The organism is Flavitalea antarctica (assembly GCF_054461535.1).
In genome coordinates this window covers 345,744-461,086 of sequence record NZ_JBTLQG010000002.1, presented here as the reverse complement: position 1 = coordinate 461,086, position 115,343 = coordinate 345,744, and the positions used below count along the sequence as shown (strand labels likewise).

Genomic DNA, 115,343 nt, shown 5'->3' with positions numbered 1-115,343 from the left:
CCTTTCGTGATCAGGGGCACCAAGATGAAAGTCAGATAGAAAATATATTTTTTTCGATGGGGGAATATTCATTTCAGATGCCATCTACCAAAAATACAAATACTTCTTTAGGCCCATGAACACCAACAACCAGGGTTTTCTCGATGTCGGCGGTCCTGCTGGGTCCTGAAGCAAAGGTGATCATGGAAGGAAGGTTGTTTCCATATTTTGTCTTCATCATTTCCAGCCCGTTTCTTATATCGTATACAAGCTGGCTGCTATGAGCTATACATATGTGCACAGGTGCGTACACACTGGTTGTTCTTCCACTTTGCTGTGCTGAGCTCATTACTATGCTTCCGGTTCTTGCAACCAGGAACTCACACCCGGTAATAGCCGCATCACAAACCGCAAGATCAACCGGGGCAAAAGTATCAAAACCTGCAGCCTTCAACTGCCCGCCGAGCTCAGACTCGCGGCAAAAAATGTTCTTCCATTTGTTTGAAGCAATAATACCCTTGAGTTGCTCAGCTACCTCACGGTAATCAAGACAAAAAACAAATCTCCCCTGCAACAGTGTAAACTGCTCGGCGAATTCAATTTCCAGTTCCTGTGTTGACGGGGTGAATACAGAGCTTGCACCCTCACTTTTCGGAAAAGGAAGAGGCGTTGACTGTGTCAACGCCTTCCGTATTTTTTTTAGAATATTTTCCTTAGCGGAAGATACATTCATTGTTATAAGTTAACTGTGCGTCTGTTATCAGGTCATTCAGAATTTAGGGAGCCGGAATGTTGCTGACGTTTGGGTCATAAGGCGGTACACCTTCACTGATCGCCCCGTTCGAATGATGATCCGGATTGTTGTCATCAACGTCCAGTGTTTTTCGTTCTTCGAAAGGACGTTTTCCGATCAACCTTTCAACATCACTCTGAAACAATACTTCTTTATCCAGCAATGCTTCTGCAAGCGTTCTGACCTGCTCACTCTTTTCCTGGAGTAATTTCTTGGTTTTGTCGTAAGCCTGGTCAATCAGCTTTCTTACCTCTTCATCAATCAGTCTTGAAGTCTCCTCGCTATAAGGTTTGGTAAATGAACCTTCCTGTGCGGGATCATAAAAACTGACCTTACCCACTTTTTCATTCATACCATAAACAGTGATCATCGAATAAGCAATCCGGGTAATTTGCTGAAGATCGTTTTGTGCGCCGGTAGATATCTTCTGGAAGAAGATCTCCTCACTTGCACGTCCACCAAGCGTCATACAAATCTGCTCTATCAACTGATCTGTATTATACAAATATTGTTCTTTAGGGGTATATTGAGCATAACCCAAAGCTGCAACTCCTCTCGGAACAATGGTAACCTTCAATAACGGGTATGCGTGTTCGAGATACCAGCCACAGATTGCGTGGCCTGCTTCATGATACGCAATGATCTTTTTCTCTTCAGGAGAGATGATTTTATTTTTCTTTTCAAGACCACCGATCACTCTGTCAACTGCATCCTGGAAGTCTTCCATTTCCACATGCTCTTTCCCTTTACGGGCCGCAATAAGGGCAGCTTCATTACAAACGTTAGCGATATCTGCACCTGCAAATCCAGGGGTCTGTTCGGCTAACTTGTGAATATCAACCTTGGTTGAGATCTTAATAGGTTTCAGGTGAACCTTGAATATGTGTTCACGTCCTTTAAGATCTGGTTTGTCTATAGAGATCTGCCTGTCAAACCTTCCTGGTCTGAGCAATGCAGTATCAAGCACATCAGGCCTGTTGGTTGCGGCAAGAACGATAATACCACTTTCTCCGCTGAATCCATCCATCTCAACCAGCAACTGGTTAAGTGTACTTTCTCTTTCATCATTACTCATGATGGCATTTTTACCACGTGCACGGCCGATAGCATCGATTTCATCAATAAATATGATACATGGCGCTTTTTCCCTTGCCTGTTTGAACAGATCGCGTACACGGCTCGCACCAACACCCACGAATAACTCAACAAAGTCAGAACCTGACATTGAAAAGAAAGGCACCTGGGCTTCACCTGCCATCGCTTTTGCAAGCAGGGTTTTACCGGTTCCCGGAGGACCAACCAGTAATGCGCCCTTTGGTATCTTTCCACCCAGTGCGGTGTATTTCTTAGGATTCTTTAGGAAGTCAACGATTTCCATTACCTCTACTTTGGCCTCATCAAGACCAGCAACATCCGCGAAGGTGATATTTACCTTGGCACCTTTGTCGAATAAGGTAGCTTTCGACTTACCAATATTGAAGATTCCACCAGGACCGGCGCCACCACCTGCGCCGCCACCCATTTTACGCATGAGCATAACCCAGATCAGAACAATTACCAGCAAGGGAAGAAGGAAATTCAGGAAAGGTCCGAACCATTCCCCTTCCATAACCGGCTTATAAGGTGTATCGGCAATTGCCGGATTGTCTTTCAGAACTTCTAACAGGCGTTTCTCAAATTCATCGGTTTTTGTAACGGTGAATTCAAAATGCGGTCCTTCTGCTTTTGTGCCCGGCCAGCTTTTACTGAGTTTGTCTTTATAGTAAGTTTTCGCGAGGCTATCTTTCTTTATATAAACCCTGACAAGGTTTTTGTTGGTTACAAGCACCAGCTTATCTACATCACCTGGCTTGAGCATTTTTTCTGTAAACTCCAGTTCTGATTCAATCTGTTTTGCATCCGGAGTAAATGAACCAAAAATCTGAAAGCCTACCAACACCGCAAAAATTATAGCCCAGATCCAATAAATGCTGAATCTGGGTCCTTTACGCGGATTATTATCATCTCTTGGTCTCAACCGGGGGAAATTACGGTCGTTTTGTCTTGAGTCGTCTTGTGACATCATTCTTGGTCTCCTAGGTTCTTAATTTAATTGTAATATTGTTTTTTGAGTTGGCATCTGCTCATTTTGATTGATGAACCTTAACTATTAATCACGATCAGCAGATAGCAACTATGGATGTTCTTCGCTCAGTGCATCACTCCACATTTCCTCGAGCTTATAAAATTTTCGGGTTTCTGGTTGCATTACATGCACCACAACATTTATGTAGTCAACAAGTACCCAATGAGCTGCCTGCTGTCCTTCATGACGATAAGGCGACTCGTCGGTAACCTGCTTTACATAAAATTCAACATAGTCACTGATGGCTTTGACCTGGGTTGTACTGTTAGCTTCGCAGATAATAAAATAATCAGCTACAGCTTCAGGAATTTTTCTTAGATCCAGGGAAATGACGTTTGATCCTTTCTTCTCCTGGATAGCATGTATTATTGCTTTAAGTATTTTTGAATTTTTCGTTAACCTGGCAACACCGTTTCTTTTGCGGCGGGTTGATAACTTAGAAAGTTGTTCCAATAATCAAAACTTTTAATGATCAATTATGTGTTATAAGGTGAAGGACGATTTAGTTCCGTCTATATTCTAATTTCGCACAAATCAAAAATAGTAATCTTTTGTCATATCCTGCCACCTTTGATACTATCGGTCAACCTTTTATATTGCTGACGACCGTTGATAGCACCAACAACTATGCCATGGCACAGGCTCATGCGGGATTGGCCACCCCCGGAACTGCGTATTTTGCGCTTGAACAAACAGCCGGAAAAGGGCAGCGCGGGAAAACCTGGAATTCCAGGCCTGGTGAGAACATTATCATGAGCCTCAATCTCAATCCTGGCAACGCTTTGATAGGTAAATCATTTCTCTTATCAGCCAGCATCTCACTTGCTTGTTATGATTTATATAAATCTTTCGCAGGGGAGGAAACTGCTGTTAAATGGCCAAACGATCTTTACTGGCGTGACAGAAAGGCAGGAGGAATTTTGATAGAAAACATAGTGGGTGGACAGGATAAACAATGGAAGTGTTCAATAGCGGGAATCGGCATCAATATCAACCAGACAGAATTCGGTGATTTCAGCAGCCGCGCAGTTTCGCTGAAGCAGATTACGGGTCACGAAAAATCAGTAACCGAACTCGGGAAACAGCTATGCCTGCTGGTTCAGAACCGGATGAATAACTTTTATGCTGCTGATTATGCCGGCATTCTAACCGAATATAACCAGGCATTGTTTATGCGGGGTAAGCAGGTGAAACTGAAACAGGGCGCGATCGTTTTTCAGACGACTATCAAGGAAGTGGATATGCAGGGCAGGTTGATTGTCTCAGATTCCATGGAACGCAGCTTCAGTTTTGGCGAGGTCGAGTGGATATTTTAATGGATTAAAAGCACATTAAATTGCCAGCAAATGCAGTTTAAAATAAAGGAAAATTCGCTTTTCGCAAGGATTGGGGCATGGAAACTCGGAACTACCCGGATCGCAATGACGATTGGCGATACTATTCATCTCCACAATACATCATCACAGGAATTTCTGCAAGACAATCGGTGGGTGAAACATGAACTCAAACACGTGGAGCAATACAGAACCCATGGATTTATAGGTTTCCTTTGGAAATATACCATGGAAAGCATCCGCCGGGGCTATTACAACAACAGGTTTGAAGTTGAAGCCCGGGAAGCGGAATCATCCACCGATTTCCAGCGCTGATATTTCTTCAGCATGTGTTTTGTTTTTCGGCCTCAGGAAAATTTTTGCGATTATCCCTTTTTCATTGATCACAAAGGTGGTCCTTAAGAGACCCATGTATTTGCGGCCGTATAGTTGCTTTTCGCCCCAGACGCCATACTTATCGATGATCTTGTGAGAAGCATCGGCTATTAACCTGAATGGCAGGTTGAACTTTTGCTCAAATTTCTTGTGTTTGGCAGGGTCATCCGGGCTCACACCGATAATCTCAAATCCTTTGCTGATCAGCATGGCATAATTATCACGAAGGTTGCAGGCCTGAACCGTACAGGTAGGGGTATCGTCCTGGGGGTAAAAGTACAATACCACTTTTTTACCCTTCAGGTCAGACAAACTGAACTCGTTTCCGTTCTGATCAATACCACTGAATAAGGGGGCTTTGTCTCCTTCTTTTAGAGTTATCATTTCGTCCCTTTCATTTGTTGTGCTCATCACCTTGTAAACCTGAATGAGCGTACTGTTGAATTGCCAGCTTCATCTTCGGCATAAATTTTCAACTCATGACTGCCGGGAGGGCATTTTTCGTCGAAGACGTAAATAAAATTGCGACCCTTGTCGTTGGTAAACCGCAACCATTTGCCATCGAGCTCAGGTCTCACGTTTTTAAACTTATTGAGATTGTCTTTGACCGTGAAAATTATGCGCGAAACTTTGCTGAGGTTGGCACCATCAGCAAAACCAACGGGGACAATCACCGGCGGATCGGTGTCCACCATCAGTTTGAAGGAACCGAAATCGCGGAAATTTGCTGAGCCCCAGCCATCCTTCCATTCTACTTTCATTACATTCTGCCTGGCACCGGAAACCCACTGCATCACTGTTCGCGACTGCTCAAGTTCATTTAGTACACGATTTGGTTTCAGCCTGATAAGAATCGGTTCCTGCAAGGGGATATATGATGCACCTATACTGTGTTGATCTGAAACTGCACCGGTTAATGGAGCCGCTGCTTTTGCGTACCGGATATTAACTTCATCATAAAGGCATTTTTCGCCGATGTAAAATTCACAGTCTTCAGACTCAAATCCATCCAGCATTAATGGCTGAAAAATTTTTCCGTTTGATGGTAACGCCGGGGCCGCTATGCTTCCCGCTTTATACTGAATCTTATACTTTAGTTCCGACTGATTGTTGTACGCATCCTTTACCCCGATCCTGATTTCATGAACGGCTCCGTCACTGAGATCCAGTACGCCGTCGCCGTTGAATTGCTTATAAATGGAGTTTACGTATCCCGGTAATTCAGAGAAATGCTGCAGCCACGCTCCGCCATTGCTTTTTAGCCGGTAATCGATATGAGCATTAAGATACCGGGTATCGTTATAACTGATGTTGTCCATCCTGAAATCAATAACCGCCGTTCCGTCAACATAAAGTAATCCCTCATAGATCCCATTCAGGTTTGATGAACCGCTTTGGGTATCAAAAGTTGTCAGTGCAAAACTGACCATCGGTGAAGTAACCGTAACCAGGCCCGGAGTGGTTACAAAGTTGCCACCACCTGTCGCTTTCACGGGCACCAGTTTGGGAGATTGCTCATAAACACTTTTTGTGCGATCGTAAATTCCCAGGCGGAGAATCGAAGGGCGGGTATTGTCCGCAATTGGGAAACCGAAAAGCATGGGATTAACGTTTACATCTGTTTCTGTTCGTCTTATTTCAAAATGAACATGCGGAGCCTGTGAGCCACCGGTGTTGCCACTGTAGGCAATAAAATCTCCTTTTTTTACCGGAAACTGATCCGGTTTAAGTTCCAATAAAGTGCTCCACGATTCCTGTTTATACTGCTGTTCCTTCAACCAGGATTCGAGTTGGGGATTAAAGTTGTTCAGGTGTGCGTACAGGGTAGTATAGCCGTTTGGATGATTGATATAGATAGCCCGGCCAAAGCCCGCAGACTCAATCTTGATGCGGGATACATAGCCATCGGCAGCTGCATGGACCGGAAGATTCTCGCGGGCCATAGTTTTCAGGTCAAGACCCATGTGATAGTGATTTGGTCTTAGTTCTCCGAAATTGCCGCTTAAGGAAATTGGAATATTCAAAGGACTGCGGAAATACCCTTTCGGATAGTCTATTGTTGGTGGTCGTTGTGCAAAGGAAATCCGGGAAATGAAAACTAAAGCCAGGAGAAAAAATCTCATCAGTAAAATTTATCGGTTAGTAGTTCGCAAAACTAAGCCGTTTGAAAATAATGGCCTTATTATTGCCTCAACCTTTCAGGCTGCTTATTGTTAAACAATATAGAATTCCATTTTCTTTTGAGATAAATTTTAAATATGGAACAGCTTTTGGCACTACAGCAGTGTCTAACAAATATGAAATAAGAAAAATCACACGTTTATGAAAAAGATTTATAACAGGACGCTTTTACTACTAGCTATCACAATCGGAAGCATTGTGGGAATCATTAAAGGATCGGAAGCTAAGCAGAAGTGGATGTTTAAAATCAAGATTCGTAACGAAGAGAAACGTCAGCAGGCTCAACAAAAGAAGATGCTGAAAGATGGCAGTGTCGAGCTCGATGATATAGAAATTGCTGCTTATCACAAAAGCTGAGTTGAAACTTTAACGATCAGGTGAATAACCGGTATTATACACCCTGCGACATCCGCAGGGTTTTTTTATTTCATCTGCTCCTTGGTTTTTTGCCCTACTCCTTTGATCATATCTTACCGGATTCTCTACCGGGATTTAGCGAAAAGCCCGGTAAATAGTTGGTTTCTAACCCCAAAAAAATTATCCCGCCGTTAACTTCCGCTACCTTACTTTTGCGCAATTTGTTTTTAAAAAATAGTCTATTCAAATATGCCAAAAGATTCTTCGATTAAGTCAGTTTTGATCATTGGTTCAGGACCTATTATTATCGGACAAGCCTGTGAATTTGATTATTCAGGTACACAGGCAGCCCGGAGTTTGAGGGAAGAGGGAGTAAAGGTTTATCTCATCAACAGCAACCCGGCGACGATAATGACGGACCCGATGATGGCTGATAAGGTTTATCTTCTTCCACTGACAGCAGAAAGTATTGAACAAATCCTGGAGGAAAACCAGATTGATGCTGTTTTACCGACGATGGGTGGACAAACTGCACTTAACCTTGCCAAGGAATGTGAAGATCTGGGGATTTGGGAAAAATTCGGCGTGCGGCTTATTGGTGTCGATATCAAGGCTATTGACAAAGCCGAAGACCGTGAGAAATTCAGGCAGTGGATGATTCAACTTGGTGTTTCTGTTGCCCAGGCGAAAACCGCGAACTCATTCCTCGAAGGAAAAGAATTTGCCCAGGAAATCGGGTTTCCGCTGGTTATACGTCCTTCATTTACACTCGGCGGTACCGGTGGGGGCTTTGTACATGATAAGCATGATCTGGATGAAGCACTAACAAGAGGCCTGACCGCTTCGCCTATCCATGAGGTACTTGTTGAAAAAGCGGTATTGGGCTGGAAGGAATTTGAGCTGGAATTGCTGCGCGATGCAAACGATAATGTAGCAATTATCTGTACGGTTGAAAACTTCGACCCAATGGGAGTTCACACAGGGGACTCGATAACCGTTGCTCCGGCTATGACACTCAGCGATACCGCTTTCCAGCTGATGAGAAACACAGCGATCATGATGATGCGGGATCTTGGAAATTTCGCCGGAGGTTGTAACGTTCAGTTTGCACTGAATCCGGATAATGAAGAAATAATTGCGATTGAGATCAACCCCCGCGTAAGCCGTTCATCTGCCCTGGCTTCAAAAGCCACCGGTTATCCAATTGCCAAGGTGGCAGCGAAACTGGCGATAGGATATAACCTGGATGAATTAAAAAATCAGATAACAGGCAACACTTCAGCATATTTTGAACCTGCACTCGATTACGTGATCGTAAAGCTGCCAAGATGGAATTTTGACAAGTTTAAGGGGGCGGATGACACACTTGGGCTGCAGATGAAATCTGTGGGTGAAGTAATGGCCATCGGCCGAAGCTTCACAGAAGCCGTACAGAAAGCCTGTCAGAGTCTTGAGAACAATGCCGTGGGACTTGGCTATTATGGCAAAAGCCTGATGAATGGCGAGGAACTGCTTGAATATATTAAAAAGCCCAAGTGGGACCGGATTTTCAGGATCAAGGATGCCCTGATGGCCGGTGTTTCAGTTAACTCCATCTCTAAGGCTACAAATGGCATCGACCGTTGGTTCCTTTATGAGATCCAGAAAATCTGTACACTGGAAAAAGAGATTGCCAAATACAAAATGGACACTCTGCCATTGAGCCTTCTGAAAGACGCCAAACGTCTTGGCTTCAGCGATGAGCAATTAGCCAGGATCATGAATGACGGCACCGAAGATGCGATATATGAGAAAAGAAAAGCGGCCGGCATAACCAGGGTTTTTAAAATGGTTGATACCTGTGCTGCAGAATTCGCAGCGAAGACGCCTTATTTCTACTCCACATTTGAGAATGGCAATAGCAACGAAAGCATCGTAACCGATAAGAAAAAGATAATAGTTCTTGGCAGTGGCCCAAACAGGATAGGACAGGGAATTGAGTTTGATTACTGCTGTGTGCACGGTCTGCTGGCCATTAAGGAATGCGGCTACGAAGCGATCATGGTGAACTGTAATCCCGAAACGGTTTCAACAGACTTCGATATTGCCGACAAACTTTATTTTGAACCGGTTTATTGGGAACATCTATGGGAAATCATTGAACACGAAAAACCTGAAGGGGTGATTGTTCAGCTTGGTGGACAAACTGCATTAAAACTCGCTGAGAGGTTGCATGAGAAAGGTATCAGGATCATCGGTACCTCGTACGATAGCATGGATATCGCCGAAGATCGTGGGCGCTTCAGCGATATGTTGAAAGAGCTTGAAATTCCGTATCCCGAATACGGTACGGCTATGGATGTTGATGAAGCAATCGAAGTTGCAAACCGCGTAGGCTACCCGGTGCTTGTTCGGCCAAGTTATGTTTTAGGTGGCCAGAGAATGCGAATCGTTATTAATGATGATGAAGTTGAAAATGCCGTAGTAAGCCTGCTTAAACATATACCCGGAAACAAGATCCTCGTAGATCATTTCCTTGACCGTTGCCAGGAAGCGGAGATCGATGCAATATTTGATGGTACCAACTTTCACGTGATGGGTGTAATGGAACATATTGAACCTGCAGGTATACATAGCGGTGATAGCAACGCGGTGCTGCCTGCCTTCAATCTTACTCCGCTTGTGGTGACGACCATGGAACACTATGCTGAAAAAATTGCAAGGGCACTGAATATTAAAGGTCTGATCAATATCCAGTTTGCAATTAAAGATGGCAAAGTTTTCGTGATCGAGGCAAACCCACGGGCTTCGCGGACTACACCATTCATCGCAAAAGCCTACCAGATCCCATACCTGAATATTGCAACCAAGATCATGATTGGGGCGCATACTCTGAAAGACTTCAAGTTTGAAAAAAAGCTGAAAGGATTCGCTATAAAAGAGCCTGTATTCAGCTTCAATAAATTCCCCGGTGTGAACAAAGAGCTAGGGCCGGAAATGAAGAGTACCGGAGAAGCTATACGTTTCATCAAAGATCTCAGGGACCCTTATTTCCGTCAGTTATACAAAGACAGGAGCATGTACCTGAGTAAATAAATTCAAAACAGGAAAAGCTTCCCTGCCGGAAGCTTTTCCTGTTTTATATCACTTTTGAACCGCACGCACCGGATCTTTCGGCACAATGATCGGTTTCTTCCCGGGGAGGTAATGCGACCCTGGCATCAACAGGAACTCAGACCTCTACAAGCCTGTTGCGTATCGCGTATAACACAAGGCCTACACGGGTTTTAACCTTCAGTTTTTCAAAAAGGTTATTACGGTAATCATCAAGGGTGCGGGGGCTCACGAACATCTTCCCGGCGATGTCTTTGTAAGTCATTTCTGAACAGATCCACCTTAGAAGTTCCTTTTCTTTTTCGGAGAGCGTTATGCGGTCGTCCGGGCGGTCAAGATCCTTATTGAGGCCACTTACTATCTTCCCGGAAATAAATTCTGACAGGTAAAAGTCCTTCTCAAGCACTGAATTGAGTGCTTCTTTCAATTCTTCCGGTTCTGCATTTTTGAGTATGTATCCTTTCGCACCAAGCTTAAGCATCCGGATAATTATGTTTTCATCACTGAACATGGACAAAGCAAGCACTTTAACCTGCGGGTAGTTCGTATGTAGCCACTGGGCCGTTTCATAGCCATCCATATCCGGCATATTGACGTCAAGCAATACGATATCCGGAATGACATGTTTTCCAAGTTTCGCTTTGATCTCATTGCCATTATTGGCTTCAAACAAAACGGTGAAATTTTCGAATGAATTGATGAGTTTTGCGAGAGCCTGCCGCAGAAGACTATGATCGTCCGCGACTGCCACCTGTATCTTTTTGTTAGCTGCAGCCATACCTGTTGAGAAACTTTAATGCGGCAAAGGTAATGCTACTGTAACAGTAGTACCATTTCCGGGGGAACTTTGAAAAGAAATTTCTCCGCCGATAAGTTTAGCGCGGTTAACCATACTCTTTAGCCCTACCCCGCTGGTAGAAGACGCATTGACCTTTTTGTCTGTGACATTGAAGCCTACCCCGTTGTCCCGGATCTTCATTACAAAAAGGTTTCGGGTTGATACATTTATAGAAACGTCAACCCTCGTGGCCTTCGAGTGCTTCAGGATATTATTGATATTCTCCTGGAAGATTCTGAAAAGGAAAATGGCTTTCTGACTGTCAGCGAGTTGTTCATCCGAAGGAGCGTCAAAAGTTACCTGCAACAAGCCTGCTTTTTTCAGATTATCCAACTCGAAACCAATGGCTTCGGTAAGCCCGATCTGTGCGATCCGGTCAGAGTGAAGACTTTTCGTAAGATCCGCCAGGTCAAATATCGCCTTGTTTAACATCTGCCTGATATTATAAACTCCTTCATAAATAGGATCTTCTTTCTCAATAGGAAGTATGGCCAGCGAAAGTTTAACCACTGAAAGTACCTGGCCAATATTGTCATGGAGTTCCTGCCCAATCGTTTTGAAAGTTTCTTCCTGGATCTCAAGTTGGGTTGTCAATAACTCCTGGTCGTATTCTTTTTTTATCCTCACTATTTCCTGCTCCTGCCGATGTTGCTTTCGTTGATAGAGAAACAGGATTGTAACAATGAAACCAACAAGCAACAAAGCAAGCACTCCCCCTACTAAAATGACTACGTAGATTTCCTGATTCTGATCCGGCATAAAAACGCGATAGTGAACAATGAATATAATAAACTATTCATTAGGTTAAGTAGAGCGGAAATGTTGTCCATGATAATCAACGGAAGATTCTCCATGAAGTTTGCGAGCCCGAAGAACGGGAACGTACAACAATAGAAAAACAACAAACCGGTACAAAACCAAAACGCGGGCTCCCTTATTAATACCACCGAATGGGAGCTTTGAAAGAGTTCGAAAAAATAATAAATACAGATAGCGACTACCAACAGGCATCCTAAAGAATAGGTCATTGAATGGAATCCTTCAGTTTGGATAAAGTTGATATTGATAAGGAACGCTATTGGGTATATAAAACCAATCGCCTTTATGATCCGTTTGACGGTCTTCGAATGCATGATCTGGTGCAACATAAAAAAATAGAAAAGGAACTCAAACACTCCAAAAAAATTATAAAGCGAAACGTTTGTTTTGTCCTGAGACCAGAAATAAACAGCCAGTGATTCAATAGTTAATGTGATGGTCAGATAAAACGGAAATAGTCTCTGATATAATAGTTCTCTTCTCTCCTGGAGATTGTAAACTATGCTGAACAGCAGGCTCAGTGCGATAAAAGGTATGTAAAAAGGGATGTACATCAAAGACTAAAGAAAAGATATTTTGATGTAAAAAAAATAAAACCTTCACGATAGAGTGAAGGTTTTTAAGAAAATATGTTTTCATAATCAAATAACCACGATACCCTGCTCGCCGCGATCAACGATTGTCAAGCCAAGGCCCCAATCGGAATCTTCAAGGCCGCTTCCTTCAGGTCTGCACAAAGGAGGACACATCTTACCCATATTGTAAGCAAGAATACTCGGACCATTTTCTGTAGTGGTGTAGATGTCTTTGTTCACAGACCCGTGTTGTGTTTCTTTTACTTTTGTTGCAACCATTACAACCGTTTGTCTTCCTGCATATAAGGGCTGTTCAGTATAATCCTTCGGATAGGCAGCAAAATACATTTTCATCCCATCAGCACCGTTATCCTTCGCCTTTGCTAAAAAGTTTTCCAGTTCTTCCACACTCCACCACACACTCAGTGAATCTTCTTTGCCAATGCGCTCAGAATTCTGCGCCCATCTTTCCTGTTTGTATTCCCGTATCACTGAGTCTACATGTTTCGTATCAACGTATTTTCCTACACTTATTGAAGTTTTTTCTACTGTGATCATACCCTTAATGTTTATGTTTTTAGAGAATCAGATTGACTCAGTAAAAGTAATACAGGGTTAAGGGGAATCATAATTGCAAGCTCGTGATTATAAATGAATTACAAATAGCGATTATTCATAAAGTCAAGACACTCAATTATTAACGAGTTTTCTCGCAGAAATATACCGTTAATTTCCGGTAATTAAAACCGTAAAGTACGCAGATTATTGACCGTTGGTTTACGGGGTTCAAAACCCCGTAAAATGATGGTACGAAATACAGTGATAGAAATGTGTTACAAAAACTGGAGGATCAACGATTTTAAATGAACTTACCTAAGGTTCATAAGGATAGCGCCCGTTTTTAACCTTCAATATCCAGGTTCAATTATACAAAAATTTATTATCCGGATTATTGAGATCAAAATATTCCTTTGCAGAACCATTCGAAATATAGTAGCAGCCTTTCCTGATACCATTAACTGTTATTCCTTATCCTATCAATACAGTGCTACCTGACAATCGAAAGGCAAGCGATCATCAGAAAAAAACTTCTCAGCCGGTTTTTTTCAACCCGATGAAATTAAGGACAGTATATAAATTCCACTGATGAATCTATATACTGTTCCTTATTATAAGAATGCCCCGTTCTTAAGGCTGGTTATTCCCTTTACCTGCGGTATACTAATTCAGTACTATTTTAGTTTACCTCTTATCTTTTTGACCGGAATGGTTTCGGCTCCGGTTTTCATTTTCCTCCTGCATGTCGTCCAACCACTCAGTTATCAATTCACAACCAGGCCCTTACCAGGTGTATGTTTAAACATTTTGCTTTTAGCCTCTGGTTGTCTCAGTATGTATTATTCAGAGGATAAAAATAATCCGGCTTCTATCCTGACTCAATATAAAACGGGGTCCACATTGGTACTGACTATCAACGAGCCACTCACGGAAAAACCAGGATCATATAAAGCCCTGGGTTCGGTTAACTGGATGGTTTCGGATAACACCTTTTATCCGACGATGGGCCAGGTTGTGCTTTACTTTGAAAAAAAGCCGGTTCACCGCAAATTGAAATACGGTGATATCATTATTGTTGCCGCAAACCTGCAACCAGTCTCTACCACAGGCAATCCTGCTGCATTCAATTACAGGAAGTATTGTTATTTCCTCGGCATCCATTACCAGGTGTTTTTAACGGAAAAGAATTACAAAACAACCGGCTATAGATCTATCAATAAATTTCTTGTTTTTATCTTTCAGACAAGGGCAAACGTGATAAACGTATTGCAGAAGTATATCCCTGGATCAAAGGAATCAGGTCTGGCGCAGGCTATACTTATCGGCTATAAAGACAACCTTGATAAAGAACTTGTACAGGCGTATTCCAATACAGGCGTGGTTCATGTAATTGCAATTTCTGGATTACATATCGGGTTAATTTACGGAATACTGTTGTTGCTGACCTCCACGCTGCGGAACTCATCTGCCGGTCGTATTATACAATTGGCGATCGTAATAACCTGTATCTGGATATTTGCAATAGTGGCGGGAGCTTCTGCTTCAGTGGTACGCTCTGCGGTTATGTTCACCTGCATTGCTACAGGAAATGTTCTTGCGCGAAACTTATCAGTATATAACAGCCTGGCAGCTTCCGCTTTCCTTCTCCTGGCCTATAATCCTTTCTGGATCTGGGATACCGGCTTCCAATTATCGTATGCAGCCGTACTCAGCATAGTAATTTATCAGAAGCCGGTTTATCATGCACTTACGTTAGACAATAAGTTGTTGTTGATGATCTGGAAAACATGTGCAATTACATTATCTGCCCAAATCCTTACCACGCCGGTAAGTCTTTATTATTTTCACCAGTTCCCTAACTTTTTTCTCATCACTAACTTCGTGGCTATACCTGTTTCAAGCCTCATACTTATCGCTGAGATCATTCTTTGCTGCTTGTCATTTTGCGCGCCCGTGGCCTTTTTCATTGGAGACGGGATTCATTATCTTATAGCCGGGATGAACTGGTTTGTTCAATTAGTAGACCTTATACCTTTTGCAAACTGGAGATACATTCAAACAGATATCTTTCAACAGCTTCTGTTATATATTGTTATTGCGGGTATTTCATTTTTTGTCTTTCGAAAATCGGTATGCGGTATCTACATAGCATTTAGCGCGCTTGCATTGTTTCTCTTACTGCGTAGTTTATCATTCTATAATGCGGTGAACCAGCAGAAATTGATAGTATACAATGTCAGTAAATTGTCTGCCATAGAGTTGATCCGCGGCCGAAGTGCGTTGTTCATTGCAGACGATGCCCTGGTATCAAATGCATCAGCTATGAGGTTTAATATCCTTCCATCAAGAATAGTTCACCGGATCAGCAATGTGTATTCGCCCGAAAGCGGATCCCGTAGAAGTTACCTGTTCGCACATCGAAACAAGCTTTTCGTTCTGGCAAGAACTCCGCTTTATTGCCCGGTAAAAGCAGATATCCTCATCGTTTCAGGCAATCCGCGCGGCAGGTTTGTCAACTTTTTGAGAGGCAAACTACCGGGGAAAGTGGTCTTTGACAGCTCGAATTCTCCGGCTAAAATCAAATCCTGGAGCCAGGAATGCAGGCGATTGGGAGTGCCTGTAGTCTCCGTGTCGGAAGAAGGTGCTTTTGTAATGAATTTGAATTAATATACTTTTGCGGCCTTAATACTAAATCTCGCCTTCCATTTTGCTTAAGCCGGTTTCCGGACAAATAAATTTGATACATGAAAATTAAATCTGCGCTGATCTCAGTTTTTTATAAAGACGGACTTGAACCAATTGTGAAATTATTGAATGACCAGGGTGTGACCATATACTCTACTGGTGGTACCCAAACATTTATCGAAAAGCTGGGCATCAAAGTGGTTCCCGTTGAATCTCTTACCACTTATCCGTCGATCCTTGGCGGACGGGTAAAGACGCTTCACCCATCAGTTTTTGGCGGTATACTGGGTCGCAGGGACAACCCCGGGGATGTGAAAGAAATGGAACAATACAAGATCCCTGTGCTTGACCTTGTTATCGTAGATCTTTATCCGTTTGAAGAAACAGTTGCCTCAACATCGGAGGAAAAATTAATAATTGAGAAAATTGATATTGGCGGACCCTCAATGATCCGGGGTGCTGCGAAAAACTTCAGGGACGTTGTGGTGATCGCCGCAAAAAAAGATTACGCTGAACTGGAGAACCTGTTAAGAGATCAGAACGGGGAGACAACCCTTGAACAGCGGAAAAACTTCGCAGCGAGGGCTTTTGAAGTAGTTGGTCATTACGATGTTGCAATCGCAAAATATTTTAACCAGGAAAACAGCCTGTATTTCCTCGAATCCAGCTTTGGACCAAAAACCATGCGATATGGCGAGAATCCACACCAGGCGGGTGTTTTTTACGGAGATTATAGCCAGCTTTTTAACCAGCTTAATGGCAAGGAACTTTCGTATAACAATCTTGTAGATGTAGATGCGGCAGTGCAGCTCATACAGGAGTTCGGCATCTCTGATAAAAGCTCCGAGTCTACTTTTGCAATTATTAAGCATACGAATGTATGCGGGATCTCGCAGCGACCTACAGTTAAACAAAGTTGGGATGATGCTCTTGCTGGCGACCCGGAAAGTGCCTTTGGCGGTGTACTGGTCTGTAACAAAACAATAGACCAGGAAACAGCAACGGCCATCAACGAAATATTTTTTGAGGTTTTGATTGCGCCTGCCTTTAATGACGACGCACTTGTTGTGTTGAAGTCAAAGAAAAACCGCATACTGCTTGAACTAAAGGATGTAAAGCAACCTAAGCTGCAGTATAAATCCCTGTTGGGTGGTGTTCTGGTGCAGGGTACGGATCTCGGTAACTATGATAAATGGGAAGAAACTGGCGGAGTTGAATCTTCCGCAGAACAGAAAGAGAATCTTGAGTTTGCCAACCTTGTTTGCAAGCATCTGAAATCAAACGCGATTGCTCTTGTAAAAAATAAACAACTGGTTGGAAAAGGATGCGGTCAGACGAGCCGCATTGACGCGTTGCGTCATGCAATTGAAAAAGCGCACCAGTTCAAATTTGATCTGCATGATGCCGTACTTGCAAGTGATGCTTTTTTCCCTTTCAATGACTGTGTACAGATCGGGCATGAAGCAGGGATCACTGCCTTCATTCAACCCGGGGGATCGGTTCGTGACAAAGATTCTATTGAATATTGTAAACAACATAAGCTGGTTATGGTGATGACTGGTATGCGACATTTCAGGCACTAATATGACAACGTTCTTTATATTTTGAAGGCTAACCAACCTGGCTCAGTAAGAATCAGGGCTTTGGTCGCCCTGGCCATGGTTTGCTTCTTCTGGGGTACCACCTGGATAGCAAGCGAAGAAGGGGTGCGGCATATGCCCGCTATCCAGTTGGCAGGAATCAGGCAGTCGCTTGGCGGAGTTCTTTATGTTGCCTTTTTCCTGTTCAAAGGATATAAGTTGCCCATTGGCAGGGAATGGTGGCCGGTATTTGTACTGAGCCTTCTCAATTTCGTGCTGACTAATGGGCTTACTACCCTCGGACTTAAATATATATCTCCCGGGCTCGGTGCAATTATCTCTGCGATCTTTCCATTATGGATAGTGGTGATTGGCCTGGTAAAAGATTCCACCCTGCCGCCTATGAAAGCGCTGATAGGCCTCTTACTTGGTTTTGCGGGCATCTGTATTATTTTCTATGATCACCTGAATGACTTCCTCGATTCCGGGTTCCGCCAGGGAATCATATTATCTGTGATAGCATCATGGACCTGGGCTTTCGGTACTCTTTATACCAAAAGCCAGGCAACAAAGTTTAATCCCTATTTCAGCGTAGGCCTCCAGATGCTGATAGCAGGTATTATCATGACCTGCATCTCTGTTTTCAGCGGGAATAACATCGCGTTCCGGGAAATACCCTGGCAGGGTTGGTCTGCAATTTTATACCTTGTGGTTTTTGGCTCAGTGATTTCTTTCGTGGCCTACCTGTATGCCCTGCAACACCTGCCGACCGAACAGGTTTCCATCTATGCATATATGAACCCTGTCGTTGCAGTTTTATCAGGCTTCCTGGTTTATGGAGATCCATTAACCGCCTACATTGCTGTTGGTGGCGCGGTGATCCTTTACGGTGTATACCTCGTTAATCAGGTTTACAGGAAATGATAGTAATACAGCGAGTGATAATCTCACAGGTGGCTGCAAAGGTCAAGAAGAATAAATCCAGTGCCTCAGGGTCTTAAAACCAACGTCCCGGTTTGTCGGAACAGGCATCCCGGAAGTTTACAACTCACGGTACCGGTATATCAGAATACGCATCCCAGTAAACAGTTTCTTTCATGAACAATTCAAACATCTCTTTCCAGCCTTTGAACTGGGGATCATCGCCCAATATATGATTGTGCCAGATAGGAATGAAGTTGCCGTTTAACTTTTTCACCAGCTCGTAATACTTTACCAACTCCATATAGGTTTGTTCCGGTGTTTGCTTTTGCTCGTAGAATGAATTCGCATCCATAAAGCAGAAGGGACTGATAACAAGTGCCGTTGCCTGCTCCCTTTCGAGATCATACCATTTATACGATGAACAGACAGATGCGCGGAAACCGTTTATCGAGCCATATCCCATCGAGAAGTCATACCTGATCCCGGTATCAACAAGCTTCCTGAATGTGTCAGGGGTCTTAAATCTTATATAATGCTGCCTGCTTGAAACAACAGGTTTATCCGTTATCACTTCAAGCCATTCCAGCTCCTCTTTCAGCAACCGCGGATGATCACCGCTTTTCCAGGAAGGATGAAGGCCGACTTCATATTTTGAGGCGTAATATTCAATCAGTTCACGGAAAGCCTTTACATCTGTTGAGATATTTTTATCATACCCTTCCTGTTTTTTCGCAACCAGAAAAAAATAATAGGGTTTCAGGCGACAGTAAAGGTGCAACGCGTCAAGCCATTCGAAACAATCATAAGGATCCTGCTTTTTCCCGGTCAGCACCAACCAGCGGTCATCAATTTCTTTCCATCTCCCTTTCAGAAATGACCTCACAAATCCGGCAACCGTCCTTAATACACCTTTATGAAGATAAGAGTAAGCAATATCAATATCATACGTGATATTGCAGGAAAACTGCTGCCTTTTGAATAGTAAGCCGGGAAATCTGTGATGCAATGACTCCCTGAAAGCAACAAGCCAGATATTGATCATCGGGAGATCAAGGAAGCCTTCACGAAACGCAAGAGCGTTTTGATGAGCGTATCTTCCATATTCATCTACCTCGTGTTTCAAATATTCTTCATACCTCGTAAGCAGGTAAAAAGATGCTGCAAAAATATCAAACGGAAAATCGCCTTCAGTTTTATATAGCGCCTTGCCCTTTTCATAGCTAAAAACATCAGGCTGCTCTTCCCTGACCCCGGTTTGAAATAACAGTTGTACAGGTGTTATCCAATAGCTCCCGGTTGAAATCTGCGCAGGTGAATAATTGATCTTCGGAACTTCACTATTCAGAAACGCCGTCTCATCATTTGTGATAACGAAGGGCGCTTCCAATATTTCTTTACCTATAAATTCCAGAATATATTGTAGCCTGGGCGTGATTTCGGAGGTATAGACTAATAGCATTTAGCCGGCGGACTTTAAGTGTGTAATATGTACCGTCAATTATAGAATAAAATAATCGCCGGTCATTGCCAATTCCAATAATACAATTCTCCGCTTTCAATGTCAATCTTTTTGACTTTTAACATTGATCCTTCTCCGACGGTATCTATTTGTTTTCAGCTTTTGTCGTCAGGACTGAATTTCTCCTTCCAAAGCTGGTTGAATGTTTTCTCAGAAAAATCAAGTGCCGCCCTGTGGGCCGTCCAGCCACTGAACGCCTTATTCACCAGCCAGTTCTTCATTTTTTTGTTACCGCGGTTCATCATCTTTCGGTTGAGACTGGCTTTTCTCCATAGCTTCCACGCAAGTTTCTCAGATGTTGTACTGAGTCCCTTATCAGTGGCTTCGTACCGGTTTTCCAGTAACAGTTCATGGAGGTTGATCTTCACCGCACAAACTTCCGTGCAGTTCCCGCATAATGAAGACGCGTTACTGAGATGTTTCCATTCCTTCAGGCCATTGAGCTGAGGAGTAATTACAGCTCCGATTGGTCCGCTATAGGTTGAACCATAAGCATGACCACCGATATTTTTGTAAATAGGACATGCATTAAGACAGGCACCACATCTTATGCAGTAGAGACTTTCGCGTGAGACCGGGTTATCAAGGATATTGGTACGGCCGTTGTCAAGCAGGATCACATACATTTCGTCCGGGCCGTCTGCTTCACCAGGCTGACGCGGACCGCTGAAAATGGAATTATAAACCGTTACTTTCTGCCCGGTGCCATAAGTGGAAAGCAATGGCCAGAACAAGCCCAGGTCAGTAAGAGAAGGAATGATCTTTTCAATTCCTGCGATCACTATATGTGTCTTTGGAAATGCAGCGCTCAGTCTTGCATTTCCTTCATTTTCAGTAACTGCTATCGACCCCGTATCTGCGATAATAAAGTTGGCACCAGTTACCCCGACTTCCGCCACCGGGTACTTCGCCCTTAACTTTTCTCTTGCAACAAGAGTCAGCTGTTGGGGGTTTAAATTCGGTGGTGTCCCCAGCTTTTCATAGAACAACTTTGCAACATCTTCTTTGCTTTTATGCATCGCAGGGGTTACAATGTGATAGGGCGCTTCACCATCCAGTTGTTGAATGTATTCACCAAGATCCGTTTCAACACTTTCTATGTTATTATCGGTCAGGAATTTATTGAGATGGATCTCTTCCGTCACCATGCTCTTGCTTTTAACAACAGAGCGACAATTTTTGCTCTTACAGATTTCGAGTATTGCTGACAGCGCTTGTTTATCATCCTGCGCCCAGATAACTTTTCCACCACGCCTGGTAAAATTTGCCTCGAAATCCTCAAGTTGCTGATCAAGGGTTTCGATGGCCCGCCACTTGATATTTTTTGCCCTTTCCCTTGCGAGGTCCGTATCCCGGAACTGTGTTTTGCCCAGGGGAACTGAGTTATTATATTTACTGATATTAAAATTCACCTTGAACCGGTGATCAAGGTCGGCCGATTTGATTGTACTTTTTGCCTTGAATGTGGAAGCGTTTTCTGACATAAATATCTTCAGTCTGTTGCAAACAATGAGCAATTAAAGCAGGTAATTACTTTTGGATTTCAAAATAATCCTGGGCAACTTTATCGAGAGCGTTATAAAAATCCTCTCCGTATTTTCTTATGATCGGCTCTTTAAGAAATTGATATACCGGCACTTTTAATTTCTTACCCAGCGTACAGGCCGGTTTGCACAAGGTCTCCCTCGGTTCGTAATTCATCCTGTCGAAGTCACCTTTCTTTCCTTCCTTGGTTATGATAGGATAAAAGTGGCAGCTTATCGGTTTCTTCCAGCTGATTTTTCCATCGCGATACGCCTGTTCTATCGCACACTTTATCACACCTTTTTCGTCATGAAAACCATAAGCACAAAGTTTACCTTCTATCGTCGGGGTGACCCAGCCAAACTCGACATCATAAACATACCGGCCATGTTTTTCAATCCATCCTAATCCGTCTTTGGTAAGATAGGGCCTCACGGTTTCGAAAATCTCATTGATGATGGCAAGCTCATCTTTTTCAAGAGGCGCCCCGGCATCTCCATCCTCGCAACATCCGCCTTTGCATTTTGTAAGATCACAAACAAATTGCTGAGAGATCACATCTTCACTAATGAGAACATTGTCTACTGCTATCAAAATTCCTTTTTTACAAATGTAACCAATAAGCCGTATCAGTAGGACTAAGATCCCTGATTGATACCAGTAAAATTTTCAACGGAAAACAGCCAGGAACTTAATTGAGCCTGAGCGTATTGATCAGGTGTTTCATGTCCTGCTCAAGAAAATTGTTGACAACGCCAAGAGAGTCTGCATTGGGTGATGCGTCAAAATAAAGTGCTCCCCTGATAAAATGCTTAACTGAATCTGTAACAAAAAACTGTTTGGCGGTGGCCGCATTCCCACCAACCTGGAAAAAAACACCCGTATGCCCGGCTGGTGTCTTCATCAGGGAATCACGTATTTCGGTTGCCTTTGAAGTATGTTTATAGGTCATTTTGAAAGCATCAGCAACCAGGGAGTCAAAATTGTTCTTTTTTATCTCCTTATAACTGATGTAGATCTTACCATAAAACTGGGGAAAGTCTATGTTGATCCAGTAATCGTTTTCAGGTTTTGCTTCAAAGAAAGTAGAGTCGCGCACGATCTTCGCATATACCGGGTATTCAAACGAATAGGGACTGCCTGGTGGTGCGTAAAGCGTGTATTGATGTTCAGGAAAGTCAATTTTGTAGTATCCGCGCTGCTTAAGTGTATAATCGCTGTTACAGGATATCAGGGCAATCAACAAAATAATAAAAATCGATCTCATCGTGTTTGAATAATTAGGGCGGGAAGCACCGCCATGAAATCAGGATTTCTGCCTTTTGATGGTAACCTTCACCTTACGGATCCGGTTCTTCTCGACTTCGAGGGTAGTAAACTCAAAATCACCTACTGTTGCAATATCATTTGGTCTGGGAATTTCCCCGGAGATTTCAAGTATCAGCCCTGCCAGCGAATCACTTTCCCCTCTTACCTTGTCGAAGGTATCGAGAGAAAGATTCATCATTTTACAAACGTCATTGATCATCGTCTTCCCTTCAAAAATATAATTATCATCATCCAATTTTTTGTTCCCGCTTTCTTCTTCGTCAAACTCATCTTTTATCTCGCCAATGATTTCTTCGAGCACATCTTCCAGCGTCACTATACCGCTTGTGCCCCCGAACTCATCGACTACAACTGCAAAATGAATTCTCTTTGTCTGGAACTCTTTCAAAAGGTCCTCGATAAATTTTTGTTCATGCACGAAATAGGGAATGCGCATAAGACTGGTCCACTCAAAGTTATCGGGCTGATTGAGATGTGGAATGAGATCCTTGCTATGGATCATGCCAATAATGTCATCAAGACTTGATTTGTAGACCGGCAGTCTTGAGTAGTGAAGTTCTTCGATCCTTCGCTTCAGATCCCGGAAACTGATATTGTGCGGAATGCCGTTCACATCCAGCCTCGTCCTCATGATTTGTTTTACAGTGATATGCCTGAACTTGTAAATGCCTGCCAGGATGCGTTGTTCCTCTTCTTCGTGGATGGTCGACTTTATCGCTGCTTCAAGTTGCTGTTGGGAATATGCCCTTGAGGTACTACCGCCCATAAACTTCTCTATGCGTTCGGACATGCCCATCAATGAAGCTCCCAGCTTTTTAAACAGATAATAAATGATCTCAACGAGGTATGATGCTTCATATGCTACCCGGAGATTATTTTGCCCTGCCCTGATTTTGGGAAGCACCTGCCCGATCAGTATCAGGACGAAACTTATCAGGGCGATCTTTAATACGAACCTGAATATGTGCCAGCCCAGTTGCTGAGGGAAGATCTGATCTATCAGGATATTTGACAGGATGATGATTGCGATGTTAATGAGAATACCAGAAACCCTCAGTGAGCCTAGCAAGGTCCGCGGATCTTCCAGCAGGTTTGTTATTCTCTTCCATCCTGCATCCTGCTTGGTCTTCAGCATATTGATATCACGGTAGGTAAGCGAAAAAAAAGCTACCTCGGCACCGGAGATGAAAAATGAAAGAATGAGTAATAACAGCACAATAGCCGCCAGAATGGTTGTCGCCTGGATACTTGCTACCAGGAGAATAGGCTGGAATTGATCAGACAGAAAAAAATTCAACAAAGAGATATCCAAAGCAACTTGTTTTTTTCAACATAAAGGCAGGTCAAACGGCCTGCCCCTGCGAATACATTGTAGGCGAAATTATCAATAATTTATTATGATGTCGAAATATAAACCCTTAATTATCTATTACTTCAAAAAAATTGTCCGGAGCGAGCCGGCGTTACAAGATCCGGACTTTTCGACACTTATTACACGCATCAGAATGGAAGATCCTGGGATGGCTCATCGATTGGAGGAAGATCGCCGGAATGGAAACCTTCAATATTGCCATGCTGCGCACCCCCCGGTCCGTTATGATGACCGGCATCGGTCCTCTTGTCAAGCATAATGAGATTATCCCCAACTACTTCTGTTGAAAATTTTTTCGCACCCTCTTTATCTTCCCAACTTCGGGTCCTGAGTCTTCCTTCAATGTATACGAGACTACCTTTGTGAAGATATTTCTGAGCGAGTTCTGCGAGTCCGCGCCATAACACCACCGTGTGCCACTCAGTCTGAGAGATCAGTTTGCCAGCGCGGTCTTTGAATGTTTCCGTCGTTGCCAGGGGAAATTTGGCTACGGCAATGTTTCCTTCCAGCACCTGAACATCGGGATCTTTTCCAAGGTTTCCGATCAGCATTACCCTGTTTACGCCTCTCATAATAACAATTTTGAAAGTTAATAATCAGCCTGCCTGTTCAATTCATTGTAAACACATCCTCAAGGGTCCAGGAGCAAATCACCCTTCGGGTTGGATGAACCTGCTGTTATAAATTTACAAAATTCGCGGGGCTGTTGCGTTAAAATCTTTGTAGAATGTTCGGGCGAAACATAAGTCAGACAAGTTCATTTTCCAGGAATATGTTCAGCATTCGGGGAAAGGCAAATTCCGCCAGTTGTTTTTTTGTCACCTTCATGTAAGAAGAAGGCAGTACAACATTTTCGGGAGCTGCTACAAAGATAAACTGACCATGTATTGTCTGATGGGTCAGCTGCTGAACATACACCCTGCTTCTGGATGTTATATCAAATGACTGGTTACCAAAAAGTGTTTTCAGGAAATGATGATGAGGTGAGTTTATGTTTTCGTCGGTTTCAAGCAACACGAATTCATGGAGATTTTGCCAGATATCTTTTTCAGTTCGCTTTCTGATGTAAACAGAACCAGCACTTTCGATCATAAAATAATAGAACCACCGGTGTTTCTTTACTAACTTTTTTTCTTTTACCGGGAGATCATTTACAGATCTTGTCTTATACGCTTCACAATCGTCCCGCTGGGGGCATTGTAAACATAAAGGATTCCGGGGCTTGCAGATGATTGCACCAAAATCCATTATTGCCTGGTTGTAAAGGCCCGGCTCTTCCCGGTCCAGCAAGTTCTCTGCAAGTTCCTGGTATAGCTTTTTGCCGGCGGTGCTATCTACAGGGGTGGTTATTCCAAAATACCTCGCAAGCACTCTCTGAACATTACCATCAACAACGGCATAAGGCAAATTGTAAGCAAAGGAGGCTATGGCTGATGCGGTGTAAGGCCCGATACCTTTTAACCGCACGATGTTTTCATACGTGTCAGGAAATGATCCGTTCAGATCATTCACGATCGTTTTTGCAGAAGCGATCAGATTTTTGCAGCGACTGTAATAGCCCAGCCCTTCCCAAAGCTTGAACACTTTTTCTTCCGGTGCATTCGCGAGCTCATAAATGGTGGGAAAGCTGGTAATGAAAGATTGATAATAAGAGAGACCTTGTTCGACCCTTGTTTGTTGAAGAATGATCTCACTTAACCAGATCCTGTATGGATCCTTTTCGCCTTTCCATGGCATGGATCTTCTATTAGTTTCAGTATTCCAATGCAAGAGCTTCTCCGTAAAGATTGCTTTCATGAACGCAATATTAAGTCACGGAAATTGAATGTAAATCACAACGAAAACATTCATCTGCTGCCTTCATAGAAGGCCTGATAATCAACACACAAATGCTGTTTTGCCTAGCAAAAAACGAAGAAGAGGGCTTCACTTTGAAATTCAACAAACATCGCACTCGCCGCATCTCATTGATTTTCAATAATATACGAATCTCATTATAAAAGAATAAAATTCATTATCAATTATTTACAGTTTTCTTGCAAATTTCAAAATTTACCGTTAATTTCACTAATGAATTGATTTAGTGCAGATTGGCCATTGGTTTAGCGTTAAACAAAAACAAATTTATAACCCACCTAAAATTCATAACATGAGAAAAGCAGACCTCGTTAACCAGATATCTGAAAAAACAGGTATTCCGAAGGTTGATGTACTGGTGACGCTGGAAACCATGTTCAAGGAAGTAAAAGATACGCTTGCTGATGGTGAGAATATCTATATACGGGGTTTTGGTAGTTTCATCACCAAGAAAAGAGCCGCCAAGATTGGCCGGAACATAAAAAAGAACATCGCTGTTCATATCCCTGAGCATTATATTCCTGCATTCAAACCTGCAAAAGAATTTGTTGCGGAAGTTAAAAAATTGCAAGCAGTTAAAGAAGATCAACCAAACCCGGATGATGAAGCTTAAATTTGCTGCCTAATTCAAATTAATTGAAAAAGCAGCAGATCATTCTTACCGGGGGGGCAGTGGCTCTCCTGTTTATTATTTATTTTTTTGGAAATAACGTTCCGCCAATAGAAAAGAAGCCTGTTGAAAGCGCGGCTCACCAGGACGAAGCTCCACTTGACATAAATACTATTTTATCAGCATCAAAGCGCCAGCTTACACCAGAACAATCTGCCTTTGTGAGCAGGTTGGAATCAGCTGTTGTTCGTGGTAATGTAAAAGACCAGCAAATCAGCGTCTACAAACAGCTGGCTGATTTCTGGAAAGATACTGTTCACCTTCTTTTGCCTTACTCATATTACACTGCCGAAGCAGCTAAATTGGAAAATTCTGAAAAAAGTCTCACCTTTGCAGCCCAATTCTTTGCAGGGAACATGCGCCGACAGCAGGAACCCTCGTTAAAAAAGTGGATGGCTTTACAAGCTAAAGAGTTGTTTGAAAAGGCTTTAGAGATAAATCCGGGGAGTGATTCCCTCAAAATCGGCCTTGGATCTTGTTATCTTTTTGGCAACATAAGTGACAACCCAATGCAGGGAATCAGCCTGATCCGTGAAGTTGCATCGAGAGATTCAACAAATATGTATGCCCAGTTTATGTTAGGAATGGGCGGACTTGTTTCCGGCCAGCTTGATCTTGCTATTCAGCGTTTGTTGAAAGTTGCGAAGTACGAGCCAAATAATGCAGAAGCAGTGCTTGCACTTGCGGATGCCTTTGAAAGAAAGAATGATAAAGCCAATGCAATCATGTGGTATGAGAAGGGGAAGGAACTTATAGGAGATCCTGACTTTATCAAGGAGATTGATCAACGCATAAGCTTATTAAAAACATAGCCTTTCATTTTTGAAAGGACTAAATAAACAAATTAATTAACTTAAATCACTGGTTATTATGCCTTGCGGTAAAAAAAGAAAACGTCATAAAATTGCTACGCACAAGCGTAAGAAGAGACTAAGAAAGAACCGTCATAAGAAGAAAAGCCGCTAAAACATTCTTCTTAAACGGGGCCGTGATCCGGCCCTTTTCTTCATTTTAGCTGATACAATTATCTGTCATTTACTGCTGGCCTGTTTCCGCATATTTGTCAAGTAATATCTACATCAGCAACTTCCATTCAGAGATGATTGGTTACCACGGCTAAAGACGATTGACGATTGAATAAGGAACTAATTATAAACGCGGCTCCACAGGGTGTAGAGATTGCACTTTTAGAGGATAAGAAACTGGTTGAATTACATCATGAAAAAACTGATGCTAATTTTGCCGTAGGTGACTTATATCTCGGAAAGGTCAAAAAACTGATACCCGGTTTGAATGCCGCTTTTGTTGACGTCGGTTTTGAAAAGGATGCTTTTCTTCACTATACCGATCTTAGTCCTTATGCACGTTCTCTACTTAAGTTTACCCAGGCAGGCATTAACGATAACTCCGCAAACGGATTTGATTTTGGAACTTTCCTGGTTGAGCCGGAGATCATTAAGACCGGCAAGATCAACGAAGTACTTAGTGGTAAGCCCAATATACTGGTACAGATTTTAAAGGAACCTATTGCCGCCAAGGGTCCGAGGCTGAGTTGTGAGATATCCTTACCTGGCCGGTTTGTAGTAATTACCCCCTTCAACGATATCGTAGCTGTTTCCCGCAAGATCCACTCTGCAGAGGAACGCAAGCGCCTTCAGAAGATAGTCGAAGCCATCAAACCAAAAAACTTCGGCGTAATTGTCAGGACCGCTGCAGAAGGAAAAAATACCGCGGAGCTTCATGAAGACCTTTCCATGTTGGTGGAAACCTGGAAAATAATTCAACACAACCTCAAAGGTGCGGTTGCACCCGCAAAAATACTGAGTGAGCAAACAAAAGCTACCAGTATGTTGAGGGACCTTCTGAATGAAGATTTCAATAAGATCGTTGTAAATGACCGCAATATCTTCAACGATACCAGGAACTACATTCAACGCATTGCTCCCGAAAAAACAGAGATTGTAGCATATTATAACAACGGGCTTCCGATTTTCGACCAGTTTGGCATCACCAAACAAGTCAAAGCTGCATTTGGAAAAACGGTGAACCTGCCAAGTGGCGCTTACCTTATCATTGAACATACTGAAGCACTTCATGTGATCGATGTAAACAGCGGATACAAAAGCGTAGGTAACAACCAGGAACTGAATGCGCTCGAAACAAACCTGGAGGCTGCAGCCGAAATTTCAAGGCAGTTGCGACTGCGTGACCTTGGCGGTATTATCGTTGTGGATTTTATTGACATGAAACTTCCCGATAATAAGCGCAAGCTTATGGAATCGATGGAGGAATTCATGCGCCCCGACCGCGCCAAACACGCCGTGCTTCCTATCTCCAAGTTTGGTCTGATGCAAATCACCAGGCAAAGAATGAAGCCTGAAATGAACATCAATACCCAGGAAGTTTGTCCAACCTGTAACGGTACAGGAAAGATTTCATCTACACTCCTCCTCGAAGATGAAATCGAGAAGAACCTAAGTTACCTGCTTACGCACCAGCACAAAGATCTCAAGTTGGTTGTTCATCCCATCATGCATGCCTATCTCACAAAAGGCAAATTATTCAGTTCCAGGCAATGGAAATGGAGGTGGAAATATGGCCGCAAGATAAAGATCAAAGAAAATACGAACTACCACCTTACGGAGTTTCATTTCTTTGATAAACACGAAGACGAGATCAAGCTTTAATCTCGCCTGACTGGTAGTTTGATGTTGCATTTAATCCTTTGATGTTGCATCTGATCACATGCCTTTCAAACTGAATTTGCTTTTTCAATATTCATTTGCCTTCAATTCGTTTTCTCCCGGTTATTCTGATTCTGTTGTTGCATGCATCTTAATGTTTTAAGCGTGACAGTTTCATCCAGGATTCTTTAACTATCGATTCGTTAATATAAAACAGGACACCCTCTTTTTTGGCTACATCGTTAAAAGCAAAAACTCCGGCAGGACCGGAGTTCTTAAGATATTAGAAAGATGATTGCGAATCTTATTAGTACCCGGGATTTTGAGTAAGGCTCGGATTTGCATTAAGTTCCCTGAAAGGAATAGGAAAGATAAAATGGTTTGAGTTTGGTGACTCTCCGTCAATCAGACGTGCGAAGCGACGTGCATCATGAATTCCAAATCCTTCAAAAGCCAGTTCCCGGCGCCTTTCCAGGTAGATCTGGTTAACGCTGGTAATTACGGTATATCCCGGAAGGCCGGTTCTCTCAGGGCTGTGAATCCTGTTCAGATCAGCCAGCGGAGTAGCACCTACCGTGGTACCAAGCCTGTAATTCGCTTCTGCCCTTGTGAGATACAATTCTGCAAGTCGGATGACCTTAACATTTTTATACAGGTCTCTCCATTTTGTAGTACGAGAAGCTCCATACTTGGTATAGAAAGCGGTATTAAACGCAAACTGGTTTGCGGCTGTCGGATTGGTTGTACTTGACTTTCTAAGATCACCTGTCTCATAAAGATTGAGGTGTTTTGTGTTGATCTCAATATCACCGTCTCTGCCACCAAAGATGTCAACAGAATAATATGTCTGCATATTGTTTGTTCCATCCTGGTCACTAACCTGGATTGCAAATATATCCTCGGCAGTATTTGCTGCCTGGTTAAAACCCGACATAATAGGAGTCAACAGTGACTTTCCGGTAGCACTGGTAATGCCTCGGTTGGCAGCATCTCTTGCTCCTGCATAATCACCTTTCTGCAGGTATGCCCTTGATAACATTGCAGCGGCTGCAGACTTTGTGGCAAATACACCATTGGTCGCAGGCAGTAAACCTTCCGCTTTTACAAGATCAGCGATGACTGATGCATAAACCTCAGCAACGGAGTTCCTGGCAGGCTTTGTGACTTCCGGTAATGCGTAGGTAGGCTTAGTTAATACAGGAACACCCGGGTTAATTCCGGCAGAAGCATCATATTGTTTTGCGAAAAATCTTACCAGCTCGAAATGCATGCTCGCCCTTAAAAATAAAGCCTCGCCTTCAACACGGCTGCGGTCTGCAGCAACAACACCACCAACGCTGTCAATTACACTGTTGGCGATATTGATAACATTGTAAGCACTGGTCCACATACCGGTCACCAGGCTGTTTGTAGTGATGATGTTCTTACCCCAGATCTCCCGGTAGTTATTGAATGTTCCGACCCAGTTCATCTCACCATCCGAAGCAAGCAGATCTGAAAGTATCTGTATGTTTCCACCATACAGGTTACCCGAGCTTGCAGCGTCGTAACCACCCTGTAATACCTTCTTTATATTAAGATCACCTGATAACGCGGTTGCAGGCTCCAGTCCCTGGGGATCTAAAAGGTTAAGTTGTTTTTTACATGAAGAAAGAGTAGTTAAAACCATCGCTACTCCGAAAAAGATATATTTGAATTTCATTCTTCCGTTTTTATGGTTCTTTGCGGGACGCAGTAACTGCGCAAAGTTCCCTTGTTCGTAAAATACTTTTGATGTGCGTTTCATAGCTGTAGTTTTTAGAATCCAACATTTAATCCGAAAACAATTGACTTGATCTGCGGCGCAGCGTAGAAGTCGCCACCCTGGTTGATATTCGAAGCCCTGTAATCAGTATTAACTTCCGGATCCCAACCTGTGTAGTTTGTGATTGTTGCAAGATTAACTCCGCTCAGGTAAACCCTTGCTGATCCCAATTTGAACTTAGAAAGTAACTGTGATGGAAGATTGTAAGCAAGTGTTACGTTTTTCACCCGCACATAAGAAGCGTCCTCCATGTATTGCGTTGATACAGCAGGTGATGAAAAGTCACCATAATAATTGAGCCTTGCTTCAGGTATCGTTGTATTATCGCCTGGCTTCTGCCATCTTTTTAACTGGTCCCTGGTCTGGTTGTCAAACCAGTCAGCCCGGGCGCTCATGTAACCACCTGCGCCATTAACAACATCATAATCAAATACACCCTGTAACAGGATGCTTAATTCAATTCCTTTGTAATTGAAGGTATTGGTAAGACCTGCAAAATATTTTGCGTTTGGATCACCAACAACAAACTGTCCGGCTTCATTATAATCGTTGGTTGTTTTACCATCCTGGGTATAGTAAAGCGCATCACCATTTGCAGCATCAACTCCTGCATATTTCTGGCCGTAGTGTACTCCTATCGGGTGTCCCACAATAAGTGCGTTCATATAACGCCCATCATTAAACGAAAGCGTATCCTGGTCGCCATCGATTTTGAGAACCTTGTTTTTGTTATAGGTAATGTTGAAACCGGTTGTCCACTGGAAGTCTTTACCAGCGAAATTTGTTGAGTTCAAAGTCAACTCGATTCCAGTGTTGGCAATTTCACCAACGTTAGTCAGGTAACTGAGATATCCTGAAGTTGATGGAATCGGCAGGTTGAAAATAAATCCTTTTCCACTACCAGCTGAACGTTTGTCATAAACGTCAATTTCACCGGTGAGCCTGTTGTTGAAGAAACCAAATTCGAGTCCCGCATCAAACTGGTTGCTGGTTTCCCAGGTCAGTAATTCATTACCTAACCTGTTTGGTGAAAGGACCGCACCGCCTGCATATTTGCCCGCGCTAAACGCACGCTGAGCCGAGTAATTTCCAAATCCCAGAGCATTTCCGAGCTGACCATAGCTTGCGCGAAGTTTCAGGAAGCTCAGGACCCCGCTCTCTTTAAGAAAATTTTCTTCGCTGATTATCCAACCTACAGAGGCTGCGGGAAATACGCCATATCTTTTATCAGCACCAAACACAGACGAACCGTCGTAGCGGGCACTTACCCCTACCAGGTATTTCTCGTTGAATTTGTAATTCAATCTTGCGAAATATGATTCAAGGGCAAATTCACTCAATGATGAAGTTCCACCGGTTATTTTACCGGCACTTGCGAGGGTCCTCAGATCGTCCGACGGAAATTGTTCGCCACTGCTGCTTGTGCTCCTGGCCTCAGACTTTTCAAAAGAAAATCCGGCCGTTGCATCAAACTCGTGAAGCTCGCCTGCTGTGAAACTATAATTCAGGTAGTTATTTGTTGTATACCTCAGGTTCTTGAGATAGGTACTTCTTCCGAAGCCGGCCGTAGCCTGCCCGTTAATGGTTCTTGAACCGTAAAATTCTTCGTCATTCTGGTTCTGGAAATCAAGTCCAAATTCTGTACGGAATAAAAGGTTTTTAGTGAAATTGTATTGTCCGTATACTGAACCAATATTCCTTGTGGTATAAGACATCCATTCCGCATTTTCATAATCGATAAGTGGATTGTAATAAGTAGTGGTTGGCCTGTCATACAATTTACCATTAAGGTCACGGATCGGTGTAATCGGTGCCAGTGCTACAATTTGCATTGGGGTAGAAAAGTCATTGTCTTCTGCAACACGTCGTGCATTGGTCCTTGATAGTGCCATGTTCACCCCAACACGGAGTTTGGTAGACAGCGCCTGGTCCAGGTTGATACGGCCGGAAATTCTATCGAAAGTATTTCCGATAAGAATACCGTCCTGGTTATCATAAGAACCTGAAATGTAATATTTCGTTTTGTCTGTACCACCCGATGCGGAACCATTTACTGAAGCAACATGTGCATTCTGAAATGCCTGGTCTTCCCAGTTTGTATTGGTCTGCAAAGTTTTCCAGTCACTATAACCGCTGTAACGGGTAAAACGGCCTTCCACGAATCCGACAACCTCGTCGATGGCTTCCTGCTCATTCACATATCCGTAAGGGTTTCCTGCACGGTTAAAATTGTATTTGGCGGAATTGGTCGCTGCTTCTGTGAACAACTCGATGTATTCTGCAGAATTCAGGAACTCTCTTTTATTGGTTGGTGTATTGATACCATACTGGAAACCTATGCTGTATTTTGGAGCACCTGATTTTCCTTTCTTGGTAGTGATAAGGATAACGCCGTTTGCTGCACGGCTACCGTAGATTGCGGTAGCTGCGGCATCCTTAAGTACGTCAAAGGTTTCAACATCATTGAAATTGATATCCGCAAGTGCATTGCCCGACAAACTTCCGGTGTTGATCGGAATACCGTCAACCACATAAAGCGGGGAGTTGCTTGCATTGATAGATCCTTGTCCGCGTATGCGCACTTTCACACCTTCACCCACCTTACCATTGTTTGATTCAACAAAAACTCCCGCGGCCCGGCCTTGCAGCGCCTGGTTGAAGTTTGGAACCGGTGTATTGGCGACCTCTGTTCCCTTGACTCTTACGGTACTTGAAGCAAGATCTCTTTTAACTGTAGTACCGTAACCCACTACCACAACTTCCGATAGTGATTTATCAGAAACCGTCATCGATACATTTACCAGTTCACTGGCGGCCGCTTCAAACTCTTCATATCCAACAAACGTGAAAACAAGTGCCGAAACTGAAGGCGCAACCACTAATCTGAATGAACCGTCTGAAGATGTGATAGTACTGTTGTTTGCATTTTTTGCCTTCACTGTTACTCCCGAGAGAGGGCTTCCATCTTTTGAATCTGTAACCTTTCCAATGATTTCTTTCGTCTGGGCGATGGCTTGCGTGCAAAGCAGTGCCAGGGCCATGATCAGGCAGTAAATTTTTCTCATGAGTTATTTGTTTGGTTTTTGAACGCTGCTTATGAAATTAGCTACTTTTTAACGTAAAACCTCGAATTGTATTATTTTTTATGTGATAATACTTATTCCAGCGCGTGATTATACGCATCGGCTGTGCAATACAGTGAATTTCTTGATCAGGATGAATCATATTAATATTATCACCATGATATATTTCCAACATTCAAGCCAGGTGGGTACCTGATCAGAACTGACCAACTACAGAAAAGCCCCGGTAAACCGGGGCCTTAATAAAACATGATATTGTGAGTTATCTGTGATTCTAACAGTAAAACATAAGCTGTTAGTAAGTTGGATTCTGGACAAGGTTCTTGTTCACATCTGTCTCACGTTGCGGGATCGGAAGCACCAGTTTTGGATGATCATAAGTGTAGGTGACATTATTAGTAGTGAGCGATTTTCTGGTGCGCTTCAGGGTCCATAAACGATCCCCCTCAAAACCCAGTTCGCGGAACCTTTCATCAACAAAAGCATCGGCACTGGTAATGGTCAACAGCGGTGAAGCGCCTGCCCTATCGCGAACGGTGTTGATATCGGTCAAGGGCGATACGCCCCCTATCGGTGCACCTGCCAGGCGATAATTAGCCTCACCTCTCGTCAGGAACATCTCCGAAAAGCGAACCACAGGTAAGGCCTTATAAAATTGCTGATACTTGCCAGTGTAAATTCCAGACACGCCGGCTATATTGGCTCCTTCATAAAAGAAGTCTCCGCGTACATCAGTTAATCCAAACAGACCGGGATAGGCGGTGCTTACCTGAACGTCACCACGACCACTGATCAGTGGTGGCGCCAGGGTATAGGCTGCATAAAAGGTGTTCATCCCATTATTATTAGTACCTGAATTGCTCTGAGAAGTTTGCTGGATTGCAAAAATATCCTCAACAGTATTATTCGCATTGTTGAAAGCTCCTGAAAAATTAACATTCAGGCCAAATTCATCACTCAATATCACTTCGTTCGCTGCTGTGGCTGCACCACTATAGTTCAACATGCTCAGATGTACACGCGACAGGAAAGCCAGGGCGCTGTACTTCCCTGCGCGGGCTGTTTCTCCAATCTCCGGAAGATCTGCTGCTGCCGCAGTAAGATCTGCAAGCACCTGTTTGTAAACTGCATCTACGGTAGCACGGGATGGGTTATGCTTTGAAGCATCATAACCATAAACGGGCTCAAGGACCAACGGAACTGCAAGATTGGTTGTCGCTTTGCCATCGGAATATGGAAGACCAAAATATTTTACCAGCTCAAAATAAACAATGCCCCTTATAAACTTTGCTTCGGCCACTATCTCATCGCGTTCATCTTCAGCCACAAGACCCGCCTTGTCAATTACAGTGTTTGCAATGTTGATAATGGAATAGGAATTTGCCCACATCCCGGTAGCAAGTGCGTTGGTACTTATCTGTGTTTTCCTGGTAAGATCTCTGTAATCGATAAATGTTCCGGCAAATAATACATGACCTGGGTTAGCCAAAAGATCGGCGGCCAGGTAATATCGTTCCCCATAAGCATTAGGTCCCTGGAGCAACGAATAGGCTCCGAATAAAACAGCCTTCACATCATCACTGGTTGTGATTTGCTCAGGCGTGATGTTCTGCTGTGGCTTAACATCAAGTTTTTTATTGCAACCAAATCCGATCATCGCGACCAGGACAAGGGCAAATATGTTATTCATTGATTTCATATTAGTTCTTTAATGATTCTCTGGTCCGTTAACGGTCCTTAATTAAAATTTCACATTCAAACCCAGGGAAATTGCCCTTGCCTGTGGGATTGTATAAAAATCGATACCCCCCGCTAAGTTAGCCGCAACATTAGCCGCCAGGTTAGTTGCCAAACTACCAGTGTGCACTTCCGGATCACCTGCATACTTTGTTGCCGTCCACAAATTGATTCCGGACACATATAATCTTGCGGAAGCGATTTTAAGTAATGATGCAACCTTTGAAGGAAGCGTATAACCGAGGGTCGCATTACGTAGCCTTATATAAGAACCATCTTCGAGCCAGAATGATGATGAACGATCGTTGGTGCCATAAGACAAACCAGCTCTTGGAACACCAGTGATGTCACCGGGTTTTTTCCAGCGATCCAGGTAACGGGTAGTCTGGTTATCGAATCCATTAGCAAGTCCTGACTCCATATAAATACCGGCCTGGTTGAAGATTTCATTGCCCTGTACGAACGTGAAAAATATGTTCAGATCAAATCCTTTATATGAAAATGAATTCCCGAAGCCTCCGGTAAAATCAGGGTTGGCTTTACCAACAACCCTTCTTTGAGCCTGTCCATAATTACTGGTTGTTTTCCCGGTGGAATCATAATATAAAGCATCACCATTAGCGGGATCAACACCTGCAAATTCCTGTAAATAAAAGACACCGATTGGTTCTCCTTCAACGGCACGTTGTACTCCACTTGTAATTATCTGGCCATCTATATCCTGTACTTTGTTTACGTTATACGCAATATTAAAAGACGTGCTCCATTTAAATTCTCCATCAAAATTCCGGGAGTTCAGAGACAGTTCTACTCCTTTATTATACATAGTGCCAAGATTTCTTAACACTGAAGCAAAGCCAGTTGAGGTTGGGATGTTGACACTAAGCAACAGATCAGAAGTGTTTTTCTGATAATAATCAAGCTCACCGGTCAAACGATTTTTGAAAAATCCAAATTCAACGCCTGCATCGAACTGGGCTGTCTTTTCCCATTTCAGATCGTCATTAGGAAGCTGTGTTGGCACAAATCCGGGAAGGCCCGGATAGTTTGAAACACCATAAAGTGCAAGAAAGTTATTTTGCCCTATTTCTGCATTACCCGTTAAGCCATAGCTGGCCCTGAGTTTCAGGTAGCTAAGGAATCCCGCATTGTTAAGAAAATCTTCTTCTGAGATGATCCAGCCAAGTGAAGCTGCAGGAAACCATCCGTAACGATTGTTTTCACCAAAGCGTGACGATCCATCTGCACGCGCACTTACTGTCACAAGGTATTTATCGAGGAAACTGTAGTTTGCCCGGAGAAAATATGACAGGAATGTGTACCTGTTATTGGTAGAAGTTCCGAAAGTGATATCGGTAGCTCCTGAAAGATTTTTAACGGCATCAGTTGGATAACCTTCACCCTGGGTAGTTGCCTGTTTGGTATCATTCTGCAGATAACTCATACCAACAACTGAAGTCAGCTTATGATTATCATTGATAGTTGGTGAGAAGGTAAAAAAGTTATTGGTATTCAGACTTGCGCTCGAAGTCGTAATCGCAGTCGCCCTTCCTATACCCGCACCATCGATAGTTTGCTTACCTGCAAAGCTTTCCTGGTAAAGATTTAGTACATCCACACCAAGTTCAGATCTGAAAGAAAGAGATGGCAGTATCTTAAGATCCGCGAATGCATTTCCCAGACTCCTGAAAGTAACCTGCTCATCACTGTTGTATTTAGCATCAAACAATGCGTTACCATATAAAGTCTGTCCGTTCAGGTCACCTGTTGCAGGATCAAGTAATGGGGACATGGGAAGTTGAGCAACAAGCTGGCCCGGAGTTGAAAAGGCATTGTCATTGCTGATGCGATCCAGTTGGGACCTGTTTAATGCAAGGTTCAAACCAACAGTGAGTGCATTGGTTGCCTTGTGATCAAGATTCAATCTTCCACCGTACCTGGTAAAAGTGTTATTGATTACGATGGCATCCTGCTTATTATAGAAACCTGATACGTAAAAACGGGTTTTATCTGAACCACCGGTTACGGAAAGATCAACCTGCTGTGATGTGGCATTTTTGCGGAATAGCTGGTCCTGCCAATCAGTATCAACTTCATAATTTTTATAGTCTGTTCCAAGGGCGAAGTTCCCGGAGAGATAACCTTCGTAAGCGTTGACATAATCGTCTATAGCTTCCTGTTCGGTGGGATACCCCGTGATTCCTTCGGCGAAGTCGATTCTTCCATCATTAGCGCCGGCTTCTCTGACAAGGTCAAGGTATTGACGGGCATCCATGAAATTGCGCTTGCGTGCGGGGTTACTGAACGTATTACTCAGGTTAAGCTCTATCTGTGTTTTCTTACCCAGCTTTCCTTTTTTTGTTGTAATGAGTATCACACCATTGGCGGCCCTTGCTCCGTAAATGGCCGAAGCTGCGGCGTCTTTGAGCACCTCTATAGATTCGATATCATTCGGATTGATGTCAACGAGCGGATTTGTGGGATCGTTGGTAACGTCTGAAACGCTGTTTGAAACAACGGGTAATCCGTCAACAATATAAAGCGGCTGACTGCTTGCTGAAATAGAGCTGGTTCCACGGATCCTGATCTTCATAGCCTGGCCAACCTTACCACTGCCAGATTCAACCACCACACCCGGAGCTTTACCCTGGATGGCAGCCTCAAAAGTCTGGAAAGGAAGATTTGCAACCTCGCCGCCCGGCACTTTTGAAATTGAGCCGGTCAGTTCCCTCTTCGAGGCGGTACCGTAACCCACCACAACTACTTCGTTCAGAGAGCCTTTGCCAGGAGTCATGCTGACCGACATGAGGTCTGAAATTGGCATTTCCACGTCCGTGAAGCCAACATAGGAGAAAATCAGAGTCGTGGCATTGGCCGGGGCGGTTATACGGAATGTGCCGTCAGCATCGGTAGTGGTGCTGGCCTGGGAGTTTTTTACTTTCACCGTCACGTCGCTGAGTGCTGAGCTGTCGACCGCACTTACGACTTTTCCGGTTACTTCTTTTGTCTGGGCAGACAGGTCCTGGCACAGGAACATAGCAAGCCCCATCAATAAGCAATACAGTTTTGTCATGAATATAAATTTTCGGGCGCAATATACGTATTAAGAATACCTTAACACATTTCTTCCAAGACAAAAAACCGGTGCAGAGCGCTGCACCGGTGAGTATAAGTGGGTGATTATCTTGATAGAAGGTAAATATACCGCGTAACCCTTATTCCCGCTCGCGGCTTCCACTCATATAGATGAAAATGTACTGGATCAGGGTGGCAATTGAAGCAAGTGCAGCGACCAGGTAAGTCATCGCCGCCCATTTAAGGGCGTCCTTGGCTTTAGGGTGCTCCTGGGCAGTTGTGACCCTTGAGCGGTCAAGCCACGCAAGCGCACGGCGGCTGGCGTCAAACTCTACCGGCAAAGTGATCACTGCAAAGAGGGTAGTCATTGCAAAAAGGATAATTCCGGCCAGTAACAGTTGCGGGAAGGTATTAACAAGCAGGATACCGGCAAGCAGGATCCACTGAACGATTCCCGCACTGAAAGATACAACAGGCACCAGGTTCGATCTGAGCTTAAGCCATTGATAAGCAGTGGCATGTTGCACGGCATGGCCACATTCGTGGGCAGCCACGGCTGCTGCAGAAACGGATACACCCTCATACACGTCAGGGCTCAGGTTAACCGTTTTATTGGCCGGATTGTAGTGATCGCTCAGAAACCCCTGGGATGATATTACTTTTACATCATATATCCCATTGTCTCTCAACATTTTCTCTGCAATTTCCCTACCCGTAAGGTTAGAGGCAAGACGAATGCGCGCATAAGTTCTGAACTTGCCTTTCAGCACCCCAGAAACCAGTAAACTGATTCCAAGAAACAACAACGAGACAATAAATATTGAACTTGACATAATCGATTTTTTAAGTTTTCAGAGTACGTACATCAAATGAAAATCCAGAATTTTTTTCAGGCCGTTTTATGCTAAAAAGACAATTTTTTTTACTGTTTTTGACACTCGATAAGTGAGTGAAAGCCAAGGGCTGACATTTTATCACAATAACTCATCTAAAACCAAAATACCCCTTCAAATTGTTAATTGTCAATATTTTATACAAAATAAAAATGAGGTTTCTGAAATGCATTCCCGGCACTAATTTTTATTCACAACCCTAAAAAATAATTTTGTTATGTGGCACTAATTTGTAATTTAGTGGCAGAATTTAATGGGTTAGTAAGTAAGGGGTCAACAGCAATGTTGGCCTTTTTACTTTGTAGGAAGTCCTGAAATCTCATCTTTCCCGGAGCTATTTTCCCAGGGTTTTTTACCGGATAATTATCTTCATTAAACTACATTCCGTTTTCATTTCAACCGGAACTTTAGCAAATCGGATCTGATCATCAATCAAAGATTCTACCACGAGCATAATAAATGGAATCTTTGGTTAACTATAAATTTTAATGAGCAAAGTCAAGACGGCATTTTTTTGTTCGGCATGCGGATATGAAAGTCCTAAATGGGCAGGAAAATGTCCATCATGTAATAGCTGGAATACATTTATCCAGGAAGTGATTCAAAAAGAGCAGGGAAAAAGTGAAAACTGGAAAGGTTATCGTGAAGACGATAAGGTAAATAAAGTAATTGCATTAAATGAGATCAAAGGGATTGAGGAAGACAGAATAATAACTCCCGACGCCGAACTTAACCGCGTTCTTGGTGGAGGCATTGTTGCAGGCAGTATAATATTAGTCGCCGGTGAACCTGGAATTGGCAAATCAACTTTGTTTCTTCAGAACGGCTTATTGCTGAAAGATCACTCGATCTTATATATTAGTGGGGAAGAAAGCGTGCAACAAATAAAAATGCGCGCCGACCGTCTTGGAATTCAAAACGATTCTTTTTATCTGCTCACCGAAACATCTACCCAGTTAATTTTCCAGGAGATCAAGAAACTTAAACCTGATATTATCATCGTTGACTCAATCCAAACTATTCATTCTTCCAATATTGATTCATCACCGGGGAGCATATCCCAGATCCGCGAATCAGCATCCGAGTTCCAACGATTCGCAAAAGAAACAAATACTCCTGTCTTCCTGATTGGTCATATTACGAAAGAAGGTAGTATCGCAGGACCCAAGATTCTTGAACATATGGTCGATACGGTTTTACAGTTTGAAGGCGACCGGCACTATGCATACAGGATCCTGAGAACGCTGAAGAACCGCTTTGGCAGTACATCTGAGCTTGGCATCTATGAGATGTCGGGTTCCGGTATGCGCGGAGTCAATAACCCGAGTGAAATTCTGATCACTCAAAAAGAAGATAACCTGAGTGGCATTTCAATCGCCGCAAGTATCGAAGGCATACGCCCTTTACTTATAGAAGTTCAGGCACTGGTTACACAGTCAGTGTACGGAACACCCCAACGAACTGTATCAGGATTTGATCTTCGTCGTCTTCAATTGTTGCTTGCAGTACTTGAAAAACGTGGAGGATTTCATTTTGGTGTGAAGGATGTATTTCTCAATATAGCCGGAGGCCTGAAAGTTGAGGATCCTTCGATTGATTTGTCTGTTCTTTGTGCCTTACTTAGTTCTTATGAGGATGTGCCGATACCCCAACATGTCTGTTTTGCGGGTGAGGTTGGCTTAAGTGGTGAGATAAGAGCCGTGAACAGGATCGAACAACGAATAGCAGAAGCCGAAAAACTCGGATTTGAAAAGATCATAGTGTCCAGGTATAATATCTCATCAGGAAGAAAAGCAGCAAAGGACATCTCCAAACAAGACTTTAAGATTGAAGTTGTAACCATGGCACGTGTGGAAGAATTGTATCAATACTTTTTCTGATGGTGTTTTAATCAGTGTGTGTTCCCTGGCAATTATTAGTTTGTAGAATAACTATCTGCCGGTATGCTGATAAAGACAGTCATTGATTCATTGACACATCTTTTCTTCCCCCATCTATGTGCCGGATGCGCGAGCGATGTGATCAACAAAAGCCAGTTGTTGTGTCTGGCCTGTATGGAAAAACTACCACTCACAAACTATCACGCACATGCGGATAACCCTGTAGAAAAAACATTTTGGGGACGTATCCCACTTAACCATGCAACCAGTTATTTATATTTCACAAAGGACTCTATTGTGCAGCAGCTGATGCATCAGTTTAAATACAAAGGCAACCAGGAAATTGGCCTGTATTTCGGACGAAAAATGGGGTCCGCTCTTTCCTCCGCCGCAAGGGTTGGAAAGCCGGATTTGCTTGTTCCCTTGCCGCTTCACCCAAAAAGACAGCAGAAGAGGGGTTACAACCAGGCAGAAGTGCTTTGCCGCGGCATGGCAGAGTCAATGGGAATTCCCGTACTGGAACAGGCAGTAACAAGAGCCAGCCAGACCCAAACCCAAACTCACAAGAACCGGGAGTCGAGATGGCAGAATATGGAAGGAAAATTTGTGTTGAAAGATCCGTCCGCCCTGGAAAACAAACATGTGATCCTGGTAGATGATGTCATAACTACCGGGGCCACGCTGGAAGCCTGTGGCATTGAATTACTCAAGGTGAGGGGTCTTCTACTGAGTATTGCCACTCTCGCATACACCGCCGCCTGAATGCAATTATCCAATGTTCGCTGTGATCGGCGGCAATTAACGGCCGCCTTATACGTTTACTCCCCGGTTTAGGACCGGATAAAATTTATATCAATACTTTTGAATGCTGATGAAGGCTTTAAACGGTTTAATTATTTTTGTTGCACTCCTGGTCTGCAGTTGTAAAAAAGAGGGTTTCATAACGAGTCCCGATGCTCAGATCAGCTTCTCCGCCGATACTTTATATTATGATACCGTTTTCACAAGTGTCGGATCGGTTACCAAATTCGTCAGGATCTTCAATAATAACGATCAAAAACTGCTTTTGAGTGCTGTGGAACTGGCTGGTGGCGCCAGCTCTCCTTTCAGGATAAATGTTGATGGAATAGCAGGCAATGCTTCCGGTATTGAAATCCTTCCCAACGATAGCCTTTATGTATTTGTGTCCGTACAGGTCAATCCCAATACACAAAATCTTCCCTTTATTCTTCGCGACAGTCTGCGGGTAAGCTACAACGGCAACGAAAAATTTGTCCAGTTGCAGGCGTGGGGACAAAACGCGGTGTTTTTGAAGAATTATACCGTTACAGGTAACGAAACCTGGACAAACGAAAAACCTTTTGTTATTCTTGACCGCCTGTTGGTCGATAAAAACGCAAAGCTGACAATCGGCAAAGGAACAAAGCTTTATTTTCACGCCGATGCCCCATTGCTTGTTGATGGTACCCTCCATGTGAAAGGAGAAAAGGCTGATAGTTTAAAAGTAAGCTTCCAGGGAGACAGGCTGGACCTGCCCTATCGCGAATATCCTGGCTCCTGGCCGGGAATATATTTGCAGGCGCCGAGCCACGACAATATACTCGAATTCGCAGAGATTAAAAATGCTTACCAGGGCCTGGTGGTTGACCAGCCTGCAGCAAATGGTCTTCCAAAACTTGTGCTTAACGAATCAGTAATTCAGAATTGTTTTGATGCCGGACTAATAGCTATCCGTACGGAGATCCGGTCCAGGAATACCTTGATCACCAATTGTGGCAAAAACATGATCATTGCATTTGGCGGAAAATATGAATTTACTCACCTGACAAGCGCCGCTTATTCCAACCTGTATATAACACATAAAGATCCCGTACTGTCAATCACTAATGTTTTTGAAGACCCCTCAGCAATATTCACAGCGGATCTTAATGCTTCATTCGTGAACTGTATATTTTGGGGCGATGAAGGTCTCGTAAAAGATGAAGTAGTTGTCAGAAAGGAAGGAAATGCTGCATTCTCGGTCAACTTTGCCAACTCACTCTGGAGAATGTCGGGGGTGCCGGCCAATATTACCAGTTCCGCAATGATCAATAACCAGGATCCGATGTTTACCCTGGTGGACAATGACAAAATCCAGTATAACTTTCGCCTGAAGGAAAACTCACCGGCCATCGGCAAGGGTAAACCAGCCGGGGTAACTACTGACCTCGACGGTAAGCCACGCAAGCCTGTTCCCGATATGGGAGCCTACGAACGCCCGTAATCATGATTTAAAAGACTGTTTGCGTTTTTACAACAATTGGTGCTTTACCCTTGTTTACCTAATTTACAGGTTATATTAATTCAATCTAAAACACATTTTATGATCCGGCTTGCGATTTTATCAATATTGTTTTCAGTGACAGCGTCTATCTATGACTTTAAAGTTCCGGCGCTGGAAGGTGGGTCAATTGACTTTTCAAAGTACAAAGGCAAAAAAGTACTCATTGTGAATACTGCCTCAAAATGTGGCTTAACACCACAGTATACCGAGCTCCAGGCACTTCATGAGAAGTATAAGGATAAGCTTGTTATAGTCGGGTTCCCTGCAAACAACTTCAAACAGGAAAACGGCTCGAATTCAGAGATCAATGAATTCTGCAAAAAGAACTATGGGGTCACTTTTACCATGGCTGAGAAAGTTTCTGTGAAAGGCGATGATATACATCCTTTATTCAAATATCTCACCGAAGAATCAGCTAAAATGGGTATCGAAGATCCGATCAAATGGAACTTTACAAAGTTTTTACTGGATGAACAGGGCAAACTGATAGCGGTTATTCCAAGCAAGGTTCCCCCATCAGATGAGTCATTAACCAAATGGCTGAAATAGACCTGCACATTTGGTTAACGATTTTGCCGGACAAACAATACTCCGCATCTGGTTAGTTATATTCTTATCGCTTCATTGAGAAATAATATCGTTTCTCAATGGAGTTTTGTTTTGTGTCTGTTCCAAAAATCGGCAAAATCCATCCATTCATCGAAACCTGGCACCCGACCGTCGAATAAATTACGTCGCCGGCAATTGATTTTACATCTTTGTCTCATCATCCGATACCGATTAAAAAACCAACCACATCCAATTAACCTAACCCTAAACCCTTTAAAAGTCCATTAAAACATCCAATCCGTGTAAAGACCGTCCGTTGTACGTTACTTAGTCAAAATCTCTGAACCGCCCTCCTGACAGGGGCGGTTTTGTTTTGCGCCTGCTCACAATCCTTATATTTGCAGCCCATTTACCAATAGCGATGTTATTTAAAGACATAATAGGTCAGACTGAAGTGAAGAGCCATCTGAAAGAGATGGTCCATCATAACCGCCTGAGCCATGCACTGCTTTTCCTGGGCAAAGAAGGTTCCGGCGCGTTGCCCCTGGCTATCGCATTTGCGAACTATATATGTCTTTCCTCCGGCCGCAACGGGTATCCTGAACTTACCGGTATGCAGGCGGAAGACACCGATCCTGACACATTGATCCAGGCTCATCCCTCGTATTCAAAAGTCAGGGCCATGGTTCATCCTGATATACACTTTTCATACCCGGTGATAACTAAAAAACCAGGTCAGAGCCCGATAAGTACGGATTATATCCAGGAATGGCGGGAGTTCATCACCAAATTTCCATATGGCAATGCATTCGACTGGCTGCAGTTCATAGGCGCCGAAAACAAACAGGGAAATATCACCGCCCAGGAATGCAATGATATTATACGCAAGTTGAATCTGAAGAGCTTTGAAAGTGAATATAAGATCCTGCTGTTGTGGATGCCCGAATACCTTGGTAATGAAGGCAACAAATTATTGAAACTCATTGAAGAGCCGCCGGCAAACACACTGTTCATCCTGGTTTCCGAAAATGAATCACTGGTCCTGCAGACAATTCTTTCGCGGACGCAGCTGATTAAGATCCCGGCTCTTGAGAATCATGAAATAACCCAGTCCCTGATTTCACGCGCAAATATTCCACCTGAGCAGGCCGCCCGGATCAGTGCCGTTTCAGAAGGGAGCTACCGCGAAGCGCTGCAAATGATCCACCATGCCGATGAGGACTGGATCTCCCTGGTAAGGGAATGGCTGAACGCTATAATGAAAAACGGCCCCATTGCACAGGTAAAATGGGTAGACGAGATCTCCAAACTGGGCCGGGAGAGACAAAAGCAGTTTCTCCGGTATTTTAATCATTTGCTGGAACAGTCCATCCGGCTGAAAACGATGGGTAGCTATTATGAAGAGCCAGGTAATGAACACCTGATGCCGGCCAATGAAAAAGAATTTGCGGCAAAGCTAAACAACCGGGCGGGACTTGCTGAACTGAAGGCGATTATCGAGGAATTGGACAAGGCCAGCTATTATATCGAAAGAAATGCTAATCCGAAAATGCTGTTCCTCGCCCTGACTATTAAACTGTACCACATCATTGCGGATAAATCCGTAATTTTGGTAACCTGAGATAAGAGAATGAGTGATTTGTGAATTTGAGGTATGAGGTTCGAAGCATTTTGATTTAAGTATATTATATATATTTTGTGTTGTTTGCCTGTGTATATCCGCTCCGGAACCCTTTCTTCCTGCGCTCCCCTCTTTTGTCTCCAGAGTAATTATTTATTCATTTAACCTAAGTAAGATGGGATGTAGTTCATGTGGAACAGGCGCAGCCGGTGGCAAGGTGTCGGGCTGTCAAAGTAACGGAGGATGTAGTACAGGAGGTTGCAACCGGATGAATACATACGACTGGCTTGCCAATCTTCCTATCAGCTCTGTCGAAAGTTCCTGCAGGGTTGTCGAAATCAGTTTTAATAACGGAAGCAGGAAGGATTATTTCCGAAATAGCACGGTGCAGATTTTTGAAAAAGGTGATATGGTAACCGTTGAAGGTGTCAGCGGCTTTGATGTGGGTGAAGTTTCACTGACCGGTGAGGTAGTAAGGATTCAACTGAAGAAAAAAGGAATCCAGGAGCAGGATTCAGAAATGAAAAAATTGCTCCGGCGTTCTACAGAAAAAGATATCGAACTGCTACAGCAAAATAAAGCCCGTGAAAAAGAGGCTATCATCAGGGCAAGAGCGATTTCAAAGCAACTGAATCTGAACATGAAGATCAGCGAGGTTGAGTTCCAGGCCGATGGCCGTAAGGCAACTTTTTTCTACATAGCAGACGACCGGGTTGATTTTCGTGAACTGATCAAAATTTACGCAAAAGAATTTAAGGTAAAGGTTGAAATGCGCCAGATAGGTGCCAGGCAGGAAGCGGCGAAGGTTGGAGGTATTGGAAGCTGCGGTCGCGAACTGTGCTGCAGTACCTGGCTTACTGATTTCAAATCGGTAAACACTACGGCGGCACGCTATCAGAATTTGTCAATCAACCAAAGTAAACTAAGTGGTCAATGTGGAAGGCTTAAATGCTGCCTGAATTATGAACTTGACACTTACCTGGATGCGCTCCAGGGATTTCCGGATAATGCGGATACTATACAAGTGGCTAAAGGCACAGCAATACTCATCAAGAAAGATATTTTCAAGAACCTGATGTGGTACATTCTGCCGGACAGCAGTAAGCAGTATCCCCTCGCCATTGACCGGGTCAAAAAAATAAAGCAGTTAAACCAGAGAGGCGAAATACCCCCGGAGCTGGAACCAGCGGACCTCACTCCTAAGACCAGGGAAGTGGAACCAGAGTATGCTGATCTTGTAGGGCAGATCAGCCTGAAAACGCTTGAAAAGGCAGAGAAAAAGAAAAAGTTTTCAGGTCCCGCACAACAAGGTCGTGGAAATCAGCAGGAGAGAGGCGGTCAGGCCGGAGATCGTGTGCAACAGGGAGAACGCTCACAGCAAACTGAGCGTGGACCGCAGCAGCGGACACAGGGTCAACGACCTAACCAGCAACAACCAGCCAAAGCACAACCGGGCAAAGGAAACCCGCAGGCTGCAAAGCAGCCTAATCAAAAAGGCGGTCAGCAGAAAGGTCAGCAACCACAGCGAGCACCCCAGCAGGGTAAACCACAACAGGGACCTCAGCAGCCAAGACCGCAGCAGCAATCTCAGCCTCGGTCACCGCAGCAGAGACTGCCTTTACAGAAACCTCAGCAGCCGAAACAAACGCTGCCTTCACAACAAAACCCGGGAGATGCCCCGGGTCAGCAAGTGAACCCGGCGCCACAGCAACGTCCGCCTCAACCAGGTGGCGAAAGCCCTGCACAACAGCCGTGACGCGGAATAGCTTAAGTTCATAAATTTATACAGACATAATATGGGGCCGTTCTTTTAAATAAGAACGGTTTCTTATTTTTATGCCGATGCGTCGTTTTGTTATGAAATCCTTGCTGGTTCTCTCCATCATATTAATCATCTGGATAATCGTTGCCCCCGGTTGTATGACCTTCAGGAATCCTGATAGTGACATGAAGGCGATGTTTAGCAAGGCCGGGGTTGATCTTTCGACGGAAACATTAAAGTTTGATAAAAAGAAAATTCATTTTGCAAAAACGGGCAGCGATAGTCTGCCAACGCTTGTTTTCATTCACGGTACTCCGGGAAGCTGGGATGCTTTCTCCGGTTATATGCAGGACAGAGATCTTCTTCAGCGTTACCGGATGATATCTATCGACAGGCCCGGGTTTGGATATAGCGACTTCGGTGAACCACTTCGCCTTTCTGAACAATCAATTTTACTAAACGGCACCGTAAATACCCTGCGCAACGGCAAACCAATTTACCTGGTCGGCCATTCCCTCGGAGGACCGCTGATTGTGCTGATGGCCGCTGACAATCCTGATTATTATAATGGACTTATAATGATTTCCGCTTCGGTTGACGCGCTCCTTGAAAAACCGGAAAAGTGGCGACCTTTTCTCTTCAAAACTCCCCTGAATTACATCATCCCCGGGGCATTTCGTCCTTCTAATGAAGAACTATGGTATCTTAAAAAGGATCTCGTAGATCTTAAAACACAGTTTACAAAAATCGAAATACCGGTATATTTTATCCATGGTTCACAGGATACCTGGGTTCCGCCAGCCAATGTCGAGTACGCGAAGAAACTGCTGGTCAACGCTTCTAGAATTGATGAACTGATGATACCAGACGGAAATCATTTTATACCATGGACAAAATACCAGGAAATAAAAAATATACTCCTGGGATTAGATAATAACAGAAGCAATAAGCCTGTAGGCCAGTAATATTCGGCCTGTCGGCGCAAGACTTTGTTAATCTGCCGGGGCACCCCGATTGTTACCTTATTGTAGTATAATTTTGTACCTTGTTTACATAACTCAATATATTATGGAAATATTCAAGTCCGGTAATCCGGTTTTAAGTGAGAAACGGTTTGAAAAAACAGTTGACCGTTCAAACAATGATGTAATGACGCAAAGCGGAACCCTGAATAAGTTCGGCTTAATGATGTTATTACTGATCGCTTCAGCAAGTTTTACCTGGAAAGCAGCAGCTGAAGGAAAAAATGTAATGCCCTGGATGATCGGAGGAGCTATCGGGGGATTGATTGTAATTATTATACTTGCTTTCAAGCCCCGGATTTCCGGAATCCTTGCGCCGGTTTATGCCTTGCTTGAGGGCGTATTTGTCGGAGGTATCTCTGCATATTATAACAATGCATTTGATGCCTATGCCCCAAACATAGTTATGCAGGCGGTGGGCCTCACCTTCGGGGTAGTTATCGCTATGTTCGCGCTTTACAAATTTGGTGTGATCAAAGCAACGCAAAAATTCAAATCCATTGTTTTTGCGGCAACCGCGGGGATCGCAGTGTTTTACCTCCTTTCTATGGTTTTGGGAATGTTCGGTGTGACCATGCCTCTGATCCATGAGAGCACTACTATGGGCATAATATTTTCACTCGTTGTTGTTGCCGTGGCCGCCTTGAACCTGATACTTGATTTCGATATGATTGATCAGGGCTCCGCAATGGGTGCTCCAAAATATATGGAATGGTACGGCGCAGTCGGATTGCTTGTAACCATTGTATGGCTTTACCTGGAAATACTGCGTTTGTTATCAAAGCTGTCCAGGAGAGACTAAGTAAGAATTTAAAATACAAGATTGTTTAAGATAAAAAGTCCCGGTATGCAATGCGTACCGGGACTTTTTTTATTGTATTAACTATTGGCGGCTTATCTGCCATCTCCATCGAGAAGATTGCCAAGACCACCAAGCAGACTGCCCTCTTCCTTACGGTTATAACTTCCATAAGCCAGGATGCGGCTTGCCAACCTGCTGATGGGAAGCGTCTGTATCCAGATCTTACCAGGCCCCCTGAGCGTTGCAAAGAATAAACCCTCTCCACCAAACAAAGTATTTTTAACGCCACCTACAAATTGAATATTATAATCGATTGTTTTTGTATAAGCGACAAGACAACCTGTATCAACCCGCAGAAACTCTCCCGGTTGTAAAGTCTTTTCGAATACATGACCGCCGGCATGAACAAAGGCCATACCATCGCCCTCCAGTTTCTGCATGATGAATCCTTCTCCCCCAAAAAGGCCGGTTCCAAGTTTACGCTGAAACTCTATACCGACCGTTACGCCTTTGGCGGCGCATAAAAACGCGTCTTTCTGGGCCACGACCTTACCCCCAAGTTCCATAAGGTCTAAGGCAATGATCTTACCCGGATAAGGAGATGCAAAACTTACCCGCTTTTTTCCTGCGCCTGTATTGGTGAAGGCAGTCATGAATAAACTTTCACCGGTGATCAGTCGCTTGCCGGCCGACATTATTTTACCCAGGAAACCTTTGTTCTGTTGTGAGCCGTCACCAAAGATTGTCTGCATTTCAATTCCCTCATCCATCATCATAAATGCACCACTTTCCGCGACTGCTGTTTCGCTTGGATCAAGCTCTACCTGCACATACTGCATCTCTTCTCCATAAATCCTGTAGTCAATCTCATGATTTGTTCTCATATACTAAGTTTATAGTTTTGCAGCTTAAAATTAAAAAAAGTTGACCAACATGGATCAACTTTATTTAGTTCAAAATATGTGCCTGCTGATGTTCGGATCAGTAATCAGAACCAGCTACCAATGAAGGCTTCGTTAACCCGCGCATCCTTCAACCGGTTTCTTCTTCTTCTCACTTTAAAGGCGTGGACAATCATTGTCCAGATCATCAGAAATATAAACAGGAAGGTGAAAGGCGGAATACCGAGCATGCTTATCCAGCGGCCACCAAACATATTGCGCATTGGACGTTTCAATCTTTCTGCGATAAGATACATAGCCGGCACAATAACCAGTGTCATGAAAAACGCCAGGATGAGACCAAAGATAATTGTCCAGCTTAGCGGCTTCCAGAATGCAGCGTTATCGCCTCCGAAAAAGATATGTGGATTGAGTTCTGAAAACATCCGCACGAAGTCAATATTCAAACCAACAGCCAGCGGTATAAGTCCCAGGATAGCCGCGATAGCAGTAAGCAAAACCGGGATGATACGTGTTTTACCGGCCTGGATTATTGCTTCCCTTGTTTTAAGGCCCCGGGCTCTCAACTCTTCTGCAAATTCCAGAACAAGGATACCGTTTTTGATAACGATACCAGCCAGGCCAAGGATACCTACACCCGTCATAACCACTGAAACCTGCATGCCGGTGAGAGCAAATCCCAACAAAACCCCAATTACACTAAAGATAATTTCAGTTAGGATAATCACAGACTTGCTGATTGAATTAAACTGAACCACCAGTATGAAAAGGATCAACAGAAGTGCTATAACAAGTGCCTTTCCAAGGAACGCTCCTGTCTCCGCCTGTTGTTCGCCCTCACCGGTTTGTCGCACTGTAACACCATCCGGCTTTTGTTTGAAATTACTAATATGCTCAGCCAATTCTTCGTTTACAGCAGTCGGAGTATAACCCTGTGTTTCGAGTACATTTGATCTAAGACTGATTACCCGTTTGAAATCCTTTCTTTTGACACTACCTAACGTGCTCGTATAGTCGACCTTTACCACCGAACTGATCGGTATACGTTTGATGCCGCCCGTCATTTCCCTGAACACAATATTCATATTCAGCAAGTCCGCAATGTTACGCCTTTGCAACTCTTCGTTTCTCAATTGTATTTTGTATTCATCCTCACCATCTTTGATCTTTGATACTTCCCGGCCAAACAAGGCTGTGCGTATTTGCTGACCAACCTGCCCGGTAGACACTCCATTTATTAATGCACGTTCCCTGTCTACGGTAAGTGTGATCTCAGGATTGTTCAGGTCTATGTCCATCTTTAATTCTTCCACGCCTGGTACCTGAATGCTATCCAGGTAATTTTTCAGGTTGACCGCAGTTTTAATAAGCTGGTCGAAATCTTCACTGGCTACTTCAATATTAACCGGTGGTTCGGTGGGTGGTCCGCTTGCTTCCTGGTCAACACTTATCTCAGCCCCCGGTATTCCTTTTATCACCTTCCGGATCGAATCCAGATATGGTTTCGTAGAGGTGCCATGCCTCTTCTCAAATTCAACAAACGAAACCTGCACCCGGCCAAGTTCGGTTCTCGTGCTACGATCTCCGCTCATCGGATCACCGGCACCGATGCCCACATTACTGATAACGCTCTCAACCACGTGATTGCTTTTGCCAGGACCGATACCTAATACCTGGTTGACTTTGGTTTCAAGTGTTCTTGTAACCGAGTCGGTGAAGTCAACACTGGTGCCAACCGGTAACTTGAGATATACATAGATCTGGTTGGGATCAGCACCCGGAAAGAAAACAACCGGCACATTACGGGCAATGAAAAATACAACAGAAAATATAAGCAGCAGAAATGTGCCTATCAGCAGATGTACAGGTCTCCATCCTTTAAGACCCCACCTCAGCAAGGTTTCATAATGATTCATGATCCAGGGAAGAACCCTGTTCTGAAAACCATGAATAAGGTTTTCAAATATGAACCTGTTAAGCAGCACCAGGATAATGATGAAGAGTAAGAGATTGCCTGCAAAAGTGAGCCCGGCAAGATCTAGCAGGATGCCTATGGCAATTGCCACCCAGAATATGGGCTTTTTAAATATCGCTGATTTGGGTTCTTTTTTGGTATGATCCGTGTGACCCATGAAGTCAACTGCAAAAATCGGATTCATAATAAACGCAACGATCAGCGATGCACTCAGGGTGAAGATCAGCATTGCCGGCAGGTATATCATGAATTTTCCGATAATACCCGGCCAGAATAATAGTGGCACAAAAGGAGCAAGCGTGGTAAGCGTACCCGCCAGTACCGGTACAAACACCTCACCCGCGGCCATGATCGCCGATTTTTCCGGGCTGATCTTACCCTTTCCTTCGATAAGGATACGGTGTGTATTTTCAATGACCACGATCGCATCGTCCACTATAATCCCAAGCCCGAATAAAAGCGCGAAAAGAACGATGAAGTTTAAAGTTACATGCCCCCCGACAACAAGATCAGCTGCTGGCAGAGCTACAAATGCCACGAACATACTCAGCGGTACGCTGAGTGCCACGAAGAATGCATTTACAACCCCCATGAAAAACATCAGGATGATCAGTACGAAAAGAAAACCCAGTACGATTGTATTAATAAGATCCGTAAATGAAGTCCTTGCTGCTTTACTCTGATCGCCTGTTATAACAACATCCACATTTTTTGGAAGTGTGGTTGCCTTCATTTCATCGGTGAGCTTTTTGACATCATCAGATGTTTCAATAAGGTTTTCACCAGCTCTTTTGATAATGTTTAGGGTGATAACGTTTTTGCCATCGAGACGGGCAGTGCTTTCTCTTTCCTTAAGTGTATCTTTTATTACAGCGATGTCCTTCAGATAAATCGGGAAGCCCGAAGTGTTCTTTACCACGACATGCTCAATATCATATGATGTTTTGAACTGGCCTTTCAACTGGAGATTACGACGCATGTTACCAACATCAAGCAAACCACCGCTCACATCCAGGTTCTCACGGGCGACAGCATTGGCAATATCATCAAAGGTGATACTGTTCGCCTGCATCCGCGAGTTATCTACATTGATCTGAAACTCCCGCTCGGGCGCACCGACAAGATCTACCCGATTTAGCTGCGGTAATTCTTCCAGCCTGTCCTGCATATCATCTGCATAGGCTTTCAGTCGCATAAGATCAATATCGCCACTCAGGTTCACATACATCACCGGCTGTTCACTGAAACTTACTGACTGGGCAGTTGGTTCCTGGGTAAGATCAGTAGGCAGGTCCTGCTTCGCTTTGTCGATTGCATCTTTTACTTTCTGTAATGCAATATCAGGATCAACATCTGTGTCAAACTCAACCTGGATCGCAGAATAATCCTGCTGTGAAGTACTGGTTGTTTTCTGAATTTTAACGCCGGTGATGCCCTTGATTTGTTTTTCGATTGGCTGGGTTACAAGATTCTCAATATCCTTTGGTGAGTTACCAACATAAATTGTAGACACATAAATTGTTGGTATCACAAGATCAGGAAACTGCTCTTTCGGAAGTGTAACGAATTGGTATATTCCCCCAAGACTTACAATCAACATGACCAGGTAAATAGCTGTTTTATTTTTTATACTCCAGGTGGTCGGCTTAAATTCCTTATGCGGACCATTAGGGTTTTCGAGTACACTCATACAATTAATTTGAAAGCGTTATCATCTGATTATCTAATCTGATCCTGTCTCTTAAATTTCTTCGACACATTACCTTTTCCACTGTACATGCAGGACGTTTATTATATAGTTGAAGTGGTGATCAACTGACCGTCATATAAACCCTGGAAACCTTCCGTGATCAATACATCACCCTGTTGCAAACCGGATTTCACTTCGATCTTATCCTGGTAGAGTTCTCCTATCTGCACGGGCTTTTTCTTCGCAACCATTTTATCGCCCTCCTTCACTGCAACCAATACAAACTTTCCTTTTTCATCATTCTGAATAGTATTTAATGGCACCGTTATCGTATTCGCAACTGCATAGTCCTGGATCTGAACCATGGCAAGCTGGTTCGCACGGAACTCCTGGCTGGCGGGGATCTTCGCTTCAACATAGAATGATCTGCTGGCGGGATCAATCACTTTACCTTTGACCGTAACCCTTGCATTGATGGTTTTATTGATATCAGGGATAGTAACCTTTATGTTGGCTCCCTCTTTGACCCTGTCAAGATAGTTCTCCGGAACATTAACCGTTACTTTCAGATCGTTGTTGTTTACAATACGAATCCCTGAAACGGTGGCAGACTGCGGGCTGAAAAATTCACCAACTCTAAGGGTAACCCAATCTGCGATTCCACTCATTTCTGCACGCACATTAGAAAGATCTGATTGCTCTCTCAGCAAGGCCATTTGCTTGTCGAGATTCTCAACGTTCGATTTTGCCTGTAACAATTCTACTTCGGTTCCTATTTTCTGATCCCATAAATTTTTTCTCCTTTCATATATTGTCTGCGCGAGGTTTTTTTGAACAGTCAACTGCTCCATCTGTTGCTGGATCCCGATATTATCAAGCTTAACAAGCAGCTGTCCCTTTTTTACATTCTGGCCCTGTTTTACATATATGTTACGTACCTGTCCGCCCTGGCCGCGTGGAGTGACATACGCAATGTTTTCTGCTTCAATTTTTCCCTGCAGGTCGATGAAATGGGTAAATGCGCCGGGACTGAGTACACCGGTAGTTACCAGTTTGCTTTTCTCAGCCTTCGCTGCACTGGTATCAATTTTAGCAATGTCTTTTTCAAGAGCATCAATCTTTTCCTCCAGTTTCTTTTGTTCAGTCTTCAGTTCAGTTAATTGCTTCTTCTTTTCGTCTAAAGGTGTTTTATTTTCAGCAGCACCGCAGGCGATAAGCATTGACACTGATATTGCGAGCGCTCCTATTTTATTTATCGTATTCATAACTGTTATTTAATTAATTGACAGGATTAGGTTAATTCTTATAATCTACCGGTTGCTTTCAGGTAATCGATCTTTGCAATTACAGCATCGTATAATGCAGAGAAATAATTGTTCTGTGCAATTTTCAGATCGCTTTCAGCGGTAACGATTTCTGTGTTCGATCCAAGACCCTGCTCATATTTGAGTTTAGTCTGGTTATACACGCGCTCAGCGAGCTCCATATTATTTCGCTGCGCATCGATTGTGATAACAGCACTTCTCATATTGATCTTTGCTGTTTCAATCTCATTGGTGATATTATTTTTTGTGTCGTTGAGATTGTTTCGCGTCTGTTCTAATTCAAACCTTGCTTTTTTGATGCGCGCGTCCTTCGCAAATCCATCGAAAATCGGAACGTTTATACTTAGCCCGATATAAGCGGTGGTAAACCATGGGTAGGCTTCGCCCGATTTGAAGTAAGTGAAAGTTGTGCGGTATGCATTTCTCGAATAATTACCTGTTAATGATAAAGTGGGAATATAGGTTGCACGGTACCTTTTGATATTGTATTCCCCAAGTTTCTCAGCTGTCTTTACAAGTTGAAACTCTTTCCTGTTTTCAAAAGTGAAGCCTGATTCATCCAAAACATCCCTGGTTATCTGAGCTTCTGTCACCGAATCGGTAAGTGTCAGCTGGCTGTTCACCGGCATACCCATCAGGTACTTCAACCCAACATAACCTGCTTCTACCTGGTTTTGCAACTTTGTTTTTTCTGTCAGCAGGTTTGACACATTCACGTTGACCTTATCTATATCAAGATTCTCGGCAAACCCGTTTTTGTATAGCGCCCTGGTATCTTCCAGCAATTTTTTTGCGCGGTCAATGTTTACATCTATCACTTCCATCTGCTTTTTGGAAACAACCAGCGAATAGTAAATTTTGTAAACATTCGCCTTTATCAATTCATTTGTCACCTCTGAAGACTGACGGGCGTAAGTCATGGCAGACTTCCTGGCCTGCAAGCCAACAAACACCTGTCCATCAAAAAGGATCTGGGATGCATTCACTCCATAGTTGCCGCTCCATTTTGTACCAAACTGAACCGGTATAAAGGTTCCCGCGGGCTGTCCGGCAAGTTCTCCCGGCAACAGGTTCACAGGGATTTTCAGGAAGTCTGTCAGCCCGACACTACCGTTTATCTGGGGATAAGCGGCCGCAGTAATTTCCCGGTTAGTCTGCTCCTGGATGTTAATTCCCAACAAGGCATTTTTTACCTGCACATTGTTTTTCAAGGCATATTCAACGCTCTCTTTTGCTGAAAGTGCGAAGGGACCAAGAGAATCTGTCTTCTGTTGCTGTGCTGAAAGCTTATCGCCGGAAACAACCGCTAAGAGCAGCAGTGCCAGTAACTTACTTATTTTTGTTAGCGGGTAAGGTTTCATAAGTCTCTTTTTTAGTTCTTTCTTCAATGTATTTCGTGATCTGTTTGTATCCCTTCAGGGTTGCTGACCCAAAGAGAAATTGCATAAGTACTTCGCGGTGTAGCTGCACCAGGCTGGAGTGAGTGTCCCGGAAGGCCTCCTGGTTGAAAACGACCATCATGGCTTCCAGTCTGAATCTCGCTACTATCTCGATATTCATCTCCGGGCGGTAGAGTCCTTCCGAAACTCCCCTTTCCAGGTTTAGCTTGATGGTATGGTAGAGGTATTGATCCTTATGGTCAAGGAATCGTTTGAAGGTTTTGGGATGATAACGTTCGAGGTCGAACATGATACCGGGATTCATGTTTTTGAAAATCTTATTTACCATGTCTATCGCGAGAAAAACCTCGGCAATGGCATTTGGCGCCTCCACGCGATCTTTCTCACAACACGACCTGGAGAATTCAATTACGTCTTCGATTACCGCGTCCACCAGCTCATCTTTGTCGGAGAAGTACTGGTAAATCGTTTTTTTTGACATTCCGAGTTGACTGGCAATCTCATCCATCGTCACTGACCGGATCCCGTATTTATTAAAGAGCTCATCGGCTTTTTTCTGAATTCTTTCTTTCATTGCGGGGGCAAAACTAAGGAAACTTGTTTCGTAACCAAAGTTTCCATGAATATTTTTTCTATTTTGACGCAGATGTTGATTAAACGGTCAAAAATTGAGATAAATGGCAGCGATTACCGGGTAAGCTGGTATTATTCCCGGAAAAAACGGGTGCCCGCCACAGGAACTGCGTAATTTTGGAAAGAGAATAGGAGCAAAAAACTAAACCTGAGCGGATGAAAGCGAATTTATTTCTAAAAAACCTGTTTCAATACTTTCTACAGGGATTGATAATACTGGCCCCTATTGCTATCACAGTCTGGACAGTCACCGTGCTCTTTACTTTCGTGGACAGTATTCTCCCTGACCTCGTCAATAAATTGTTTCCTGGATTATTCAGTGATTCCAACTTTAATCCGCTGCGTATTCCGGGAATAGGCTTCGTGCTGGTGCTGGTGACCGTTATCCTGGTCGGGTATATATCATCTTCCTTTATTATCGGGAGACTGGTACTGCTCTTCGACAAAGTGCTTGAAAGAACCCCGGGCATAAAAGTGATCTACAGCACGGTAAAAGATTTCTTCGAAGCCTTTGCCGGCAACAAAAGAAAATTTACCAAATCTGTCCTGGTTAACATTCAATCGAATGACACCTGGCAGATCGGCTTTGTAACACAACAGGAGGTTGAGCAGTTCGGGCTGATCGATTACGTGGCTGTTTATGTACCGAAATCGTATGCCTTCGCTGGCCAGTTATACTTCGTAAAAAAAGAAAGTGTTCGTTTACTTAACGACGTTAGTTCGGCTGAAGCGATGAAGTTTGCCATCTCAGGCGGGGTAACCCAGGTGGAAGATGAACACATACATCACGAATAAATCCGATTAAACGATGAGAAAGTGGTTGTTGGGATCATGCCTGGTGCTGATGAGCACTGATGCATGGTGCTGGGGTTTCTTTGGGCACAGGCACATTAATTATCATGCAATATTCCTGTTACCACCTGAGATGTTGATTTTTTATAAACATCATGCAGATTTTCTGACAGAGCACGCGGTGGATCCCGACAAGCGGCGGTATGCAGTAGCGGCAGAAGCACCGAGGCACTATATCGATATGGATAGGTACGGAAAGGCACCTTATCCTGATCTGCCAAGGCAATGGAACGATGCAGTGCTGAAATTCTCCGAAGATAGCCTGAACAGGCATGGTATAGGTCCATGGTGGATCCAGGTGATGATGGCGAGACTAACTAACTCGTTTCGCGCAAAAGAAACAGCCAGGATCCTGAGGCTTTCCGCTGAACTGGGGCATTATCTTGCGGATCTGCATGTTCCTCTTCATGCTTCCAGTAATCATAATGGTCAGCATACGGGGCAGCATGGGATTCACGGATTTTGGGAATCACGAATACCAGAACTACTGGCAGAAAAAAACTGGGACTTTTTTATCGGCCACGCAGGATATATCAGTGATCCCCTGGCTTACATCTGGGCACGGGTCATCGAAAGTGCAGCAGCCGCTGATACGGTTTTAACAGCAGAAAAATTGCTCTCCACAAAATACCCGGCTGACAGGAAGTTTTCATATGAAGACAGGAATGGCATAGTGATCAGGCAATATTCGTCGGATTTTTCCCAGGCCTACAATTTAATGCTCAACAACATGATTGAGCGAAGAATGCGATTATCTGTGTATGCCGTCGCAAGCTTCTGGTATACTGCCTGGGCCAATGCCGGCCAGCCATCCCTGAAAGACCTCCTGGCGGTACCGGACGACGGAGAGATGTTAAAAGAGTTTGCGGAGCTGAATCTGAGTTGGCAAACTGGTAACCTGAAGGGAAAGAGTTGCGATTGATTTATTCAGGTTGCAGGAACTGATTCATTCTGTTTACAGGAACTGATTCATTCCGTTTACGGGAATTTGTTCTGTTTGCAGGCCAGATATATGCTTTGTTGCAAATAAATACCCCACAGTTGCCTTAAAAGAATGGAATTAAATACTTTTGCAGTCCTTTTACACCAATACATGTTTAGCAAGTGAACTTTATGACCCATAATTTCAATGCCGGTCCAAGTGTTTTACCGGCAGAGGTTTTCCAGGAAGCCAGTAACGCAATATTAAATTTTAATGGCAGCGGTTTGTCCATTCTGGAGATAGGTCACCGCACCCCGCTTTTCGAAAATGTAATGAACGATGCGAGAAAGCTGGTACGGGAACTTATGCAACTTGATGATGATCATGAAGTATTATTTCTTCACGGTGGTGCTACCACCCAATTTATGCAGGTGCCTTACAACCTTCTAAGCGAAAATGACGTAGCCGCTTATACTGAAACTGATATCTGGGGTACCAAAGGCATCAAAGAAGCAAAATTGTTTGGGCATGTAGAAGTAGTTTGCAGCTCTAAGGATAAAAATTTTAGTTATTTGCCCAAAAACTTCACTGTTCCAAAAACCGCAAAGTACCTCCACATTACAACCAACAATACTATTTATGGAACTCAATGGCAGGATCTGAATCCATTCTACGAGTATGGGGTACCGTTAGTTGCTGATATGAGCAGTGATGTATTCAGCCGGGTGATCGACTTCAACAGGTTTGATATTATCTATGCAGGTGCACAAAAAAATATTGGCGCCGCAGGTGTAAATCTTGTAGTTGTAAACAAGAACATACTTGGAAAAGCAGCCAATAGAATCCCTTCAATGATGGATTACAGGAATCATATCGAAAATGGTTCCATGCTGAATACGCCACCTGTTTTTGCGGTATTTGTTTGCATGCTCACGCTGAGGTGGCTGAAAAATATGGGCGGTGTTGAGGTTGTGGAAAAGCTTAATAAACGCAAAGCCGCGCTGCTTTACGACACCCTTGACAATAGCCGGATTTTTAAAACCAATGTAGCAAAGGAAGACCGCAGTGTTATGAATGCATGCTTTGTGATGGATGACCCGAAGTTGGAAAAAGAATTTATGGCCGCTTGCAAGGAAAATAATTTCTATGGAATAAAAGGTCACCGCACTACGGGCGGGTTCCGCATCTCCATGTATAATGCGCTTCAATATGAAAGTGTTGTTGCATTGACGAACCTGATGAAAGAATTTGAACAAAAACATGGATAACCGCTAAAGCAATTTCAATGACAAAGATAGCACCTTTCAAAGCCCTCCGACCAAGACCTGAACTGGCAAAACAGGTGGCATCAAGGCCATACGATGTTTTAAATTCAAGGGAAGCCAAAGAAGAAGCAGCGGGTAATTCGTACTCATTTCTGCATATCACTAAATCAGAAATCGACCTGCCTGAATCAACCGATATACACAGCCAGGAAGTTTACGATAAGGCCAAGGAAAATCTCGCTGCTTTTATGCAAAGAGATATTCTTTTTCGTGAGAACAAGTCATGTTATTATATATACCAGCTCGTGATGAATGGCAAAAGCCAGACGGGGCTTGTTTGCACAAGTTCCGTGGATGACTATGAGAATAACCTCATCAAAAAACACGAGTTCACCCGGCCTGAAAAAGAACGTGATCGTATAAATCATATCCTTACTTCCGGTGCACAGACCGGCAATGTATTCCTTGCTTATCGCAATGTCGATGAACTTGATGAAATTATTGAAGGATGGAAATCTACCCACGATCCCGTTTATAATTTTGTTGCGGCAGATGAAATAACTCATACCATCTGGATCATCAATAGTGACGAGAAGATTGCGGCAATAACTTCATTGTTCGCCGAGAAGATCCCTGCAACCTATATTGCTGACGGACATCACCGTGCCGCCTCAGCCGCAAAGGTGCGTGAATATCAAAAAGAAGTGTCCGCCGCCGGCGGTAAGGCAGAAACCGGATCGGAAACCAACGGCGATTTTTTCCTGACGACCTTGTTTCCATCTAACCAGTTGTACATTATGGATTACAACCGGTTGGTTAAGGATCTTTATGGCTTCAGCAAGGAGGACTTCATGGCGAGGCTGGAAGAAAAGTTCGAAATAGTGGCACAATCTTCCCCGGTAGCACCCGCTAACCTGCATGATTTTGGAATGTACATTGATGGCTCATGGTACCAGCTCACTGCCCGCCCCGGAACTTATAACGATGACCCGATCGGAATCCTGGATGTAACGATTCTTTCCGAAAACATACTGGATCCGCTTCTTGGTATAAAGGATCAGCGCACCGACACGAGAATTGACTTTGTTGGTGGCATAAGGGGCCTGAATGAACTGGTTAAAAGGGTTGATAGTGGTGAAATGGCGGTTGCTTTCAGTCTCCATCCTGTCACTATTCAGCAATTATTTGACATTGCAGATAGTGGCCAGGTTATGCCACCCAAAAGCACCTGGTTTGAGCCGAAACTGAGGGACGGACTGCTTACCCATCTTATTAATTCGTGATCAGCACCCCGGTTATTCGCTCATAAATGTATAATTAGCACACCCATTTCGTTCATAAATGCATAATTAGCACACCCATTTCGTTCATAAATGCATAATTAGCACACCCGATTTAGTTCATGGTTGTTTTGCCTGAAAACCGGCGGTGATGGCTTTGAATTTAACATCTGTGATAAAAGCCTGTTCACCCAATCACTTATCTTTGACGCGTATGAAATATTGCATCCTCGTTACCGGCCTCCTGTTGTCTTTATCCGGTATTGTTTACGCCCAGCAGCCAGACTCCACCTTACCGGAGAACAAGGCCAAAACCTTCCTTCGCCAGGGTGATTATACAAACGCAATTATGCTCCTGAACAGGGCTGCGGCTGCAAAACCAAACGATCTTGGCATCCAGAAGGATCTTGCATATGCATATTATATGAAGCGGGATTTTGCAAAAGGACTTGAAGTTGCGAAACCGCTGGTAAAACGAAGTGATGCTGATGTTCAGACTTTCCAGATCTTAGGTATGATGTTTAAGGCGGTCGAGGAAAGAAAAGAGTGTGAGAAAATGTACAAGGAGGGATTGCGCAGATTTCCAAATAGCGGCGTCCTCTATAACGAGTATGGAGAGATGCTCTGGACAAAACAGGATTTCGCCGACGCGGTAAAACTGTGGGAAAAGGGAATTTTATCTGAACCCAGCTATCCGGGTAACTATTATAATGCTGCAAAATTTTATTATTTTTCTGCAGACAAGGTCTGGGGCATCTTGTATGGAGAAGTGTTTGTGAACCTGGAGAGTTACAGCCAGCGTACTACCGAAATACAGACCCAGCTGTTTGATGGTTACAAAAAATTGTTCACTGATCCCGACATTATGAAGAACCAGGAACATCGTAGTGAGTTTGCTAATGCGGTCCTGGAGATAATGAAAAAGAATTCCGGTCTTATTGCAGGTGGCATTTCGGTGGAATCACTCAACAATCTTCGTAAAGCTTTTATTGCCGACTGGTATCAAAAATATCCATCACGATTTGCTTTCCGCTTGTTCGAATATCAACAACAACTTATAAAGGCGGACATGTTCGACGCCTATAATCAGTGGGTGTTTAGTGGTGCCAATGCTACCCAGTACCAGCAATGGGCGACCAGTCATACCGAGGAGCTTAACAAGTTCACCAATTTCCAGAAAAACAGGGTTTTCAAGCTTCCCAAAGGTCAATATTACCAGAAAACAAACTGATCCTAAAGGTCTCGTTGATGAGACCTTTTCCCTCTCGCTATCTGAATGCCGGATAAATATGGTATGGGATCAATTATGTAATGCCGGGCAACTTATTATGCTCCATAATATTATTCTCCCAATATTATTCTCCCGGACATATAAGTTAAAATTTAATGATTCAGATCCCGGAAATTCTGGCACCCTTATGCGCATCCATTTATATTTACTAATTTCAAAGGGCTGCCGTAGTTAACTTACTGAAAAATAGGGAATGCGCCGCAGCTTCAACATTTAACTTTCCGTATATGACCCAGTTCCGACGATTGTTTGATTGCCTCCAGTTTCATTTAGATAATGGCCCGATTCCGGATATGCTTGCCGCGAAGGAAAATGGAAAATGGGTCAGATACAGCACCGCCGATGTTAAAGATGCCGTTGACAGAATGTCGGCAGGTCTCTTAAATGCAGGGATAACCTGTGGTGATATGAGTCATGAACGACGCGATAAAATTGCCATCATTTCGAAGAACCGGCCGGAATGGATCATGACCGATCTGGCGGTCCAGCAAATCGGAGCCGTACTGGTACCGATTTATCCAACAATAAATGTGAATGAACTCGAATTTGTTTTACAGGATGCTGCTGTAAAAATTGTGTTTGTGAACGATGAAGAAACATTCCACAAGGTTCTCAGCATACGGGGAAAGGTTCCGTCGATTAAAGAAATTTACAGTTTTGAACATGTCGTAAACGCAGAACACTGGAAAGAATTATTGAAGAAAAGCAGCCTTGACGCCCTCGCAAAAATTCCTGAAATTTCGGCCCGGATCGACTACAAAGACCTTGCAACAATCATTTACACATCCGGAACCACGGGTAAACCGAAAGGGGTAATGTTATCGCACGAGAATATAGTTTCAAACGTTCTTGCCTGTATCCCCTGTCTTCCTCCGAAAAAGAATATGCGGTCACTCAGTTTCCTTCCGCTCAACCATATTTTCGAGCGGATGATAAGTTATTTCTACCTGTTCACCGGGACTTCTATTTATTACGCCGAAAGCCTCGAGACAATCGGGGATAATCTGAAAGAAGTGAAGCCTGATATGTTTACAACTGTTCCAAGACTGTTAGAAAAAGTTTACGACAAGATCATGGCAAAGGGTGCGGAACTTACCGGCGTGAAAAGAAAGCTGTTTTTCTGGGCTCATGGCCTGGCTGCAAAGTACGATATCAATAAACCGATGGGCACCGTCTACAATATGCAGCTTGCGCTTGCAAACAAACTCATCTTTAATAAATGGCGTGAAGCATTGGGAAATAATCTCACCTGTATAGTGAGTGGCGGAGCCGCTTGCCAGGTCCGGTTGATCCGGATTTTTACGGCAGCCAGGATCCCTATCCTGGAAGGCTATGGACTCACAGAAACATCTCCGGTGATCAGTGTCAATCGTTATGAAGTACATAACCGGAAATTTGGAACCGTGGGCCCGGTGATAGATAATGTTGAAGTAAAAATTGCTGAGGATGGCGAAATTCTTTGTAAGGGCCCTAATGTTATGATGGGCTATTACAAACAACCGGAACTCACAGCCGAATCGATAAAAGACGGATGGTATTACACCGGTGATATCGGGATGATGGTTGATAACAGATTCCTCAAAATTACTGATCGCAAAAAAGAACTGTTCAAAACAAGCGGGGGAAAATATGTAGCGCCACTACCGATTGAAAATAAGCTGAAGGAGTCCCGTTATATAGAACAAGTGATTGTGGTCGGCTCAGGTGAAAGATTTGTTGGCGCTCTGATTATACCGTCTTTTCCCAACCTGAAAGAATGGGCCCGTGAACAAGGCATCACCGACACATCGCACCAGTCATTGGTTAACAATACTAAAGTGCTGGACATGTATAAAGACCTGGTTGAAACTTTTAATAAGTATTTCAATCATGTTGAACAGATTAAAAAATTCGAATTACTTCCAAACGAATGGAGTATTGAAACCGGTGAGATGACACCCAAGATGAGCATCAAGCGCAAAGTGGTGATGGAAAAATTCCGCGATGCCATTGAACGGATCTATGCCTGATCGTTCGGCGGAATCGAAAACGATTGTAAAATTTGGTCTCTTATTTCAGCCGCTTTCCTGGCGGCAGGGCAATACCATATATAGCCGATGCAGATCCGGCAACTATCCCCGTCGACAACCCCGACGCCTATCAGTCTTATCAGGTCAAACAGACCTCGTGTCTTATTGCCACTCCTGCGCCACTGCAGCCGCCGAATTGCTCAATTCGTTCCTCCGGAACCCGTTTTACAAAGCACAAGTATAATGGGCGCATTTCGTTGACTATCAGCCCAAAAAGGGCCTGGAATTCGAGCCGGACAGTTGACCGCCCGGGGCACTCACAGTTCATGTTCCTGAATTGTCAATTCATGCAAAAAAACGTTCACTACGCTGGTTCTAACTTTTTAAGTGTCTAAAAAGGCGGTAATTTGTCAAATCAATGACACCTGCTTTCAACAATAGTGCTTTGTTCAAAAAACTACCGGATTTCGGACGGAAGGACAACCACCTTTTTTGGGCGGTTATCCCGCTGATCACCCTATTGTTGAACATCTCCCTGTTTGGCCTGAGATTTTTTTCTAACCTCACCGTTTTCATAGTCTCAGGTATCGTCGTTTTTGCCGCCAGTATTTTTTTATGGCACCTGCTCAACAACATATCGGCACTCACAAAAACGCATTTCGCGAGTGACAGATTTCCATACAAGCGGATGTTCACTACTATTTGTTTGTATGTAATTGTCACCACGCTATTCCTGACCGTGATACACTGGATTTACGACAGCACCGGGTTCCTGGGTTATGACCTCGATGAAAAACGCTACCGCTGGTCATTGTTCATTGGAATCATCCTCAATGTTTTTGTGACCTTGTTGCTCGAAGGTGCCGCCGGGTTCCGCAACTGGAAGGCGACCATGATTGAAACCGAACAGTTGAAAAAAGAATATATGCAGAGCCAGCTGCTTGGGTTAAAAAGCCAGGTCAATCCGCATTTTCTGTTTAACAGTCTGAACTCATTGTCCAGCCTTATCAGCGAGGACCAGGAAAAGGCAGAGAAATTTCTTGACGAAATGAGTAAAGTTTACCGTTACCTCCTCAGGAATACAGATGATCAGCTGGTAACACTTGAAACGGAACTGCAATTTGTGAAATCATACTTTTTCCTGTTGAAGTCAAGGTACAGTGATGGAATAGATATGTGTTTTGACGTAAACGAGTCAGACCTGAAACTGACTCTTCCCCCGCTCACCCTGCAGATGTTAGTGGAGGCAGCCTATAACCAGAATACGGTGAATAAGGACAGGCCCCTGCGTATTGAAATCTGTTCGGTGAAAAACGGTTGGCTTTGTGTCAAAAACAATATTGAGAAAAAGGTGGTGGATGATGTAGGTGATCAGTCCGGTCTTGAAAATGTAGCCAACAAATTCAGGCTTTTGTGCCAACAAAATATCGTAATCACCAAAACTGCGGAGTTCAATATCATTGAGTTGCCATTGATTCGTCAACCTGAAACCTCTATTGCATGAATCCCTGGAAACCAACGAAAATAGAATTTATCACATTCCTGTTGCTGGCTCCGGTACTTACCGTTCTGTTTAACATCATGCTGTTTGGTGACAGGGTCTACAACGATGGCCGGATCCTGGCTTATTCATTTCCCATAACTTTCATCGACCTGTTTATTTTCTGGTATTTCCACATAGCGGTAATGCATTGGTACCGGATCAGGCTCCCGCATCTGAACGAAACAGTGTTAAGGCTAAGCCTGTTGACAATAACACATATGCTGATGTCAGTCGGCACATTCTGGGTGTTGTTTATGGCGTATGATTACATTAATTTTCTTGGCTACACTTATGTTCCCGGTACCATGAAAAACGCGGTCTGGGTAGCCATAAGTTTAACACTCATCGCAACTACAACATGGGAAGCAGAATATTTTCTTAAGAAATGGAAAGAAAGTCTTTCCGAAAAAGAGCAGTTTCAGCAGCTTGCAATACAGCACGAATTTGATGCGCTGAAGAACCAGGTCAACCCACATTTTCTTTTCAACTGCTTTAATACCTTGTCGTCCCTGATCAGTGAAGATCCCAGGCGAGCCGAAAAATTCCTGGATGAGCTAAGCAAAGTATACCGTTATCTTTTGCGTAGCAACGAAGATGGATTAAGTACGCTGCAAAACGAACTCAGGTTTATTGAGTCATACTACCGGCTTTTGAAAACCAGGCACGGCGATGCCATAGAGCTGCAACTTGAGGTTGATAAACGATATTATCCATACCTGATTCCTTCCCTCAGCCTGCAATTGCTTGTCGAAAATGCGGTGAAGCACAATGTCGTCTCCAAACAACAACCATTGATAATCGATATCTTCACGATGGTTGGAAATAAACTCGCAGTCAACAATAACCTGCAGATAAAGGGAATCAAGGCCCCCTCCAATAAAGTTGGCCTGGAAAATATCAGGCATAAATTTGAATTGCTGAATCAGCCCGGATTCCAGGTCATGGAAGATTCGAGGAACTTCACCGTCGTGCTTCCATTGATATGGAACGTTAATGCAGAAAAGAAACTTTCAATCGCAAAAAATAAGGCTAATCCCATTAATACCGAACCCTCAAAACCGAAAATTGAGTTATGAACATTTTAATTGTAGAAGACGAAGAACTTGCAGTAAAGAAATTACAGAAAACCCTGGCTGCTGTTGATCCGGAAGCTAATGTTGTTGCTATAACCGATAGTATAAAGTCTACCGTCGATTGGCTGGAAGACAATCCATCACCCGACCTGATCCTGATGGATATAGAACTCTCCGACGGGCAAAGCTTTGAGATCTTCAGCAGGGTGCAATTAAAAAGTGCCGTAATCTTTACCACTTCATACGATGAATATGCACTGAAAGCATTTAAGGTGAACAGCATTGACTATTTGTTGAAACCAGTTCAGAAGGAAGACCTCGAGGCTGCATTGAAGAAATTTCATCAAATGAAAAAAATGTACAATGCTGAACCTGCAGCAAAAGACATGAATGTGGAAAGCCTGATCAATGAATTGCGCAACAAATTACAGCCGAAAGAATACAGGAAAAGGTTCCTGGTAAAAAATGCGCAAAAGCTGGTTTCAATTGAAGTAGAGGACATAGCATTTTTCTTCAGTGATGGCCGGTTGAACTTTTTTAAGACCTACGACAACAAGAAATATGTTGTGGATTACACGATGGATGAACTGGAAGAAATGTTAAGCCCGGAAAGATATTTCCGCATCAGCAGATCGTTTTACATTGCTGTTGACAGCGTTGATCAGATCCATGATTATTTTGGGAACAGGCTGCTTTTGCATCTCAAACCGGAGGTAGATAAGGAGGCAATAGTGAGTCGCGAAAAGGTCAGTGACTTTAAAAAGTGGATGGGAAAATAATTCTCAGCTAAACATACTCTCTGCAACAGCAACGGCTTCCGGCTTGCCGACGTCGAGGAGTTTGCTGCCTGTATGATCATACCCGATAATTGGGTTAGAAACAGAAAGTTCCAGGTAAACATCAACAATGGAAAACTTACCCGTTCGTGAGACAAGATCAAACAAACGTGGATTAATCACATGAAGACCGCTGAAAGCTTTTTCAACCAGGACCGGCTGATCCCGGCTGATCTTTTCTTCACCGCTTGTTACGTTTCTCCATCCTGAGAGCAGATTTTGTTCATCAAACAGGAAATAGCGGCTTGTTTTCCGTTTTGATACTGCCAGCGTTGCCAGCGCTCCGTTAGTCTTATGAGCTTCAATCATGGCATGCAGGTCCAGGTCGGTGAGAATGTCCACATTGAGTGCAACAAAATCTTCCTGTCCCAGCAGCGGAGACGCCTTAAGCAGGCCACCACCTGTTTCGAGCACTTCATTTCTTTCATCACTTATCGTGACTTCAGATCCCCATCCGTCGGCCACACGCATGGCGTCTTCAATCTGATCTGCAAAATGATGAACGTTTACGGTGATGTTACGGATCCCATAACGCTGAAGATATTCAACGTTTCTTTGCAGGAGTGACTTTCCATTAATAACGGCAAGGGCCTTGGGATGTTTGTCTGTCCAGGGTTTAAACCTCGTTCCTAAGCCGGCACAGAAAATTATGGCGCGCATATTTATTAGATTTTACAGGACTACAACACAATATTCTGTGGGATATCGTTTTTGAATTCGTAATCAGTATTGTAATGCAGACCCCGGCTCTCATGACGAAAATTTGCACCCTTTACTATCAGGTAACTCACCGTGATCATATTCCTTAATTCACAAAGCTGAGGTGATAATGTTGTTCTCTCGTAGAGATGTTGAGTTTCGTCCCATAAAAGATCCAGTCTTTTCATCGCCCGTCCCAACCTGATATCTGTTCTCACGATACCAACATAATCACTCATAGTTTGCTGAACCTCTTTCAGACTTTGTGTTATGAGGATCATTTCTTTGGGGTCGGTGGTTCCTGCAGCGTTCCAGTCCGGAATCTTCATGGCCACCTCAATTTCCGGCAGCGGATTTTGCACAGAATCCATGTAAGCACGATGTGCAAACACCATGGCTTCAAGCAATGAATTGCTTGCCAGGCGGTTTGCGCCGTGAAGGCCGGTACTTGCGCATTCACCCGCTGCATACAAACGACGAATTGATGTTCTGCCCCATTCGTCGGTCTTTATACCCCCACAGCTATAATGCGCTGCCGGCGCCACCGGGATCAGATGTTGTGACACATCAATGCCAATCGATTTACATTTATCGTAGATGTTCGGGAAATGTTCGATGAACTTTTCAACGGGTATGTGGCGGACGTCCAGGTAAACATGTTCTGTTCCGCTTATTTTCATTTCGCTATCGATCGCCCTTGCCACGATATCACGGGGAGCAAGGTCCTTTCGGGGATCATACCGCTCCATAAAGGCTTCTCCTTTTAAATTGCGGAGTATGCCTCCATCTCCCCTCACGGCTTCAGTGATCAGGAACGACTGCCCGCGTACACCCGGTTCATAGAGAGCGGTCGGATGAAACTGGATGAATTCCATATTCTCAATCCTGCCTTTCGCACGGTATACCATGGCAACTCCGTCACCGGTAGCTATGAGCGGATTTGTTGTTGATCTGTACACCTGGCCATTACCGCCGGTCGCGAGCATCGTGATCCGGGCAAGAATCGTTTCTATTGCATTGGTTTTGGTGTTTAATGCATAAACGCCATAACATACAATATCCGGTGTTGCTTTGGTAACCAGGTAGCCAAGATGGTGCTGGGTTATCAGGTCAACAACAAACCAATGCTTAATGATTTCTATATTGGGGTATTTCTCAACGGCATCAACCAATGCACGTTCCATTTCCTTGCCCGTAACGTCCTTGTGATGAAGGATACGAAACTCGCTGTGACCGCCCTCCTTACCCAGCTTATAGTCTCCGTCGGCTTCCCTGTCAAACCTGGTCCCAAGTGTTATCAATTCCTGTATCCTGTCAACCCCTTCTTTAACCACTATCTCCACTACTTTTTCATTACACAAACCGTCTCCCGCGATAAGGGTATCTTCAATGTGTTTCGAAAAACTGTCATTAGTAAAGTCGGTTACACCGGCAATTCCACCCTGTGCATATTTTGTATTCGTTTCGTCGACCTGGGCTTTTGTAACGACTACCACCTTTTTATCAGGAAATTGGGTAGCCATTTTGATTGCGTATGTAAGACCGGCAATACCGGAACCAATGATTAGAAAGTCTGTCTGCATGATATATGTTAAATCCCTTTCTTAATATTCAATTGTATATGAGAACTTCTCCGGCGTTTCTATCAACTCAAGCAGATTATACTTCATGGTAACGGTCTTCTTGTCATCAGACAACTTGATCAAAGGGTTATCAGACTTTTTCACGGGCCTTGGCAATTTTATAGACGTGGTATACAAAATTTCCATACCGGATGAGGAAAGCTGTTTCATTTGTTCCATCTCCGGGTTCTCCATCAGTTTTTTGAATTTCTCCTGGTTGGCCTTTCTGCTTATCAGACCATTTTTTACAACAACATCAAAAATACCGTTTAACTGATCCATCTGGTTGCTCTTCGGTTGCGCAGGCATATCAGCAGCACTACTATCATCTCCCTTATCGAACATTGCCTTGAATGCTTCCCCGATACCGGTACCGCTGTTACCCATTCCTGACATCAGTTTTTGCAAATTATCATAACCTGAGTAGGGAAGATCAACATTTAGTTTCATCACCTTCTCTTTAGCATTCATCTGTAGCTGCAGTTTACCGTTTTGTAGTAAAGCTTTTTGTTCAGCAGTAACATCCTTTGCTGAATCCATCAGTGATTTCATCAGGATGGTCGTATCAATTGGTCTGTCCAGCCCTTCTTTAGCAAGCTCTTCTTCTCCACCCATTGTTTCGAGCATTTCCAGCAGCTGGCTCATGTCCATTTTGGTAACATAGGATCCCGAACCATTTTCATTTATCACGATTTCCTCGTTCACTTCGTAACAGCTGACAAACAGTACACAAATCAGGGTTACAAAGACCAGTTTAAGTTTATACATCTTAATTGAATATTTGATTCGAAATTAATCCAAAAGCCTGAATACAGAGTTCATTTGCCTGGCACTAAGTCGATTTAACAATCCGACGCGCAATTGGTTCCACTGGTCCGCCAGTGATTAGAGGTTATTTACCAGATTACAACGTAATTGCCGGCCGGCGCGAATCCTTTCATCGTCCCAATGCGTTATCCGGCAATATCCACGCGGTACCACAAATTAAATGTCTTTGACCGGCGGGGATCCAGGTGCACCAGGCCGAGCCCGTTATTGAAGTTATCAGGAGCGCCGCTCAGATTTTCTATTGCTATACTTTGACGGTGCTTTGGAGTAAAAACCTGGAGAAACGGGTATGCATCCGAAACAAAAAACGACAGTGTAAGCTTACTGAGGGGATTATACAACACACAGCAGGGAAGTCCGGGCTCCACATTTAGGACATAGCAATTATCGATTTCGCGGTCGCCAAGGCGGTGCGGCACCTGGAAAGATGGCTCTTCCAGGATGTTGCCCGTAGGGACCAGCCTGCTATCAAATTCAAGCATGGATGCAGATGCAAATTTCAGGATATAGTCGTCAACCTTTCCACCAAGGTTGAAATAGGGATGCCAGCCATCCGTAATCGGAATGGATCCATCATCCAGGTTAGTGATGGTTGTTTCGAGCTGTAATATGTTACCGTTCTGGAGCATATATCTTATTTCGCAGATATAGTCAAACGGGTATCCTTCATCTTCTTTTTTATAATGATATCTTAAACTTACAGAAGCCATGTTATCGTCAGAAAATTCGTCAGACACATTAAAACTTTTGTTATAAAGTAAGCCATGAATTGCTGAGCCATCCCTGAACTTGTTTTTAAATTCAAGATCTTCTCCTTCCAACGACCATTTGCCATCTGCAATCCTGCAGGCGAATGGTGATAGCTTACAACCTTTATAAGACAGGGCCAGGTACCCATTGAGTTCAGCTTCATCCTTATAGTTGTCTATAATATTTAAGCTGCGATTGTCCAAACGGATAACAAATTCATGGATCAGTCCGCCAGCTCCAGGCATAATGCTGACATATGTCCCCGTTTTAAGATCCTTTAACCTTATTAACGAAAATCCATTTTCGATAACCCTTTCAACGGTAAAATTCATAAGAGCAAGTTATTGAAATTGAATATTTTTATACGGTCAAATTTTGTAAACCCGGTAATTATCAATCAGAGTGGAAATGGTAAAAAGTATTGAATCGTTGTTTCGCGAAAAGTACGGAAGGGAACCAGTTATTGTAGCGGCTCCGGGAAGGGTTAACCTCATCGGGGAACATACAGATTATAACCAGGGTTTTGTGCTGCCGGGCGCGGTTGATAAGAAAATTTACATGGGTATCTCGGAAAATAAGTCGAATACGGTAAATATTTACGCCAAGCAGTTCGACAACTCATTCTCTTTTTCCCTGGATGAGATCAATCCCGTTAAGGGTTGGCCGACCTATTTGCTCGGCGTAAGCTTTTACATGCTCCAGGCCGGCGCAAAGATCCGTGGAATGGATGTAGTCATTGACGGGGATATTCCCGTGGGCGCAGGAATGAGTTCGTCTGCGGCGCTTTGTTCCGCTTTCGGAACAGCCATTAATGAGATTTTCGAAAACGGATTTTCAAAAATGCAGATAGCCCTTATCGGGCAGAAAACAGAACATCATTTTGCGGAACTGCAGTGCGGCATCATGGACCAATTTGCCAGTATGCACGGAAAGCTGGGAAACGTGATGAAACTTGACTGTAGTAATCTTGAATTTGAGTATATCCCATTTAATTTTCCCGGTTATAAGATTGTACTGGTAAATACTATGGTGAGTCACAGCCTCGCGTCCACAGAATATAATACGCGGAGGCAACAATGCGAAGAAGGTGTAAGTATTTTGCAGGGTATACTTGATAAGAACGTACACTCGTTACGTGATGTCACCATTGCCGAACTGGAAGCCAATAAAGAAAAGCTGAGTGAAGTGGTTTACCGGAGATGCTCCTATATTCTGAATGAAAACGAGCGACTACTCACAGGTTGCGGGCTTTTGCAAAAAAACGACCTGGCCGGCTTTGGAAAACTTATGTTTCAATCCCATGAAGGTTTGAGTAAATGGTACGAGGTCAGCTGTCCTGAACTCGATTTTCTTCAGGAAAAAGCAGCATCATTCAAAGGTGTAGCGGGTTCACGAATGATGGGTGGAGGATTCGGCGGTTGTACAATTAATATAGTGCCTGTAGATATTCTTGATGAGTTCAGCGAATCCATCAGTGACGCTTACGAACGTGAGTATGCGAAAAAACCGGAGATTTATGTTACGCAGCTGGATGACGGTGCCGGGATCATAACCAGTTAACTCACAAATTGCTCTCCCGGGGTGAGAGCGGCTACAAGATTTATGGTCAGAAGCGGAAGCAACCCCAGGTTCAGCCGCATTTCCGCTCAGGCGGGTTTATAAAGATTGTTTCGTATAGCATAAATAACGAGGCCGATAGAGTTTTTGACATTCATCTTTTCCTGTATCTTCAGACGATACCCTTCAACTGTACGGATACTCAGGAACAATTTGTCTGCTATCTCCTTATTTGTTAATTCCTGGCAGATGAGCCTTGTAATTTCCAGCTCACGTTCACTGAACTCAACTTTTTTTGTTTTTTTATAGGGATTAAACTTGCTTTTGGCGATCATCTGTGCAAGTCTTGCAGAAGTATGTTTACAGTAGTAAGGCTCTTCCTGGTAAACCGTTCTGATAGCTTCCGCGACTTCATGTTTATCCGCATTTTTCAGGAGATAGCCCTTTGCACCCGCTTCCAGCATGTCAATGATCAGGTCCTCTTCGTCGAACATGGACAGGCCAATCACGCCGATGTCCGGCATTTGTTCAAGTAATATCTTAGTGGCCTCAATGCCATCCATCCTTGGCATCTTGATGTCCGTTATTACCACATCAGGCTTCAGCTTTTGGACGAGCTCGATCAATTCCCTGCCATCGCTTGCCTCAGCCAACAGCTGAATGTCATCCTGCCGGCTGATCATAAGCTTAAATCCGTCACGGAAGATTTCGTGGTCGTCAGCCATTACTATTTTAATGTTACCTAAGGTTTTTGTCATTTGGTTCGTTGGTAAACTGCTACAAATATAGATCAGTTTTGCATCTGAATTTTTGCAGATCAAGCGGGATGAGAAGCCGTTATCAGCATGAAGGTATTTCAGACCGGAACTTCAAACAGGTAGCGGGTGCCACCACCTTTTTCGGAGGAATAGGAAAATTCGCCCCCCATTACCTCTGTGCGGCTCTGTAAATTCAGCAATCCAAGGCCACCTGCGAGCTTCGTTTTTTGTTCATAATTGAAGCCAATGCCATCATCATCGGTTCTCAATACAACGAGATCCTTCTCCCTGGAAAAGATAAGACGGAGATTTTTGGCCTGCGCATGTTTGATGGTATTGTGAATGATCTCCTGTATGATCCTGTACATGTTGATTTCTTTGTCCTGGCTGAGAACCACATCATCAGGATACTCAAGGGTAATGTTTAAGGGATGAACATCTTTGACTCTCGAGATCGAATCCTGTATGGCCACTTTAAGGCCCTTCCGGAGCAGGGTGTTGGGCATCAGGTTGTTCGATATTTCGCGGAGTTTCTGTATGATATCGTCGATGTGACCACTGGACTTGTTAATGAGCTTCAGGTCATGCGGATCCTGTGAGTCAAGATTGGTGATCTGGAGCTTTACAGCTGAAAGCAGCGGACCGAGTTCGTCATGGAGATCTGATGCTATTCTTCTCCGTTCGTTTTCCAGCGTGGTTATTTCTGCAAGGATCTTTGCCTTATGAAGATGAAGATTTCGTCTCTGGTGCCTGATGATGGTCACCAGGAAATAAGAGATGATAATAGCAAGTAAGCCAGCTACTATCTCAATGGCTGTAAAAAAATCTTCTTCCTTGGGATCCATAGAATGATATACGCATATAGAAGGTTGGCTAATAAATTAACATACTTCTGTATTGCAAAAATACTGATAACAAATTCGAAATTCTGACTCTTTTCAAGGGCATATAAATAGAAGGTTTCAAGTGTGAACTTATACGAAAAGTAGAAGATCACCCCGATACATAAAAGAAACCTGGCGTTGGTGACAAACCTTTTCCTTTCATGTACGATAAGTTTATTGATCTGATCAATAGCAAGGATCACCAGCAACACAGAGTAACTGATGCGGTAAACAGAACTTAACTCATGAATCGTATGAACTATAAAATTGTCAATGAACCATAATGCTGCAATAGCTACCTGGATTATATAGAAAAAGTAGGGCCTGCTTTGAAATAATCCCCATTTACGGAATTGCCAGGTAAATAGCAGTCCTTCAAACAAGACGTAAACGTTAGAGGGCCATAAAGTGCCTGAACTTTTCTGGACTATCGAGGCAACAATCTCCGTAATCAATGCTGCCCAGCATATATAAACAAGGGGGTAATAAGATTCCTGTATTTCACGAAATCTTATTACCCCCAATACCGCTGCAATGAGAATGCTATAGGTTGAAACAATCGATAGAATATCCTGGAACATATGCTGGCACCGGTATTATCACATCACTATTATGTATTATGGCAAAGGACTGGAGTCTCCAAAAGGCGGACAACGTTGACTGTCTTCCAGTATTACCCCTTCCTCTTCGCCACTCCTGGTAGTCAATGCTGCCTGAACAGCCTGTGTTACCGCAGATCTGCTCCACATGTTACTGCCATCGCTGGCCACGCCCACCAGAACTGCGACGATAAGGGGAACCGTCCCACTGCTTGTTTCCTGGTATTTCAGGCCATAATGAATCCTTATCCCGACGCAACCGTCCTGGGCAAGAACAGCAAGAATACTTTTTTCATTGAAAGCTTCGGAAGTTGGTAAAACACCATACTCTTTTTGCAAACTTTCAAACCTGGGATTCAGCAATTCATATTGCATCTCGCGGTAAGCGTTGATTAATTTCCTGGCTTCGTCGCGATCGATAAAATGATTAATGCTTTCGAGTCTAGGATTTGTGTCCATTAAGATAATTTTAAAGGTTTAAAATGAAACGACATTAAAATTATGGGATGGACCCATCTAAATCATGAGTAGAAATACTGAATTATTTCCATACGAACGGCCACGCCTAGCCCAGCAGTAAAGCTTCTTCACTATAATGGCTTCTCAGTTCATCGGCGTATCTGACCATTTTCTCATGTAATGAATCAGGCGATACAATGGATACTCCATTTGTATAAGAGATCAGCCAGCGTCCAAAACTTTCAAGGCAGGATGTAAGAAATCTCATCTTTATTCCTTCATCAGTTTCCTCTTCTGACACAAACCCAAAATAGTATTTATAGCTCTTGATATGTTTCGCCACATCTTTATCAAAGATCACGACGGCCTCATGCAGCTGAGCCCGGCTCTGTATCTCGTCGATATACTGTTTGAGTGAGGGATGCAGACTTCCATCAAAATCTTCCCCGGTAATGGTGAGCGAGCTGATCTTGTCAACCCTGAAATCACGATAGTCATTACGCAATGCGCACCAGGCTATGAGATGCCAGGTGTTACCATAATAATACAATCCGATCGGCTGAATTATTCTTGTGGTAAGCTCCTCCTTATACGTTGAGAGATATGAAATTTTCAGGCATCTTTTGTTGACAATCGCGTGCTGAATATCTGAAAGATGTTGTTGTCCGAATTCATCGCCCAGAGCAAACTTACGCTCATTGATATGTATATGAGAGGTCAACTGATCTACGAAATCTTTGTCTGACCCACGTAACACAGCTTTGATCTTAAACAGCGCACCTTCAAAATGTTTCCGGATAGAAAGATCTGTAAACTGCTCTGCGAGCTTTGCTCCCATGATCAGTGCGCTTGCTTCTTCCCGGGTAAACATTACCGGTGGCAGCCGATAACCCTCCATCACTGAATAACCAATTCCTGCTTCACCTATAACGGGAACACCGGATTCTTCAAGTGCTTTTACATCTCGATAAACGGTTCGGAGACTAATATTGAACCGATCCGCAATATCCTGTGCAGTTACCTTCTTTTTTGATTGAAGGTGTGTAAGAATAGCATGTAGACGGTCTATACGATTCATGTTTGTACGAGTATTAATCGGGTCAACCAGTAAATAAAGATCAGTTAGTTCCGGGTTCTATCCAGGCCCCATGTTCCTTCAGGAGATTCACCAGCTCCTCAACTGCAATGTCGCTGTTAACCGACCGCTTCACTACTTCTTTGCCTTTATATAAGGTGATCTTTCCAGGTCCGCTGCCAACGTAGCCGAAGTCTGCATCAGCCATTTCACCGGGTCCATTAACAATACATCCCATTACCGCTATCTTCAGACCTTTCAGATGGTTGGTAACGGACCTGATTTTTGCAGTCGTTTCCTGGAGGTCGAACAATGTCCGGCCGCAGGAAGGGCAACTGATATATTCGGTTCTTGATATCCTCGTTCTCGTAGCCTGCAAAATCGAAAATGCAGTGTTGTTCAGAAATTGCTCTATTGTCTGGTTGCTACGGTAAATGCGGCCCTCATCCTGGAACAATGTCTTTTTCAGGTTATCATCGGTATAACTTTCGTTTGTCATGCCAAGACAAATGCCGTCACCGAATCCATCAAGAAACAAGGCCCCGGCTTCGGTTGAATAGTGTACGAGGTGTTCTCCTATGGTCTTGCGGAAACTGTCCACTATAATGATTACAGGGTTCGTGATCTTCCTGCTTAGCAGTTCAACAAACATACGCCGCACTGCGGGCATGGCCTCGGGATGTTTACTGCTGAGGCAAATAGCCACAGTCGGATCATTAGCGATGTGATCGAGCCACTCCAGTTCTTCCGCATAATTACTGTCGCTGAAACAATCGATCATCACAAAATTCAGCGTTTCACTTTTTACTGAAGCAGAAACAAACCCACTGCCGGCATAGATGGGAAAATATTTCGTTTTGTCTGATGCAGTTTGCCAGTGATTTGGCCAGGTTATTACTTTCAGGGTACCCGGTAATGCAAAATCAAGTTCGGGCTGACCCGTAAAAATGTAATCGGCGGCGGCATCAGAGATATGCCACTTGTCCGTAGGCTCGTCATAACGGTAACCGATACTCACCAGATCTCCGGGGGTAATATGTTGAAGTTTACTCAGATCGGCTATCACAACCGGCACATGGCCGGCACCTATATTCCCGATCTCAAAGGTTTTGCGACGGATATAATTGAACCGGTCGTATACAAGTTCGCCGGCGGGGGGTATAGGGATGATTTCATTGCCGGGACCCGTGTCATGAACCGGTTCATATCTCCTGACAATATTTTTACATACCGGTATTTCAAGCTCGGGGTCCTCTGTGAGAGAAACCCTGATCGTATCACCAATACCCTCTTCCAGCAAGGTTCCTATGCCAACCGCTGATTTGATACGGCCATCCTCCCCGTCACCAGCTTCCGTTACCCCAAGATGCAGGGGATAACATTGATTAAATTCAAGGTCCATCTGTTTGACCAGCAACCTGTAAGCCTGGACCATGACCTGCGGATTGCTGCTTTTCATGCTGAGCACTATATTATGATAACTCTCGTCACGGGCAATCCTGAGAAACTCCATGGCACTTTCTACCATACCCATGGGCGTATCTCCGTAACGGCTCATAATTCTGTCACTAAGGGAACCATGATTTGTTCCTATGCGCATTGCAGTGCCATATTGCTTGCAGATTTTTACCAGGGGGGTAAACCTTTCGCGTATGCGTTCTATTTCCTCCCGGTATTCCTGGTCGGTATAATCTATAAACTCGAACTTCTTTTTATCAACGTAGTTGCCGGGGTTCACCCTGACCTTCTCAACGATCCTGGCCGCGATTTCTGCCGCATTCGGGGTAAAATGAATATCAGCGATCAACGGGGTATGATAGCCGCGGCGTCTTAATTCGTTTTTGATATTAAGAAGGTTTTCTGCTTCATTTTTGCTTGGAGCAGTAATCCTGATAAGCTCGGCGCCCGCTTCGATACACCTGATGCTTTGCTCAACCGTCGCAATGGTGTCCATGGTATCGGTGGTGGTCATCGTTTGCACCCTGATGGGATGTCCGTTTCCCAGCAACAAATCTCCAATCTTAACTTCAAGTGTTTTGAGGCGCATATGTGTGTATTCCGGGACAAAATCGGCGATTTATCCCGTATTGATTCCTGTTTTTGAGGAACGGCAAAGGTACTAAAGATTGGGGGAAAAGCAGGTCGGAGCTCTACCAGTCTTTGTCTGGCTGAGCGGTCGCACGGTTGCGGTTTTGTTGCATTTTCTGCTGGATGTCCTGTTCTTTTTGCCTCAACGCCTTCATAAGTTGTTCAACCTGTTTACGGTTAAATTTACTCTGATCTTTAGGCTGTTGCTTTTTCTGTTGTTGTTGCTGCTGCTTCTGCGGGTCGGGCTTGTTATCCTTTGACTGGTTCTGCTGCCGCTGTTCGTGCAGTGCTTTTTGCAGGTTATGTCTTGCGTCAGCGTCGTTCGGATCGATTTTCAGAGCAGTTTTGTATTCAGCAATGCTCTCCGGCAATTTTTTTTGCCGCGTATAGGCAACACCCTTGTTGTATATGTTTTTTTCGCGGAAACTACTGTCCTTACTGAGCTCTATAGATTTATCATAGGCAGCGAGCGCTTCATCGAAGCTCTCTTTTTTGAAGATCGCATTTCCAAGGTTATATTGAACTACTCCGTTTTCGGGATTGGTCGCGGCCGCCTTACGATATTCCGCAATTGCCTCTTCAAATTTTCTTTCCTTGTAAAGTTTGTTCGCCCTGATTATAGCTTTGTTATCTGCCTGCGCCTGCAGAAGGGAAGGCAAAGACATAACAATCAACAGGATAAAATATAACTTGAAATGCGTCATACTGTCTTCAATTTACGTTCAGGTAAAAAGAACTCGAGGGTCAGCAAGAAAAAAGCAGCAGCCAGGAACCATTGAAAGTAATGACGGTAGTCCTTGAATGCACTGTCTTCAAGGGTTGTCTGCTCAATTGAACGAAGCTGCTTCATGAGCGCGTCAACAGCCGGGCCAGTATCGGTGAGCCTGACATAAACGCCTGAAGTTGACTGCGCCAGCTGTTGCAGTTCAGCCTCATTTAGTTTCGAAATGATGGTCTGTCCTGTTTCATCCTTTTTATATTCATTACTCATGGGGTCCAGGATCGGCGCGCCTTCGGGCGATCCAATGCCAACCGTGTTTATCATTACCCCGTTATTTGCCATATCAAGCGCAAGTTTCAAGGCCTCGGGGTCATGATCTTCACCATCAGTGATCAGGACTATCGATTTATATTTACGTTCCTTACTATTGAAGGCGGTATTACTGATCCTTAGTGCCTCCGCGATCACCGTCCCCTGGGTAGGCACCACCTCCGGACCGGCATTCTGTACATACATCCTGGCCGCAGCATGATCTGAAGTAAGGGGCATTTGCATATATGCCCTTCCGGCAAATAAAACCAGGCCAATCCTGTCATTTTTCAACTGATCGATAAGACGGTAAATTAATTGCCTGGATACTTCCAGGCGGTTGGGTTTGCTATCCTGTGCGAGCATACTTTTACTCACATCAAGGGCGATCACCACGTCTACACCTTTGCGTTGAACCGGGTCCATGGCGCCTGGCTTTTGAAGGTTGGCGACGCCGAGTATGGCCGCGGCAAGCGCAAAAAGTGCGAGGAGGAACTTTGCAAGGAACAATCCCGGGGAATACCCGCTGATGAGTTCCGCAACAAGTTTCTCATCGCCAATCTTCTTCACTGTTTTTTTCTTCCACCTGAGCACGATAATGAAAAGTATCACTGCCAGTGGGATGGCAGCCAGGAAAAATAAGTATTCGATGTGCTGAAACCTAAACATCTACGCCGGTTAATACATTTTGGTGCTGAAAATCATTCAAATATAGCAAATCAGGTGCCTGTTCCTATATTGCCTTCGGGCCATGGGCTCCATTTTGTGAAATGGTTCACAGCGCAGCTGCCCAATACTGGACATTGCCGGCTAAATCAACGTTTCCCCTCGAAAAAATTGTATTGTTTTAAGATGTCTTTCAGAATTTTTAACCTCACGGTTGCCATATCAAAATTTTTAGAAGGGTGTTCCACCTGCAGAACGAAGAAATACGGATGCTGATTTTCTTCGATCCACCCAACTATCCACCCAAGGGAATGACCTTTTTCTGTGAATCCCCACCCGGTTTTATAACTAAGGGAATAATTAGCATTTTTCTCCTGTAACATCATGCCCCTGACGAGTCTCTGAGTTCTTTTTTGAAAGGGTAACTGATCGAAATACAATTGCTTAACGATTCCGAGTTGTTCGTCTGCTGTAACCTTTACGGTGTTATCAAGCCAGAATGTATCAGTGTTTGCCGCGATCCTGAAGGGTTTATAGCGGCGACCGTAGCCAAGTGTATCGATCCAGTGTTGCATCGTATCCTTACCGATCCGCCTTGCAAGTTCCTGGTACCACGGCGGGCACGAAACCCGGAAAGCATCATGCATGGCCATATCCTTATCACATTCGGGACGGCCACTACTAAGTCCGTTCCAGCTGAAAACAACGTTAGTGTCAATCACTCTTCCGGTTTCGATTCCGATAAGAGAGTTTATTATTTTGAAAGTTGAGGCAGGTAAATAAGCGCTGTCCCTGAATCGGACAACATTGTACAGGTTGAAATTTCCTTTGCCATTGTCGAACATCCCGAAGGTTCCCTCAACATTGTTGTCCTTAAAATATTTTTCAAGACTGTTGTCGTTGTTGACATTGTTGGGAGAACAAGCCACCAACATAAAAGATATCATCAGTAAAAAAAACGATAATTGCTTCACACCAAAAATTTGCACGAAGTTAAGCCAGGGATGTGCTGATTTACTTTAGTGTAGGAAAAAAGGTGGAGGGGGACAATTACTTCGCACCAGGAAGACCGTATAAACTGATCATTTTAAGCAAAACACCATTGGTCCACCCAAATCCATCCTGTGTCGGATACTCGCCGCCACCTGCGGTTTTGCTGAGATCAGTAACATCATATTTTTCCATCAGCTTGCCGGTTTCAGCAAAAACTTTCAAGTTAAGTGCTATCCAGCTTTTTGATATCGCTTCCGCAAGTTCTTTTTCGTCATAATTCAAAAGTCCTTTCACGGCAATCCACTGAAGTGGAGCCCAGCCATTGGGTGCATCCCATTGTTGCCCCGTGTTTTTGAGCGTTGTAACAAGTCCGCCCTGGCGAAGGAATTTGCGCCGGAGTATGTAAACAATATTTTTCACACGGTTGACGGGAGAAACGTTGCAAAACAGTGGTGCCATTCCTGCGAGCGTAAGCGTGGTGCTTAACCTTTTTGCTACAAAATCATAATCGACATACCAGCCATTTACCGTGGACCAACAGTATTTATTGATAGCCGTTTTTCGGCGTTGGGCAATCTGGGTGAAATATCTTTCCTTCAACAGATCACCACGGAGTTTGTAGGCCTTTGCAAGAACAGTTTCCAGGTTATATAAAAAACTATTGAGATCAACGGGAATGATATCGGTCGTTTTTATTGTATTGAGATTTTTTCCATCGCCAAGCCACCTGCTGCTGAAGTCCCAACCGCTTTCAGCGGCGGATCGCAGGTCCCGGTTCATTTTAAGCCTCTTAGGTTCCGGAAGATTTTTTGAAAGAGAATCATCCTCAGACCAGGATTCCTGCCTTGGAATATCAAGCTGATCATAATAACGGTTCAACGTGCTTCCATCCGGCATCTTGACGACATGTTTTGTAGGCGCTGACTTATCCATCCAGTAATCATACTCCTTTTCGAGTGCACCAAGATATATGGCATAAGATGCATTGCCGGTTGCTTCTGCAAGCAATTCCACCATCATAGAAAAAAACGGAGGTTGCGAACGACTGAGATAATAGCTTCGGTTACCATTAGGAATTAATCCGTACTGATTGATCAGGTAAGTGAAATTATTGATCATGTTTTCCATCAACCCAATTTCACCACTTTCCTTTAAGCCGAGCATGGTAAAATAAGAATCCCAGTAATACACTTCCCTGAATCTTCCACCGGGCACTACAAAGGGATAAGGCAGTGGCAATAAGGAATTACCTTCTGTTATATTCCGCTCGGGTTTGCGTGTTAAAACCGGCCACAGCTTTTTAATATGCGCGCGCACATCATTTTCGGGTGATACCTGCACAGTGCTGACTGTATCAGGTATGATAAAGTTAGCTTCAACAAATTTCTTCAGATTGAAAGCGGAATCTTTTTGATTCAGATAATCACTCAGAATAAGTTCGGGCTTTCTTCTCGGAATGGCGTCAACAAAAATTTTACCGTCTTTAAAAATACGTTTTTGTTGTACCTGGCGGAAAAGATCGCCGTATAGCTGGTCGGGTGTTTGTATTGTTTGCGCCTGTATTAACACTGTTGAAGAAAATAACAACGTTATTAAGAAAGTTGATGCTTTACTCATGCCCGCCGATTAGCTACTAAATTAAGCTAAAAAAAAACATCCCGTAGAAACGAGATGTTTACCATAATTAATATAACCAAACAAGATTATGATCATTTGTTCATTGAAAATGACAAATGATTTTTGTATAATATTTTATTGACCGGCACCATCTGTTTTGGCGCGGTTTATCGCATAATTACCAATATTGTTACCGACCTGCAATCCGACTTCGCAATCACTGCGGAAGTGGATTCCCGATATCATTCTTGACATAGAAGCTTCCTGTGCCATCGATTTATACAATGATGCTTTCTCAGGAATAAGATGAGAAAGAACGGTTGAAGCAGCACCGCTGAAAGTGGAATGTCCGGAAATGTATGCGGGAAAGTTTGGAACCCCGGTAAGGGTTTTTATGTTGTTATCCATCTGTGACGGACGTGGGTTAAAATAAAAATTCTTGGTATCCCAACATACAACACTTGCATCCATCAAAGCCATGTTCAGCAAAGCCATATTTCTTGCCCAACGTACCTCACTGAAGTTTTTTGTGATGAAGTCTTCCGCAGCTATAAGATTCCAATGGCCGGGAGGAGTTGAAGTGCCGACACCATCAGCCCAAAAATGCACGATACGATAGTTTTCCCTGGTAGCGTTTTTTGTAAACGCAAGGATCTCCGCGGTCTCTTTTTTCATCTGCTCGGAGTGAACACTTGGAGGAGGTCCGGGTCTTAAAGAAATAGCGGTAATTGAGTCGAACAGGAATGTTTTTGTTTTGCCAAACAGTGGCAGCATCGGCGGGCGCTTTGGTGTTTCGAGGCTATACCAGGGCGTTTCACCGCGATCCAGGCAATCTGTCTCCAGCTTTTTCCATGCAGCCGCGTTTCCAACCGCTGCCCCGGCCCTGTCACCCCTTGCGCGGGCTACAAATTTCTGTGCTACCAATCTGCCAAGTGCTTCCCCTGCGTCCATGTCGCTTCTCACATTTGCGCCTGCAATAATTCTTGCTTTTTTGTGTTCTTCGGCTTTTTGAGCAACAAAGTCAAGGTCACCGGGAAATAGCAGCTTCATCATTTCCAGGGCAACGCCCGCAATTACGGCATCCTCTGACGGGTAAGAAGGAAGATCGGTTTGTGTGACCAATGACTTGACAGTGGCGTCAACCTTATAAGGGGCCGATCTGTTGTACAATTTCTTGTAGTGCCAGGCCGCAACAAGTGCATCATATTGTGCGGCACTGAAATAAGCATAGGCACGTGCAGCATACGGAGGATTAGCGAAAGGAAAAAGAGGGTAAGCAAGCGGGTTGTTAGCATTTGGAATAGGATAAGTCTGATCCTCGTTCTGATATGGAGGAAGATTATGTTTTGCTACCAGTTCGCGCATAATTTCATTCCATCGCAGAACACCGCCGGCTGACCAGTATTTTACAAGATCTTTTTCCTCACTGCTCAGATCATTTTGAAATGATTTGATTTCGCTAAGCTGGGCGATATAGTCGGGAGTTGTTGTAGCTATTGGAGCAGGTACGGTGAACTCAGTAGCAGAAGTCAAAAGGATTGGCTTCCAGGTACCGGCGTCAAGATCAGTTTTTGCAGGTGCCAGAGGGGGTAAATCGTCAGTGCGTCCCGATATATCTTTTGAACAGGAAAATGGTAAGCATATCGCACCGGCGAGGAGCACAGGCAATATTGCATATATCTTTTTCATAAAAATTCTTTAACGGTTTAATTAGTTGTTTTGGGTTTTTTGTTGAAATCGAACACATAGAAAAGCCCGCCATTTGCGCTAAGAGACTGCCCGACATTTCTGCCCGCAACAGTATAACCTCCTCCCGCCATCAGGCTCATCCCGGGAAATGCCCTGGGGTTGCATTTGAAATTAACTCCAACCACAGTTGAATTCATCCGGTTACTCGGGAAAGGCATGTTATTTTTTGTGATGTCGAATCCACCAAGAGTTGTCCAGTTATTGACAATCGCCTCGGCCCCGATCAAACTACCGCGGTAGCCTAACCGAAGTTGAAACGTGGCCGCATCAGGCATTTCAACTTCATTGGTATAATGCATTTCATCAGTGTAGTAATGATCACGATCGATTGTAATATTGCTTCTTTGTACATACGCCGCTGTGCCGGTTACAAAAAATTTGTTCATTTCATAATCACCGGTTACACGAAGGGTGAAGTTGTTGCTGCCAAGACCAATTGAAAGTGGCTGATAATCGGGCACGTAATTACTTACCGGGAATGAGTAACCGCCGAGTGCAAACAGGGTGAACTTGCCTTTTCCCATTTTTCTTTCAAGCAACTTGTATTTTACAGAAAGGCTCAGATCCTGCATCCCTTCCATACCCTGCATGGTTCCTGCAGAAGCTTTGGTCCAGACATAAGGTACGCTGAATAACACGTTCAGTTTATTGCTGATCCCATAGTTACCCATCCATCCTACCATCTGTGTGGAAACCGTGCCAAGGTTGAGGGCGGTTCTTTTTAATTTTCCTTCCCAGTAATGATCCCAGCTACTGTAACTGTATTGAAAACCTGTACAGAAATTATTCTTGTTCATCATGATACCATCAACATCCGTTTGAGCCTGGACGCTGCCTGATATCAATAAGGCGGTGAAGCCAAGAACCCTGGTCCATTTTATATTTTTAAGATAGTGTCTCATTGCAGTTGTTTAGAATTGATGTTTAGGTTAAATCGTTTGGGCGTTCCCCCATCGGGTTTGCCATATGATCGGCGGCAGCAATCTAATTACGGCCGGCCACCAGGCTGTCGGTCGCGCGAACCGATGCAAGAGATTGGCCTTTTCGCATGTTAAGTTTTGAAAACAGGTAATTGGCAATGCTGGTGCCCTGCCGGATACCTTCATCGATTGCCGGACGGAAATGGATTCCACCATAGAGCCGGCTTAACGAAGCTTCGGTCGCTGCTTCCTGAGTGGATTTAAAAGTCCTGTCGGGCCAGCCCCAGGCGCGCTCTGTTGAGTCGGTAAATGCCTGGTTATCGCCATAGATCTTTGTGAGAATGGTCGAAGCAGCACTGGAGATCACTGAATGTCCGCTGGTATATTCCGGAAACGGCGGTGTTTGTAATCTCGGTTTCCAGTTATTATCGATATAGAGATTGATATAAGTCTCCGGCCTTATAAGGCTATAGTGATATTTAGCGTCCCAGCAGGCAATAAATCCATCCATCACTCCAAAAGCAACACAGGTATAAGTATACACAGTAGTTGCGAAATCGGCTTTATTGTTTTTGCAGACTATTCCGGTGATTCCCATCCAGTGTCCCCCGGGAGTCATGGCTTTTGTGGCATACATAACATGGCCGACTATATTCATCTTAAATCCATTGCAATCCCAGAAATCAGCCATAGCAACATGTTCGGGCTGGGCACGGTTTCCTATTTCGTACACCTCGTAAGCCATCTTATAAAATTCACTGTTTTTATCCTTACTGAATTTATAAGGTGCTTTGGGACGGAACATATTAGTGGAGTCCATCACTATGCTACGGATGGTCATCCATTTAGGCTCAACTGCCGGAAAATATGCCGGCGGGGTAGGAACCCATTTACCCTCATCATTATTATTTACAGTGTATTTAGGGGCGGACCTTGTCTCAGCATATTGATCCTTTTTGCTCCATTCCAGCACCGATTTAGCCACAGATACTCCATAGTCAATAGAGTTTTGATAAACATCGTCAGGCATGCCGTGATCTTTTGCCAGCATGTTGAGGGTATCAAGTATCGCATCTGTTTTATCTTTTGAAAAGGTCAGCGTACGACCTACTTCCATAAATGCCGTTAATGCCGCAAAATGTTTATCGATCTTTTTAGCCGGATCCGGTGCCGGAGATTTTGCATATCCGGGCAACTGTCCCTTCAGCGAAACGAAGCCGGGATCGTTGTTAGCGATTACTTCATAAGCCGCGAGATGCGAATACGCATATATCCGACTAGCCACCGGTGGATTAAAGATGTCGTAAGTAATTACTTCAGTAAGGTCAGACACGGTCTTACTGTACAGAGCCGGGTTTTTCATCACCGCTTCATAATCTTTTTTAGTATTACACGCGTTGAGTAACACAAGGATCAGCGATCCCACAAGTATTCTATACATAACAATAAGTGAGTAAACAAAAATCCCGGGGAGCCCAGGTCGTCAATAGTGTGAAGTGATCAGCAGAACTCCGGAGGTTGCCCCGGTATAAGATAAAATAAAGAGGGCATCAGCCTGCTGGCTGTGTTCCCTTGTTTTTCAGCTGACTGAACCGGGGATTGAAGTGCCCAGTTATTTGTTTCAGCATTGTATTCACCGAAAAGGGCCTTGGATGCAGTTGAAGAGGATTTATCTGCTTTCTTTGTGTCTCCTTTTTGTTCAAGGTCATTGATCAGTTTGAAATAGTCATCTCTTGAATTCTCAATCCGGGTTTTACCCTGGTTAGGAATACACATCAGTACCAGCTGGCCGTTTTCAATCCGGCGTTTTACATAATTATAATGTTGACCATCAATCTCTATTTCGCCACTAACCCGCTCAAAGTCAGCCTGGTCATTCTGGTAAGGGAGATTAAGAGAAACGCGCATTTCGATCAGCTCGGATTCGTTGTAATCATTGAGATCCAGCTTTGCTTCAAGGCGTTGGTTAGCGCTGAATTCCAGGTATTGGGTGAACAACCGGTAGCCTATCCAGTTGAATAGAAGCAGGCTCAAAAGCAGTATGGAAGCAATTTTTTTCAGGCAGTTATCTTGTTATAACATCCACAAATTAATAAAATTCGTGAAGTATTTGCAAAAATTTTAAAAAATCAGTCTCAGGTGTTAAGCCGGATAAATCCGCCGTCAATCGGGTAATCGCACCCTGTGACGAACGAAGCTTCGTCGGAGCAGAGATAAAGCGCCAGGTTAGCGATCTCGGCGGGTTCTGCCATCCGACCTATAGGTTGGGTTTTCGAAAGCTTTTCAAACATCTCTTTTTCCTGACCGGGATAGTTTTTCGCAATAAATCCGTCCACAAAGGGGGTATGAACCCGTCCGGGTGAAATGCTGTTACACCTGATCCCTTCTTTAATATAGTCTTTTGCAACGGACAAAGTCATGCCGATGACCGCCCCCTTGGACATAGAATATGCAAAACGGTCAGGTATTCCCACGGTAGAGGCAACGGAAGCCATGTTTACAATTACGCCCCCGGTTTTTTTCATAACCGGCACTACTTCGTAGAGGCAGTTATAAACTCCTTTTACATTCACCTCGGTGATGCGGTTGAAGTCTTCCTCACTTGTTTTTTCGAGATTGCCCACATGGGCTATGCCGGCATTATTGACCAGGATGTGAATGGCACCCGCATCTCTTTCGATGCTGTGTACTACATTTTTAACTTCTGCCTGTACCGAAACATTGCACTTTTTGAAAACTCCGATACCACCCGAGGATATGATTTCCTGCACAACTGCTTTACTTCCCCCTTCATTCATGTCAATAATGTACACGTCAGCACCGCGGCGTGAAAACAACAGGGCGATCGCTTTCCCGATTCCGCTTCCACCACCCGTAATCACTGCTGTTTTATTATCAAGTCGAAACATATCAAAGTTTATTTGTGAGAACCGGTTTAGCGACCCGGTGTCCTTTTAATGCAAAATACAAAACAACCACGAGGCAGAGCAAAGGAACTATATAAGCTATCTGAATGCTGCCGGTCTGATCACTGATGTATCCCATGATGAGCGGAAAAAAAGCACCTCCCACGATGGCCATCACAATAAAAGAGGAAGCTATTTTCGATTCTTCCCCAAGATCTTTTATCCCAAGTGCGAAAATGGTCGGGAACATAATTGAATAGAAAAATGGAATTGCCAGCACTGTATACACGGCCACTTTCCCTGAAAGCGTGATTCCTGCAATCAACAACACCATGCATATGACTGAATAGATGGCAAGCAGCTTTGCCGGCTTGATAAACCTCATGAAATAGGTGCCTGCAAAACGTCCCGCCATAAATCCTACCATGGCTACTGACCCCCATAAAATGGCAGCCTGCTTCTCCGGGATGTCTGCGACATATTTTGAGAACCGGACGATAAAACTTCCAATCCCCGCCTGGACACCCATATAAAAAAACTGCGCGATCACTGCCCATTTAACATGGCTATGCCGGAAAACGTTAATGGAAAAAGATTTCCCCTCTTCAGATTCTTCTTCCCTGATCTCCGGCAGCTTTATAATAAAAAACAAAATGGTGACTACTAATACTATTGCCGCAATAACGATATAGGGTAGTTTTACTGCGCCTGCTTCCTGGTCAAGATATGCATTGAGTGCTGCCGGGTTCATTCCCTGTAACTGTTCAGGAGTATGTTCAATTCCTGAAAGGATAAACATCCCGCCGATAATCGGCGCAACAACCGCACCGACACCATTAAATGATTGTGCAAAATTCAGCCGCTGTTCAGATGTTTCCTTTGGGCCGAGTTTAGTGATGTACGGGTTAGCCACGGTTTCAAGGAAGGTTGCACCGCTGGCTATAATAAACAGCGCAACAAGAAAAAATTCATAACTCCTGGTCGTGGCTGCAGGTACAAACAAAATGGTTCCAAGTCCATACAAAATCAACCCTACGAGGATCCCTTTTTTATAGCCGTATTTGTGCATAAACCAGCCCGCTGGTATGGCGACAAGAAAGTATCCGATGTAAACCGCGAAGTCAATAAAAGATGATTGTGTATCCGATAACTGACAGGCTTTTTTCAGATGAGGGATAAGTACCGGGTTGATATTATGCAGGAACGCCCATAAAAAAAACAAACTTGTGATCAGGATAAAGGGCAGCAGGTATCTGTTGGCAGTTGAGTTTGGCGATAATGAAGACATGCAATCGTATTTAGTAATAAAAGGTTTTCAATCAGGTGAGTGAACGGTCAAGATGAGTATAACCTCCGTCAACAAAAATCAACTGGCCGGTGGTATGGGCGGATCTTTTACTTAATAAGAAAACAGACATATCCGCAATTTCTTCCGATGTTGTGAACCGCTGTTCAAGGGGTATTTTTGCAACGATCTGCGCGAGTTTTTCCTTTGGATCCGGCAAAGAGTTGATCCAGTTTTCATACAGTGGCGTCCACACTTCAGCAGGCAGGACCGTATTCACCCTGATAGAATAAGGCAAAAACTCAACTGCCCATTCCCGGGTTAACGCATTAATGGCGCCCTTGGAAGCAGCATATCCCGATGTGTTACCCTGGCCGGTGGTAGCAACCTTAGACCCTATATTGACAATACTGCCCTTTGTTTTCTTAAGGTGAGGCAGCGCATAATGCACCAGGTTATAGTAATGCGTGAGGTTTTTTATAATGGATTGCATAAACTTTTCCGGTGAGCCTTTTTCTACGCCGACACTATCATTTACGCCGGCATTATTTACAAGGCCATCAAGCTGACCATAGTTCTTAATGGCAAAGTCTATCACTGCCTCGCAGGCCGCAACCTCACTGAGTTCAGCCTTTATAGAAGAGGCTTTGCCGTTTGCCTGTAAAATTTCGTCAACCGTTTTTTGATTGTCTTTTTCGTCCCGGCCGGCAATTACAACAATGCCCCCTTCGGCAGCAATGCTCTTACTGATTGCTGCCCCGATTCCCTTTGCTCCTCCTGTAACGATAAATACCTTGTTCGCTAAATAAAGATCCATAATTATAGATTGTAAAATTGTATAGCATTCAGTCCAAAAACTTTTTCTTTATCATCATCGGTGAACGATTCCATATATTTTTCGATGAGACTTTTCCATTGCACATAGATGCCGGATAACAGCATAACTGGCCAGTCACTTCCAAACATCAGGCGGTCGATCCCAAACGATTCAAACACAACATCGAGATAAGGATAAAATTCGCCGGGGCTCCAGTTTTTCCAATTGGCTTCTGTAAAAAGACCTGATAATTTACAATAGACATTGGGAAACTGTGCCATCTCAGTAATTTCTTTTTTCCACGTATCGATATTTTTTTCCCGGATAGCTGGTTTGGCACAGTGATCAACTACAAATTTTTGAAATGGAAAGGCGCCTGCAAAATCAATCGCTTCACGAAGCTGGTGGTGGTAAATGAGTATGTCATATGTACAGTCGTATGGCGCGAGTGCTTCAACGCCGCGTCGAAACGAAGGATCAGAAAGGAAGCCTGCCGGTTCACCCTGAACAACATGGCGCCATCCTTTAATAACCGGGTATTGTGAAAAGTAGTCTAACCTGGCTTCAACATTGGCTGCGCGCAGATCGATCCACCCCACTACGCCTTTGATGAACGGATAGGTTTTTGCAAGCTCCACAAAAAACTGTGTCTCAAGTTCTGACTGATCCGCCTGCACAGCAACACATCCTTCGATGCCGTTTCTTTTCAATGTTGTTTCAAGTGTCGGTGGCAAATAATCCTGCTTCAGGATCTTCATATCATTTGTGATCCAGGTATCTCTCTTCTTATCATATTTCCAGAAATGCACATGAGAATCGATAGTCATGTTATGGCAATTAAGTTGTCAATGCAAAAATTTTATCCATCAATATCCATTTTTCACCAGGAGCTGCCCAATCCAGTGGCTGTTGAAATTTCCACATCAGTGTTTCCCAGTCCTGCACCCTTGGATTTGAAGCATCGGCCCTGGACTTTTCGTCAAACGAAAACCCAGGCTCCACTTCCATGATCATGAACAGACGGTTCCCGGTCCGATAAATTTCCATGTCAATGATACCGGATGCCTTAATACTTTCCACAATCTCGGGCCACACCTCGCGATGATAGTCTTCATACTCCCTGATAAGAGCCGGATCATTTTTCAAATCCAGTGCAAGGCAATACCTGTTGATATGAGGCATAAACAACGATTATATTTTTGTTTCGTCAGGTGGCGAGGCAAATTTTTAAGTGACTGTAAGGTTATCTCAAATCTCAGGGCTCAACCGGTTTGTAAGCAACCGCTCTTTGCCGGGATGTTCCAAGCCCGTCAATACCCAGTTCAACCACATCACCTTCTTTCAGATAAATAGGCTCTGGTTTCTGGCCAAGTCCCACTCCTGCGGGTGTTCCGGTACTGATAATATCTCCGGGCAGCAGGGTCATAAACTGGCTGAGATAATGTACCAGGAAAGGGACCTTATATACAAGGTTTGCCGTGTTCCCATCCTGCATCATTTTGCCATTCACGCTTAACCATAACCGAAGATTGTCCGGATTCGAAATCTCGTCGGGAGTGACCAGGTAAGGACCGAGTGGTGCAAAGGTGTCACAACTTTTGCCCTTCACCCACTGACCACCTCTTTCCAGTTGAAACTCCCTTTCACTATAATCGTTATGAAGCACATAACCGGCTATATAAGACGCCGCGTCCTTCTCTTCAACATAAGATGCCTTCTTTCCTATAACTACGGCCAGCTCCACTTCCCAATCAGTCTTTTTGCTGTTTTTCGGGATGATCAGGTCGTCATTGGGGCCCACAATAGCTGAAGTGGATTTAAAGAAAACAACAGGTTCAGACGGTAGCGTCATGTTGCTTTCTTTGGCATGATCTGAATAGTTGAGACCTATACATATTAATTTGGAAGGTTTAAATACCGGTGATGCAAAACGCTCGCCCTCGCCGATTTTTTTACATTTTTCGGGATGGCTCCTGGTCCACGAATCAAGCATATGAAGCCTGTCGCCGGCAAAAAAATCTTCATCGTAATCCTCTCCGAACGCACTCACATCGCAGTGTTCGCCTTTAGCGTTGACAAGACCGGGTTTTTCGTCTCCCGGTTCACCGTACCTGAATAATTTCATAGATTTTATTTTTGAAAGTTTAAACTTAAGTATTTTATTTCAATTACTTAGGTACACATCTCCCCCAAAAAACTAACACTCATTAGTTTTTTAGTTTACTTTTGTCAATCCACTATAATGAGTCTTGATATGGATTATCATCCCAGGTTTAAGGTAAGAATTGTAACGGCCGCTTCTTTGTTTGATGGACATGATGCGGCAATTAACATCATGCGTCGGATCATGCAATCGATGGGCGCCGAGATAATTCATCTCGGCCATAACCGTTCTGTTGCTGAGATCGTTGAATGTGCCATTGAAGAGGATGTGCAGGGCATCGCGATAACAAGTTACCAGGGTGGGCACCTTGAGTTCTTTAAATACATGAAGGACCTGTTGGATCAGAATGGCTGCGGGCACATCAAGATTTTCGGAGGTGGCGGCGGCACTATTCTTCCGCAGGAAATTGCTGATCTTCATCATTATGGTATTACCAGGATTTTTTCACCCGACGATGGCAGGAGGATGGGTCTTGAGGGAATGATAGAGTCGGTTATACGTGCCTGTGATTTTCATCTCAATGGAAAAGTGATTGCACCCCGCCCGGGTCCGGGTAAGATCGATGTAAAAGCGTTGAGTCGCCGGATAACAAACGCGGAAAATGGGGTGGAGTCACCGGCATTCGATAATGCGTCTGAAAAAGATCGGCGTACCAAAACAACGCCATCTGAAGTTTTGATACCCGTTTTGGGGATCACCGGAACCGGGGGAGCCGGTAAATCTTCTGTCACCGACGAGATTGTAAGACGATTTCTGCATTATAATCAGCAAAAGACGATCGCTGTTGTCTCGGTTGATCCTTCTAAGAAAAAAACTGGCGGCGCATTACTTGGTGACAGGATAAGGATGAATGCCATCTCGGGCCCGCGATCATATATGCGTAGCCTGGCCACCCGTCAAAGCGACCATGCACTGAGTAAATATGTTGGTGAAGCTATCGATGCCTGCAAGTCCGCGGGATTTGATTTTGTAATTCTTGAAAGCGCGGGTGTCGGACAGAGCGACACCTCCATACTGGACTACTGCAACCTGAGTTTGTATGTGATGACCCCGGAATATGGAGCGGCTTCACAGCTGGAAAAAATAAACATGCTTGATTATGCAGACCTGATAGCGATAAACAAATTCGATAAGGCAGGATCACTTGACGCATTACACGATGTAAAAAAACAATACATCAGGAATCATAAACTCTGGACAGCAAAAGATGAAGACATACCGGTAGTTGGCACCATAGCTTCACAATTTAATGATACGGGTATCAACCTCCTCTATAACCGGCTCACAAAAGTGATCGAAGCAAAAACAAATGTGAGGTTCAATGATGGTGGCGATGCAGTGATCAGGTCTGCCCAGCCAAGGCCCTTAATTATTCCTTCATCAAGAGTCCGGTATCTGTCTGAAATATCAGAACACAACCGCCTATACACGAAATGGATAAAGGAGCAGTCAGAATTAGCGAGTAAGCTTTACCGCTTGAACGGCACTCTTGAAATACTGGACGAGAACCGGTCGCCTGATGATGAAACAACCGGTGCGGCAACAACTATCCGGCAGATGATCGGGGACTATGAAAAACAAATCAGTGCAGAAAACCGAGCAATGATCAGCGAGTGGCCTGCAGTGCGGAAAATGTATCAATCAGATTATTTTGAATACCAGGTAAGAGACCAGGTGATAAGGCAACCGCTTGCCACTGAAAGCTTGTCCGGCACCCGGATTTCAAAAGTCGTTTTACCATCTTACCAGGACTGGGGTGATATATTAAAGTGGCAGCTGCAGGAAAATCTACCGGGAAAGTTTCCTTACACCGCAGGTGTATTCGAACTCAAAAGAACTGAGGAAGATCCTACGCGGATGTTCGCCGGCGAAGGTGGTCCGGAAAGAACAAATAAAAGATTTCATTACGTATCCCTCGGCCAACCCGCTATCCGGTTAAGTACAGCTTTCGACAGTGTTACCTTGTATGGCGAAGATCCTGACCCCCGCCCGGATATTTTTGGTAAGATTGGTAACAGCGGTGTTAGTGTGGCTACAGTAGATGATGCGAAAAAACTTTATAGTGGTTTTGATCTGTCTGATCCCAAAACTTCTGTGAGCATGACCATCAACGGACCGGCGCCGGTTCTGTTGGCATTCTATCTCAATGCGGCCATTGATCAGCAGTGTGAATTGTGGCTGAATAAAAACCGTGACTGGCAGGAAACGGCACAGATTGTATCGCGCAAGTTCAACCACTTGCCAAAGCCGGTTTATTACAACCCTGCATTTCCCGAACGTTTGCCCGAAGGCAATAATGGTCTCGGATTGAAGCTGCTGGGGTTAAGTGGTGACGAAGTAATACCAAAAGACATTTATGAACAGATAAAAGCAAGCACACTTGCCTCTGTGCGTGGTACTGTGCAGGCCGATATACTCAAAGAGGATCAGGCGCAGAACACCTGCATATTCAGTACTGAATTTGCATTGAAACTGATGGGTGATGTGCAGGAATATTTCATCACAAACCGGATCAGAAATTTCTACAGTGTTTCTATCAGTGGTTACCATATTGCAGAAGCAGGTGCCAACCCTGTGACGCAGCTGGCTTTTACACTTGCCAATGGTTTTACTTATGTAGAATATTACCTTAGCCGTGGGATGCAGATCGATGAATTCGCGCCAAATCTATCCTTCTTTTTTAGTAACGGAATGGATGCAGAGTATAGTGTGATAGGACGCGTTGCGCGGAGGATATGGGCTAAAGCGATACGGTTCCGGTATAACGGTAATGAACGTTCGCAGAAATTAAAATATCATATACAGACCAGCGGTCGCAGTTTGCATGCACAGGAGATTGACTTTAATGACATCCGTACAACGCTGCAGGCCTTGTATGCGATCTATGATAATTGTAACTCACTTCATACAAATGCTTATGATGAAGCCATCACCACTCCCACTGAAGAAAGCGTAAGGAGAGCAATGGCAATTCAGCTGATCATAAACCGCGAGCTCGGTTCCGCGAAAACTGAAAACTTTATACAGGGTAGTTTTGCGATAGAAGAACTTACTGACCTTGTTGAAGAAGCCGTGCTGATGGAATTTGACCGCATTACGGATCGTGGCGGGGTACTTGGGGCAATGGAACGCATGTACCAACGCAACAAAATCCAGGAAGAAAGTCTGCAATACGAAACATTGAAACATACAGGCGAACTTCCAATTGTGGGTGTAAACACATTCCTGAATAAAAAGGGCTCGCCGACAGTTTTGCCCGGCGAAGTTATCCGTAGTACAACTGAAGAAAAAGAACAACAGATCCAAAATCTGCGGGATTTCAAGAAGAGAAACGAAACAACATCAGCAACCATGCTCTCGAGGCTTAAGACGGTGGCACTGGCCAATGAAAATATCTTCAATGAGCTGATGGAAACTGTGAAACATTGTTCTCTGGGTGAAATCACGCATGCACTTTATGAGGTTGGCGGACAGTACCGCCGGAGTATGTAGAATTTCCAAAGGGACCGGCTAACGGCTCCGGGTAGCCTTAGTTGCCTTAACTTTTTTTGGCGTCACGTGCGGAGGATCTGTGATATATTTCACCTGGTCATGTTCGCAATAATAATTGCGTCTTTTTGTTTTGCCTCCATCTTTAACGGTAACCTCTCCGCCACAAACGGCGCAGTACTCCTGCTTGTAAACTTTGCAATGTTTAAGCAGGGTTCCTGCTTTCTTCCATTTTAAAAAGTCAAATGAATACCGGTGAACCTCTTTGGTGAGAAAATCGATTTTTGCTTTGGGAACATCTGCTATAGTGTTTTCAGGGTGAAGCTTTGCACTATACATCACTTCATTTTTTATGATGTTGCCAACGCCTGAAAAAATATGCTGATCCATCAGGACATCGCAGACAAAGGATTTTGGTTTCGCGAGCACTTTATCTCGTGCCCTGGCAGCACTCCATGTCTTGCTCATGATGTCTGCCGACCAGTCGTAATAACTGTCAAGGTCCTCTTCGATCAGCACAATCTGTGAAACATAAAAATTAAGTTCTCCGTCCTTAAAAATCAATGAGAGCTTTGGGTTGGCTTTAGCGCGTTCGTTGATCTTATATGAGCCAAATAACATGAAGTGAATCCTGATGGCAAGCTTTTTACCCAGTACAATGATCAGGTGCTTGCCCCAGGTTTTTACATCCTTAACAGTTTTACCCTTCACGATTTTTTTATCCAGCTTCCCATAACCCTGTACATCGAGAATTTTTTTTCCTTTAAACTGTTCGAGCGCATCCCTGGCGATAACGATTGAAGGGCCTTCTGGCATGATAAGACTTTGTTTATTTTTTACAAAATGCAGGCCATTCTGTTTTAGTTGGTGCACAGAGCGATTTCAACCATAAGCTTCATATCTGGCTGGCAAGTTGTAATTTCATACAAAACGCTAAACAATACCCGCAGATGTATATTTTACAAGCCAATGATTTTGACTGGCAGAAGTTTCTTATGGGTGAGGAAGAGTGGATTTTTATTGGCGAAGTGATATTCCGGTCCGTCATCATGTTTATAGTGGCTTTGTCTGCATTGCGTATCCTCGGGAAACGGGGAGTAAGACAGATCTCGATTTTTGAGCTGGTCGTTATTATCACACTTGGTTCGGCCGCGGGCGATCCTATGTTTTATAAAGATGTTGGCATCTTGCCAGCCCTCGGGGTATTCCTCGTAATTGTATCCTTATATTATTTTGTAACCTACCTGGTTGGCAAGAGCAAAAAGTTTGAAAGACTGATTGAAGGAAAACCGGTTTGCCTGATCCAGGATGGGCGGTTCTCCATTGAAAATTTCAAAAAAGAGGCCCTGGCACAGGACGAATTTTTTGCCGAATTGCGGGTCAAGGGCACTTCGCAGCTGGGGCAGATTGAACAGGCAATCATCGAAACGAATGGCGATATAAGCATCTTTTTTTATCCTGACGATGAGGTTAAACCGGGCCTTCCAATACTGCCGGGACAGTTTCCGGATGAGGAGGTGAAGATTGACTCTGCCGGTATGTATTCTTGTACATTTTGCGGGAACACGGAAATCGTAGAAGCCGCAGCCTCTGCATTAGTCTGCAAAAAATGTAAGAAAGATAAATGGGTGAAAGCGAGCTCCAGGAAACGTATCAAGTGAGCTGACACCGGTACTACGCAACAGGATAGTCTGCGGGAGGACTTAAGATGCGCAATGGGATAATCAATTCGTCGCCAAACCAGATTCATGACCTGGCGCTGCTTCTATGCCCTGTTTTTGTTCAGCTGTTGGCTTTGATATAACTTGTTCGCCATCACCCAGGCCTATCGAAATTGAATGCTCAATGGCCTCTTTACTGTGTTTAAAAAAGCAGAATGGAATACCGGCCGCACTGAGGCTACTTTCAAGAGCTGAAACGCTAAGCTTATTATTTGTAGAAACGTTCCGGATATATACCGCAAATACCTGGTCAGGATGATGCTCAACAATGGAGCGGTAAATCTCCGGATCTTTTTGTGAATTGTCTCCCAGTAGAACAAACCGCTGTTTTGCAAAAGCGTGCATGATCCTGACTATCCGCCCAAACTTTCCTTCATGTTTGGTTTTACCTGTTTTTACCAGCTGGTACCAGCGCTTCATCTGGCTCAACAGAAAAATGCCCTGAGGTATTTTCTGGATCCGTAAAAACTCATTGAGGTAATCATACAGATTCCACTCACTGCTTGAAACATAAAAGAGCGGGTTAGGCGTTTCGTCTTCGGTTCGGGCGCGTTCAAGTAAATGATAATGTTCTCTTACACCTTCAAAGGCACGACGACTCCTGGCATCGTTGCTGAATAAGGTCCATAGTCTTTTAAAAATGGTTGATGAGTGAGAAACCAGGAAAGTATCATCTATATCAGAAACAATGGCTAATTGTGTTATATGGGGAACGAAAAACTGACCTTTTGCTGATGCCAACACTTTCCCATCAGAACCTGTATAATCAACCTGCACCTCATGAAATCCAGCGGGAACACTGGTTTCAGACGCCCATTCAAATTTAAAATAACCATCGGATTCCGTAGTGGCATGGATTTGCTGGTTGTTCCACCTGAGCCGGACAGGCGCCCCGGGGATCGGCTTCACAAAAAATAATTTAAAGAGCTGAAATATGTTCCTTAGTATACTTTTATGATAGGTTGTCGGGCCGGAGCTTAACTTAAGGAGATGTCCGGTCACGTGCAGATTTTGCTGGTGACCGTATCCCTTGTAGATTTTCACGGTAACTTCCGTATTAATTCCAAGTCTTTTCAGGAACTTCTTATACATATTTATCCGATTGGCATAACATTTTAATCAAACAAGATCGTGCCACAAAAAACTTGAAAACTATTATTCATGAAGATTCTATTTATTGTTAACCCCGGATCCGGTGCCGGTCAGAAAGACTGGGAACAGATCATTAAAGATTTCTTCAAAGATCGTACTGAACAAATAGAATTCTTCAGGCTTGAGAAAGAGGCAAACAATAAAGAGTTGCTGCACAAATCGATTGAGCAATTCACCCCTGACCGCGTCGTCGCAGCCGGGGGAGATGGCACAGTGAAAATGGCTGCAGAGGTAGTGATGGGAACAGACATCCCTTTAGGAATAATTCCTGCCGGCTCAGCAAATGGCATGGCCAAAGAACTAGGTATACCTTTAGATCCGGCAGGCGCCCTAGAACTCAGTATTACCGGCGAACCGAAACCGCTCGACCTTATTTTTATTAATGACGAATACTGTATCCATCTCAGTGACATCGGACTCAACGCGGAGATGCTGGAGCATTTCGAACAGTTTGATACCCGTGGATTTTTCGGCTATGCAAGGGCCCTGGTTAAGATGCTGGGCAGGCACCAGTTCATGAGAATAAATTTGCAGGCCAACAACAGGGTTTACAAGAGAAAAGTGGTAATGGCCGTGATCGCAAATGCATCCAAATACGGAACGGGAGCTGTAATAAATCCTTCCGGAGATCCCTCTGATGGTGAGTTCGAAGTGGTAATGGTAAGAAGGCTTGGTCTCCTTGAACTATTAAAAATGATTGTTACCGGCAAACCGCTTCCCAAAAGTAAAACCGAGGTGATCAAATGCAAAAGGATGAAACTAACCTCTTCCAGGCCTTATCCTTTCCAGGTAGACGGAGAGTCGCGGCAAAAACAAAAAGAGATAAATGCGGTCATTGAGCCAGGTGCCCTTAAAGTAATCAGGGCATGATGGATCAGCCCTTTTCCTTGTTCTCTCTTTCCTGCGCTTCGGCTTTTGCTACTTTCTTCTCTTCTTTCACTTCCTTTGTTGCCTGTTGTACTGAAGTGCCGTTCTCAGCCTCCACTTCCACTGTTTTGGTAACAACCGCATAGTGATCAGGGTGTATGGCAGATCCATATCTTAATGCATAGAACTTGGTGAATTCCGCACCAAAATACAGGATGGCAGCTGAATAGTAAACCCACAACAACAGAACTACCAGCGAACCGGCTGTGCCATAAGTACTGCCAATGTTGCTCTGGCTGATATAAAACGAAATTCCAAACTTGCCCAGCATAAATAAAATCGCAGTAGCTATGGATCCTGCGATCACATCCCTCCATTTAATCAGCGCATCGGGCAACACCTTAAAAATAGCAGCAAACAAAATCGTGATTACACTGAAAGTGATCACCAGGTTCAGAATATAAAACAGCACTACCGTTACATCCGGGAAAATTGCCTGCAGTTTTTTGTTCAGGGCTTCGAGGATCGCCGAGACGCCCAGGGAAACAAGTAACAAGAAACCCAGTCCGATAATTACTGAGAACGAAAGGAGCCGGTTCTTGAGCATTTTCAGCCACCCTTTCTTGGGCTTTGGCTTCAGACCCCAGATCATGTTTATTGAATCCTGTATTTCTGCAAATACCGTGGTTGCTCCTATTATCAACGTAATGATACCAATAACGAGAGAAATGGAACTTTTGCCTTCCAGGGACGCATTGGTTATGATCTGCTGCAACTGGAGGGCTGTGTCTGGACCCACAAAACCCTGGATCTGGCTATAAATGGAATCTTCAGTGTTAGCCCTGCCAAAAAACAGGCTACATACAAAAATGATCACTATCAGCAGGGGTGCCATGGAGAACAATGTGTAATAAGCAAGGGCTCCGCTTAACTTCAGCACCTTATCATCTGAAAACCCGGTGAAGGAGTCCTTCATCACTTTCCACAGACCTTTGAACGTTAATTTCTTTCTCATCCCGTTTTTCTCCACCCTTGCAAAAAATTGACCAGCAGCAATTGGGCTTGCCTGTAAATATTCGGGATTGAAGACAGAATTGGAGACAGTTTATATATCTTCATCGTTCAACACTATGCGTATATCTTCTTTAGTCCGAAACCTGTACTTCCAGGTCATAGTCGCCATTGTTACCGGTATATTGCTGGGACACTTTTTTCCGGGGATCGCAGTGACGCTCAAACCTCTCGGGGATGGTTTTATCAAGTTGGTGAAAATGATGATCGTGCCGGTGGTTTTTTGTACGATCGTTTCAGGGATTGCAGGAATGGAGAACATGAAAAAGGTGGGTCGTGTCGGGCTGAAGGCAATCTTATACTTCGAAGTGCTGACAACCTTCGCACTGATCACCGGCCTGGTAATAGTAAACCTGGTAAAGCCCGGGAAAGGTATGCATGTAGACGTCAACTCCCTTAACACCTCAGGCATCAGTGCGTATACCGCCCAGGCCAAACAACCTGCAAACACCGTGGATTTTATCCTGCATATCATCCCCGATACCATCATGGGCGCCTTTGCAAACGGCGAGTTGCTGCAGGTACTCTTGTTTTCAATACTCCTGGGTTATGGCCTCACCCGGATCGGATCCAAAGGGGTACCGGTAACCAACTTTATAGAATCATTCTCAAAGGCCATATTTGCTATCATCCATATGATAATGAAGCTGGCACCTATCGGTGCACTCGGGGCCATGTCGTTTACAATAGGGAAATATGGTCTTGGCACCTTACTATCCCTTGGGAAATTAATGGCTGTCTTTTATAGCACATGCCTGTTCTTTATCATCGTTGTGCTGGGGGGTGTCTTAAGATTCTATGGGTTCAGCATATTTAAACTACTTGCTTATCTTAAGGAGGAACTCCTTATCGTCCTGGGTACATCATCTTCAGAATCTGCATTGCCTAAACTCATGGAAAAGCTGGAAAAAGCCGGTTGCTCAAAACCGGTAGTCGGCCTGGTTGTTCCGACAGGATATTCGTTCAACCTCGATGGAACATCCATTTACCTAACCATGGCTGCAGTATTCATCGCGCAGGCCACTGATACCCCATTGACTTTTGGCAACCAGCTGACTTTGCTTGCGGTTTTACTGATCAGCTCAAAGGGAGCAGCGGGTGTTACAGGCAGCGGATTTATAACGCTGGCAGCAACCCTGCCGTTGGTTGGAAACGTGCCGGTGGCGGGTGTAGCGCTTATCCTGGGGATCGACAGGTTTATGAGCGAAGCGCGCGCGCTTACCAATATCATCGGGAACGCAGTTGCGACGATCGTTGTGTCGGGCTGGGAAAACGAAATAGACCGAGAAGAAGCCAAAAAATATATATAGATCCTGAAAAGGAAATGATCTTCCGTGTACTAATTTCTACAGAAAGTAAGGTGGAAGAGGGTTATAAACCAAGAGTGCGGTATGCGTTGAAGCACTGTGGTCTGCGTAAATAATTGTAATTTGCCGCACACCATGGAATGGGAAAAGCTTTACAGCGCCAGACGATCAGGCTCAGAAAACAGGACAGGAAATTCACCAGAGACTATCAGGAATTCATTTCTTCGGGATTACGATAGAATCATATTTTCATCTGCATTCAGACGACTACAAAACAAGACACAGGTATTCCCTTTGCCAGGACCCGTTTTTGTGCATAACAGGCTGACGCATAGCCTGGAGGTTGCATCAGTGGGACGTTCCATAGGAAAGGCGGTAGGAGATGCCATAGCTGAAAAATTTCCCGGGCGGGGTGAAGAATTCAAAGAGTTTTATAAGTACGAACTTCCTTCTGTAATTGCCGCGGCCTGCCTGGCTCACGATATCGGAAATCCGCCTTTTGGTCATTCCGGTGAAGATGCCATCCGCGTTTTTTTCCGGAATATGGAGGGTGAAAACAGGAAGAGATTTAATGAGCAGCTTTCTGAAAACCAACAACGCGATCTGCTGTTTTTTGAAGGGAACGCAAATGCATTCCGTACATTAACACATCACTTCAACGAAAATATTGCCGGGGGATTCAGACTTACATACGCCACCCTTGCTTCAATAATAAAATATCCTTCGGATTCTCTGAACGGCTTTAATAAGAGCCAGCTGGTAACGAAGAAATCAGGTTTTTTTGACACAGAAATCGACACCTATAAGAGCATCGCCCAAACACTGGGAATTCCGCAACCTGATCCATCAAAAAATATTTTCGCGCGACATCCGTTTGTATTCCTGGTTGAGGCCGCGGACGATATCTGTTACCGGATCATAGATTTTGAAGATGCGCACCGGTTAAATATTATTTCCAAGGAAACCATCAGGGACCTGTTCCTTTCCTTTTTCGATCTCGAACAAGGTTACGATTCGCGTGAGCGCGTCGAAGCAACATTTAACGCGATCACAGATGATAATCAAAAGGTTCAGTTCCTGCGGGCGAAACTAATCGGGTTTCTCATTTTCAGATTGCGTGATGTTTTTATGGATAAGGAGGAAGAACTTCTTAATGGAACACTTACGAAATCGCTTATCGACTACTTACCTGAACGTGAAAAAGCACTTATAAAAACCATTGATGATTATTCTGTGGAGCATATATACAACCATAGATCTGTAGTAGAAATTGAGATCGCAGGCTATAATGTGATCGGGGGTCTCCTTGAAGAGTTTGTAAGAGCCGTTCTGAACCCGGGTTCCTCGAAGTCAGAAAAGTTACTGCAGCTTATCTCAAAACAATTTATCATTACCGGCAACGAAAAATTTCTTTATCACGACCTGTTATCGGTCGTTGACTATATTGCCGGTATGACTGACCTCTATGCAGTTGACCTCTACCGCAAAATAACCGGCATGACGTTTCCGCAGATAAGATAGGGGCCATATTCCACATAAATCTTAATTTCACACGGCTTGCCGGAACACAAACCGAATTCATGACAGCAGAACATCAACGTCTCGCGGTAAACGCAGGGAAACAAATACCATTGGAACAGTGGGGGCCCTATCTGAGTGACAGGCAATGGGGCACTGTTAGAGAAGACTACGGGCCGTATGGAGATGCATGGCATTATTTCCCATACGATCATGCGCATTGCCGCGCCTATAGATGGGGTGAAGACGGTCTCGGCGGAATTTCCGATTTTTTTCAGAACCTATGTTTTGCAGTTTCATTATGGAATGGCAAAGACAATATCTTAAAGGAGAGACTTTTTGGGTTAGGTAACAGCCAGGGCAATCATGGTGAAGATGTAAAGGAGCTATATTATTACCTTGATAATCTGCCTTCACATTATTACATGGAATTCCTGTACAAATATCCACAACAGGCCTTTCCATATGACAAGATCATCTCCGAAAATCAGAAGCGTTCAAAACTGGAACCCGAATACGAATTGCTTGATACCGGGGTCTTCGAGAACGACGAATATTTTGATGTCACGATCACCTATGCAAAACAATCATCAACAGACATTTTTATCAGGATCAATATTCTGAACCGTGGGGAGAAAGCCGCTCCTATAACGGTGTTGCCTACACTATGGTTTTACAACCGGTGGAACCAAACTGAAAAGAAACCTGTTATAACGGCCAGGGATAAATTTTCGGTTAAAGCAACCTATAAGAGACTTGGTTCTTATTACCTCTATTTTCAGCCGGCCAAAGATCGTTTGTTTACTGAAAACGAAACCAACACAGAAAAAGTTAGCGGGGTGCCCAATGCATCAATTTTTGTAAAAGACGCATTTCATGATGCAATCATCAAAAAGAAAAATGTAAACGAACTAAGAGCTAAAAAATCGGGGACAAAATTCGCACCGGTTTATGAGTACACTATAGAAGGCGGAAAATCAAAGGATATCTATCTGCGCCTCAGCAACAAATTATCGGATAATCCTTTTGCCACAGGTTTTGAATATATTTTCAACCTGAGGAAGGAAGAGGCAAATACATATTACAATGCGATACTGCCGGCGACAGCAACCGAAGACCTGTATAACATCCAGAGACAGGCACTGGCCGGTATTTTATGGAGCAAGCAATACTATCATTTTGATGTTGAAAGGTGGCTCAGTACGAGTGATGGAATCACACCTGTAAACCCGGGCAAACAAAATGGAAGGAATCACGACTGGAAACATCTGAAGAACCAGGACATCATCGCCATGCCTGATAAATGGGAGTATCCCTGGTACGCAGCATGGGATCTGGCGTTTCACTGCATTCCGCTTGCCATGGTTGATCCTACTTTCGCCAAGCACCAGTTGCTGTTGATCATGCGGGAATGGTATATGAAACCCGACGGACAGTTACCAGCCTATGAATGGAACTTCAGTGATGTTAATCCGCCGGTACAGGCATGGGCGGCCCTGCAGGTTTACATGATAGAAAAAAACAAATCGGGTAAAGGTGATATCAACTTTCTGAAAAGGATCTTTCAAAAGTTACTGATCAATTTTACCTGGTGGGTGAATCGTAAAGATGCAAGTGGTAATAATCTTTTTGAAGGTGGGTTCCTCGGCCTTGACAACATCGGGGTGTTCAACCGGAGTATCCAGTTACCCGGCCAGATTCAGCTTGAGCAAGCCGACGGAACAAGCTGGATGGGTATGTATGCATTAAATATGATGGATATTGCCCTGGAGATCGCAATGGTAGATCGTGCCTTCGAGGATACTGCCACTAAATTTTTTGAACAATTTGTATTGATAGCAGAAGCGCTCAATGAACAGGGGATGTGGAACGAAGATGACAGATTCTTCTATGATACCCTGGCTATTGCCGGTTCACCGCCATTACAACTAAGGATACATTCGATCGTTGGACTCACCACACTTTTTGCGGTTTCTATTATTGAAAAAAAGATGCTTGATAAACTATCTGATTTCAAAAAAAGAATCAGCTGGTTTGAAAACTATCGCCTGAAAAATAATAAATACTGGCCGAACGAAGAACACAGTGATGGCGAACAGATTCTCCTGTCGCTGATCCCACAGCAGCGATTGATTTACCTGCTCGAAAGGCTGCTGAACGAGTCAGAATTCCTCTCCCAGGGCGGTATCAGGGCCCTTTCTAAATATCATGAACTCAACCCGTACTCGGTTAAAATTGATGGCGTTGAGTATACCATCCAGTATGATCCGGGCGACTCCACCTCGAACTTTTTCGGAGGTAACTCAAACTGGCGTGGACCGGTCTGGATGCCCATCAATTTCCTTATTATCCAGTCAATCCGGAAATATGGTGAATTCTACGGGGACAGCCTGCTGGTTGAATGCCCGGTTGGCTCAGGCAATAAGATGAACCTGATGCAGGTAGCTGATGAGCTCACCCAGCGGGTGATCAGCCTTTTCCGGAAAGATCAAAACGGCGACCGCAGGCTTCACGGTGATTACAACTGGTTCTATCGCCGCCCGGGTAACGAACATCTTCTTCTTTTTTACGAGTATTTCCATGGCGATAACGGCAATGGGCTGGGTGCAAGTCATCAAACGGGATGGACGGCAGTCGTTGCTGAACTCATCCAGGAAGCGGAAAATAAACGAAAACCGTCACAGCAACCTGCCCCGGTGATCTCAGAAGGGCTCGAGGATTAGGAATCCGCTCATATAGCTATTTTTCCGCTGATGTTTTTCACGCCTCTTAATTGTAATAACAGGCGGTGCTTTGCAACGTATTGTCAAAACGAGATATATGAAGCGCTGTCAGCTAATGCTAGTCGTATTTCTATTTGGCGTGTCAACTGCATTCACTCAAGTAACCTCCAAACAAACCCCAACCCCGCCGTCCACCCAGGGCCCGGTGCTTAAAGGAATAGTGCTCGATGATCAGTCCAGGCCATTAACCGGAGCTTCGGTTATGATTAAGAAAAAGCCGGATTCTTCTTTAGTGAAGATTTCGGTAAGTGATAAGGAGGGCAACTTCATATTTGAGGGTGTCGACCCCGGTAGCTACTTCCTGCATATATCCTTTGTTGGTTATGCCCCTTTTTATTCCGACCCCATTGAGCTATCCTCAACATTGCAAATGGCGCTTCCCCCGATAAAGCTCGAAAAGAACAGCGGTAACCTTAAAGCAGTTGAAGTTGTTGCAAAAAAGCCCCTGGTGGAAATCAAGGCGGATAAAACCGTCCTTAACGTGGAAGGTAGTATCAATGCAGTCGGCCAGGATGCGCTTGAGTTGCTTCGTAAGTCGCCGGGAGTGATGGTGGATAAAGATGATAACCTTTCCCTTAGTGGCAAAAATGGTGTGCAGGTTTATGTTGATGGCAGACCTACTCCACTTTCCGGATCGGACCTCGCTGCTTATCTCAAAACACTTCAATCTTCCTCAATAGAAGCCATAGAGATCATCACCAGTCCTTCTGCAAAATATGACGCAGCGGGTAACGCCGGAATCATAAATATAAAGTTGAAGAAAAACAAAGCTTATGGCACGAATGGTTCTGTAAATGCAGGATTCAACCAGGGAATTTATCCAAAATATATCGGTGGACTGTCCCTGAATCACCGTAACAAATACATCAATTTTTATGGTAATTACAATTACAATAACTCAAAGAATGAAAGCTGGATGACTATTTACCGGGTGCAGCTTGACACATTATTTGATGGCAGTACAGTCAACCAGTTCAGAAATCAATCCCACAATTTTAAGGCGGGTGTTGACTATTCGATCAATAATAAGAACACGATCGGCGTAATGTTCAACGGCAACTATGCGGACATTAGTTTCACCAACAACTCAAGAACGCCAATTTCCTATGTTCCGACCGGGGAAGTGGTAAAGATACTTGTAGCACAGAATAGTTCCGAAGGTTACAGGAACAGCACAAATTTTAATGTGAATTACCGGTACGCAGATACTACCGGAAAAGAACTTAACGTGGATGGAGATTATGGAGCGTACCGGTTAATGACAGATCAGTTACAGCCCAATGTGTATCTCGATCCTGTGAACGGGAACGTGATATCCACCAAGGTTTACAACATGCTTTCGCCCAGCGATATTAACATCTACAGCGTGAAAGCAGACTATCAGCAAAACCTGGGCAAAGGAAAATTGGGCGTTGGCGGCAAACTTTCATATGTAAACAGCATCAACGACTTTCAGCGTTTTGACGTGTTGAGATCAGTAAAAAAAATGGACACGCTCAGGAGTAATGCTTTTGAATACAAGGAAAATGTAAATGCAGTTTACCTGAATTATGACAAAGCCTATAAAGGCTTTATTGTTCAGATCGGCTTTCGGGTTGAAAACACAAACATCGAGGGTTATTCAACCGGTTTCCGCCAGGATGGAACCGGGTATATGAGGTATGATTCGGTTTTTACCAGACATTATACCGATCTGTTCCCCAGTGCAGGTATTACGTTCAACAAGAAGCCCACCAGCCAGATTGGTATCAGGTACAGCAGGAGGATCGATCGCCCTGCCTACCAGGATCTTAATCCTTTTGAATTTAAGATTGACGAGTACACTTTTCAGAAAGGCAACACAAACCTGAGACCGCAGTACACAAACAGCATTTCGGTTACTCACGCCTATAAGTACAAGTTAAATACGGTATTAACTTACAGTCATGTTAAAGACGTATTTACCTCACTTGTTGATACCGCAGAAAAATCCAAGGCATTTTTGTCTAAGTCGAACCTCGCAACTCAGGACATCATAAGTCTTAATGTGAGTTATCCATTGCAGATAAAATGGTTCTCAGCATTTGTAAATCTCAACTCATATTACACAAAATACCAGGCTGATTTCGGACCGGGCCGCACCGTTGATCTTGATGTGTTCGCCATGAATGTGTATCTTCAAAACACTTTCAATCTTGGAAAGGGCTGGTCCGGTGAACTGACAGGTTACTATAACTCTCCATCAATCTGGCAGGGAACCTTTAAAAGCAAAGAGATGTATGGAGTGGATGCCGGTATACTTAAAACATTATTCAAAGGTAAGGCGACGGCTAAGGTTTCCGTGAGTGACATCTTTAAAACCATGCAATGGGGGGGAACCAGTGAATTCAGCGGTCAGTATATCAATAACAGGGGTGGATGGGAAAGCAGGCAGCTGAGATTAAACTTCACATACCGGTTCGGAAACACCCAGGTGAAAGCTGCACGTCAGCGCAAAACAGGGGCAGAGGAAGAAAACAAGCGGGTTGGTTCGCAATCGACAGGAGTGAATTGATTCAGGATAATGGTGTGGAGCAGTAACCTGATTCATGATAACGGCGTGAAGAAGCGAATCAATTCAGGATAACGGTATGAAGAAGTGAATCAATGATAACGGTGTGGAGGATCATTCAAGTTCCTTGCAATAAAAGCCGATACTGTTAAGCGTTTGCTCAACCACTTTTGGCTCAAGATTGCTGGATTCGATCCTCAGCACTTTATCCCTGTCTTTCAGGTCCACGTTCCAACGTTTGATACCGGGGATCTTTTCAATATGACTCACCGCTTCCGAAATATTCTTCTTGTACCTCAGGTTGGTTTTGAAAACGAGTATATCCATGATGTCGTTAGTTTGTAGTTTTAATTGTACTCATGTTTCAGGACTCACTACCCTCAGTGCTTTTGCTCCAGGGTGCCCGACACCTGTTGCGCAAATCCTGTTTAAAGGCTTCCCGTTGTTCCGGTGTCATGTTCTGGAGTTTTTGATTCATGCGATCTTTCCATTGCTGCCTTTTATGTTTCCAGCCACCGTGGAATCCGCTGAATAATATTTTAGATAAGATCAATAAGCCTAGTGCCTGCCAGAAAGAAATTGGATTAACTCCGGTTATGGCTGCGGGAAGAATCATGTTCCAAAGGCTCATTACAATAAATGAAACCAGCGCAGCAACGCCAGCAACACATAAGACAATCATCACTGCTTTAGTTCCTCTTTTCATACCTGAATACATTTGTAATCATTTTAAATTAATTGGCGCAATAGTTCCTGGTCTACATTTTTAAAAGCTCTTCCCTCATCACCTGCAACCTTGTCCGCAGATGCAGAACTGCATATCGTTTTCTTGATAGCAATGTGTTGATGGGGACACCCGTTCGTTCAGCAATATCTTTGAAAGGAATTCCATCCATTTCATTCATCATAAAAACTGAACGCTGTTCCTCCGGAAGCTCGGCCAGTGCGGCTGTTAATTCTTCCCAGAATAAATTGCGCAGGTAGTCTGTTTCAGGATTTTCGTTTTCTTCGGTAAAAATATCGGTCCAGTCAAAACTCAGCTCACCTTCTTTGTCGGGGTAAATGTCTTCCAGCAGCTCGGGCTTATGTTTTCGTTTGCGATCAATTATTTTATTTCGCGCGACAGTAAACAGCCATGAAGTCACCTGTTCTATTGGCTGGGTATTGCCTATAAACTGGTGAAAAACGTCCTGCAAAATATCTTCAGCATCAGCTTCATTTTTAACTCTCTTGCGGATAAACCCAAGCAGGCGTTTGCTGTAAGCATTGATAGTGTGAGTTATATTCAATTTTTGGGTCGTTGTCATGCCGCTTGGTATCGTCATAGCCACATACATATATGTTGTGGTTGACGATCGATGGAAAAAGATATTTTAAGAGTTGACAAAAATTTCATGGATAAGCTGCCAGGCTACAGCTGGCCGACTCTAATTACATTCAAACCTAATATAAGTTGGCTATCTTTCAGTACCGGCAGTTTTGCTTTCAGGGCGCTGTTAATCCGTAAATTTGCAACTTTATTATATATGGCGAGAATTCTGATTTTATTTGCTCACCCCGCGTTCGAGAAATCGAGGGTTCATAAGGCTATGGTGAAGCAGGTGTTAAGGGTGGACGGCATAACGTTTCACGATCTTTACGAAGCATATCCCGATTATGATATTGATCTGGACAGGGAACAGCAACTTTTATTGGAACACGATGTTATTGTATTCCAGCATCCATTTTACTGGTATAGCTGCCCTGCTATTCTGAAACAGTGGCAGGACCTGGTTCTCGAACATGGATGGGCTTATGGCAGGGGCGGAACCAAATTGACTGGCAAGATACTTTTCAACGCGATAACGGCGGGTGGAAGAGAAGAAGTTTACCAGGAATCAGGCTATAACCGGTTTACGATAAAGCAATTGCTTGCTCCATTTGAACAAACGGCACATCTCTGTAAAATGATTTACCTGCCTCCCTTTGTAATTCATGATACACATCGGATGAGTATGTCTTCCATCGAACAAGATGCCGTCTTATACCGGCAATTGATAGATAATTTAAAAAACGATAAAATCCCGTTCAGGGACCTGGATAAATTGAAATATCTCAACCAAATTGTCCCGGCTCCTGCGGAGCTTAAAAATTAATTATGGATCAAAAAGCTTTTCTGTTCCAGGCCATGGTATACCTGGCTGCGGCCGTAGTAATGGTACCGGTTGCAAAAAAGCTCGGCCTGGGATCTGTACTCGGATACCTCCTGGCTGGCATATTTATCGGACCGGCCTTTCTTGGATTTATCGGGGAGGAAGGACAGGATCTGATGCATTTTGCTGAATTCGGTGTTGTGATGATGTTATTCCTGATCGGTCTTGAACTCGAGCCGGAACTTCTCTGGAAATTGCGTAAGCCGATACTGGGGATGGGCGGACTGCAGGTACTGTTAACGACTGTGGTAGTCATGTTGATAGGGATAGCCCTGGGATTTAAATGGCAACCGTCACTTGCACTGGGTATGATCGTATCACTTTCATCTACGGCAATAGTATTGCAGACCCTTAATGAGAAAGGATTGATGAAGGCGGCAGCGGGTCAAAGCTCGTTCTCTGTACTGCTTTTCCAGGACGTTGCCGTTATTCCCATGCTTGCCCTTTTCCCCTTACTCGCAACCTACGCGCCTCCTTCAGCTGAAGATGCAGCCTCACATGGAACAACACTGGTTGATAACCTGCCAGGTTGGGGACGTGCCCTGGTGGTTTTTGCTGCTGTCGGGCTAATTATAGTGGCCGGCAGATTTCTGATCCGTCCGCTCTTTCGCATCGTAGCAAAAACACGGCTCCGCGAACTTTTTACCGCTTCAGCGCTATTGCTGATCGTTGGCACCACTGTGCTGATGCAACAGGTAGGCTTGAGTCCTGCGCTTGGTACCTTCCTTGCCGGCGTCGTTCTGGCCAACAGCGAATACAAACATGAACTTGAGAGCGATATTGAACCATTTAAGGGATTGCTCCTGGGATTGTTTTTCATCGCTGTGGGTGCTTCAATCGACTTTTCATTAGTGATACGACAGCCGCTCATCATCTTTGGATTAGTTGCCTTACTCATCATTGTGAAAGGATTGGTACTTTACGTGCTGGGAAAAATTTTTAAACTCAGTACCGATCAAAACCTCATATTTTCTTTTGCTCTCAGCCAGGTTGGCGAGTTTGCCTTCGTGTTATTTTCTTACTCGCTGACAGAAGGGATCTTACCTAAGCCAACCATTGACATTATGATTGCTGTTGTAGCAATAAGTATGGGACTTACCCCTCTCCTGATGCTTCTTAATGAAAGATTTGTTCAACCAAGAATTGGCTCCTGTGCCGAGGTGCCTGTTGAAAAATTACCTGATACCATCGACGAGAAAAATCCAGTAATTATTGCCGGCTTTGGAAATTTTGGAAGTACAGTGGGGAGATTCCTGAGAGCGCATAAAATTGGTACAACGATCCTTGAAATTGACTCTGATCGTGTGGACCTGTTAAGAAAGATGGGATTCAACGTGTACTATGGGGATGCTTCCCGACATGATCTACTGGTCTCAGCTGGTGCAGATACCGCTAAACTGATCATCATCACCCTTGATCCACCGGATAAGAGACTGGAGATGATCGAGACCATTAAAAAGCATTTTCCAAACCTGCGTATGCTGGTCAGGGCGCAAAATCGTTTTGACGCCTATGATCTTATGAATGCGGGTATGCTCCACGTATACCGCGAAACCATTGACACTTCGGTTCGGATGGGCGTAGACGTTATGAAGTTGTTGGGATTTCGTGCCTACACGGCCCAGCGTGCTGCCCGCACCTTTCTGAAGATCGATGAGAAAAATCTCAGAAAGCTATCTGCCATCCGGGATCCTGATCAGTATATTCTTGCTGCAAAAGAAAAAATTGAAGAACTCGAGCAAATTATCCAGGCGGAACGTGGGGACCTGGTACTGCAGGAGGACGGAGCCTGGGATGAAGAAAGCCTGATTGCGGAGATGCAGGAAAGCGGCAGCCTCTTTTTAGAACCGGCAGCCTCCCGGACAGGCTCAGAGAGCGGTTCCTGAAATCACAATACCATATCTTTGCCGGCTGCTTCAAAATAAGCAGCATATTTTATTCGTTAACGGTGGCTTACTTATGCAAACTATTATTCAGGACATTAAGGATCTGTTAGCAACGATCAGCGACGACCCGGTTACATCAATTGAAAAGATTCCCCAGTCGGGCAGCGACAGGTTTTATTTCAGGTTGATCACACCTTCACGCACCTATATAGCAACTTTTGGCAAAAATATCAGGGAAAATAACACCTTCCTGTACTTCAGCCGGCATTTCCGGGCGGCAGGTAGCCCGGTTCCGGAAATCCTTGCCGTAAATGAATCCACAACGATTTATCTGCAGGAAGATTTTGGAGATCTATCTCTCCTGAATGTCCTGGAGTCATCGGGCCATGGTGAACAAGCTTATGGATTTTTTCAGAAAAGCCTGAAGAGACTGGCTGAAATGCAAATCAACGGGGATGCAAATCTTGATTACAGCATGTGTATCACCAGTCATGAGTTTGGGAAAAAGGCCATCATCAGTGACTTGCTTTATTTCAAGTACTATTTCCTTGACACACTTGGCATCCCGTATGACAAGGAAAAATTATTGGATGATTTCGAGGCAATGGGTACATATCTGACCTATGTTGATTACAAATATTTC

At 44.0% G+C, this 115,343-nt stretch carries 95 protein-coding genes (2 of these 95 cut by a window edge); 38 read left to right on the top strand and 57 right to left on the bottom strand.

Translation table 11 applies throughout. From position 1 onward, the window contains the following. The 4 genes from ACX0G7_RS04340 to rsfS all read right to left on the bottom strand — a co-directional run. On the bottom strand, positions 1-84 hold the 5' portion of the coding sequence (locus tag ACX0G7_RS04340) for a UDP-2,3-diacylglucosamine diphosphatase (protein ID WP_458922201.1). Its footprint begins 714 nt before the window's first position; the window shows 84 of its 798 coding nt (coding positions 1-84); the start codon lies at positions 82-84; its stop codon lies beyond the left edge, outside the window. Further along, positions 74-712 carry a LutC/YkgG family protein gene (locus ACX0G7_RS04335; RefSeq protein ID WP_458922200.1) on the bottom strand — a complete coding sequence of 213 codons (639 nt, stop codon included), beginning with the start codon at positions 710-712 and terminating at the stop codon, positions 74-76. The genes ACX0G7_RS04340 and ACX0G7_RS04335 overlap by 11 nt, the downstream gene beginning before the upstream one ends. A 43-nt stretch (positions 713-755) precedes the next feature. Continuing rightward, positions 756-2,834, bottom strand: a complete 2,079-nt coding sequence (gene ftsH, locus ACX0G7_RS04330; protein ID WP_458922229.1) for an ATP-dependent zinc metalloprotease FtsH — start codon at positions 2,832-2,834, stop codon at positions 756-758. A 111-nt stretch (positions 2,835-2,945) separates the two neighbouring features. Next, on the bottom strand, positions 2,946-3,350 hold the full coding sequence (gene rsfS / locus ACX0G7_RS04325) for a ribosome silencing factor (protein WP_458922199.1): 405 nt from the start codon (positions 3,348-3,350) through the stop codon (positions 2,946-2,948). A 98-nt stretch (positions 3,351-3,448) separates the two neighbouring features. Between rsfS and ACX0G7_RS04320 the strand changes: the two genes are divergently transcribed. Beyond that, a complete protein-coding gene (locus ACX0G7_RS04320) occupies positions 3,449-4,213 on the top strand; it encodes a biotin--[acetyl-CoA-carboxylase] ligase (protein ID WP_458922198.1) in 765 nt (254 codons plus the stop codon). Between the two features lie 30 nt (positions 4,214-4,243). Then, positions 4,244-4,546 (top strand): eCIS core domain-containing protein, encoded by a 303-nt coding sequence (locus tag ACX0G7_RS04315; protein WP_458922197.1) that lies wholly within the window; start codon positions 4,244-4,246, stop codon positions 4,544-4,546. On the opposite strand, the gene bcp is transcribed toward ACX0G7_RS04315, so the two are convergent. Next, positions 4,523-4,990, bottom strand: a complete 468-nt coding sequence (bcp, locus tag ACX0G7_RS04310) for a thioredoxin-dependent thiol peroxidase (protein WP_458922196.1) — start codon at positions 4,988-4,990, stop codon at positions 4,523-4,525. The two genes, ACX0G7_RS04315 and bcp, sit on opposite strands and share 24 nt — an antisense overlap. 26 nt (positions 4,991-5,016) lie before the next feature. Then, positions 5,017-6,729, bottom strand: a complete 1,713-nt coding sequence (locus ACX0G7_RS04305; RefSeq protein ID WP_458922195.1) for a M23 family metallopeptidase — start codon at positions 6,727-6,729, stop codon at positions 5,017-5,019. 199 nt (positions 6,730-6,928) lie between these two features. On the opposite strand from ACX0G7_RS04305, the gene ACX0G7_RS04300 reads away from it, so the two are divergent. Continuing rightward, a complete protein-coding gene (locus ACX0G7_RS04300; protein WP_458922194.1) occupies positions 6,929-7,144 on the top strand; it encodes a hypothetical protein in 216 nt (71 codons plus the stop codon). 249 nt (positions 7,145-7,393) lie between these two features. Then, positions 7,394-10,219, top strand: a complete 2,826-nt coding sequence (gene carB, locus ACX0G7_RS04295; RefSeq protein ID WP_458922193.1) for a carbamoyl-phosphate synthase large subunit — start codon at positions 7,394-7,396, stop codon at positions 10,217-10,219. Between the two features lie 136 nt (positions 10,220-10,355). On the opposite strand, the gene ACX0G7_RS04290 is transcribed toward carB, so the two are convergent. The 4 genes from ACX0G7_RS04290 to ACX0G7_RS04275 form a co-directional block, all read right to left on the bottom strand. Further along, the gene (locus tag ACX0G7_RS04290; RefSeq protein ID WP_458922192.1) at positions 10,356-11,015 is read right to left on the bottom strand and encodes a response regulator; all 660 of its coding nucleotides are present in this window, start codon (positions 11,013-11,015) and stop codon (positions 10,356-10,358) included. A 15-nt stretch (positions 11,016-11,030) separates the two neighbouring features. Continuing rightward, complete coding sequence (locus ACX0G7_RS04285) at positions 11,031-11,834, bottom strand: sensor histidine kinase (RefSeq protein WP_458922191.1); 804 nt, start codon at positions 11,832-11,834, stop codon at positions 11,031-11,033. Continuing rightward, entirely contained in the window at positions 11,804-12,448 is a 645-nt protein-coding gene (locus tag ACX0G7_RS04280) for a hypothetical protein (protein WP_458922190.1), read from the bottom strand. The genes ACX0G7_RS04285 and ACX0G7_RS04280 overlap by 31 nt, the downstream gene beginning before the upstream one ends. An 87-nt stretch (positions 12,449-12,535) precedes the next feature. Further along, positions 12,536-13,027, bottom strand: coding sequence for a hypothetical protein (locus ACX0G7_RS04275; protein ID WP_458922189.1), 492 nt, complete (start codon positions 13,025-13,027; stop codon positions 12,536-12,538). 588 nt (positions 13,028-13,615) lie between these two features. Between ACX0G7_RS04275 and ACX0G7_RS04270 the strand changes: the two genes are divergently transcribed. The 3 genes from ACX0G7_RS04270 (at position 13,616) to ACX0G7_RS04260 (ending at position 18,216) form a co-directional block, all read left to right on the top strand. Then, complete coding sequence (locus tag ACX0G7_RS04270) at positions 13,616-15,694, top strand: ComEC/Rec2 family competence protein (RefSeq protein ID WP_458922188.1); 2,079 nt, start codon at positions 13,616-13,618, stop codon at positions 15,692-15,694. 77 nt (positions 15,695-15,771) lie between these two features. Further along, complete coding sequence (purH, locus tag ACX0G7_RS04265; RefSeq protein WP_458922187.1) at positions 15,772-17,295, top strand: bifunctional phosphoribosylaminoimidazolecarboxamide formyltransferase/IMP cyclohydrolase; 1,524 nt, start codon at positions 15,772-15,774, stop codon at positions 17,293-17,295. A gap of 21 nt (positions 17,296-17,316) precedes the next feature. Further along, a complete protein-coding gene (locus tag ACX0G7_RS04260; RefSeq protein WP_458922186.1) occupies positions 17,317-18,216 on the top strand; it encodes a DMT family transporter in 900 nt (299 codons plus the stop codon). A gap of 124 nt (positions 18,217-18,340) precedes the next feature. Here the strand turns inward: ACX0G7_RS04260 and ACX0G7_RS04255 are convergent, their stop codons facing one another. From ACX0G7_RS04255 to mutY, 7 genes are all read right to left on the bottom strand, one after another. After that, entirely contained in the window at positions 18,341-19,675 is a 1,335-nt protein-coding gene (locus ACX0G7_RS04255) for a polysaccharide deacetylase family protein (RefSeq protein WP_458922185.1), read from the bottom strand. A 155-nt stretch (positions 19,676-19,830) separates the two neighbouring features. Then, positions 19,831-21,219, bottom strand: coding sequence for a LutB/LldF family L-lactate oxidation iron-sulfur protein (locus ACX0G7_RS04250; protein WP_458922184.1), 1,389 nt, complete (start codon positions 21,217-21,219; stop codon positions 19,831-19,833). Between the two features lie 46 nt (positions 21,220-21,265). Then, complete coding sequence (locus tag ACX0G7_RS04245) at positions 21,266-21,853, bottom strand: DUF3109 family protein (protein ID WP_458922183.1); 588 nt, start codon at positions 21,851-21,853, stop codon at positions 21,266-21,268. 97 nt (positions 21,854-21,950) lie between these two features. Further along, on the bottom strand, positions 21,951-22,526 hold the full coding sequence (gene gldD, locus ACX0G7_RS04240; RefSeq protein WP_458922182.1) for a gliding motility lipoprotein GldD: 576 nt from the start codon (positions 22,524-22,526) through the stop codon (positions 21,951-21,953). Positions 22,527-22,565: 39 nt separating this feature from the next. Then, on the bottom strand, positions 22,566-23,900 hold the full coding sequence (gldE, locus tag ACX0G7_RS04235) for a gliding motility-associated protein GldE (protein WP_458922181.1): 1,335 nt from the start codon (positions 23,898-23,900) through the stop codon (positions 22,566-22,568). Positions 23,901-24,088: 188 nt separating this feature from the next. After that, positions 24,089-24,532: a single-stranded DNA-binding protein gene (locus tag ACX0G7_RS04230; RefSeq protein ID WP_458922180.1), complete on the bottom strand. Its 444-nt coding sequence runs from the start codon at positions 24,530-24,532 to the stop codon at positions 24,089-24,091. Between the two features lie 175 nt (positions 24,533-24,707). Continuing rightward, positions 24,708-25,757 (bottom strand): A/G-specific adenine glycosylase, encoded by a 1,050-nt coding sequence (gene mutY / locus ACX0G7_RS04225; RefSeq protein ID WP_458922179.1) that lies wholly within the window; start codon positions 25,755-25,757, stop codon positions 24,708-24,710. 352 nt (positions 25,758-26,109) lie between these two features. Between mutY and ACX0G7_RS04220 the strand changes: the two genes are divergently transcribed. From ACX0G7_RS04220 to ACX0G7_RS04210, 3 genes are all read left to right on the top strand, one after another. Further along, positions 26,110-26,430, top strand: coding sequence for an HU family DNA-binding protein (locus ACX0G7_RS04220; protein WP_458922178.1), 321 nt, complete (start codon positions 26,110-26,112; stop codon positions 26,428-26,430). 23 nt (positions 26,431-26,453) lie between these two features. Then, positions 26,454-27,299 (top strand): tetratricopeptide repeat protein, encoded by an 846-nt coding sequence (locus tag ACX0G7_RS04215; protein ID WP_458922177.1) that lies wholly within the window; start codon positions 26,454-26,456, stop codon positions 27,297-27,299. Positions 27,300-27,620: 321 nt separating this feature from the next. After that, positions 27,621-29,174 carry an Rne/Rng family ribonuclease gene (locus tag ACX0G7_RS04210; RefSeq protein ID WP_458922176.1) on the top strand — a complete coding sequence of 518 codons (1,554 nt, stop codon included), beginning with the start codon at positions 27,621-27,623 and terminating at the stop codon, positions 29,172-29,174. Positions 29,175-29,478: 304 nt separating this feature from the next. Here ACX0G7_RS04210 and ACX0G7_RS04205 read toward each other — a convergent pair whose 3' ends face one another. The 5 genes from ACX0G7_RS04205 to ACX0G7_RS04185 form a co-directional block, all read right to left on the bottom strand. Next, positions 29,479-30,957, bottom strand: coding sequence for a RagB/SusD family nutrient uptake outer membrane protein (locus ACX0G7_RS04205; protein ID WP_458922175.1), 1,479 nt, complete (start codon positions 30,955-30,957; stop codon positions 29,479-29,481). An 11-nt stretch (positions 30,958-30,968) separates the two neighbouring features. After that, positions 30,969-34,040: a SusC/RagA family TonB-linked outer membrane protein gene (locus ACX0G7_RS04200; RefSeq protein WP_458922174.1), complete on the bottom strand. Its 3,072-nt coding sequence runs from the start codon at positions 34,038-34,040 to the stop codon at positions 30,969-30,971. 313 nt (positions 34,041-34,353) lie between these two features. Further along, positions 34,354-35,748 (bottom strand): RagB/SusD family nutrient uptake outer membrane protein, encoded by a 1,395-nt coding sequence (locus ACX0G7_RS04195; RefSeq protein ID WP_458922173.1) that lies wholly within the window; start codon positions 35,746-35,748, stop codon positions 34,354-34,356. Between the two features lie 51 nt (positions 35,749-35,799). Beyond that, positions 35,800-38,868: a SusC/RagA family TonB-linked outer membrane protein gene (locus ACX0G7_RS04190; RefSeq protein WP_458922172.1), complete on the bottom strand. Its 3,069-nt coding sequence runs from the start codon at positions 38,866-38,868 to the stop codon at positions 35,800-35,802. A 142-nt stretch (positions 38,869-39,010) separates the two neighbouring features. Then, positions 39,011-39,703, bottom strand: a complete 693-nt coding sequence (locus tag ACX0G7_RS04185; RefSeq protein WP_458922171.1) for a zinc metallopeptidase — start codon at positions 39,701-39,703, stop codon at positions 39,011-39,013. Positions 39,704-40,251: 548 nt separating this feature from the next. Between ACX0G7_RS04185 and radA the strand changes: the two genes are divergently transcribed. The 8 genes from radA (at position 40,252) to ACX0G7_RS04145 (ending at position 49,722) form a co-directional block, all read left to right on the top strand. Beyond that, positions 40,252-41,643, top strand: a complete 1,392-nt coding sequence (radA, locus tag ACX0G7_RS04180; protein ID WP_458922170.1) for a DNA repair protein RadA — start codon at positions 40,252-40,254, stop codon at positions 41,641-41,643. Between the two features lie 63 nt (positions 41,644-41,706). Then, on the top strand, positions 41,707-42,405 hold the full coding sequence (locus tag ACX0G7_RS04175) for a ComF family protein (RefSeq protein WP_458922169.1): 699 nt from the start codon (positions 41,707-41,709) through the stop codon (positions 42,403-42,405). Positions 42,406-42,514: 109 nt separating this feature from the next. Further along, a complete protein-coding gene (locus tag ACX0G7_RS04170) occupies positions 42,515-43,906 on the top strand; it encodes a choice-of-anchor Q domain-containing protein (RefSeq protein WP_458922168.1) in 1,392 nt (463 codons plus the stop codon). A gap of 99 nt (positions 43,907-44,005) precedes the next feature. Beyond that, the gene (locus ACX0G7_RS04165) at positions 44,006-44,515 is read left to right on the top strand and encodes a glutathione peroxidase (RefSeq protein WP_458922167.1); all 510 of its coding nucleotides are present in this window, start codon (positions 44,006-44,008) and stop codon (positions 44,513-44,515) included. Between the two features lie 421 nt (positions 44,516-44,936). Next, entirely contained in the window at positions 44,937-46,136 is a 1,200-nt protein-coding gene (locus ACX0G7_RS04160; protein ID WP_458922166.1) for a DNA polymerase III subunit, read from the top strand. A 175-nt stretch (positions 46,137-46,311) separates the two neighbouring features. Continuing rightward, complete coding sequence (gene ricT / locus ACX0G7_RS04155) at positions 46,312-47,892, top strand: regulatory iron-sulfur-containing complex subunit RicT (RefSeq protein ID WP_458922165.1); 1,581 nt, start codon at positions 46,312-46,314, stop codon at positions 47,890-47,892. Positions 47,893-47,978: 86 nt separating this feature from the next. Further along, the gene (locus ACX0G7_RS04150; protein ID WP_458922164.1) at positions 47,979-48,863 is read left to right on the top strand and encodes an alpha/beta fold hydrolase; all 885 of its coding nucleotides are present in this window, start codon (positions 47,979-47,981) and stop codon (positions 48,861-48,863) included. A 103-nt stretch (positions 48,864-48,966) separates the two neighbouring features. Then, positions 48,967-49,722, top strand: a complete 756-nt coding sequence (locus ACX0G7_RS04145; protein WP_458922163.1) for a Bax inhibitor-1/YccA family protein — start codon at positions 48,967-48,969, stop codon at positions 49,720-49,722. Positions 49,723-49,814: 92 nt separating this feature from the next. On the opposite strand, the gene ACX0G7_RS04140 is transcribed toward ACX0G7_RS04145, so the two are convergent. The 5 genes from ACX0G7_RS04140 to ACX0G7_RS04120 form a co-directional block, all read right to left on the bottom strand. After that, complete coding sequence (locus tag ACX0G7_RS04140; protein WP_458922162.1) at positions 49,815-50,606, bottom strand: TIGR00266 family protein; 792 nt, start codon at positions 50,604-50,606, stop codon at positions 49,815-49,817. Positions 50,607-50,710: 104 nt separating this feature from the next. Continuing rightward, entirely contained in the window at positions 50,711-54,289 is a 3,579-nt protein-coding gene (locus ACX0G7_RS04135; RefSeq protein ID WP_458922161.1) for an efflux RND transporter permease subunit, read from the bottom strand. A gap of 101 nt (positions 54,290-54,390) precedes the next feature. Beyond that, on the bottom strand, positions 54,391-55,554 hold the full coding sequence (locus ACX0G7_RS04130) for an efflux RND transporter periplasmic adaptor subunit (protein WP_458922160.1): 1,164 nt from the start codon (positions 55,552-55,554) through the stop codon (positions 54,391-54,393). A gap of 38 nt (positions 55,555-55,592) precedes the next feature. Next, a complete protein-coding gene (locus tag ACX0G7_RS04125; RefSeq protein ID WP_458922159.1) occupies positions 55,593-56,975 on the bottom strand; it encodes a TolC family protein in 1,383 nt (460 codons plus the stop codon). Next, positions 56,944-57,588, bottom strand: coding sequence for a TetR/AcrR family transcriptional regulator (locus ACX0G7_RS04120; RefSeq protein WP_458922158.1), 645 nt, complete (start codon positions 57,586-57,588; stop codon positions 56,944-56,946). Before ACX0G7_RS04120 ends, ACX0G7_RS04125 begins: the two co-directional genes overlap by 32 nt. 215 nt (positions 57,589-57,803) lie before the next feature. Here ACX0G7_RS04120 and ACX0G7_RS04115 point away from each other — a divergent pair, with 215 nt between their 5' ends. From ACX0G7_RS04115 to ACX0G7_RS04075, 9 genes are all read left to right on the top strand, one after another. Continuing rightward, complete coding sequence (locus tag ACX0G7_RS04115) at positions 57,804-58,442, top strand: DUF502 domain-containing protein (RefSeq protein WP_458922157.1); 639 nt, start codon at positions 57,804-57,806, stop codon at positions 58,440-58,442. Between the two features lie 13 nt (positions 58,443-58,455). Beyond that, entirely contained in the window at positions 58,456-59,421 is a 966-nt protein-coding gene (locus ACX0G7_RS04110; RefSeq protein ID WP_458922156.1) for a zinc dependent phospholipase C family protein, read from the top strand. 191 nt (positions 59,422-59,612) lie between these two features. Next, the gene (gene serC, locus ACX0G7_RS04105) at positions 59,613-60,689 is read left to right on the top strand and encodes a 3-phosphoserine/phosphohydroxythreonine transaminase (protein WP_458922155.1); all 1,077 of its coding nucleotides are present in this window, start codon (positions 59,613-59,615) and stop codon (positions 60,687-60,689) included. Positions 60,690-60,706: 17 nt separating this feature from the next. Then, entirely contained in the window at positions 60,707-61,969 is a 1,263-nt protein-coding gene (locus ACX0G7_RS04100) for a DUF1015 domain-containing protein (RefSeq protein ID WP_458922154.1), read from the top strand. A 211-nt stretch (positions 61,970-62,180) separates the two neighbouring features. Beyond that, positions 62,181-63,197, top strand: coding sequence for a tetratricopeptide repeat protein (locus ACX0G7_RS04095; protein WP_458922153.1), 1,017 nt, complete (start codon positions 62,181-62,183; stop codon positions 63,195-63,197). Between the two features lie 287 nt (positions 63,198-63,484). After that, entirely contained in the window at positions 63,485-65,266 is a 1,782-nt protein-coding gene (locus ACX0G7_RS04090; protein WP_458922152.1) for an AMP-dependent synthetase/ligase, read from the top strand. 418 nt (positions 65,267-65,684) lie between these two features. Next, the gene (locus ACX0G7_RS04085) at positions 65,685-66,770 is read left to right on the top strand and encodes a sensor histidine kinase (protein WP_458922151.1); all 1,086 of its coding nucleotides are present in this window, start codon (positions 65,685-65,687) and stop codon (positions 66,768-66,770) included. Continuing rightward, positions 66,767-67,885 (top strand): sensor histidine kinase, encoded by a 1,119-nt coding sequence (locus ACX0G7_RS04080; RefSeq protein WP_458922150.1) that lies wholly within the window; start codon positions 66,767-66,769, stop codon positions 67,883-67,885. The genes ACX0G7_RS04085 and ACX0G7_RS04080 overlap by 4 nt, the downstream gene beginning before the upstream one ends. Further along, on the top strand, positions 67,882-68,661 hold the full coding sequence (locus tag ACX0G7_RS04075) for a LytR/AlgR family response regulator transcription factor (protein ID WP_458922149.1): 780 nt from the start codon (positions 67,882-67,884) through the stop codon (positions 68,659-68,661). The genes ACX0G7_RS04080 and ACX0G7_RS04075 overlap by 4 nt, the downstream gene beginning before the upstream one ends. A gap of 3 nt (positions 68,662-68,664) precedes the next feature. Here the strand turns inward: ACX0G7_RS04075 and ACX0G7_RS04070 are convergent, their stop codons facing one another. From ACX0G7_RS04070 to ACX0G7_RS04055, 4 genes are all read right to left on the bottom strand, one after another. After that, on the bottom strand, positions 68,665-69,378 hold the full coding sequence (locus tag ACX0G7_RS04070) for a nucleotidyltransferase family protein (RefSeq protein WP_458922148.1): 714 nt from the start codon (positions 69,376-69,378) through the stop codon (positions 68,665-68,667). A 20-nt stretch (positions 69,379-69,398) separates the two neighbouring features. Continuing rightward, positions 69,399-71,000, bottom strand: a complete 1,602-nt coding sequence (gene nadB / locus ACX0G7_RS04065) for an L-aspartate oxidase (RefSeq protein ID WP_458922147.1) — start codon at positions 70,998-71,000, stop codon at positions 69,399-69,401. Positions 71,001-71,021: 21 nt separating this feature from the next. Next, positions 71,022-71,807 (bottom strand): hypothetical protein, encoded by a 786-nt coding sequence (locus ACX0G7_RS04060; RefSeq protein ID WP_458922146.1) that lies wholly within the window; start codon positions 71,805-71,807, stop codon positions 71,022-71,024. A 185-nt stretch (positions 71,808-71,992) separates the two neighbouring features. Beyond that, positions 71,993-72,949: an aldose epimerase family protein gene (locus ACX0G7_RS04055; RefSeq protein ID WP_458922145.1), complete on the bottom strand. Its 957-nt coding sequence runs from the start codon at positions 72,947-72,949 to the stop codon at positions 71,993-71,995. Between the two features lie 76 nt (positions 72,950-73,025). Here ACX0G7_RS04055 and galK point away from each other — a divergent pair, with 76 nt between their 5' ends. Continuing rightward, positions 73,026-74,177: a galactokinase gene (gene galK, locus ACX0G7_RS04050; protein ID WP_458922144.1), complete on the top strand. Its 1,152-nt coding sequence runs from the start codon at positions 73,026-73,028 to the stop codon at positions 74,175-74,177. An 86-nt stretch (positions 74,178-74,263) separates the two neighbouring features. Here the strand turns inward: galK and ACX0G7_RS04045 are convergent, their stop codons facing one another. The 20 genes from ACX0G7_RS04045 to ACX0G7_RS03950 all read right to left on the bottom strand — a co-directional run bounded on the left by ACX0G7_RS04045 (position 74,264) and on the right by ACX0G7_RS03950 (position 94,145). Next, a complete protein-coding gene (locus ACX0G7_RS04045) occupies positions 74,264-74,932 on the bottom strand; it encodes a response regulator (RefSeq protein ID WP_458922143.1) in 669 nt (222 codons plus the stop codon). A 98-nt stretch (positions 74,933-75,030) separates the two neighbouring features. Next, entirely contained in the window at positions 75,031-75,777 is a 747-nt protein-coding gene (locus ACX0G7_RS04040) for a sensor histidine kinase (RefSeq protein WP_458922142.1), read from the bottom strand. Then, positions 75,735-76,397, bottom strand: a complete 663-nt coding sequence (locus ACX0G7_RS04035; RefSeq protein ID WP_458922141.1) for a hypothetical protein — start codon at positions 76,395-76,397, stop codon at positions 75,735-75,737. The genes ACX0G7_RS04040 and ACX0G7_RS04035 overlap by 43 nt, the downstream gene beginning before the upstream one ends. Before the next feature lie 36 nt (positions 76,398-76,433). Further along, positions 76,434-76,874 carry a hypothetical protein gene (locus ACX0G7_RS04030; RefSeq protein ID WP_458922140.1) on the bottom strand — a complete coding sequence of 147 codons (441 nt, stop codon included), beginning with the start codon at positions 76,872-76,874 and terminating at the stop codon, positions 76,434-76,436. Between the two features lie 106 nt (positions 76,875-76,980). After that, positions 76,981-77,952 carry a helix-turn-helix transcriptional regulator gene (locus tag ACX0G7_RS04025; RefSeq protein WP_458922139.1) on the bottom strand — a complete coding sequence of 324 codons (972 nt, stop codon included), beginning with the start codon at positions 77,950-77,952 and terminating at the stop codon, positions 76,981-76,983. A gap of 40 nt (positions 77,953-77,992) precedes the next feature. Beyond that, a complete protein-coding gene (ispG, locus tag ACX0G7_RS04020; protein ID WP_458922138.1) occupies positions 77,993-79,996 on the bottom strand; it encodes a (E)-4-hydroxy-3-methylbut-2-enyl-diphosphate synthase in 2,004 nt (667 codons plus the stop codon). Positions 79,997-80,099: 103 nt separating this feature from the next. Further along, entirely contained in the window at positions 80,100-80,741 is a 642-nt protein-coding gene (locus tag ACX0G7_RS04015) for a tetratricopeptide repeat protein (RefSeq protein ID WP_458922137.1), read from the bottom strand. After that, a complete protein-coding gene (locus ACX0G7_RS04010) occupies positions 80,738-81,736 on the bottom strand; it encodes a VWA domain-containing protein (protein WP_458922136.1) in 999 nt (332 codons plus the stop codon). The genes ACX0G7_RS04015 and ACX0G7_RS04010 overlap by 4 nt, the downstream gene beginning before the upstream one ends. 146 nt (positions 81,737-81,882) lie before the next feature. Further along, a complete protein-coding gene (locus ACX0G7_RS04005) occupies positions 81,883-82,707 on the bottom strand; it encodes a penicillin-binding transpeptidase domain-containing protein (protein WP_458922135.1) in 825 nt (274 codons plus the stop codon). A gap of 76 nt (positions 82,708-82,783) precedes the next feature. Next, positions 82,784-84,343: an alpha,alpha-trehalase TreA gene (gene treA, locus ACX0G7_RS04000; RefSeq protein ID WP_458922134.1), complete on the bottom strand. Its 1,560-nt coding sequence runs from the start codon at positions 84,341-84,343 to the stop codon at positions 82,784-82,786. A gap of 135 nt (positions 84,344-84,478) precedes the next feature. After that, positions 84,479-86,032 carry a phosphatase PAP2 family protein gene (locus tag ACX0G7_RS03995; RefSeq protein ID WP_458922133.1) on the bottom strand — a complete coding sequence of 518 codons (1,554 nt, stop codon included), beginning with the start codon at positions 86,030-86,032 and terminating at the stop codon, positions 84,479-84,481. A gap of 17 nt (positions 86,033-86,049) precedes the next feature. Next, complete coding sequence (locus tag ACX0G7_RS03990; protein ID WP_458922132.1) at positions 86,050-86,994, bottom strand: hypothetical protein; 945 nt, start codon at positions 86,992-86,994, stop codon at positions 86,050-86,052. Between the two features lie 82 nt (positions 86,995-87,076). Continuing rightward, positions 87,077-88,453 carry a vanadium-dependent haloperoxidase gene (locus tag ACX0G7_RS03985; protein ID WP_458922131.1) on the bottom strand — a complete coding sequence of 459 codons (1,377 nt, stop codon included), beginning with the start codon at positions 88,451-88,453 and terminating at the stop codon, positions 87,077-87,079. 59 nt (positions 88,454-88,512) lie between these two features. Continuing rightward, positions 88,513-89,046: a hypothetical protein gene (locus tag ACX0G7_RS03980; protein ID WP_458922130.1), complete on the bottom strand. Its 534-nt coding sequence runs from the start codon at positions 89,044-89,046 to the stop codon at positions 88,513-88,515. A 101-nt stretch (positions 89,047-89,147) separates the two neighbouring features. Then, entirely contained in the window at positions 89,148-89,921 is a 774-nt protein-coding gene (locus ACX0G7_RS03975; RefSeq protein ID WP_458922129.1) for an SDR family NAD(P)-dependent oxidoreductase, read from the bottom strand. A gap of 1 nt (position 89,922) precedes the next feature. Continuing rightward, positions 89,923-91,206 carry an L-fucose:H+ symporter permease gene (fucP, locus tag ACX0G7_RS03970; protein WP_458922128.1) on the bottom strand — a complete coding sequence of 428 codons (1,284 nt, stop codon included), beginning with the start codon at positions 91,204-91,206 and terminating at the stop codon, positions 89,923-89,925. A gap of 31 nt (positions 91,207-91,237) precedes the next feature. Next, positions 91,238-92,020 (bottom strand): L-fucose dehydrogenase, encoded by a 783-nt coding sequence (locus tag ACX0G7_RS03965; RefSeq protein ID WP_458922127.1) that lies wholly within the window; start codon positions 92,018-92,020, stop codon positions 91,238-91,240. Positions 92,021-92,022: 2 nt separating this feature from the next. Continuing rightward, positions 92,023-92,847 carry an amidohydrolase family protein gene (locus ACX0G7_RS03960; protein ID WP_458922126.1) on the bottom strand — a complete coding sequence of 275 codons (825 nt, stop codon included), beginning with the start codon at positions 92,845-92,847 and terminating at the stop codon, positions 92,023-92,025. A gap of 10 nt (positions 92,848-92,857) precedes the next feature. Beyond that, on the bottom strand, positions 92,858-93,202 hold the full coding sequence (locus ACX0G7_RS03955) for an L-rhamnose mutarotase (protein WP_458922125.1): 345 nt from the start codon (positions 93,200-93,202) through the stop codon (positions 92,858-92,860). 73 nt (positions 93,203-93,275) lie between these two features. Continuing rightward, on the bottom strand, positions 93,276-94,145 hold the full coding sequence (locus ACX0G7_RS03950) for a fumarylacetoacetate hydrolase family protein (protein WP_458922124.1): 870 nt from the start codon (positions 94,143-94,145) through the stop codon (positions 93,276-93,278). Positions 94,146-94,262: 117 nt separating this feature from the next. Here ACX0G7_RS03950 and ACX0G7_RS03945 point away from each other — a divergent pair, with 117 nt between their 5' ends. Beyond that, entirely contained in the window at positions 94,263-97,676 is a 3,414-nt protein-coding gene (locus tag ACX0G7_RS03945; protein WP_458922123.1) for a methylmalonyl-CoA mutase family protein, read from the top strand. An 18-nt stretch (positions 97,677-97,694) separates the two neighbouring features. On the opposite strand, the gene ACX0G7_RS03940 is transcribed toward ACX0G7_RS03945, so the two are convergent. Next, a complete protein-coding gene (locus ACX0G7_RS03940; protein ID WP_458922122.1) occupies positions 97,695-98,489 on the bottom strand; it encodes a DNA-formamidopyrimidine glycosylase family protein in 795 nt (264 codons plus the stop codon). 134 nt (positions 98,490-98,623) lie between these two features. Between ACX0G7_RS03940 and ACX0G7_RS03935 the strand changes: the two genes are divergently transcribed. Next, positions 98,624-99,334, top strand: a complete 711-nt coding sequence (locus ACX0G7_RS03935) for a DUF421 domain-containing protein (RefSeq protein WP_458922121.1) — start codon at positions 98,624-98,626, stop codon at positions 99,332-99,334. A gap of 63 nt (positions 99,335-99,397) precedes the next feature. Here ACX0G7_RS03935 and ACX0G7_RS03930 read toward each other — a convergent pair whose 3' ends face one another. Further along, positions 99,398-100,486, bottom strand: coding sequence for an App1 family protein (locus ACX0G7_RS03930; protein WP_458922120.1), 1,089 nt, complete (start codon positions 100,484-100,486; stop codon positions 99,398-99,400). A gap of 69 nt (positions 100,487-100,555) precedes the next feature. On the opposite strand from ACX0G7_RS03930, the gene ACX0G7_RS03925 reads away from it, so the two are divergent. Next, a complete protein-coding gene (locus ACX0G7_RS03925) occupies positions 100,556-101,416 on the top strand; it encodes a diacylglycerol/lipid kinase family protein (RefSeq protein ID WP_458922119.1) in 861 nt (286 codons plus the stop codon). Between the two features lie 4 nt (positions 101,417-101,420). Here the strand turns inward: ACX0G7_RS03925 and ACX0G7_RS03920 are convergent, their stop codons facing one another. Further along, positions 101,421-102,428, bottom strand: a complete 1,008-nt coding sequence (locus ACX0G7_RS03920) for a YihY/virulence factor BrkB family protein (RefSeq protein WP_458922118.1) — start codon at positions 102,426-102,428, stop codon at positions 101,421-101,423. Between the two features lie 67 nt (positions 102,429-102,495). On the opposite strand from ACX0G7_RS03920, the gene ACX0G7_RS03915 reads away from it, so the two are divergent. From ACX0G7_RS03915 to ACX0G7_RS03900, 4 genes are all read left to right on the top strand, one after another. Continuing rightward, positions 102,496-103,794: a dicarboxylate/amino acid:cation symporter gene (locus tag ACX0G7_RS03915; protein ID WP_458922117.1), complete on the top strand. Its 1,299-nt coding sequence runs from the start codon at positions 102,496-102,498 to the stop codon at positions 103,792-103,794. A 120-nt stretch (positions 103,795-103,914) separates the two neighbouring features. Continuing rightward, entirely contained in the window at positions 103,915-105,312 is a 1,398-nt protein-coding gene (locus tag ACX0G7_RS03910; protein ID WP_458922116.1) for a deoxyguanosinetriphosphate triphosphohydrolase, read from the top strand. Between the two features lie 59 nt (positions 105,313-105,371). Further along, entirely contained in the window at positions 105,372-108,032 is a 2,661-nt protein-coding gene (locus tag ACX0G7_RS03905) for an MGH1-like glycoside hydrolase domain-containing protein (protein WP_458922115.1), read from the top strand. Positions 108,033-108,129: 97 nt separating this feature from the next. Next, complete coding sequence (locus ACX0G7_RS03900; RefSeq protein ID WP_458922114.1) at positions 108,130-110,625, top strand: outer membrane beta-barrel protein; 2,496 nt, start codon at positions 108,130-108,132, stop codon at positions 110,623-110,625. A gap of 111 nt (positions 110,626-110,736) precedes the next feature. Here the strand turns inward: ACX0G7_RS03900 and ACX0G7_RS03895 are convergent, their stop codons facing one another. Genes ACX0G7_RS03895 through ACX0G7_RS03885 form a run of 3 tightly spaced genes read right to left on the bottom strand, consistent with a single transcriptional unit; the run spans position 110,737 to position 111,929 of the window. Further along, entirely contained in the window at positions 110,737-110,949 is a 213-nt protein-coding gene (locus ACX0G7_RS03895; RefSeq protein WP_458922113.1) for a copper chaperone, read from the bottom strand. 37 nt (positions 110,950-110,986) lie between these two features. Further along, the gene (locus ACX0G7_RS03890) at positions 110,987-111,328 is read right to left on the bottom strand and encodes a hypothetical protein (RefSeq protein ID WP_458922112.1); all 342 of its coding nucleotides are present in this window, start codon (positions 111,326-111,328) and stop codon (positions 110,987-110,989) included. A 52-nt stretch (positions 111,329-111,380) separates the two neighbouring features. Further along, a complete protein-coding gene (locus tag ACX0G7_RS03885; RefSeq protein WP_458922111.1) occupies positions 111,381-111,929 on the bottom strand; it encodes an RNA polymerase sigma factor in 549 nt (182 codons plus the stop codon). Between the two features lie 219 nt (positions 111,930-112,148). On the opposite strand from ACX0G7_RS03885, the gene ACX0G7_RS03880 reads away from it, so the two are divergent. The 3 genes from ACX0G7_RS03880 to ACX0G7_RS03870 form a co-directional block, all read left to right on the top strand. After that, complete coding sequence (locus tag ACX0G7_RS03880) at positions 112,149-112,757, top strand: NAD(P)H-dependent oxidoreductase (protein ID WP_458922110.1); 609 nt, start codon at positions 112,149-112,151, stop codon at positions 112,755-112,757. Between the two features lie 2 nt (positions 112,758-112,759). Continuing rightward, complete coding sequence (locus ACX0G7_RS03875; protein WP_458922109.1) at positions 112,760-114,700, top strand: monovalent cation:proton antiporter-2 (CPA2) family protein; 1,941 nt, start codon at positions 112,760-112,762, stop codon at positions 114,698-114,700. A gap of 73 nt (positions 114,701-114,773) precedes the next feature. After that, positions 114,774-115,343, top strand: the 5' end (the start) of a protein-coding gene (locus ACX0G7_RS03870) for a RapZ C-terminal domain-containing protein (RefSeq protein WP_458922108.1). The gene runs 876 nt beyond the window's last position; 570 of the gene's 1,446 nt are visible here — the first part of the coding sequence; it begins with the start codon at positions 114,774-114,776; its stop codon lies beyond the right edge, outside the window.

What these genes read in the sequence shown, in the direction of transcription:
- ACX0G7_RS04335 (WP_458922200.1), bottom strand. Translation starts at nt 712, where the DNA reads ATGAATGTATCTTCCGCTAAGGAAAATATTCTAAAAAAAATACGGAAG.
- ftsH (WP_458922229.1), bottom strand. Translation starts at nt 2,834, where the DNA reads ATGTCACAAGACGACTCAAGACAAAACGACCGTAATTTCCCCCGGTTG.
- ACX0G7_RS04315 (WP_458922197.1), top strand. Translation starts at nt 4,244, where the DNA reads ATGCAGTTTAAAATAAAGGAAAATTCGCTTTTCGCAAGGATTGGGGCA.
- bcp (WP_458922196.1), bottom strand. Translation starts at nt 4,990, where the DNA reads ATGATAACTCTAAAAGAAGGAGACAAAGCCCCCTTATTCAGTGGTATT.
- ACX0G7_RS04305 (WP_458922195.1), bottom strand. Translation starts at nt 6,729, where the DNA reads ATGAGATTTTTTCTCCTGGCTTTAGTTTTCATTTCCCGGATTTCCTTT.
- ACX0G7_RS04300 (WP_458922194.1), top strand. Translation starts at nt 6,929, where the DNA reads ATGAAAAAGATTTATAACAGGACGCTTTTACTACTAGCTATCACAATC.
- carB (WP_458922193.1), top strand. Translation starts at nt 7,394, where the DNA reads ATGCCAAAAGATTCTTCGATTAAGTCAGTTTTGATCATTGGTTCAGGA.
- ACX0G7_RS04290 (WP_458922192.1), bottom strand. Translation starts at nt 11,015, where the DNA reads ATGGCTGCAGCTAACAAAAAGATACAGGTGGCAGTCGCGGACGATCAT.
- ACX0G7_RS04285 (WP_458922191.1), bottom strand. Translation starts at nt 11,834, where the DNA reads ATGCCGGATCAGAATCAGGAAATCTACGTAGTCATTTTAGTAGGGGGA.
- ACX0G7_RS04280 (WP_458922190.1), bottom strand. Translation starts at nt 12,448, where the DNA reads ATGTACATCCCTTTTTACATACCTTTTATCGCACTGAGCCTGCTGTTC.
- ACX0G7_RS04275 (WP_458922189.1), bottom strand. Translation starts at nt 13,027, where the DNA reads ATGATCACAGTAGAAAAAACTTCAATAAGTGTAGGAAAATACGTTGAT.
- ACX0G7_RS04270 (WP_458922188.1), top strand. Translation starts at nt 13,616, where the DNA reads ATGAATCTATATACTGTTCCTTATTATAAGAATGCCCCGTTCTTAAGG.
- purH (WP_458922187.1), top strand. Translation starts at nt 15,772, where the DNA reads ATGAAAATTAAATCTGCGCTGATCTCAGTTTTTTATAAAGACGGACTT.
- ACX0G7_RS04255 (WP_458922185.1), bottom strand. Translation starts at nt 19,675, where the DNA reads ATGCTATTAGTCTATACCTCCGAAATCACGCCCAGGCTACAATATATT.
- ACX0G7_RS04250 (WP_458922184.1), bottom strand. Translation starts at nt 21,219, where the DNA reads ATGTCAGAAAACGCTTCCACATTCAAGGCAAAAAGTACAATCAAATCG.
- gldD (WP_458922182.1), bottom strand. Translation starts at nt 22,526, where the DNA reads ATGAGATCGATTTTTATTATTTTGTTGATTGCCCTGATATCCTGTAAC.
- ACX0G7_RS04230 (WP_458922180.1), bottom strand. Translation starts at nt 24,532, where the DNA reads ATGAGAGGCGTAAACAGGGTAATGCTGATCGGAAACCTTGGAAAAGAT.
- mutY (WP_458922179.1), bottom strand. Translation starts at nt 25,757, where the DNA reads ATGAAAGCAATCTTTACGGAGAAGCTCTTGCATTGGAATACTGAAACT.
- ACX0G7_RS04220 (WP_458922178.1), top strand. Translation starts at nt 26,110, where the DNA reads ATGAGAAAAGCAGACCTCGTTAACCAGATATCTGAAAAAACAGGTATT.
- ACX0G7_RS04205 (WP_458922175.1), bottom strand. Translation starts at nt 30,957, where the DNA reads ATGAAACGCACATCAAAAGTATTTTACGAACAAGGGAACTTTGCGCAG.
- ACX0G7_RS04200 (WP_458922174.1), bottom strand. Translation starts at nt 34,040, where the DNA reads ATGAGAAAAATTTACTGCCTGATCATGGCCCTGGCACTGCTTTGCACG.
- ACX0G7_RS04195 (WP_458922173.1), bottom strand. Translation starts at nt 35,748, where the DNA reads ATGAATAACATATTTGCCCTTGTCCTGGTCGCGATGATCGGATTTGGT.
- ACX0G7_RS04190 (WP_458922172.1), bottom strand. Translation starts at nt 38,868, where the DNA reads ATGACAAAACTGTATTGCTTATTGATGGGGCTTGCTATGTTCCTGTGC.
- ACX0G7_RS04185 (WP_458922171.1), bottom strand. Translation starts at nt 39,703, where the DNA reads ATGTCAAGTTCAATATTTATTGTCTCGTTGTTGTTTCTTGGAATCAGT.
- radA (WP_458922170.1), top strand. Translation starts at nt 40,252, where the DNA reads ATGAGCAAAGTCAAGACGGCATTTTTTTGTTCGGCATGCGGATATGAA.
- ACX0G7_RS04175 (WP_458922169.1), top strand. Translation starts at nt 41,707, where the DNA reads ATGCTGATAAAGACAGTCATTGATTCATTGACACATCTTTTCTTCCCC.
- ACX0G7_RS04170 (WP_458922168.1), top strand. Translation starts at nt 42,515, where the DNA reads ATGAAGGCTTTAAACGGTTTAATTATTTTTGTTGCACTCCTGGTCTGC.
- ACX0G7_RS04165 (WP_458922167.1), top strand. Translation starts at nt 44,006, where the DNA reads ATGATCCGGCTTGCGATTTTATCAATATTGTTTTCAGTGACAGCGTCT.
- ACX0G7_RS04160 (WP_458922166.1), top strand. Translation starts at nt 44,937, where the DNA reads ATGTTATTTAAAGACATAATAGGTCAGACTGAAGTGAAGAGCCATCTG.
- ricT (WP_458922165.1), top strand. Translation starts at nt 46,312, where the DNA reads ATGGGATGTAGTTCATGTGGAACAGGCGCAGCCGGTGGCAAGGTGTCG.
- ACX0G7_RS04150 (WP_458922164.1), top strand. Translation starts at nt 47,979, where the DNA reads ATGCGTCGTTTTGTTATGAAATCCTTGCTGGTTCTCTCCATCATATTA.
- ACX0G7_RS04145 (WP_458922163.1), top strand. Translation starts at nt 48,967, where the DNA reads ATGGAAATATTCAAGTCCGGTAATCCGGTTTTAAGTGAGAAACGGTTT.
- ACX0G7_RS04140 (WP_458922162.1), bottom strand. Translation starts at nt 50,606, where the DNA reads ATGAGAACAAATCATGAGATTGACTACAGGATTTATGGAGAAGAGATG.
- ACX0G7_RS04135 (WP_458922161.1), bottom strand. Translation starts at nt 54,289, where the DNA reads ATGAGTGTACTCGAAAACCCTAATGGTCCGCATAAGGAATTTAAGCCG.
- ACX0G7_RS04130 (WP_458922160.1), bottom strand. Translation starts at nt 55,554, where the DNA reads ATGAATACGATAAATAAAATAGGAGCGCTCGCAATATCAGTGTCAATG.
- ACX0G7_RS04125 (WP_458922159.1), bottom strand. Translation starts at nt 56,975, where the DNA reads ATGAAACCTTACCCGCTAACAAAAATAAGTAAGTTACTGGCACTGCTG.
- ACX0G7_RS04120 (WP_458922158.1), bottom strand. Translation starts at nt 57,588, where the DNA reads ATGAAAGAAAGAATTCAGAAAAAAGCCGATGAGCTCTTTAATAAATAC.
- ACX0G7_RS04115 (WP_458922157.1), top strand. Translation starts at nt 57,804, where the DNA reads ATGAAAGCGAATTTATTTCTAAAAAACCTGTTTCAATACTTTCTACAG.
- ACX0G7_RS04110 (WP_458922156.1), top strand. Translation starts at nt 58,456, where the DNA reads ATGAGAAAGTGGTTGTTGGGATCATGCCTGGTGCTGATGAGCACTGAT.
- serC (WP_458922155.1), top strand. Translation starts at nt 59,613, where the DNA reads ATGACCCATAATTTCAATGCCGGTCCAAGTGTTTTACCGGCAGAGGTT.
- ACX0G7_RS04100 (WP_458922154.1), top strand. Translation starts at nt 60,707, where the DNA reads ATGACAAAGATAGCACCTTTCAAAGCCCTCCGACCAAGACCTGAACTG.
- ACX0G7_RS04095 (WP_458922153.1), top strand. Translation starts at nt 62,181, where the DNA reads ATGAAATATTGCATCCTCGTTACCGGCCTCCTGTTGTCTTTATCCGGT.
- ACX0G7_RS04090 (WP_458922152.1), top strand. Translation starts at nt 63,485, where the DNA reads ATGACCCAGTTCCGACGATTGTTTGATTGCCTCCAGTTTCATTTAGAT.
- ACX0G7_RS04085 (WP_458922151.1), top strand. Translation starts at nt 65,685, where the DNA reads ATGACACCTGCTTTCAACAATAGTGCTTTGTTCAAAAAACTACCGGAT.
- ACX0G7_RS04080 (WP_458922150.1), top strand. Translation starts at nt 66,767, where the DNA reads ATGAATCCCTGGAAACCAACGAAAATAGAATTTATCACATTCCTGTTG.
- ACX0G7_RS04075 (WP_458922149.1), top strand. Translation starts at nt 67,882, where the DNA reads ATGAACATTTTAATTGTAGAAGACGAAGAACTTGCAGTAAAGAAATTA.
- ACX0G7_RS04070 (WP_458922148.1), bottom strand. Translation starts at nt 69,378, where the DNA reads ATGCGCGCCATAATTTTCTGTGCCGGCTTAGGAACGAGGTTTAAACCC.
- nadB (WP_458922147.1), bottom strand. Translation starts at nt 71,000, where the DNA reads ATGCAGACAGACTTTCTAATCATTGGTTCCGGTATTGCCGGTCTTACA.
- ACX0G7_RS04060 (WP_458922146.1), bottom strand. Translation starts at nt 71,807, where the DNA reads ATGTATAAACTTAAACTGGTCTTTGTAACCCTGATTTGTGTACTGTTT.
- ACX0G7_RS04055 (WP_458922145.1), bottom strand. Translation starts at nt 72,949, where the DNA reads ATGAATTTTACCGTTGAAAGGGTTATCGAAAATGGATTTTCGTTAATA.
- galK (WP_458922144.1), top strand. Translation starts at nt 73,026, where the DNA reads ATGGTAAAAAGTATTGAATCGTTGTTTCGCGAAAAGTACGGAAGGGAA.
- ACX0G7_RS04045 (WP_458922143.1), bottom strand. Translation starts at nt 74,932, where the DNA reads ATGACAAAAACCTTAGGTAACATTAAAATAGTAATGGCTGACGACCAC.
- ACX0G7_RS04040 (WP_458922142.1), bottom strand. Translation starts at nt 75,777, where the DNA reads ATGGATCCCAAGGAAGAAGATTTTTTTACAGCCATTGAGATAGTAGCT.
- ACX0G7_RS04035 (WP_458922141.1), bottom strand. Translation starts at nt 76,397, where the DNA reads ATGTTCCAGGATATTCTATCGATTGTTTCAACCTATAGCATTCTCATT.
- ACX0G7_RS04030 (WP_458922140.1), bottom strand. Translation starts at nt 76,874, where the DNA reads ATGGACACAAATCCTAGACTCGAAAGCATTAATCATTTTATCGATCGC.
- ACX0G7_RS04025 (WP_458922139.1), bottom strand. Translation starts at nt 77,952, where the DNA reads ATGAATCGTATAGACCGTCTACATGCTATTCTTACACACCTTCAATCA.
- ispG (WP_458922138.1), bottom strand. Translation starts at nt 79,996, where the DNA reads ATGCGCCTCAAAACACTTGAAGTTAAGATTGGAGATTTGTTGCTGGGA.
- ACX0G7_RS04015 (WP_458922137.1), bottom strand. Translation starts at nt 80,741, where the DNA reads ATGACGCATTTCAAGTTATATTTTATCCTGTTGATTGTTATGTCTTTG.
- ACX0G7_RS04010 (WP_458922136.1), bottom strand. Translation starts at nt 81,736, where the DNA reads ATGTTTAGGTTTCAGCACATCGAATACTTATTTTTCCTGGCTGCCATC.
- treA (WP_458922134.1), bottom strand. Translation starts at nt 84,343, where the DNA reads ATGAGTAAAGCATCAACTTTCTTAATAACGTTGTTATTTTCTTCAACA.
- ACX0G7_RS03995 (WP_458922133.1), bottom strand. Translation starts at nt 86,032, where the DNA reads ATGAAAAAGATATATGCAATATTGCCTGTGCTCCTCGCCGGTGCGATA.
- ACX0G7_RS03990 (WP_458922132.1), bottom strand. Translation starts at nt 86,994, where the DNA reads ATGAGACACTATCTTAAAAATATAAAATGGACCAGGGTTCTTGGCTTC.
- ACX0G7_RS03985 (WP_458922131.1), bottom strand. Translation starts at nt 88,453, where the DNA reads ATGTATAGAATACTTGTGGGATCGCTGATCCTTGTGTTACTCAACGCG.
- ACX0G7_RS03975 (WP_458922129.1), bottom strand. Translation starts at nt 89,921, where the DNA reads ATGTTTCGACTTGATAATAAAACAGCAGTGATTACGGGTGGTGGAAGC.
- fucP (WP_458922128.1), bottom strand. Translation starts at nt 91,206, where the DNA reads ATGTCTTCATTATCGCCAAACTCAACTGCCAACAGATACCTGCTGCCC.
- ACX0G7_RS03965 (WP_458922127.1), bottom strand. Translation starts at nt 92,020, where the DNA reads ATGGATCTTTATTTAGCGAACAAGGTATTTATCGTTACAGGAGGAGCA.
- ACX0G7_RS03960 (WP_458922126.1), bottom strand. Translation starts at nt 92,847, where the DNA reads ATGACTATCGATTCTCATGTGCATTTCTGGAAATATGATAAGAAGAGA.
- ACX0G7_RS03955 (WP_458922125.1), bottom strand. Translation starts at nt 93,202, where the DNA reads ATGCCTCATATCAACAGGTATTGCCTTGCACTGGATTTGAAAAATGAT.
- ACX0G7_RS03950 (WP_458922124.1), bottom strand. Translation starts at nt 94,145, where the DNA reads ATGAAATTATTCAGGTACGGTGAACCGGGAGACGAAAAACCCGGTCTT.
- ACX0G7_RS03945 (WP_458922123.1), top strand. Translation starts at nt 94,263, where the DNA reads ATGAGTCTTGATATGGATTATCATCCCAGGTTTAAGGTAAGAATTGTA.
- ACX0G7_RS03940 (WP_458922122.1), bottom strand. Translation starts at nt 98,489, where the DNA reads ATGCCAGAAGGCCCTTCAATCGTTATCGCCAGGGATGCGCTCGAACAG.
- ACX0G7_RS03935 (WP_458922121.1), top strand. Translation starts at nt 98,624, where the DNA reads ATGTATATTTTACAAGCCAATGATTTTGACTGGCAGAAGTTTCTTATG.
- ACX0G7_RS03930 (WP_458922120.1), bottom strand. Translation starts at nt 100,486, where the DNA reads ATGTATAAGAAGTTCCTGAAAAGACTTGGAATTAATACGGAAGTTACC.
- ACX0G7_RS03925 (WP_458922119.1), top strand. Translation starts at nt 100,556, where the DNA reads ATGAAGATTCTATTTATTGTTAACCCCGGATCCGGTGCCGGTCAGAAA.
- ACX0G7_RS03920 (WP_458922118.1), bottom strand. Translation starts at nt 102,428, where the DNA reads ATGAGAAAGAAATTAACGTTCAAAGGTCTGTGGAAAGTGATGAAGGAC.
- ACX0G7_RS03905 (WP_458922115.1), top strand. Translation starts at nt 105,372, where the DNA reads ATGACAGCAGAACATCAACGTCTCGCGGTAAACGCAGGGAAACAAATA.
- ACX0G7_RS03900 (WP_458922114.1), top strand. Translation starts at nt 108,130, where the DNA reads ATGAAGCGCTGTCAGCTAATGCTAGTCGTATTTCTATTTGGCGTGTCA.
- ACX0G7_RS03895 (WP_458922113.1), bottom strand. Translation starts at nt 110,949, where the DNA reads ATGGATATACTCGTTTTCAAAACCAACCTGAGGTACAAGAAGAATATT.
- ACX0G7_RS03890 (WP_458922112.1), bottom strand. Translation starts at nt 111,328, where the DNA reads ATGAAAAGAGGAACTAAAGCAGTGATGATTGTCTTATGTGTTGCTGGC.
- ACX0G7_RS03885 (WP_458922111.1), bottom strand. Translation starts at nt 111,929, where the DNA reads ATGACAACGACCCAAAAATTGAATATAACTCACACTATCAATGCTTAC.
- ACX0G7_RS03880 (WP_458922110.1), top strand. Translation starts at nt 112,149, where the DNA reads ATGGCGAGAATTCTGATTTTATTTGCTCACCCCGCGTTCGAGAAATCG.
- ACX0G7_RS03875 (WP_458922109.1), top strand. Translation starts at nt 112,760, where the DNA reads ATGGATCAAAAAGCTTTTCTGTTCCAGGCCATGGTATACCTGGCTGCG.